Source organism: Pantoea sp. LS15 (assembly GCF_012241585.1).
Taxonomy (GTDB): Bacteria; Pseudomonadota; Gammaproteobacteria; order Enterobacterales; family Enterobacteriaceae; genus Enterobacter.
Window position 1 is genome coordinate 1 of the sequence record NZ_JAAVXA010000007.1, and the last position, 114,849, is coordinate 114,849.

Annotated in this window: 119 protein-coding genes, 1 tRNA gene, 1 other RNA gene and 1 pseudogene (1 of these 122 only partly in view); 61 read left to right on the plus strand and 61 right to left on the minus strand. The window is 54.4% G+C overall.

Features of this window, described 5'->3' with window-relative positions:
* Positions 1–84 (plus strand): hypothetical protein (locus HED65_RS22680; protein WP_223256819.1); only part of this gene is annotated, 84 nt, incomplete at its 5' end.
* Between the two features lie 100 nt (positions 85–184).
* Here the strand turns inward: HED65_RS22680 and hldE are convergent.
* The 3 genes from hldE to HED65_RS11920 are packed head-to-tail and all read right to left on the minus strand — an operon-like array spanning position 185 to position 5,834.
* The gene (hldE, locus tag HED65_RS11910) at positions 185–1,615 is read right to left on the minus strand and encodes a bifunctional D-glycero-beta-D-manno-heptose-7-phosphate kinase/D-glycero-beta-D-manno-heptose 1-phosphate adenylyltransferase HldE (protein ID WP_114978733.1); all 1,431 of its coding nucleotides are present in this window, start codon (positions 1,613–1,615) and stop codon (positions 185–187) included.
* A gap of 40 nt (positions 1,616–1,655) precedes the next feature.
* Complete coding sequence (gene glnE, locus HED65_RS11915) at positions 1,656–4,511, minus strand: bifunctional [glutamate--ammonia ligase]-adenylyl-L-tyrosine phosphorylase/[glutamate--ammonia-ligase] adenylyltransferase (protein ID WP_114978734.1); 2,856 nt, start codon at positions 4,509–4,511, stop codon at positions 1,656–1,658.
* Positions 4,512–4,532: 21 nt separating this feature from the next.
* Positions 4,533–5,834: a CYTH domain-containing protein gene (locus HED65_RS11920; RefSeq protein WP_114978735.1), complete on the minus strand. Its 1,302-nt coding sequence runs from the start codon at positions 5,832–5,834 to the stop codon at positions 4,533–4,535.
* Positions 5,835–6,063: 229 nt separating this feature from the next.
* On the opposite strand from HED65_RS11920, the gene HED65_RS11925 reads away from it, so the two are divergent.
* Together HED65_RS11925 and HED65_RS11930 are read left to right on the plus strand one after the other, a co-directional pair.
* Positions 6,064–6,684, plus strand: coding sequence for a TIGR04211 family SH3 domain-containing protein (locus tag HED65_RS11925; protein ID WP_025912514.1), 621 nt, complete (start codon positions 6,064–6,066; stop codon positions 6,682–6,684).
* A gap of 60 nt (positions 6,685–6,744) precedes the next feature.
* On the plus strand, positions 6,745–7,986 hold the full coding sequence (locus HED65_RS11930; RefSeq protein WP_114978736.1) for a multifunctional CCA addition/repair protein: 1,242 nt from the start codon (positions 6,745–6,747) through the stop codon (positions 7,984–7,986).
* Between the two features lie 10 nt (positions 7,987–7,996).
* Here the strand turns inward: HED65_RS11930 and bacA are convergent, their stop codons facing one another.
* Both bacA and folB read right to left on the minus strand, forming a co-directional pair.
* Positions 7,997–8,818 (minus strand): undecaprenyl-diphosphate phosphatase, encoded by an 822-nt coding sequence (gene bacA / locus HED65_RS11935; protein WP_114978737.1) that lies wholly within the window; start codon positions 8,816–8,818, stop codon positions 7,997–7,999.
* Positions 8,819–8,925: 107 nt separating this feature from the next.
* Positions 8,926–9,294, minus strand: coding sequence for a bifunctional dihydroneopterin aldolase/7,8-dihydroneopterin epimerase (gene folB / locus HED65_RS11940; protein WP_114978738.1), 369 nt, complete (start codon positions 9,292–9,294; stop codon positions 8,926–8,928).
* A gap of 107 nt (positions 9,295–9,401) precedes the next feature.
* Here folB and plsY point away from each other — a divergent pair, with 107 nt between their 5' ends.
* The 9 genes from plsY (at position 9,402) to ureG (ending at position 15,612) form a co-directional block, all read left to right on the plus strand.
* Complete coding sequence (gene plsY, locus HED65_RS11945) at positions 9,402–10,016, plus strand: glycerol-3-phosphate 1-O-acyltransferase PlsY (protein ID WP_028017138.1); 615 nt, start codon at positions 9,402–9,404, stop codon at positions 10,014–10,016.
* 110 nt (positions 10,017–10,126) lie between these two features.
* On the plus strand, positions 10,127–10,954 hold the full coding sequence (locus tag HED65_RS11950; RefSeq protein WP_114978739.1) for an urease accessory protein UreD: 828 nt from the start codon (positions 10,127–10,129) through the stop codon (positions 10,952–10,954).
* A 10-nt stretch (positions 10,955–10,964) separates the two neighbouring features.
* Positions 10,965–11,267 (plus strand): urease subunit gamma, encoded by a 303-nt coding sequence (locus tag HED65_RS11955; protein WP_003862556.1) that lies wholly within the window; start codon positions 10,965–10,967, stop codon positions 11,265–11,267.
* 10 nt (positions 11,268–11,277) lie between these two features.
* Positions 11,278–11,592, plus strand: a complete 315-nt coding sequence (locus HED65_RS11960; RefSeq protein WP_114978740.1) for an urease subunit beta — start codon at positions 11,278–11,280, stop codon at positions 11,590–11,592.
* Positions 11,585–13,288 carry an urease subunit alpha gene (gene ureC, locus HED65_RS11965; RefSeq protein ID WP_114978741.1) on the plus strand — a complete coding sequence of 568 codons (1,704 nt, stop codon included), beginning with the start codon at positions 11,585–11,587 and terminating at the stop codon, positions 13,286–13,288. The genes HED65_RS11960 and ureC overlap by 8 nt, the downstream gene beginning before the upstream one ends.
* Positions 13,289–13,297: 9 nt before the next feature.
* Complete coding sequence (ureE, locus tag HED65_RS11970) at positions 13,298–13,762, plus strand: urease accessory protein UreE (RefSeq protein ID WP_114978742.1); 465 nt, start codon at positions 13,298–13,300, stop codon at positions 13,760–13,762.
* A 9-nt stretch (positions 13,763–13,771) separates the two neighbouring features.
* Entirely contained in the window at positions 13,772–14,311 is a 540-nt protein-coding gene (locus HED65_RS11975; RefSeq protein ID WP_114978743.1) for a HupE/UreJ family protein, read from the plus strand.
* Entirely contained in the window at positions 14,311–14,985 is a 675-nt protein-coding gene (locus tag HED65_RS11980) for an urease accessory protein UreF (RefSeq protein ID WP_114978744.1), read from the plus strand. Before HED65_RS11975 ends, HED65_RS11980 begins: the two co-directional genes overlap by 1 nt.
* 9 nt (positions 14,986–14,994) lie before the next feature.
* The gene (gene ureG / locus HED65_RS11985; RefSeq protein WP_028017131.1) at positions 14,995–15,612 is read left to right on the plus strand and encodes an urease accessory protein UreG; all 618 of its coding nucleotides are present in this window, start codon (positions 14,995–14,997) and stop codon (positions 15,610–15,612) included.
* A 47-nt stretch (positions 15,613–15,659) separates the two neighbouring features.
* Here the strand turns inward: ureG and tsaD are convergent, their stop codons facing one another.
* On the minus strand, positions 15,660–16,673 hold the full coding sequence (tsaD, locus tag HED65_RS11990) for a tRNA (adenosine(37)-N6)-threonylcarbamoyltransferase complex transferase subunit TsaD (protein WP_028017130.1): 1,014 nt from the start codon (positions 16,671–16,673) through the stop codon (positions 15,660–15,662).
* A gap of 236 nt (positions 16,674–16,909) precedes the next feature.
* On the opposite strand from tsaD, the gene rpsU reads away from it, so the two are divergent.
* From rpsU to HED65_RS12015, 5 genes are all read left to right on the plus strand, one after another.
* The gene (gene rpsU / locus HED65_RS11995; RefSeq protein ID WP_001144069.1) at positions 16,910–17,125 is read left to right on the plus strand and encodes a 30S ribosomal protein S21; all 216 of its coding nucleotides are present in this window, start codon (positions 16,910–16,912) and stop codon (positions 17,123–17,125) included.
* Positions 17,126–17,240: 115 nt separating this feature from the next.
* Complete coding sequence (dnaG, locus tag HED65_RS12000) at positions 17,241–18,986, plus strand: DNA primase (protein ID WP_023294585.1); 1,746 nt, start codon at positions 17,241–17,243, stop codon at positions 18,984–18,986.
* Positions 18,987–19,140: 154 nt separating this feature from the next.
* Complete coding sequence (gene rpoD, locus HED65_RS12005) at positions 19,141–20,988, plus strand: RNA polymerase sigma factor RpoD (RefSeq protein ID WP_114978745.1); 1,848 nt, start codon at positions 19,141–19,143, stop codon at positions 20,986–20,988.
* Positions 20,989–21,149: 161 nt separating this feature from the next.
* Positions 21,150–22,199, plus strand: a complete 1,050-nt coding sequence (gene yncE, locus HED65_RS12010; RefSeq protein ID WP_114978746.1) for a 7-bladed beta-propeller protein YncE — start codon at positions 21,150–21,152, stop codon at positions 22,197–22,199.
* Between the two features lie 10 nt (positions 22,200–22,209).
* Complete coding sequence (locus HED65_RS12015) at positions 22,210–24,207, plus strand: TonB-dependent receptor domain-containing protein (protein ID WP_114978747.1); 1,998 nt, start codon at positions 22,210–22,212, stop codon at positions 24,205–24,207.
* Between the two features lie 30 nt (positions 24,208–24,237).
* Here the strand turns inward: HED65_RS12015 and mug are convergent, their stop codons facing one another.
* The gene (gene mug, locus HED65_RS12020; RefSeq protein ID WP_049005081.1) at positions 24,238–24,744 is read right to left on the minus strand and encodes a G/U mismatch-specific DNA glycosylase; all 507 of its coding nucleotides are present in this window, start codon (positions 24,742–24,744) and stop codon (positions 24,238–24,240) included.
* 124 nt (positions 24,745–24,868) lie between these two features.
* Here mug and HED65_RS12025 point away from each other — a divergent pair.
* Positions 24,869–24,944 (plus strand) — tRNA-Ile (locus tag HED65_RS12025).
* An 81-nt stretch (positions 24,945–25,025) separates the two neighbouring features.
* Here HED65_RS12025 and HED65_RS12030 read toward each other — a convergent pair.
* The 25 genes from HED65_RS12030 to HED65_RS12150 form a co-directional block, all read right to left on the minus strand.
* The gene (locus HED65_RS12030) at positions 25,026–25,226 is read right to left on the minus strand and encodes an ogr/Delta-like zinc finger family protein (RefSeq protein ID WP_114978748.1); all 201 of its coding nucleotides are present in this window, start codon (positions 25,224–25,226) and stop codon (positions 25,026–25,028) included.
* 67 nt (positions 25,227–25,293) lie between these two features.
* Positions 25,294–26,448 carry a phage late control D family protein gene (locus HED65_RS12035; protein WP_114978749.1) on the minus strand — a complete coding sequence of 385 codons (1,155 nt, stop codon included), beginning with the start codon at positions 26,446–26,448 and terminating at the stop codon, positions 25,294–25,296.
* Positions 26,445–26,909, minus strand: a complete 465-nt coding sequence (locus HED65_RS12040; RefSeq protein ID WP_114978750.1) for a phage tail protein — start codon at positions 26,907–26,909, stop codon at positions 26,445–26,447. Before HED65_RS12040 ends, HED65_RS12035 begins: the two co-directional genes overlap by 4 nt.
* Positions 26,910–26,920: 11 nt before the next feature.
* Positions 26,921–29,200, minus strand: a complete 2,280-nt coding sequence (locus HED65_RS12045) for a phage tail tape measure protein (RefSeq protein ID WP_114978751.1) — start codon at positions 29,198–29,200, stop codon at positions 26,921–26,923.
* Positions 29,193–29,312 (minus strand): GpE family phage tail protein, encoded by a 120-nt coding sequence (locus HED65_RS12050; protein WP_114978752.1) that lies wholly within the window; start codon positions 29,310–29,312, stop codon positions 29,193–29,195. Before HED65_RS12050 ends, HED65_RS12045 begins: the two co-directional genes overlap by 8 nt.
* A gap of 32 nt (positions 29,313–29,344) precedes the next feature.
* Positions 29,345–29,653, minus strand: coding sequence for a phage tail assembly protein (locus HED65_RS12055; protein ID WP_047347798.1), 309 nt, complete (start codon positions 29,651–29,653; stop codon positions 29,345–29,347).
* A gap of 56 nt (positions 29,654–29,709) precedes the next feature.
* On the minus strand, positions 29,710–30,228 hold the full coding sequence (locus tag HED65_RS12060; protein WP_114978753.1) for a phage major tail tube protein: 519 nt from the start codon (positions 30,226–30,228) through the stop codon (positions 29,710–29,712).
* Positions 30,229–30,239: 11 nt separating this feature from the next.
* On the minus strand, positions 30,240–31,427 hold the full coding sequence (locus HED65_RS12065; RefSeq protein WP_114978754.1) for a phage tail sheath protein: 1,188 nt from the start codon (positions 31,425–31,427) through the stop codon (positions 30,240–30,242).
* A gap of 124 nt (positions 31,428–31,551) precedes the next feature.
* A complete protein-coding gene (locus HED65_RS12070) occupies positions 31,552–32,073 on the minus strand; it encodes a tail fiber assembly protein (RefSeq protein ID WP_168112394.1) in 522 nt (173 codons plus the stop codon).
* Positions 32,070–33,797: a phage tail protein gene (locus HED65_RS22685; RefSeq protein WP_223256818.1), complete on the minus strand. Its 1,728-nt coding sequence runs from the start codon at positions 33,795–33,797 to the stop codon at positions 32,070–32,072. Before HED65_RS22685 ends, HED65_RS12070 begins: the two co-directional genes overlap by 4 nt.
* Positions 33,798–33,808: 11 nt before the next feature.
* Positions 33,809–34,339, minus strand: a complete 531-nt coding sequence (locus HED65_RS12080) for a phage tail protein I (RefSeq protein WP_114978756.1) — start codon at positions 34,337–34,339, stop codon at positions 33,809–33,811.
* On the minus strand, positions 34,332–35,240 hold the full coding sequence (locus HED65_RS12085; RefSeq protein ID WP_114978757.1) for a baseplate assembly protein: 909 nt from the start codon (positions 35,238–35,240) through the stop codon (positions 34,332–34,334). Before HED65_RS12085 ends, HED65_RS12080 begins: the two co-directional genes overlap by 8 nt.
* Positions 35,241–35,245: 5 nt before the next feature.
* The gene (locus HED65_RS12090; RefSeq protein ID WP_114978758.1) at positions 35,246–35,596 is read right to left on the minus strand and encodes a GPW/gp25 family protein; all 351 of its coding nucleotides are present in this window, start codon (positions 35,594–35,596) and stop codon (positions 35,246–35,248) included.
* Positions 35,593–36,234 carry a phage baseplate assembly protein V gene (locus HED65_RS12095; protein WP_114978759.1) on the minus strand — a complete coding sequence of 214 codons (642 nt, stop codon included), beginning with the start codon at positions 36,232–36,234 and terminating at the stop codon, positions 35,593–35,595. Before HED65_RS12095 ends, HED65_RS12090 begins: the two co-directional genes overlap by 4 nt.
* A 112-nt stretch (positions 36,235–36,346) precedes the next feature.
* Positions 36,347–36,814, minus strand: a complete 468-nt coding sequence (locus HED65_RS12100) for a phage tail protein (protein ID WP_114978760.1) — start codon at positions 36,812–36,814, stop codon at positions 36,347–36,349.
* On the minus strand, positions 36,777–37,022 hold the full coding sequence (gene lysC / locus HED65_RS22690; RefSeq protein WP_231926973.1) for an Rz1-like lysis system protein LysC: 246 nt from the start codon (positions 37,020–37,022) through the stop codon (positions 36,777–36,779). The genes HED65_RS12100 and lysC overlap by 38 nt, the downstream gene beginning before the upstream one ends.
* Complete coding sequence (gene lysB, locus HED65_RS12110; protein ID WP_114978761.1) at positions 36,910–37,335, minus strand: Rz-like lysis system protein LysB; 426 nt, start codon at positions 37,333–37,335, stop codon at positions 36,910–36,912. The genes lysC and lysB overlap by 113 nt, the downstream gene beginning before the upstream one ends.
* Positions 37,332–37,841 carry a lysozyme gene (locus HED65_RS12115; RefSeq protein ID WP_114978762.1) on the minus strand — a complete coding sequence of 170 codons (510 nt, stop codon included), beginning with the start codon at positions 37,839–37,841 and terminating at the stop codon, positions 37,332–37,334. The genes lysB and HED65_RS12115 overlap by 4 nt, the downstream gene beginning before the upstream one ends.
* Entirely contained in the window at positions 37,825–38,046 is a 222-nt protein-coding gene (locus HED65_RS12120; RefSeq protein ID WP_114978763.1) for a phage holin family protein, read from the minus strand. Before HED65_RS12120 ends, HED65_RS12115 begins: the two co-directional genes overlap by 17 nt.
* A complete protein-coding gene (locus HED65_RS12125; RefSeq protein WP_114978764.1) occupies positions 38,037–38,240 on the minus strand; it encodes a tail protein X in 204 nt (67 codons plus the stop codon). The genes HED65_RS12120 and HED65_RS12125 overlap by 10 nt, the downstream gene beginning before the upstream one ends.
* A gap of 180 nt (positions 38,241–38,420) precedes the next feature.
* Entirely contained in the window at positions 38,421–38,861 is a 441-nt protein-coding gene (locus HED65_RS12130; protein ID WP_114978765.1) for a DinI-like family protein, read from the minus strand.
* Between the two features lie 109 nt (positions 38,862–38,970).
* Positions 38,971–41,160, minus strand: coding sequence for a replication endonuclease (locus HED65_RS12135; protein ID WP_114978766.1), 2,190 nt, complete (start codon positions 41,158–41,160; stop codon positions 38,971–38,973).
* 1 nt (position 41,161) lies between these two features.
* On the minus strand, positions 41,162–41,383 hold the full coding sequence (locus tag HED65_RS12140; protein ID WP_114978767.1) for a TraR/DksA family transcriptional regulator: 222 nt from the start codon (positions 41,381–41,383) through the stop codon (positions 41,162–41,164).
* Positions 41,383–41,610: a DUF2732 family protein gene (locus HED65_RS12145; RefSeq protein ID WP_114978894.1), complete on the minus strand. Its 228-nt coding sequence runs from the start codon at positions 41,608–41,610 to the stop codon at positions 41,383–41,385. Before HED65_RS12145 ends, HED65_RS12140 begins: the two co-directional genes overlap by 1 nt.
* 68 nt (positions 41,611–41,678) lie before the next feature.
* A complete protein-coding gene (locus HED65_RS12150) occupies positions 41,679–42,017 on the minus strand; it encodes a DUF5347 domain-containing protein (protein ID WP_114978768.1) in 339 nt (112 codons plus the stop codon).
* 227 nt (positions 42,018–42,244) lie between these two features.
* On the opposite strand from HED65_RS12150, the gene HED65_RS12155 reads away from it, so the two are divergent.
* From HED65_RS12155 to HED65_RS12185, 8 genes and pseudogenes are all read left to right on the plus strand, one after another.
* Positions 42,245–42,820: a phage repressor protein CI gene (locus HED65_RS12155; RefSeq protein WP_114978769.1), complete on the plus strand. Its 576-nt coding sequence runs from the start codon at positions 42,245–42,247 to the stop codon at positions 42,818–42,820.
* A 306-nt stretch (positions 42,821–43,126) separates the two neighbouring features.
* Positions 43,127–43,531, plus strand: a complete 405-nt coding sequence (gene tssD / locus HED65_RS12160; protein WP_114978770.1) for a type VI secretion system tube protein TssD — start codon at positions 43,127–43,129, stop codon at positions 43,529–43,531.
* A 12-nt stretch (positions 43,532–43,543) separates the two neighbouring features.
* Positions 43,544–43,897, plus strand: a complete 354-nt coding sequence (locus tag HED65_RS12165) for a tlde1 domain-containing protein (RefSeq protein WP_114978771.1) — start codon at positions 43,544–43,546, stop codon at positions 43,895–43,897.
* A 4-nt stretch (positions 43,898–43,901) separates the two neighbouring features.
* Entirely contained in the window at positions 43,902–44,114 is a 213-nt protein-coding gene (locus HED65_RS12170) for a hypothetical protein (RefSeq protein WP_147279799.1), read from the plus strand.
* Positions 44,115–44,370: 256 nt separating this feature from the next.
* Positions 44,371–44,526 (plus strand): annotated as a pseudogene (locus HED65_RS22695) (SymE family type I addiction module toxin); the annotation flags it as partial.
* 245 nt (positions 44,527–44,771) lie between these two features.
* Positions 44,772–45,263: an Hcp family type VI secretion system effector gene (locus HED65_RS12175; protein WP_114978773.1), complete on the plus strand. Its 492-nt coding sequence runs from the start codon at positions 44,772–44,774 to the stop codon at positions 45,261–45,263.
* 11 nt (positions 45,264–45,274) lie between these two features.
* On the plus strand, positions 45,275–45,745 hold the full coding sequence (locus tag HED65_RS12180) for a L,D-transpeptidase family protein (protein ID WP_114978774.1): 471 nt from the start codon (positions 45,275–45,277) through the stop codon (positions 45,743–45,745).
* Positions 45,742–46,176, plus strand: coding sequence for a hypothetical protein (locus tag HED65_RS12185; protein ID WP_114978775.1), 435 nt, complete (start codon positions 45,742–45,744; stop codon positions 46,174–46,176). Before HED65_RS12180 ends, HED65_RS12185 begins: the two co-directional genes overlap by 4 nt.
* A gap of 92 nt (positions 46,177–46,268) precedes the next feature.
* Here HED65_RS12185 and HED65_RS12190 read toward each other — a convergent pair whose 3' ends face one another.
* Positions 46,269–46,952: an outer membrane protein gene (locus HED65_RS12190; RefSeq protein ID WP_114978776.1), complete on the minus strand. Its 684-nt coding sequence runs from the start codon at positions 46,950–46,952 to the stop codon at positions 46,269–46,271.
* A 365-nt stretch (positions 46,953–47,317) separates the two neighbouring features.
* On the opposite strand from HED65_RS12190, the gene HED65_RS12195 reads away from it, so the two are divergent.
* Positions 47,318–48,487, plus strand: coding sequence for a J domain-containing protein (locus tag HED65_RS12195; protein WP_114978777.1), 1,170 nt, complete (start codon positions 47,318–47,320; stop codon positions 48,485–48,487).
* On the opposite strand, the gene HED65_RS12200 is transcribed toward HED65_RS12195, so the two are convergent.
* Positions 48,488–49,252 (minus strand): siderophore-interacting protein, encoded by a 765-nt coding sequence (locus HED65_RS12200; protein WP_114978778.1) that lies wholly within the window; start codon positions 49,250–49,252, stop codon positions 48,488–48,490.
* Between the two features lie 146 nt (positions 49,253–49,398).
* Between HED65_RS12200 and HED65_RS12205 the strand changes: the two genes are divergently transcribed.
* On the plus strand, positions 49,399–49,893 hold the full coding sequence (locus tag HED65_RS12205) for a PadR family transcriptional regulator (RefSeq protein WP_114978779.1): 495 nt from the start codon (positions 49,399–49,401) through the stop codon (positions 49,891–49,893).
* Here the strand turns inward: HED65_RS12205 and HED65_RS12210 are convergent.
* Entirely contained in the window at positions 49,890–51,449 is a 1,560-nt protein-coding gene (locus tag HED65_RS12210; protein ID WP_114978780.1) for a methyl-accepting chemotaxis protein, read from the minus strand. The two genes, HED65_RS12205 and HED65_RS12210, sit on opposite strands and share 4 nt — an antisense overlap.
* A gap of 336 nt (positions 51,450–51,785) precedes the next feature.
* Positions 51,786–53,306: a methyl-accepting chemotaxis protein gene (locus HED65_RS12215; protein ID WP_114978781.1), complete on the minus strand. Its 1,521-nt coding sequence runs from the start codon at positions 53,304–53,306 to the stop codon at positions 51,786–51,788.
* A gap of 435 nt (positions 53,307–53,741) precedes the next feature.
* Here HED65_RS12215 and ygjG point away from each other — a divergent pair, with 435 nt between their 5' ends.
* Complete coding sequence (gene ygjG / locus HED65_RS12220) at positions 53,742–55,121, plus strand: putrescine aminotransferase (RefSeq protein WP_167587185.1); 1,380 nt, start codon at positions 53,742–53,744, stop codon at positions 55,119–55,121.
* 38 nt (positions 55,122–55,159) lie between these two features.
* Here the strand turns inward: ygjG and HED65_RS12225 are convergent, their stop codons facing one another.
* Complete coding sequence (locus tag HED65_RS12225) at positions 55,160–55,762, minus strand: helix-turn-helix domain-containing protein (RefSeq protein WP_114978783.1); 603 nt, start codon at positions 55,760–55,762, stop codon at positions 55,160–55,162.
* Between the two features lie 42 nt (positions 55,763–55,804).
* On the opposite strand from HED65_RS12225, the gene HED65_RS12230 reads away from it, so the two are divergent.
* Positions 55,805–56,491 (plus strand): B3/B4 domain-containing protein, encoded by a 687-nt coding sequence (locus HED65_RS12230; protein WP_114978784.1) that lies wholly within the window; start codon positions 55,805–55,807, stop codon positions 56,489–56,491.
* A gap of 12 nt (positions 56,492–56,503) precedes the next feature.
* Positions 56,504–57,352: a dihydrodipicolinate synthase family protein gene (locus tag HED65_RS12235; RefSeq protein ID WP_114978785.1), complete on the plus strand. Its 849-nt coding sequence runs from the start codon at positions 56,504–56,506 to the stop codon at positions 57,350–57,352.
* A 49-nt stretch (positions 57,353–57,401) separates the two neighbouring features.
* On the opposite strand, the gene lsrG is transcribed toward HED65_RS12235, so the two are convergent.
* Genes lsrG through lsrA form a run of 6 tightly spaced genes read right to left on the minus strand, consistent with a single transcriptional unit; the run spans position 57,402 to position 63,087 of the window.
* The gene (gene lsrG, locus HED65_RS12240; RefSeq protein ID WP_114978786.1) at positions 57,402–57,695 is read right to left on the minus strand and encodes a (4S)-4-hydroxy-5-phosphonooxypentane-2,3-dione isomerase; all 294 of its coding nucleotides are present in this window, start codon (positions 57,693–57,695) and stop codon (positions 57,402–57,404) included.
* Positions 57,692–58,579 carry a 3-hydroxy-5-phosphonooxypentane-2,4-dione thiolase gene (gene lsrF, locus HED65_RS12245; protein WP_028017118.1) on the minus strand — a complete coding sequence of 296 codons (888 nt, stop codon included), beginning with the start codon at positions 58,577–58,579 and terminating at the stop codon, positions 57,692–57,694. Before lsrF ends, lsrG begins: the two co-directional genes overlap by 4 nt.
* Before the next feature lie 11 nt (positions 58,580–58,590).
* Positions 58,591–59,592 carry an autoinducer 2 ABC transporter substrate-binding protein LsrB gene (gene lsrB / locus HED65_RS12250; protein WP_114978787.1) on the minus strand — a complete coding sequence of 334 codons (1,002 nt, stop codon included), beginning with the start codon at positions 59,590–59,592 and terminating at the stop codon, positions 58,591–58,593.
* A 1-nt stretch (position 59,593) separates the two neighbouring features.
* Entirely contained in the window at positions 59,594–60,571 is a 978-nt protein-coding gene (gene lsrD, locus HED65_RS12255) for an autoinducer 2 ABC transporter permease LsrD (protein ID WP_114978788.1), read from the minus strand.
* A complete protein-coding gene (lsrC, locus tag HED65_RS12260; RefSeq protein ID WP_114978789.1) occupies positions 60,572–61,603 on the minus strand; it encodes an autoinducer 2 ABC transporter permease LsrC in 1,032 nt (343 codons plus the stop codon).
* On the minus strand, positions 61,600–63,087 hold the full coding sequence (gene lsrA / locus HED65_RS12265) for an autoinducer 2 ABC transporter ATP-binding protein LsrA (protein ID WP_114978790.1): 1,488 nt from the start codon (positions 63,085–63,087) through the stop codon (positions 61,600–61,602). The genes lsrC and lsrA overlap by 4 nt, the downstream gene beginning before the upstream one ends.
* Positions 63,088–63,302: 215 nt before the next feature.
* On the opposite strand from lsrA, the gene lsrR reads away from it, so the two are divergent.
* The 3 genes from lsrR (at position 63,303) to HED65_RS12280 (ending at position 68,068) form a co-directional block, all read left to right on the plus strand.
* Positions 63,303–64,274 (plus strand): transcriptional regulator LsrR, encoded by a 972-nt coding sequence (gene lsrR / locus HED65_RS12270; RefSeq protein WP_114978791.1) that lies wholly within the window; start codon positions 63,303–63,305, stop codon positions 64,272–64,274.
* A 32-nt stretch (positions 64,275–64,306) separates the two neighbouring features.
* Complete coding sequence (lsrK, locus tag HED65_RS12275) at positions 64,307–65,881, plus strand: autoinducer-2 kinase (RefSeq protein WP_114978792.1); 1,575 nt, start codon at positions 64,307–64,309, stop codon at positions 65,879–65,881.
* A 165-nt stretch (positions 65,882–66,046) separates the two neighbouring features.
* On the plus strand, positions 66,047–68,068 hold the full coding sequence (locus HED65_RS12280; RefSeq protein ID WP_114978793.1) for an NADPH-dependent 2,4-dienoyl-CoA reductase: 2,022 nt from the start codon (positions 66,047–66,049) through the stop codon (positions 68,066–68,068).
* Here the strand turns inward: HED65_RS12280 and rlmG are convergent.
* Positions 68,065–69,201 (minus strand): 23S rRNA (guanine(1835)-N(2))-methyltransferase RlmG, encoded by a 1,137-nt coding sequence (gene rlmG / locus HED65_RS12285; RefSeq protein WP_028017110.1) that lies wholly within the window; start codon positions 69,199–69,201, stop codon positions 68,065–68,067. The two genes, HED65_RS12280 and rlmG, sit on opposite strands and share 4 nt — an antisense overlap.
* Before the next feature lie 82 nt (positions 69,202–69,283).
* Between rlmG and HED65_RS12290 the strand changes: the two genes are divergently transcribed.
* From HED65_RS12290 to sstT, 4 genes are all read left to right on the plus strand, one after another.
* On the plus strand, positions 69,284–69,787 hold the full coding sequence (locus HED65_RS12290; protein WP_114978794.1) for a YgjP-like metallopeptidase domain-containing protein: 504 nt from the start codon (positions 69,284–69,286) through the stop codon (positions 69,785–69,787).
* Between the two features lie 70 nt (positions 69,788–69,857).
* Positions 69,858–70,856, plus strand: a complete 999-nt coding sequence (locus HED65_RS12295; RefSeq protein WP_114978795.1) for a Gfo/Idh/MocA family protein — start codon at positions 69,858–69,860, stop codon at positions 70,854–70,856.
* Between the two features lie 252 nt (positions 70,857–71,108).
* Positions 71,109–72,077 (plus strand): TerC family protein, encoded by a 969-nt coding sequence (locus HED65_RS12300; protein ID WP_114978796.1) that lies wholly within the window; start codon positions 71,109–71,111, stop codon positions 72,075–72,077.
* 226 nt (positions 72,078–72,303) lie between these two features.
* Positions 72,304–73,545 (plus strand): serine/threonine transporter SstT, encoded by a 1,242-nt coding sequence (sstT, locus tag HED65_RS12305; RefSeq protein WP_114978797.1) that lies wholly within the window; start codon positions 72,304–72,306, stop codon positions 73,543–73,545.
* 95 nt (positions 73,546–73,640) lie between these two features.
* Here sstT and HED65_RS12310 read toward each other — a convergent pair whose 3' ends face one another.
* Entirely contained in the window at positions 73,641–75,128 is a 1,488-nt protein-coding gene (locus HED65_RS12310; protein ID WP_114978798.1) for a UxaA family hydrolase, read from the minus strand.
* Positions 75,129–75,145: 17 nt separating this feature from the next.
* Positions 75,146–76,558, minus strand: coding sequence for a glucuronate isomerase (gene uxaC / locus HED65_RS12315; RefSeq protein WP_114978799.1), 1,413 nt, complete (start codon positions 76,556–76,558; stop codon positions 75,146–75,148).
* A gap of 477 nt (positions 76,559–77,035) precedes the next feature.
* Between uxaC and HED65_RS12320 the strand changes: the two genes are divergently transcribed.
* The 11 genes from HED65_RS12320 to HED65_RS12370 all read left to right on the plus strand — a co-directional run bounded on the left by HED65_RS12320 (position 77,036) and on the right by HED65_RS12370 (position 84,279).
* Positions 77,036–78,334: an MFS transporter gene (locus tag HED65_RS12320; protein ID WP_114978800.1), complete on the plus strand. Its 1,299-nt coding sequence runs from the start codon at positions 77,036–77,038 to the stop codon at positions 78,332–78,334.
* 115 nt (positions 78,335–78,449) lie between these two features.
* Positions 78,450–79,226: a transcriptional regulator ExuR gene (exuR, locus tag HED65_RS12325; protein ID WP_114978801.1), complete on the plus strand. Its 777-nt coding sequence runs from the start codon at positions 78,450–78,452 to the stop codon at positions 79,224–79,226.
* 343 nt (positions 79,227–79,569) lie between these two features.
* The gene (gene yqjA / locus HED65_RS12330; protein ID WP_114978802.1) at positions 79,570–80,232 is read left to right on the plus strand and encodes a DedA family general envelope maintenance protein YqjA; all 663 of its coding nucleotides are present in this window, start codon (positions 79,570–79,572) and stop codon (positions 80,230–80,232) included.
* A gap of 2 nt (positions 80,233–80,234) precedes the next feature.
* Positions 80,235–80,609: an EnvZ/OmpR regulon moderator MzrA gene (mzrA, locus tag HED65_RS12335; protein ID WP_114978803.1), complete on the plus strand. Its 375-nt coding sequence runs from the start codon at positions 80,235–80,237 to the stop codon at positions 80,607–80,609.
* 143 nt (positions 80,610–80,752) lie between these two features.
* Positions 80,753–81,121, plus strand: coding sequence for a DUF1090 domain-containing protein (locus tag HED65_RS12340; RefSeq protein WP_114978804.1), 369 nt, complete (start codon positions 80,753–80,755; stop codon positions 81,119–81,121).
* Positions 81,122–81,150: 29 nt separating this feature from the next.
* Complete coding sequence (locus HED65_RS12345; protein ID WP_028017098.1) at positions 81,151–81,456, plus strand: ElaB/YgaM/YqjD family protein; 306 nt, start codon at positions 81,151–81,153, stop codon at positions 81,454–81,456.
* Positions 81,457–81,458: 2 nt separating this feature from the next.
* Positions 81,459–81,857 carry a phage holin family protein gene (locus HED65_RS12350; protein ID WP_114978805.1) on the plus strand — a complete coding sequence of 133 codons (399 nt, stop codon included), beginning with the start codon at positions 81,459–81,461 and terminating at the stop codon, positions 81,855–81,857.
* Positions 81,854–82,150, plus strand: coding sequence for a YqjK-like family protein (locus tag HED65_RS12355; RefSeq protein WP_108090513.1), 297 nt, complete (start codon positions 81,854–81,856; stop codon positions 82,148–82,150). The genes HED65_RS12350 and HED65_RS12355 overlap by 4 nt, the downstream gene beginning before the upstream one ends.
* A gap of 203 nt (positions 82,151–82,353) precedes the next feature.
* A complete protein-coding gene (locus tag HED65_RS12360) occupies positions 82,354–82,746 on the plus strand; it encodes a DoxX family protein (protein WP_114978806.1) in 393 nt (130 codons plus the stop codon).
* A gap of 73 nt (positions 82,747–82,819) precedes the next feature.
* A complete protein-coding gene (locus HED65_RS12365; protein ID WP_114978807.1) occupies positions 82,820–83,806 on the plus strand; it encodes a glutathione S-transferase family protein in 987 nt (328 codons plus the stop codon).
* 107 nt (positions 83,807–83,913) lie between these two features.
* Positions 83,914–84,279: a DUF805 domain-containing protein gene (locus HED65_RS12370; protein ID WP_114978808.1), complete on the plus strand. Its 366-nt coding sequence runs from the start codon at positions 83,914–83,916 to the stop codon at positions 84,277–84,279.
* A 41-nt stretch (positions 84,280–84,320) separates the two neighbouring features.
* Here HED65_RS12370 and HED65_RS12375 read toward each other — a convergent pair whose 3' ends face one another.
* Entirely contained in the window at positions 84,321–85,223 is a 903-nt protein-coding gene (locus HED65_RS12375; protein ID WP_028017092.1) for a LysR family transcriptional regulator, read from the minus strand.
* Positions 85,224–85,327: 104 nt separating this feature from the next.
* Between HED65_RS12375 and HED65_RS12380 the strand changes: the two genes are divergently transcribed.
* On the plus strand, positions 85,328–86,029 hold the full coding sequence (locus HED65_RS12380) for a pirin family protein (RefSeq protein WP_114978809.1): 702 nt from the start codon (positions 85,328–85,330) through the stop codon (positions 86,027–86,029).
* A gap of 33 nt (positions 86,030–86,062) precedes the next feature.
* On the opposite strand, the gene HED65_RS12385 is transcribed toward HED65_RS12380, so the two are convergent.
* The 11 genes from HED65_RS12385 to garL all read right to left on the minus strand — a co-directional run bounded on the left by HED65_RS12385 (position 86,063) and on the right by garL (position 99,243).
* Complete coding sequence (locus HED65_RS12385) at positions 86,063–87,367, minus strand: L-cysteine desulfidase family protein (RefSeq protein ID WP_114978810.1); 1,305 nt, start codon at positions 87,365–87,367, stop codon at positions 86,063–86,065.
* A 20-nt stretch (positions 87,368–87,387) separates the two neighbouring features.
* Complete coding sequence (locus HED65_RS12390; protein WP_114978811.1) at positions 87,388–88,719, minus strand: SLC5/6 family protein; 1,332 nt, start codon at positions 88,717–88,719, stop codon at positions 87,388–87,390.
* A gap of 262 nt (positions 88,720–88,981) precedes the next feature.
* Positions 88,982–89,392 (minus strand): Spy/CpxP family protein refolding chaperone, encoded by a 411-nt coding sequence (locus tag HED65_RS12395; RefSeq protein ID WP_114978812.1) that lies wholly within the window; start codon positions 89,390–89,392, stop codon positions 88,982–88,984.
* A gap of 150 nt (positions 89,393–89,542) precedes the next feature.
* A complete protein-coding gene (gene pflB, locus HED65_RS12400) occupies positions 89,543–91,837 on the minus strand; it encodes a formate C-acetyltransferase (protein ID WP_114978813.1) in 2,295 nt (764 codons plus the stop codon).
* A 15-nt stretch (positions 91,838–91,852) separates the two neighbouring features.
* Positions 91,853–93,061, minus strand: a complete 1,209-nt coding sequence (tdcD, locus tag HED65_RS12405) for a propionate kinase (protein WP_114978814.1) — start codon at positions 93,059–93,061, stop codon at positions 91,853–91,855.
* Positions 93,062–93,091: 30 nt separating this feature from the next.
* Positions 93,092–94,423, minus strand: a complete 1,332-nt coding sequence (gene tdcC / locus HED65_RS12410; RefSeq protein WP_028017082.1) for a threonine/serine transporter TdcC — start codon at positions 94,421–94,423, stop codon at positions 93,092–93,094.
* Between the two features lie 9 nt (positions 94,424–94,432).
* Positions 94,433–95,422, minus strand: coding sequence for a bifunctional threonine ammonia-lyase/L-serine ammonia-lyase TdcB (gene tdcB, locus HED65_RS12415; RefSeq protein ID WP_114978895.1), 990 nt, complete (start codon positions 95,420–95,422; stop codon positions 94,433–94,435).
* 116 nt (positions 95,423–95,538) lie between these two features.
* Positions 95,539–96,459, minus strand: coding sequence for a transcriptional regulator TdcA (gene tdcA, locus HED65_RS12420; RefSeq protein WP_028017080.1), 921 nt, complete (start codon positions 96,457–96,459; stop codon positions 95,539–95,541).
* Between the two features lie 665 nt (positions 96,460–97,124).
* Positions 97,125–97,501, minus strand: an RNA gene (gene rnpB / locus HED65_RS12425) — RNase P RNA component class A.
* Between the two features lie 59 nt (positions 97,502–97,560).
* Positions 97,561–98,451, minus strand: a complete 891-nt coding sequence (gene garR, locus HED65_RS12430; RefSeq protein ID WP_114978815.1) for a 2-hydroxy-3-oxopropionate reductase — start codon at positions 98,449–98,451, stop codon at positions 97,561–97,563.
* 21 nt (positions 98,452–98,472) lie between these two features.
* Positions 98,473–99,243, minus strand: a complete 771-nt coding sequence (gene garL, locus HED65_RS12435; protein ID WP_114978816.1) for a 2-dehydro-3-deoxyglucarate aldolase — start codon at positions 99,241–99,243, stop codon at positions 98,473–98,475.
* Positions 99,244–99,579: 336 nt separating this feature from the next.
* On the opposite strand from garL, the gene garD reads away from it, so the two are divergent.
* A complete protein-coding gene (gene garD / locus HED65_RS12440) occupies positions 99,580–101,151 on the plus strand; it encodes a galactarate dehydratase (RefSeq protein WP_114978817.1) in 1,572 nt (523 codons plus the stop codon).
* Positions 101,152–101,190: 39 nt separating this feature from the next.
* Here garD and HED65_RS12445 read toward each other — a convergent pair whose 3' ends face one another.
* Positions 101,191–102,000, minus strand: coding sequence for a DeoR family transcriptional regulator (locus HED65_RS12445; protein WP_114978818.1), 810 nt, complete (start codon positions 101,998–102,000; stop codon positions 101,191–101,193).
* 239 nt (positions 102,001–102,239) lie between these two features.
* Between HED65_RS12445 and kbaZ the strand changes: the two genes are divergently transcribed.
* The 9 genes from kbaZ to HED65_RS12490 all read left to right on the plus strand — a co-directional run bounded on the left by kbaZ (position 102,240) and on the right by HED65_RS12490 (position 111,467).
* Positions 102,240–103,547, plus strand: coding sequence for a tagatose-bisphosphate aldolase subunit KbaZ (gene kbaZ, locus HED65_RS12450; RefSeq protein WP_114978820.1), 1,308 nt, complete (start codon positions 102,240–102,242; stop codon positions 103,545–103,547).
* A 19-nt stretch (positions 103,548–103,566) separates the two neighbouring features.
* Positions 103,567–104,040, plus strand: coding sequence for a PTS N-acetylgalactosamine transporter subunit IIB (gene agaV, locus HED65_RS12455; RefSeq protein WP_028017073.1), 474 nt, complete (start codon positions 103,567–103,569; stop codon positions 104,038–104,040).
* Positions 104,041–104,050: 10 nt separating this feature from the next.
* A complete protein-coding gene (gene agaW / locus HED65_RS12460) occupies positions 104,051–104,830 on the plus strand; it encodes a PTS N-acetylgalactosamine transporter subunit IIC (RefSeq protein WP_028017072.1) in 780 nt (259 codons plus the stop codon).
* A complete protein-coding gene (agaE, locus tag HED65_RS12465) occupies positions 104,820–105,698 on the plus strand; it encodes a PTS N-acetylgalactosamine transporter subunit IID (RefSeq protein ID WP_114978821.1) in 879 nt (292 codons plus the stop codon). The genes agaW and agaE overlap by 11 nt, the downstream gene beginning before the upstream one ends.
* 16 nt (positions 105,699–105,714) lie before the next feature.
* Positions 105,715–106,149, plus strand: coding sequence for a PTS galactosamine/N-acetylgalactosamine transporter subunit IIA (agaF, locus tag HED65_RS12470; protein ID WP_028017070.1), 435 nt, complete (start codon positions 105,715–105,717; stop codon positions 106,147–106,149).
* Entirely contained in the window at positions 106,146–107,279 is a 1,134-nt protein-coding gene (gene nagA, locus HED65_RS12475; protein ID WP_114978822.1) for an N-acetylglucosamine-6-phosphate deacetylase, read from the plus strand. Before agaF ends, nagA begins: the two co-directional genes overlap by 4 nt.
* A 247-nt stretch (positions 107,280–107,526) precedes the next feature.
* Entirely contained in the window at positions 107,527–108,672 is a 1,146-nt protein-coding gene (locus tag HED65_RS12480; RefSeq protein WP_114978823.1) for an SIS domain-containing protein, read from the plus strand.
* A gap of 12 nt (positions 108,673–108,684) precedes the next feature.
* Positions 108,685–109,557, plus strand: coding sequence for a tagatose-bisphosphate aldolase subunit KbaY (gene kbaY / locus HED65_RS12485; protein ID WP_114978824.1), 873 nt, complete (start codon positions 108,685–108,687; stop codon positions 109,555–109,557).
* 20 nt (positions 109,558–109,577) lie between these two features.
* Entirely contained in the window at positions 109,578–111,467 is a 1,890-nt protein-coding gene (locus tag HED65_RS12490) for an alpha-galactosidase (protein ID WP_114978825.1), read from the plus strand.
* A 19-nt stretch (positions 111,468–111,486) separates the two neighbouring features.
* Here the strand turns inward: HED65_RS12490 and HED65_RS12495 are convergent, their stop codons facing one another.
* Both HED65_RS12495 and rsmI read right to left on the minus strand, forming a co-directional pair.
* On the minus strand, positions 111,487–112,467 hold the full coding sequence (locus tag HED65_RS12495; protein WP_114978826.1) for a Fic family protein: 981 nt from the start codon (positions 112,465–112,467) through the stop codon (positions 111,487–111,489).
* A 4-nt stretch (positions 112,468–112,471) separates the two neighbouring features.
* Entirely contained in the window at positions 112,472–113,335 is an 864-nt protein-coding gene (gene rsmI / locus HED65_RS12500) for a 16S rRNA (cytidine(1402)-2'-O)-methyltransferase (protein WP_114978827.1), read from the minus strand.
* A 62-nt stretch (positions 113,336–113,397) separates the two neighbouring features.
* Between rsmI and HED65_RS12505 the strand changes: the two genes are divergently transcribed.
* On the plus strand, positions 113,398–114,849 hold the 5' portion of the coding sequence (locus HED65_RS12505) for a penicillin-binding protein activator (RefSeq protein ID WP_114978828.1). 705 nt of this gene lie beyond the right edge of the window; only the first 1,452 of its 2,157 coding nucleotides appear in the window; its start codon is at positions 113,398–113,400; its stop codon lies off the right edge, out of view.

Genomic DNA, 114,849 nt, shown 5'->3' on the forward strand with positions numbered 1-114,849 from the left:
TGCTATGAAGTGTGGTGGTACAGCACGAAAGTGGGGGTGATCGACCTGAGGAAACAGTCGATCACCATGGGTAAAGGATGTTAAAAAGTGTTCACTATGTCCCCGAACACCTGTCTACCATGTCCCCGGACTGTACACCCAACGGGAGAGGGAGAAAAAAGAACGGGCCAATTGGCCCGTTTTTTTACTGACTGTCTTTCTGGATTTTCTTAATGATGTTGGTGGTTGAACACCCGTCCTCAAAGTTGAGCACCATCACTTCGCCGCCGTTGGCCCAGACCTCTTCGCTGCCCGCAATTTGATCTGGCTTGTAATCGCCACCTTTCACCAGCAGGTCCGGCAGAATACCAGCAATTAGACGCTGCGGCGTGTCTTCTTCAAACGACACCACCCAGTCCACGGCTTCCAGCGCACCGAGAACGATCATACGCTGTTCCAGTGGGTTCACCGGACGCGTTTCACCCTTCAGACGCTTCGTTGACGCATCACTGTTCACTGCCACAATCAGGCGATCGCCCAGCTTGCGCGCATTCGCCAGATACGAAACATGGCCCGCATGCAGAATGTCAAACACGCCGTTGGTCATTACCACTTTCTCACCGCGCTTACGCGCTGCGGCAACGGCGGCTTTCAGTTCGTCTTCGCTCATCACACCAAAACCGGTGTCTGCACGGCCACGCACGGCATTTTCCAGTTCAATAGGCGAAACGGTTGAAGTACCGAGTTTGCCAACGACAACACCCGCTGCTGCATTAGCAAAATAGCAGGCTTCTTCAAGAGAATTCCCTGCTGCAAGCGTCGCCGCCAGCACGCCAATCACTGTATCGCCAGCACCGGTCACGTCATACACTTCCTGCGCCTGAGTGGGCATATGCAGGGGTGCTTTGCCTGGTTGAATCAGGGTCATCCCCTGCTCTGAACGGGTCACCAGCAGTGCAGACAGCTCGAAATCAGCAATGATCTTCATGCCGCGTTCGACAATTTCTGCTTCCGTTTTGCATTTACCCGCCACTGCTTCAAACTCAGAGAGGTTTGGCGTCAGCAGCGTTGCGCCGCGATAGCGCTCAAAATCGGTGCCTTTCGGGTCGATCAGCACCGGCACGTTGGCTTTACGCGCGAGCTGAATCATCGTCTGCACGCTCGCCAGCGCACCTTTGGCATAATCGGAAAGTACCAGTGCGCCGATGCTGCTCAACGCCTGATTAATACGCTCGTGCAGCGGTTCAGGGTCAACCCCTTCGAACCCTTCTTCAAAGTCGAGGCGGATCAACTGCTGGTTGCGCGACAGCACGCGCAGTTTGGTGATCGTCGGGTGGGTCGGTACAGAAACGAAGTCACACTTCACGTTTACGTCCGCCAGTGACTTGCTCAGCGCACGCGCCGCATCGTCGATGCCGGTCAAGCCCACCAGACGCGAGTGTGCGCCCAGAGAGGCAATGTTCATCGCCACGTTTGCCGCGCCGCCTGGACGCTCTTCAATGGTGTCGACCTTAACCACCGGTACCGGCGCTTCCGGAGAGATGCGGCTGGTTGGCCCATACCAGTAGCGATCCAGCATCACATCACCGACAACCATAACTCCAGCACGTTCAAACTCTGGCAGTGTTACTTTCATTCCTGACTCCAGAAAGATTCACAATTTGCGCGCGATAATATCACACTTGTTTTGTTACGCACGGTTCCACCAGCCACTTCTGCCAGCTTGTGGTTACCTGCGCGCGTTCACTGCTGAAACAGTCCAGTGCCACATGCCCCGGCTGTTCCTGCAATGCCAGGTGGTGCAACTCATCGCGCAGCGTGGTATAGGCGCGGGTTAAAGCCAGTGCCTCCTGCTCATCCATAATGTCGTTTTGCGCGAGCAGTTCCAGAATGCGCACATTGTCCGACCAGCGTGTCAGCTTCGGTTTATCGTGTGCGTGCAGCAGCACCAGATACTGGGTAATAAACTCAATATCGGTAATACCGCCCTCATCGGCTTTGATATCAAAGCGATCACGATGCTTATTGCCCAGATGCGCGCGCATTTTCTCGCGCATTTCCCGCACCTCAGTTTGCAACGTGGCCCCCTCTCGCACCGTCGTCATGACATCCTTACGGATGACGTCAAACTGCGTTTTAAGCTGCGGATCACCGTACACCACGCGGGCACGCACCAGCGCCTGATGCTCCCACGTCCAGGCTTCGTTCTTCTGGTAATCAGCAAAGGACTCCGTCGAGGTGACCAGCATGCCCGCCGCGCCGGAGGGTCGCAGACGTGCATCCACTTCGTACAAAATGCCGGATGAAGTACGGGTGCTGAACAGGTGCATAATGCGTTGAGCCAGACGCAGATAGAACTGACGCCCGTCAATTTCACGCTCGCCATCAGTCATCACGTCGACCGGGCAATCGTGCAGGAAGATTAAATCCAGATCGGAGCTATAACCCAGCTCCCAACCGCCGAGCTTGCCGTACCCCACCACCGCAAAACCACGACCTTCACGGTCAGCCAGATGTTTGGGTTGGCCGTAGCGAGCCACCATCTGCACCCATGCCTGTTGCACTACCGCGTCGATGATCGCTTCCGCAAGCCAGGTTAAGTGGTCACTCACTTTCATCACCGGCAGCGTTCCGGCGATATCCGCCGCCGCCACACGCAGCATCTGTGCCTGCTTAAACTGACGCAACGCTTCCAGCTGTTGCTCTTCGTCCTCTTCCGGCACACGCAGCAGATACTGACGCAGCTCGTCCCGATAGGCATCCGTTGCCGTCGGCTGGTAGAGCGTATTCGGGTCGAGCAGTTCATCGAGCAACAGCGGATAACGTGCCAGCTTGTTGGCCACCATCGGCGACGCGGCGCAGAGCGTAATCAGGTGTTTAAGCGCCCCTGGAAACTCGCTCAATAGTTCAAGGTACGTGGTACGGGTGATAATCCCGCTCAGCAGTGGCATCATGCGCGACAGCGGCACCGGCGCATCCGCGCGGGAGCAAACCTCGCTCAGCAGATGCGGCATCAAATGATCAAGCACCTGACGACCACGTGGCCCAATAGCACGTTTATTCAGTTCAAGACGGAAATCAGCAATCAGTGCCACCACACGATGGCGGGCGTCATCACTCAGGTGCGCCAGTACTGGCGTGGTGTCATCTTCCTGAAGCGCGTCCTGCCACAGCTCGCGCCAGTGCTCAGAAAGCGCATCATCCTGCGACTCACTTTCGTCATCGCCAATCAGGTCGTTAAAGATGCGACGCACACCTGCCATATGAGCATCCAGCCGTTCGGTCAGCGTTGACCAGTCATCCGCATGCATCCCCCAGGCCAGACGTGCCCGGTTCAGATCATCCGCTGGAAGGGTCTGAGTCTGTTCGTCGTTGATACTTTGCAGCAGGTTCTCCAGACGACGCAGGAACAGATAGGCCTCGCGCAGGGTTTGCGCGTCACCGTCCGGTAACAGGTGAAGCTGCTCAATCGCTGTCAGCGTTGGCAGCAGCGAACGTGATTGCAGGGACGGCTCACGCCCGCCACGAATAAGCTGGAAAACCTGGACGATAAATTCAATTTCGCGGATACCGCCTGCACCGAGCTTAATGTTGTCTTTCAGCCCACGGCGGCGTACTTCGCGGGCAATCATCCCTTTCATGTTTCTCAGGGACTGGATCACACTGAAGTCAATGTAACGGCGGAACACGAACGGGCGCAGCATGGCGCGCAGCTCATTGGCGTAGGTATCGTCGCTGTCGCCCATGATCCGCGCTTTGACCATGGCATAACGCTCCCAGTCGCGCCCCTGCTCCTGGTAATAATCTTCCAGTGCGGCAAAGCTCAACACCAGCGGTCCGCTGTCGCCAAACGGACGCAGACGCATATCCACCCGGTAGACAAAACCATCCTGTGTCGGCTGATCCAGGGCCTTAATCAAACGCTGACCGAGTCGGGTAAAGAACTGGGCGTTGTCCAGTTCACGACGTCCGCCGCGCGTAGAGCCGTTCTCCGGCCAGGCAAAAATCAGATCGATATCGGAGGAGAAGTTAAGCTCGCAACCGCCCAGCTTACCCATCCCCAAAATCAACAGTGGCTGAGGAACCCCTTCCTCGTTGCACGGCGTGCCCCACTCTTTACAGCAGGCGGCGTAGAGCCAGTCTCGCGCAGCAACAATCAACGTCTGTGCCAGCTCACTCAGCTGCTGTAACGTGCTCTCTTCGCTCACCAGCGCCAGAGATTGCGCCCAGGCAATCCGCACCATCACCCGACGACGGAACTGGCGCAGGACGCGCATCAGCGTTGCTTCATCAGCAACCTCCGCAAGCGCGGTTTGCAACCAGTCAGCATAATGCCGCCACTCTTCTGCCTGTGGCGGCGACTTTTCAAGCTCCACCAGCCAGTCCGGGTTGGCGGTGATACTTTCCTGCACAAAATCACTGAACGTGAGCACGCTCTTCGCCTGCTCGCTTAGTGATGACGCCGGTAATGACTCAGGCAGACGTTCGCAAACGGTCTGCCACTGCTGCTGTAACTGCGAAGAAAGCGGCATGATTGGGGTTCCTTGCCAGAGTTAACGTTTTCCGCTGTGCAGCCAGAACGGCTCCTGCGAAATGGCCTCGTTACGGAAATGCTCAATCTCAATATGCTGACGGGTTTCAATGGCATGCTTCAGCCCCTGCCAGTTCTCCAGCCAGGCCTGTGCCTTAACGCCGTCATAGGCACCGGAAAGCAGCAACATGCTGTCGATATTGCGCGAAAGACGGGGAAGCTGATCGCCATACTGGTCACCCAGCGGGTAAGCAAAGGTGCTCTTCAGCTCGGCGGCATGACGAGAGAGATGAATATCCGCGAAACGTTTGAAGTTCTCGGCGATTTTGGTCTCTGCTTTTGCATCCAGGAAGGTACGCCAGCCGCGCGTGACCAGAAACTCGGTCAGTGCCAGTTTTGCCGTCGCCGTTTGCGGGCTATAGATCGCTGTTTGTGCCGATACGTCGGAGAGCATCAGCGTTTCGGTCTGCGTCAACAGATCACGTAAGTGAGTGCTCGCTTTGCGAGGAACGATGCCGCCGAACAGCGTCAGGGTATGGCGCACCAGAGCAATGGCCGCCAGCACATGGGTTTTGGCGTTTTTCACATTACGCGCCCATAGCTCTTCATGGTATTGCCACTGTGAAAGCGCCAGCTCCAGCGCGGCTTCCAGACCTTGCTCTACGCTGGCTTTCGGCGCAACGTGCAAAATCGTTGTCTCTTTCACCACGCGTGGCGCATTTCCGGCCGCCAGGTGATAACCGCGCGCGGCTTTGCTCAGGCTTCCCTGACGCAACCCGGACTGGTTCACCAGCTTGCGCGCCAGCTTCAGCACATCGTTCGCATCCCCTTCCAGCAGTTCAAGCTCCAGCTCGCAGATCGGCTCCTGGAACTCACCCGCCTTCACCTCACCTAAATCCAGCGCGATTTCAATGCGGCTCTTGCCTTCCGTCACCAGCCATTTTTCGCGCCAGAAATCGGTACTGAACAGGGGCTGTACGTCTGCGGATAAGGTTTCTGGCAGTTTACCCTCAGGCCAAACCTCTGTCGGGAAACGTTCCAGCTCAAGTTCTGGCTTAGTGATGTCGATATTGTATTCCGGGCGCTGATGTAAACCACCGACCACGCGACCGGCAATTTTCATCGTCATCTCGTAGCGTCCGTTCGCGCCACGGATGCGCAGCCCCATATCGTGGCGGCGAAGCCAGTTGTCTGGCGTTTCGTAATAGATATTAAGCAGTTGTACCGGTGCATGGTGTTCGCCGGAAAGCGTGTGCAGATGCTGACGAAGAGCGTCAACGCTGTCTTTTTCGACGATAAACTTTAATTCAATTTCTTGTGCCATAGCCTTGTACTTTTGCGGGCGTCACAGACGCGTCAATGAGGGCGAACTTCCTCGCCATTTGTTTGTCAGTACATAGTATTTTGCGCCAAATTGCCATGCAATGAGCAATTTGACGGGCGTAAATGTGTAGAGTCGTGACACAGATGATTCTGATTGCTGACGAATGCTTTGCGTAGAGACACTGTTGCCACTACTATCGTTCCACTATTTATGAAAATAACGACTAATGATGCTTAAATTACGCCTGATTGGACTTACTTTACTCGCTTTTAGCGCCGCAACCGCTGTGCACGCTGAAGAGAAGCGTTACGTTTCTGACGAACTGAACACCTGGGTACGCAGTGGCCCTGGAGATAATTATCGCCTCGTGGGCACGGTGAATGCCGGCGAGGAAGTCACCCTGTTACAGACCAACGCGGACACCAATTATGGTCAGGTTCGCGACAGTTCCGGCCGTACGTCCTGGATCCCACTGAAAGAGCTGAGCACCGTGCCAAGCCTGCGCACCCGCGTGCCGGATCTGGAAAACCAGGTAAAAACCCTGACTGACAAACTGAACAACATCGACGGAACCTGGAACCAACGCACCGCTGAAATGCAGCAGAAAGTGGCGCAGAGTGACGGTGTGATTAACGGTCTGAAAGAAGAGAACCAAAAACTCAAAAACGAGCTGATTGTCGCGCAGAAAAAAGTGAATGCCGCCAACCTGCAGCTCGATGACAAACAGCGCACCATCATCATGCAGTGGTTTATGTATGGCGGGGGCGTGCTGGGTGTAGGTCTGGTGCTGGGTCTGGTTCTGCCACATCTGATCCCAAGCCGTAAGCGTAAAGACCGCTGGATGAACTAACTCGTCTTCTCTGCCAGACTTACGTATGATCCTGGAAAAGAGAAAACGGGAGTGTAGGGCGTGAAGAGTTATCTGGTCGGTGGTGCGGTACGTGATGCGTTGTTAGGTCTGCCGGTCAAAGATAAAGACTGGGTGGTGGTCGGTGCCACCCCCGAAGAGATGCTCAACGCGGGCTACCAACAGGTAGGCCGCGATTTTCCCGTATTCCTGCACCCAAAAAGCCGGGAAGAGTACGCCCTCGCGCGTACCGAGCGGAAATCCGGTTCTGGGTATACGGGTTTCACCTGTTATGCCGCGCCGGATGTCACGCTGGAGCAAGATCTCCTGCGTCGCGATCTCACTATCAACGCGCTGGCGCAGGACGAGCAAGGTCAGATCATTGACGCTTATGGCGGTCAGGACGATCTGCGTAACCGTCTTTTACGTCACGTCTCCCCGGCGTTTTCTGAAGATCCGCTCCGCGTTCTGCGCGTGGCGCGTTTTGCCGCGCGTTATGCCCACCTGAGCTTCCGTATTGCCGATGAGACGATGGCGCTGATGACCGCCATGACCGAGGCGGGTGAACTTGAACACCTGACGCCTGAACGCGTCTGGAAAGAGACGGAAAATGCCCTGACCACGCGCAACCCACAGGTCTTTTTCCAGGTTCTGCGCGACTGCGGCGCACTGAAGGTGTTGTTCCCGGAAATCGACGCGCTATTTGGCGTTCCTGCACCGGCGAAATGGCACCCCGAAATTGATACTGGCGTGCATACCCTGATGACGCTCAGTATGGCGGCTATGCTCAGCCCCGAGGTCGACATCCGTTTCGCCACCCTGTGCCACGATCTCGGCAAAGGCTTAACGCCAAAAGAGTTCTGGCCGCGTCATCACGGGCATGGCCCGGCAGGCGTGAAGCTGGTCGAGGGGCTTTGTCAGCGTCTGCGCGTGCCGAATGAGATCCGCGATCTGGCGAAACTGGTGGCCGAGTTCCACGACCTGATCCACACCTTCCCTATCCTGAAACCGGCCACCATCGTCAAACTGTTCGATAACATCGACGCCTGGCGCAAACCTCACCGCGTCGAGCAAATCGCTCTGACCAGTGAAGCTGACGTGCGCGGGCGCACCGGGTTTGAAGCGTGTGATTACCCGCAGGGACGTTTATTGCGTAAAGCCTGGGAAGTCGCGAAAGCGGTGCCAACGAAGGATGTTGTCGAGGCAGGATTCAAAGGGCCGGAAATTAGGGAAGAACTCACCAGACGGCGGATTCTGGCGGTGACAGACTGGAAAGAAAAGCATTGCCCTCAGCCTAAAGACTGAGGGCTATCGGTCAGAAGAAGACCACGTAAACCGCAGCCGCCACGATAAAGCGATAGATCGCGAACGGAATAAACGAGATACGCTTAATCAACTGCAGGAAAGTTTTAATGGCAATCAGCGCCACGATAAAGGCGGTGATGAAACCAACGGCGAACATCGGAATGTCACCCGTGGTGAGGAACCCAATGCTTTTGTAGACGTCGAGTGCAGTGGCACCCATCATCATCGGCACTGCCAGCAGGAACGAAAACTCAGAAGCCGCATAACGGCTTACGCCCATCAGCATCCCGCCAGAAATGGTCGCGCCTGAACGTGAGAAGCCCGGCCAGAGCGCCAGACACTGGAAGCAACCAATGATAAACGCCTGGCGGTAGGTCATGTCATCCAGACCTTCCGCACGCGGTGTCTTCGGCTTCAGCACTTCCGCCGCAATCAGCAGGAAACCACCCACTACCAGCGCGTACATCACGTTAATCGGGTTAAACAGAGATTTAATAGTGTCGTGGAACACCAGACCCAGCACCACCGCAGGGATCATCCCGAGCAGAATATGGATAAGCGTCAGACGGCCTGTGCCTTCACCTTCGCGCTGAGGGAGGCGACCAAAATGGATACCGATCAGGCCAAACAGACGGCGCCAGAACATCACCACCACCGCCAGAATAGAACCCAGCTGAATGACCACTTCAAACGTTTTAGCGGTATCGCCTTCAAAGCCCAGCAGATGGCCAACGATAATCATATGGCCCGTACTGGAAACCGGCAAAAACTCCGTCAATCCTTCGACCACACCCAGTATTGCCGCTACCAGCAGCGAGTGCATATCGCTCATCTATAAACCCCTAAGAAGATATAAAAAAAACGGTGCCCCATGCGGACAACCGAGAAAGATACAGCGTTAAGACCGATATAACCTAAAATGGTTTAGCTATTATGACGTTAAACCTTTCCTTTCAGATTTGTGCCACGCTCAATAATAACGCCAACATTGGCGGCACGCGCCACTGCGCCAGGTTTGCTTAACTTAATGCGCACCCACGGTGAATTGAATTTTTTCAGCAGCAATTCTGCGACTTCTTCAGCCACCCGTTCGACCAGCGCAAAACGTTGCCCTTCAACGTGGGCGATGACCGTTTCACTGATATCGGCATAGCTCAGACAGTCATTCACGTCATCACTTTTTGCTGACTTGCGGTTATCCCAGCCCATTTCGATATCGAACACCAGCTTCTGCTCAATGGTCTGTTCCCAGTCGTAAACACCAATAGTGGTGATTACCGAAAGTTGCTCTATAAATACAATATCCATCACGACCTGCCTGCTTTTTGGCTAAACCGGATACCACTTCCGGCGAATTATGCGTATTATCCACAGATGCTGAGAATACAGATACATTTTCAAAACGGAACAGCGTTATGAGTGCAATCGCGCCTGGAATGATCCTCCTCGCCTATCTTTGCGGCTCAATCTCCAGCGCCATTCTGGTCTGCCGCATTGCAGGGTTACCCGACCCGCGTGAAAGTGGTTCCGGGAACCCGGGGGCGACCAACGTACTACGAATTGGCGGCAAGGGTGCAGCCGTAGCGGTTTTGATTTTTGATGTTCTGAAAGGGATGCTACCCGTCTGGGGCGCATATGCGCTGGGCGTAACGCCGTTCTGGTTGGGGCTCATTGCTATCGCTGCCTGTGTCGGTCACATCTGGCCTGTATTCTTCGGGTTTAAGGGTGGCAAAGGCGTTGCAACCGCCTTTGGTGCCATTGCGCCTATCGGCTGGGACTTAACCGGCGTCATGGCTGGCACCTGGCTGCTAACTATCCTTCTGAGCGGCTATTCGTCGCTGGGCGCCATTGTCAGCGCGCTGATCGCCCCGTTTTACGTCTGGTGGTTCAAACCTCAATTCACCTTCCCGGTGTCGATGCTCTCCTGCCTTATCCTGCTGCGTCATCACGACAACATTCAGCGCCTGTGGCGTCGCCAGGAGACCAAAATTTGGACAAAGCTCAAAAGAAAGAAAAAAGAGCCGGAGTGATCGCGCGACACCCGCAGCAGATAACGTATCCATAAGCGACTCATATGACAGCCTTCATTTCCGCCAGGGCATACTGAAACGTATCCCGATGGTGAGCAAATGGATGCAGCATGTTAGCAGCTCAGGTCACTGATAATACGTATAAAGGCTGGCAAGCGTCGCTTGCCCTGCAGTTTTGTCACACGCCTGAGAAAACCCTCCTGCATTCCGCTCATCACCTCGGGCCGCTTACGGTTCAGCGTCCATTTTACCCGGAAGGGGATACCTGCCACCTGTACTTGCTGCACCCACCCGGCGGGATCGTGGGTGGCGATACACTGGATATCTCCGTGCGTCTGGACGCCAAAAGTCATGCACTCATCACCATGCCCGGGGCCAGTAAGTTCTATCGCAGCTGTGGCCCACTGGCTCGTCTGAGCCAGCATTTTTATCTCGATGAAGACGCCACGCTGGAGTGGCTACCGCAGGACACCATTATCTTTCCCGGCGCGAACGCCGCGCTGCGTTCCGTCTTCCATCTGAAGGCCTCCAGTACATTGATGGCCTGGGAGTTGTACTGCCTGGGCCGCCCGGTGATCAACGAGACTTTCAGCCACGGCACACTGGAGAGCCGCCTTGAGGTCTGGATCGATGACACTCCACGCCTGATCGAGCGTCTGCACCTCAGTGATGGTGATCTCACGCCCGTTGCCGGGCACCCGTGGGTCGGCACGTTGCTTTTCTATCCGGCCAGGGAAGAGCATCTCGACAGGGTGCGTGAACTGCTTACACCACTGGAAAACGTTGCCGGAGCAACCCTCACTGACGATCTGCTGTCGGTGCGCTTTCTCTCTCACGATAACCTGATTTGTCAGCGAGTGATGCGCGATATCTGGCAGTCGCTTCGCCCGCTTTTATCCCACAAAACCGCCTGTTCGCCGCGTATCTGGCAGACATAAGAGAAACGTTATGGAACTGACCCCCAGAGAAAAAGACAAGCTGTTGCTGTTCACCGCCGCGCTGGTTGCCGAACGCCGCCTTGCACGCGGGGTAAAGCTCAACTATCCGGAATCCGTCGCGTTGATCAGCGCCTTCATTATGGAAGGTGCCCGCGATGGTGAAACCGTCGCCTCACTGATGGAGGCGGGCCGCCATGTCCTCACGCGCGACCAGGTGATGGAAGGCGTACCCGAGATGATCCCCGACATTCAGGTAGAAGCCACCTTCCCCGACGGTTCAAAGCTCGTCACCGTCCATAACCCGATCGTCTAAGGAGCGCGTGATGATCCCAGGTGAATACCAGATCCAGCCCGGAAATATTGCCATCAACGTAGGGCGAACAACGCAGAGTGTGATCGTCGAAAACCACGGTGACAGGCCGATCCAGGTGGGATCGCACTACCACTTTTACGAGGTCAACCCAGCGCTGAAGTTCGACCGGGCGATAACCAAAGGCTACCGGCTGAATATTCCGGCCGGGACCGCCGTACGTTTCGAACCCGGCCAGAAGCGCGAGGTGACGCTGGTTCAGATCAGCGGCGCGAAGCGCATTGTCGGTTTTCGCGGTGAGGTGATGGGAGAGGTGAGCAATGGCTGAGATTTCACGTCAGGCCTATGCCGACATGTTCGGCCCTACCACGGGCGATAAAGTGCGGCTGGCCGACAGCGATCTGTGGATCGAAGTGGAAGAGGATCTCACTGTTTACGGTGAAGAGGTCAAATTCGGCGGCGGAAAAGTGATCCGCGACGGCATGGGCCAGGGACAGATGACCGCAGACGACTGCGTGGATCTGGTCCTCACCAACGCCCTGATAGTGGATCACTGGGGGATCGTGAAAGCCGATATCGGCGTGAAAAACGGGCGGATCTTCGCCGTCGGTAAAGCCGGTAACCCGGATATTCAGCCCGGCGTGACGATCCCGATTGGCGCCGCGACGGAAGTGATCGCCGCCGAAGGGAAGATCGTCACCGCCGGCGGGATCGACACCCACATTCACTGGATCTGCCCGCAGCAGGCGGAAGAGGCGCTGGTCTCCGGCGTCACGACCATGATCGGCGGCGGTACCGGGCCCGCAGCAGGCACCAACGCCACCACCTGCACGCCGGGGCCATGGTATATCGCCCGCATGTTACAGGCCGCCGATACACTGCCGGTGAATATTGGCCTGCTCGGCAAAGGTAACGGTTCGAACCCGGATGCCCTGCGCGAGCAGATCGCAGCCGGTGCTATCGGGCTGAAGATCCACGAAGACTGGGGTGCCACGCCTGCCGCCATCAACTGTTCTCTGGAGGTTGCAGACGAGATGGATATTCAGGTGGCGCTGCACAGCGACACGCTGAACGAATCCGGGTTTGTCGAAGATACGCTGGCGGCGATTGGCGGGCGTACCATCCACACCTTCCACACTGAAGGCGCGGGGGGCGGCCACGCACCCGATATCATCACCGCCTGCGCGCACCCGAATATTCTGCCCTCCTCTACCAACCCGACGCTGCCCTACACGGTGAACACCATCGACGAGCATCTCGACATGCTGATGGTCTGCCATCACCTCGATCCGGATATTGCTGAGGACGTCGCCTTTGCGGAATCACGTATTCGTCGTGAAACCATCGCCGCTGAAGATGTGCTGCACGATATCGGCGCATTTTCGCTCACCTCCTCAGATTCTCAGGCGATGGGCCGCGTGGGGGAAGTGATTATCCGCACCTGGCAGGTGGCGCACCGCATGAAGGTGCAGCGCGGCCCCCTGCCGGAAGAGACCGGCGATAACGACAATTTCCGCGTGAAGCGCTATGTCGCCAAATACACCATCAACCCGGCGCTGACCCACGGTATCGCCCATGAAGTGGGTTCGATTGAGGCGGGAAAACTGGCGGATCTGGTGGTCTGGTCCCCGGCGTTCTTTGGCGTCAAACCCGCCACCATCGTCAAAGGCGGGATGATCGCCTGTGCGCCAATGGGCGATATCAACGCCTCTATCCCCACGCCGCAACCAGTCCATTACCGCCCGATGTTTGGCGCACTCGGTGCTGCACGTCACGCCACCCGGCTGACGTTTGTCTCGCAAGCCGCCAGTGCAAACGGCATCCCGCGGCAGCTCAACCTGCAGAGCGCCACCGCAGTGGTGAAAGGCTGCCGGACGGTGAAAAAGGCGGACATGATCCACAACAGCCTTCAGCCAAATATCACCGTTGATTCGCAGACCTATGAAGTGCGCGTCGACGGCGAACTGATTACCAGCGAACCGGCTAACGTTCTGCCGATGGCGCAACGCTATTTCCTGTTTTGAGGAGTGATGATGATCTATTTAACCCAACGCCTGGACCATGCCCACCCCGTAACCGCCAGCGTCACGCTGCCGATTGACGTGCGGGTAAAAAGCCGCGCTCGCGTGGCACTGAACGACGGGCGCGAAGCCGGGTTGATGCTGCCGCGCGGTTTACTGTTGCGCGGCGGTGATCTGCTCTGCAACGAAGACGGCAGCGAAGTGATTGAAGTGATTGCCGCCCCGGAGTCCGTCTCTGTGGTGCGCTGCGCCGATCCGTTCCTGCTCGCCCGCGCTTGCTACCACCTGGGCAACCGCCACGTGCCGCTGCAAATCATGCCCGGCGAACTGCGCTATCACCACGATCACGTCCTCGACGATATGCTGCGCCAGTTCGGGCTTGAGGTGACGTTTGCCAGCCTGCCATTTGAACCCGAAGCGGGGGCCTACACCAGCGAGGCCCATAGCCATAGCCACTCTCACGCTCATTCACACTAAGGATTAATCATGCGCAAGTACTTACCCCTGTTACTGCTGGCTTTTTCCCTGCCTGCGCTGGCGCATCCGGGCCACGGCGCTGACAGTTTTCATGCCGGATTTTTCCACCCGCTGACCGGCCTCGATCATCTGCTGATGCTGACAGGAGCAGGCATGCTCTCCGCCCTGAGCGGCCGCAAGTTGTTACTGCCCTTTGCCACCCTCGGCATGATGCTTGTCGGCGCCATTGCGGGCAGTCTGATTGGTGGCTTTAGCGGCATGGAGATGCTGATTATTGCCTCGCTGGCGGTCTGCGGCGTGATGATGTTTAAAACTGAAAACCGTCTGCTACTGGCCGTACCCGCACTGGCGATGTTCCACGGCTGGGCGCACGGTGTGGAGATGTCCGGCCACAACTTCTGGCTGTTCACCAGCGGGTTCATGTTTGCCAGCGCCACCGTACTGTGCGCCAGTTTCGCCGCAGGGTTGCTGCTGCGCCGTCACGACGGACTGCGTAAAACCTTCGGCGGCGGGCTGATTGTCTCCGCCCTGCTGGCGCTGATGAGCTAATGGAGCACTCCCGCCAGTGGCTGCGCCTGATGCAGCTTTCCAGCAGCAGCCTGCCGGTCGGGTCATTTACCTGGTCACAGGGGCTGGAATGGGCCGTTGAAGCCGGTTGGGTCACGAATACCGATGCCTTCAAACGCTGGCAGACGCAACAGATGGAGCAGAGTTTTTTCTGTGTCGATCTGCCGCTGTTTATCCGCCTGTATCAGGCCTGTGAGCAACAGGATCTCGTCACAGCCAAACGCTGGACAGCGTATCTGCTCGCCTGCCGGGAAACACGCGAGTTACGTGAAGAGGAGCGCAACCGCGGGGCGGCCTTTACGCGTCTTATCAAAAGCTGGGAGCCTGACTGTCCGCCCGAATGGCTGCCGCTGTTTACACAAAGCCAACTCTGCGGCATGGCGTGGCTCGGCGTGCGCTGGGGCATCGGCGTGCGCAAGCTGGCGCTGAGCCTGGGCTACAGCTGGATGGAGAGCGCAGTCATGGCGGGCGTCAAGCTGGTGCCATTTGGGCAACAGGCCGCCCAGCAGCTGATTATCGACCTGAGCAACCATTTTGCCGACGGGCTTGAACAGGCATTTTTGCGCAGTGATGACGAGATAGGTGCAGCGACGCCGCTGTCCGCTATCGCCTCTGCGCGCCACGAAACACAATATTCACGGTTATTCCGTTCCTGAGGAGTGAACATGGCTGATTACAAACATCCCCTGCGCGTGGGCGTCGGCGGCCCGGTAGGGTCTGGCAAAACTGCGTTGCTGGAAGCACTGTGCAAAGCGATGCGCGACACCTATCACCTGGCGGTGGTGACGAACGATATCTACACCAAAGAGGATCAGCGCATCCTCACCGAAGCAGGTGCGCTGGAGCCGGAACGCATCGTGGGCGTGGAGACCGGTGGCTGCCCGCATACCGCCATCCGTGAAGATGCTTCGATGAACCTGGCCGCTGTAGAAGCATTAAGCGAGAAATTCGGTAATCTGGATCTGATCTTCGTTGAAAGTGGCGGCGATAACCTCAGTGCGACCTTCAGTCCCGAACTGGCGGATCTGACAATCTACGTGATCGACGTGGCTGAGGGGGAGAAGATACCGCGCAAGGGTGGGCCGGGGATCACCAAATCCGATTTCCTGGTGATCAACAAAACCGACCTCGCACCGTACGTGGGCGCCTCGCTGGAGGTGATGGAGCGTGACACCAACCGCATGCGCGGCGAGCGTCCGTGGACCTTTACCAACCTGAAGGCGGGAGACGGTCTGGCGACGATTATTGGTTTTTTAGAAGAGAAAGGGATGTTGCGGGTGTAGTCGTAAATTTCCCTCTCCCCTGTGGGGAGAGGGTTAGACTGAGGGGGTTACGCCTCCGGCAGCTCCGCCAGCGGCCAGCGAGGACGCACAGAGACGCTCAGATCAGACGTTGCACCGGCGTTCAGACGTACCATCCCGGCATAAGCAATCATCGCCCCGTTATCAGTACAGAATTCCGGACGCGCATAGAACACCTCCCCACGACGCTTTTGCATCATCTCTGCGAGCTTCGCACGCAGCGTACGGTTGGCGCTGACGCCACCTGCCATCACCAGACGCTTAAAGCCGGTCTGATCCAGCGCGCGTTTGCACTTGATCATCAGCGTATCGACTACCGCATCTTCGAACGCACGGGCGATATCGGCGCGGGTCTGCTCGCTGTCATCGTTATTACGAATGGTATTAGCCGCGAAGGTTTTGAGACCAGAGAAGCTGAAATCCAGCCCTGGACGGTCGGTCATCGGACGCGGGAAGACAAAGCGCCCTTCTGTTCCCTGCGACGCCATTTTGGACAGCATCGGGCCACCAGGATAATCCAGCCCCAGCAGTTTGGCGGTTTTGTCGAATGCCTCACCGGCGGCGTCATCGATCGACTCACCCAGCAACTCATACTTGCCAATACCCGTCACGCTAATCAGCTGGGTATGACCGCCAGAAACCAGCAGTGCCACAAACGGAAACTCAGGTGGGTTATCTTCCAGCATTGGCGCCAGCAGATGCCCTTCCATATGGTGAACCGGAATGGCCGGAACATCCCATGCAAAGGCCAGTGAACGGCCAACCGTTGCGCCAACCAGCAGCGCACCGACCAGACCCGGGCCTGCGGTATATGCCACGGCATCAATATCTGTTGAACTCAACCCGGCCTCTTTCAGTGCCGCCTGAATCAGGGGAACCGTTTTACGCACGTGGTCACGAGAGGCCAGTTCTGGCACGACGCCGCCGTAGTCAGCATGTAATTTCACCTGACTATACAGTTGGTTGGCCAGAAGCCCTTTCTCGTCGTCGTAAATGGCGATGCCGGTTTCATCGCAGGATGTTTCAATACCCAGTACACGCATGACTTGTTTTACCTCGTTTCAATACCGCGCAGTGTAGAGCCTGGGCGGGTTGATGTAAAACTTTGTTCGCCCCAGGAAGAAGGCTCGTGTATACTCCTCACCCTTATTAAAGTCCCTTTCAAAATCGCATCGGTGCTTTACAAAGCAGCAGCATTTGCAGTAAAATTCCGCACCATTTTGAAATAAGCTGGCGTTGATGCCAGCGGCAAACCGAATTTATTAAAGGTGAGAGTTACATGCCGGTAATTAAAGTACGTGAAAACGAGCCGTTCGACGTAGCACTGCGTCGCTTCAAACGTTCATGCGAGAAAGCAGGTGTTCTGGCTGAAGTTCGTCGTCGTGAGTTCTATGAAAAACCAACGACCGAACGTAAGCGCGCTAAAGCTTCTGCAGTGAAACGTCACGCGAAGAAACTGGCTCGCGAAAACGCACGCCGTACTCGTCTGTACTAATTGATTGAGGGCCTCAGCCCTCAATTGACAGACAGAGTAATAGTCGTAAGGCCGTGCTTCCGGAAGGAATGCGCGGCTTGTTTTCGTTTATAAGTCGCTTAAATTTTTGGGGCATATGGCCGGAAGAATCCCACGCGTTTTCATCAATGACCTGCTCGCCAGAACCGACATCGTCGATCTCATCGACGCGCGGGTAAAGCTGAAAAAGCAGGGCAAGAACTACCATGCGTGCTGTCCGTTCCATAACGAAAAAACCCCCTCCTTCACCGTAAACGGTGAAAAGCAGTTTTACCATTGCTTCGGCTGTGGTGCTCACGGTAACGCCGTTGATTTTTTAATGAACTACGACAAGCTCGAGTTCGTTGAAACCGTCGAAGAACTGGCGGCAATGCATAACCTTGAAGTGCCGTATGAAGCAGGCAGTGGGCCAAGCCAGATAGAGCGCCATCAACGGCAAACGCTGTATCAGCTGATGGATGGCCTGAATTCGTTTTACCAACAGTCTCTTAAGCACTCTGCGGCTGAGCCTGCGCGTCAGTATCTGAACAAGCGCGGACTGAGCGACGATGTCATTGCGCGTTTCGCTATTGGTTACGCCCCGCCCGGCTGGGACAACGTGTTAAAGCGTTTTGGCGGCAATAGCGAAGATCGTAAATCCCTCATCGATGCAGGCATGCTGGTCACCAATGACCAGGGACGAAGCTACGACCGCTTCCGCGAACGGGTGATGTTCCCGATCCGCGACAAGCGTGGACGGGTAATAGGTTTTGGTGGTCGCGTATTGGGTGATGCCCTGCCGAAATACCTCAACTCCCCGGAAACCGATATTTTCCATAAAGGCCGTCAGCTGTATGGCCTTTATGAGGCGCAGCAAGATAATGCGGAACCTCCGCGTCTTCTGGTCGTCGAAGGCTATATGGACGTCGTCGCACTGGCGCAGTACGACATTAACTATGCCGTTGCATCGTTAGGGACGTCCACCACGGCCGATCATATTCAGTTGCTGTTCAGGGTGACCAACAATGTCATCTGCTGTTACGACGGTGACCGCGCAGGACGGGATGCCGCCTGGCGCGCGCTGGAAACAGCACTTCCTTACATGACCGACGGGCGTCAGTTGCGCTTTATGTTCCTGCCCGACGGTGAAGACCCGGATACGCTGGTGCGTAAAGAGGGCAAAGCGGCGTTTGAAGCACGGATGGAGCAGGCTCAGCCACTCTCCACGTTTCTGTTTAACAGCCTGATGCCGCAGGTGGATTTGAGTACCCCTGACGGGCGCGCGCAGCTCAGTACGCTGGCGCTGCCATTAATCAGCCAGGTGCCCGGCGAAACGCTGCGCATCTATCTGCGTCAGGAGTTAGGCAACAAGCTTGGCATTCTGGATGACAGCCAGCTTGAACGTTTAATGCCAAAACAGGCTGAAAACGGTGCGGTTCGCCCCGCGCCTCAGCTAAAACGCACAACCATGCGTATACTGATAGGGTTACTGGTGCAAAATCCCGAACTTGCTCCGCAAGTGCCGTCGCTGGCGGGTTTGAACCACGAAAAATTGCCCGGACTTGGCTTATTTTCAGAATTGGTCAACACTTGTTTGTCGCAACCAGGTCTGACCACCGGACAACTTTTAGAACATTATCGTGGCACAAAAGAGGCCGCAACCCTTGAAAAACTGTCGATGTGGGACGATATAGCAGATAAGGATATTGCAGAAAAAACGTTCACCGACTCACTCAACCATATGTTTGATTCGATGCTTGAGCTGCGCCAGGAAGAGTTGATTGCTCGCGAGCGCACACACGGCTTAAGCAGCGAAGAACGCCGGGAACTCTGGATGATTAACCAGGAACTGGCGAAGAAATAAAAGAATTTAACGGCTTAAGTGCCGAATATCGATCGGGAAGCCCCCGGCAGCCGCACTGAGAGGCAGCGGCAAAAATATAAGTACGCCCTCGCTTTAAAGGTTGGCAGCCCCATCGCCGACACCAATCAAACGAATTAAGTGTGGATACCGTCTTATGGAGCAAAACCCGCAGTCACAGCTGAAACTTCTTGTCCAACGTGGTAAGGAGCAAGGCTATCTGACCTATGCCGAGGTCAATGACCATCTGCCGGAAGATATCGTCGATTCAGATCAAATCGAAGACATCATCCAAATGATCAATGACATGGGCATTCAGGTGATGGAAGAAGCACCGGATGCCGATGATCTGTTGCTGGCTGAAACCTCCAACAACACTGATGAAGATGCGGAAGAAGCTGCTGCACAGGTACTGTCCAGCGTGGAATCTGAAATCGGGCGTACCACTGACCCGGTCCGCATGTACATGCGCGAAATGGGTACCGTTGAACTGTTGACCCGCGAAGGCGAAATTGACATCGCAAAACGCATCGAAGACGGGATCAACCAGGTTCAGTGCTCTGTTGCCGAATACCCGGAAGCGATCACCTATCTGCTGGAGCAGTACGATCGCGTTGAAGCGGAAGAAGCGCGCCTGTCTGACCTGATCACCGGTTTTGTCGACCCGAACGCCGAAGAAGATATGGCACCAACCGCTACTCACGTCGGTTCTGAACTGTCTCAGGAAGAGATGGATGACGACGAAGACGAAGATGAGGAAGACGGCGACGACGACAGCAGCGATGATGACAACAGCATCGACCCTGAACTGGCGCGTGAGAAGTTTGCCGAACTGCGTACCCAGTACGAAGTGACGCGTGACACCATCAAAGCGAAAGGCCGCAGCCATGCCGCCGCTCAGGAAGAGATCCTGAAACTGTCTGAAGTGTTCAAACAGTTCCGCCTGGTGCCAAAACAGTTCGACTACCTGGTTAACAGCATGCGCGTGATGATGGATCGCGTACGTACCCAGGAACGCATCATCATGAAACTGTGCGTTGAGCAGTGCAAAATGCCGAAGAAGAACTTCATCACCCTCTTCACCGGCAACGAAACCAGCGAAACCTGGTTCAACGCAGCGATCGCGATGAACAAGCCGTGGTCTGAAAAACTGCATGACGTGAAAGAAGATGTGCATCGCGGCCTGCAGAAACTGCAACAGATTGAAGAAGAAACCGGCCTGACCATTGAGCAGGTCAAAGACATCAACCGTCGCATGTCCATCGGTGAAGCGAAAGCCCGCCGTGCGAAGAAAGAGATGGTTGAAGCGAACTTGCGTCTGGTTATCTCTATCGCCAAGAAATACACCAACCGTGGCCTGCAGTTCCTGGATCTGATTCAGGAAGGCAACATCGGTCTGATGAAAGCGGTAGATAAGTTTGAATACCGTCGTGGTTACAAGTTCTCCACCTATGCAACCTGGTGGATCCGTCAGGCGATCACCCGCTCTATCGCGGATCAGGCGCGCACCATCCGTATTCCGGTGCATATGATTGAGACCATCAACAAGCTCAACCGTATTTCTCGCCAGATGCTGCAGGAAATGGGTCGCGAACCGACGCCGGAAGAGCTGGCTGAGCGCATGCTGATGCCAGAAGACAAAATCCGTAAAGTGCTGAAGATCGCCAAAGAGCCAATCTCCATGGAAACGCCAATCGGTGATGATGAAGATTCGCATCTGGGTGATTTCATCGAGGATACCACCCTCGAGCTGCCGCTGGACTCTGCCACCACTGAGAGCCTGCGTGCCGCAACGCACGACGTTCTGGCTGGCCTGACCGCCCGTGAAGCGAAAGTGCTGCGTATGCGTTTCGGTATCGACATGAACACCGACCACACGCTGGAAGAAGTGGGTAAACAGTTCGACGTTACCCGTGAACGTATCCGTCAGATCGAAGCGAAGGCGCTGCGTAAACTGCGTCATCCAAGCCGCTCTGAAGTGCTGCGTAGCTTCCTGGACGACTAATCAGTCCTGAAATTGAAAAGCTCCCTCCGGGGAGCTTTTTTTTTGGTTTTTTCCGCGGAGTGCAAAAATTGGTAGGGTAAATTGCTCATACATGCAATTGTAAATGATATTTATTTTCATTATCATTTTTCTTTTCGTAAATCACTGTAAAGAAAAATTACATGAATTTCAAAATATTAAAAAATCGGTCCCTCTGCGCGTTCGCTATTTCTGTGGTTCTTCATACGGGCTCCACTTTTGCTAAGGATTTCTCTGAGGAGCAGTTTGCTTCCAGGGCACTGGGTCATGGAGTTTACGAACTGGCTTATGACGCCGGACAACAGGCGCTCTATGCCGCTTCTGCCCCCTCTTTCGACAAAAATAAAACTGCTGGGGAAGTTTTCCTGCTTTCAACCGATTCGCTGAAGATTCGCGAACGGATCGTCACCAATCGTCGATCTTTTGCCGTTGCACTGGATGAACCCAATCATATTCTCTGGTCTGGCAACGCACTGGATGGCTCAGTGACCCTGCTGGATACCCGCACCAACAAAGAAGTCAAAACCCTACAGCTCGCGAATACGGAGAATAACGCCCACGTCCGCGAAGTGGTGCTCGATAAAAAGCATCAGCGCGTCTATGTCTCAGGGATTGCCAGTGAAGGCAAAGGGATTCTGTGGGTTGTCGATACGCGAAACCAGACGCTTCTGCACGCCCTTAAAGGGATGGATCCGGTCGGCTTTGCGGTCGATGAAGCGGGTGATAAAGTCTATGCCGTTACTGGTAAAGGTGAACTGGTTACTCTGGATGGCAAAACCTCTCAGGTTCTTTCCCGTGTAGCAATTGACCCAACCGAACCTAAGCACTACTTCCTGAACATCGCCCTGAATACCGCCAAAGGGGTTGGCTTCATCACCGATAGCAACACCGTCGACGTGCTGGTTGTCCAGCTTGATTCTGGCAAGATCCTCCACCGGGTTCCAACCCCTAACGCCATTGCTGCCGTCTACAATCCTGCGCGCAACGAAGTGTATGCCACCCATCGCAATGCCCGTCAGATTAGCGTTATCGATGCCAATACTTACAGCCTGAAACACACCATCAAAACAGCAGCGATGCCGAATAGCATGGTGCTTTCTCCTGATAACAAAACGCTCTTCGTCAGCGTGAAGCAGGATGAAAAATCTTCCCAGGCCGACTACGTACTCAAACTCGATTTAACCCAATTCTGAGGAATGCGATGTGATTAACCAGACACGTTCGGCGCTGGCGATTTCGCTCGCCCTCACCAGCCTTCCTGCGGCCGTTTTCGCTGAAGAAACCACCCCTGTTAATGAAGATCAACTGGTGGTGACCGCCACCGGGTTCGCGCAGGAACGCCGCGAAGCGCCTGCGACCATCTCTGTCGTCGGCGAAAAAGAACTCAACACCCGTTCTAACCAGAACGTCACTGAAGCCCTTCGTGAAATGCCCGGTGTATTAGTGGGCAACGGTAACGGTAGCCTTGCTACAGGTGACGTACAGATGCGAGGGATGGACTCGACCTATACCTCATATATGGTCAATGGCATCAAGCAAGGAACTCGTGAGTCCCGTCCTTATGGGCACCACATCGGCACCGAAGCGGCGTTTTTACCACCACTTGCCGCCATTGAGCGTATAGAGGTGATCCGTGGGCCCATGTCCTCCCTGTACGGCTCTGACTCTATTGGCGGCGTGGTCAACGTCATCACAAAAAAAGCGTACAACCTGGATACCTGGACGGGCGTACTGGAAGATAACTACTTCCTGCAGGAGAAAAGCGAGTACGGCAACACCAACCAGACCAATGCCTTTTTGATGGGTCCGATTATTCCGGGAAAACTCGGCGTGAGCGTGGCTGCGGATTATCTGGACCGTCGCGATGACGACAGCCAGAAAGATGAACGCTTTGTGAAGCACCAGGCTGGCAACCTGGACGCGACCATCAATATGTCGCCAACCGACACCCAACTGTGGGATTTAAACGTCGTCAAAGGGCATCAGGTCAAATCACATAACGATAAAGCCTGGCAGTGGGATTTTGATCGCGATGCCGCATCACTTTCCCAGCACGCCTGGTACGGCGACGATCTGCTGGAAGTGAAGAACTTCGTCAGCTATGAGAACGCCAAAACTGAATACCGGATACCGGGCATGAGTTCGCAGTTCATCAAGCAGCGTAACTATGAGGCCAACAGTGCGAACACCTTTTCGCTTGGCGATCACAAGTTAACACTGGGGATCAACTTTACGCGTAATGAGCTGGACGATACGTTCGGTATTGCAGACAAAGAGGTTCCAGGAGTCACACCGGTCAGCGAAATCAGCCGCAACGGCTGGGCCGTGTTTGCCGAAGATGCCTGGATGATGGTGCCAGATTTCACCCTCACCACCTCAGCGCGTCTCGATCACGACAGCTACTTTGGCTACCACGTGACGCCGAAACTCTACGGTAACTGGACGATCGATGAAAGCTGGGCTCTGAAAGGCGGCATCTCTGCGGGGTATAAAAAACCAGACCTGCGTGAAAATAACGAAGGTTTTACCAGCGTCTATGGCTCCTATCCTTATTCGTATATCGGGATCGGTAACGATGACCTGAAGCCGGAGCAGAGCGTCAACACCGAAGTGGGCGTTTACTGGCAGCAGGATGCACTGGCGCTGGATGCCACCGTATTCTTCACCAAATTCAAAGACAAGATCAGCGACTACACCATCTGTACCGCAACGGCCACACAGAAATGTGTCTACAACGGGTACGAAGCAGAAGAGGTTTCTCAGTATTTCAACGTCAGCGATGCGGAAATCTATGGTCTGGAGCTGAACGGCGACTGGCAGGTCACGCCAGCGCTGAAGGCTAACGCAAACTATACCTACACCCACAGTGAGCAAAAAAGTGGTCAATACAAGGGAGAAGCACTGAACGAATTCCCGAGCAGTATGGCCAACCTGTCACTGACATGGAATGCGTTAAATGACCTTGAGCTGTGGACCAAAGCCAGCTGGCGCAGCAATACGCCAAACACCGGTAAATCAACCTCAACAGAAGCTTATGCGCTGGTCGACTTAGGGTTACGTTACCATCTCAACAAAAACATCACGCTAATGACGGGTATCTATAACCTGTTCGACGTGAACCCGATATACAAAACGACCTATAACCAGTCTTCCATCCTGGAAGGACGCCGCTACAACATGGGTGCTCGATTCGAGTTTTAAGGTTAATGCCGGAGCGTGGCGCTCCGGCAGTTACAACCCCCGTACGACCAGTGCCTCATCGAGTTCACGATACGCTTCAACCAGTTTGTCCAGTGTCGCTCTGTTCAACCCGCTCGGGTTCGGCAACACCCACACCTGCGTAACGCCAATCATGATGCTCTGCTTGCCCCACTTCGTTCCACGCTGGCTGAACGCCTGCTCGTAGGCCTGCTTACCGAGGATTGCCAGAGCAGCCGGCTGATAATCATCTATTTTCTTAATCAGCTCCCGGCCGCCGCTACGCAGTTCATGCAGATTGACCTCCGTTGCCTGCACCGTAGGACGCTCGACCAGCATGGTGATACCGCAGCGTGTATCCAGAAGGTGTTGCTCTTCTTCAGGCTTAAGCAACCGGTCAGTAAACCCCGCCTGATGGATAACCTTCCAGAAGCGATTCCCCGGATGGGCGAAGTGAAAACCGGTGTGCGCCGAGGACTTGCCCGGGTTAATTCCGCAGAACACCACCCGCAGCCCAGGGGCCAGAATGTCGTTGATCATCGTTACTCCCACTGATACATCGTTATGGAAGTATAAAGGATTGATTATGCATTGTTTATAAAAACAGCAGGCAGGTGTGAATGGCTGGATTGCTGAGGGGAGTTACTTTATAATTCACCGCCACGGCCCCTTAGCTCAGTGGTTAGAGCAGGCGACTCATAATCGCTTGGTCGCTGGTTCAAGTCCAGCAGGGGCCACCAAATTTTAGCTTTAGAATCATATGATTAAGCCACTCGATTGAGTGGCTTTTTTAATGGTTTTTTGAGCCGGTGGCACAGCCGCTAACCGTGGCTAAAAGACGCCGTTCGGGCACCCTCAGAGACGCCAGGTGTCGCAATCAGACGCTCCACGGACTCCATCGTCACGAACGTACAGCTGCAGTCCACATTAGTGCACTGGTGATAGCGCTCTTTGGTATTTTCACTTAGATAGCGACTGGTACGCGCATGCGCTGAATGCTTGCACTTAGGACAATGAAACATGTACCCCTCCGTTTAATTCACATTTTGTGAATTAATAATACTCAAAAACAACGTAATGGCAAATGAATTACTCACTGTCGACAGAAAATTTTTCGTCGGCCACGTTCAGTTCTAGCTTAAGCTGAGTGGTGAACCCACTCCCGCTGAGGGTATGGATCACCTCGTTGATAATCCACGCCTGCTGATCAATAACGCGTTTAAAGCCGTTGACCAGCACCGGCGTTTCGGGAAATAGATCTGCGCGTCCCAGAGCCAGCTGAATGGAAAAATTCACGGTACCACGCTGAAGCGCGCGCCACTTCGCCTCCGCAGCCCTGAGCGCCTGCTCCTCAGAGGCATACACCGTGGTGAGCTCAAATACGTTCTCCGCCGATCCCACCAGCCTCTCTTGCGGTTTCTGCTCCTTGCCTGCTGCTCCCGCTACCGGTGCGGCGGCATCCGGGTGTTGCAGTGCTTCTGTCTGCTGCTCTCCTGACTGACGATTAATACTCAATTGAGGATTTTGTTGTTTGGGGTCACGCGTTTGCAGCCATTTGGCCGTTACGCCGGAATAATTTTCACGGTCAGCTATGGAAAAAAGGTGCTTATCTCCATCCCCACGTTCAATCATCATTAAGGAAAGCGGAATGCCGCTGGCCGTCACGGCCTGGCCCGCTTTCATAAAGATAATTTTCCCGGCTTTGATTGAAACAAATGCTCCATTACGTTCAGCAAGGCGGGAGAGGAACGCCGCGTCTGTCTCCTGAGACTGGTCAATATGAGAGATGGCGATGGATGCAAGCCCCGACGCGACGCTGGCGGTCAACTGGTTACGCTGAGCGATGGTATCGACTATCGCGCCAATCGTCGTGTCATGCCACGACTGTTCGCGCCGCACGTTTAGCTTTCCACGAAAATCTGCGCTGAATCCCCGGATGGTCAGCGTGTCCGGCGCCCCCCTGAATTGAATCGCATCAATCGTAAAGTCCCCTTTCTCCTCGAGCGGGGTTCCCTCCCATCCCAGCCATAAGGACAGCCTTGCCCCCCGGGCAGGTAAGTCCAGCAGCCCGTCGGAATCATCCAGTAGAATATCCAGTTGATCGGCTTCCAGCCCACGTTTGTCGGTCATAGTCAGACTGATAAGGCGATGGCTGAAATTTTGCGTGATATCGCGATCGTCAAGCTTAAGCATAAAATCAGGGGCGATTTTCCCACCCGCCCGGATATTCATTTCGGTGATCATCCCACCAGCCCTCCAATGCTATTTCGTGCGCTTTCCACCAGCTCTTCAGCCTGCGTTCTCAGGTCGCCAAACATTGTCATCAGCGATTCGTCCACACGTTTTAGCGACAGGGTAAACTCAATTTTTCGGGCGGCACCATCGCTGTAAAAATCCGTGTGGGTATGCGTAACTTTCTCAATGACAAACATGCCGTGAATGATGCCGGTACCGTCTATCAACGGCCATGCCCGCCCTTCATTCGCCATCAGCTCGATCGCCTTCAGGGAGAGTCGCCCGCCGGTAATTTCCGGATAGAGCGTTCCTGTGAGCAAATGAGATGTCTCACCTTCGCCAAGATACTGCCAGGCTTTGGGTTTTCCGATGCGATCGTTGGATGCCCAGCGATAGTCCTTTGTGAACTGCATTGACTGATACGGTAAGGTTCGCCGTTCAAAGACAAACAGACCCAGCACCATTAACATTTTTTCTCTCCTCAACCATACATAAAGTTGGATTGCTGCCGTCTCGCTTTATCCTGTTCAATGTTATCTATTGTCTCCCGGATTTGACGCGTCAGATCCGTTCCGGAGGCCGTGCCCCCCTGCAGCGTGATGTTATATTCGCTTTTACTCTGATCGACGTAAGAGCGTCCTCCAGTAGCGATGGTCGGCTGATACCCCAGGCTACCGCCAGAAATCCCCGCGCCCGGAATATAAGCGCTGCCCGCCGGAGAGGATGCTGCTTCAGCTTTTGCCGCAGCGGCGTCGAGATCGCCCGACTCGTTTTTGATAAGACCGAGCTTCTCCAGCAGCCAACTGACCTTGCCGCTCAGGCTGTTAAAGAGATCAAGCGGTGCCATTAACGCATCGCCAAGCGCCTGACCAAAAATCACGCCAGCGTTTTTACAGCCATCCAGCGTTTCCTGCGTCGCCTTGATCGGCGTGATTAAGTCGGTGAACCATTGCCAGATACCGCCCAGCTTCTCCGAGATAGCGTCAAATACCGCCATCACCGGTGAGAACAGCGCCCCCAGCGGTGCGAAAGCCGTCGAAAGCCCTTCCATCACCCCGCCAAAGAAGGCGCTGATGGGCTCCCAGTATTTAAAAATCAGTAAAGCACCCGCAGCAATCGCCGCGCCAAGGGCAATTACCGGCCAGCTAAGGGCACCCAGCACCGTCATGATGGCGCCGCCCACCACGCTGAATACCGTTCCCAACATCCCGGCTGCGGTAACAACCATATTGACGCCCGTCAGAACCGGGCCGATAACCGTGCCTACGCTACCCAGTACGCCAGCAAAGGCCTGCGCGCCGACAACGATGCCGGCGAGGGTCTGCGTCAGCTCAGGGTTGGCATTCACCCAAAGGGAGGCCGTGCCAAGCCAGCCGGTTGCGGTTGTTATCAGGTTGCGCAGAGCGCCATCAGCTTTATCAAATACATCAATCTTCAACCCGTTCCACGCGGCCTGGAATCGGTTGATATCGCCGTCAAGATTATCGGTCTGCGCGGAAGCCGAGAGCGCGGTACTGCCCTTTGCCCCTTGCAACTGCTGGCGTTTTTCATCAAGCGATCCATCACCCGCAGCGGAAGCCAGCGCCCCTGCGGCTTTTATGGCATCCGGAGTCTGAACATGGCGCAACATCGCGCTGAGCGCGTCCCCCGCGGCGGCGCCTTTCATTCCTTTTTCCGCCAGAACGCCAAGCAGCGCGGTGGTCTCTTCAAGCCCCATACCGGCGGCATCCGCAGCTGGCGCAGCGGAGGTGACGGCCGCCACCATCTCAGCGAGGCTGGTATTTGAAGAGGTAGAACCGCGCGTAAGCACATCTGCGATGCGTCCCGCGTCCGTATCGGCCAGGCTATACGCGGCCTGCGTGCTGGCGATCATATCGGCCGCTTTTGCCGCGTCGACATTCCCCGCCAGGCTGAGGTTGACCGTTGGCGCGGTCGCCGCCAGCAGCCCATCGGCGTCATAGCCTGAACGAGTCAGTTCGCTTTGTGCCCGGAGGACCGTATCTGCAGGTACTCCGGTCCTGGCACTGACCTCCCGCGCCTGCTGGCGAATGGCCTCAAGCCGTGCGTCCCCCTTCTCCAGACCAAGACTTGCCTGAATAGCCGACATCTGTTTTTCAAAACTGACGCCGGGAGCCATAAAGCGGGACGTCTGCTCAAAGCCCGCTTTGGCCATGCCCACGCCCGCATTAGCCAGCTGATGCACCCGCGCGGCAACGCGTTTGCCTGACTCATAGCGATTCTGAACGGTACTCAGCCGCTCCTGCTGCTGATTAACGCGGGCCAGCGCATCACGCTGTCGGTTAAGCTGCTGCGTTTTTTCGCTGATGTGAGTTCGTAAACGACGCTCATCAGACGAGAGCGTGCGCGTGTTGACTCCCGCCTGAGCGAGTTCAGTGCGCTGACGCTGTACCGAGTAGCGTAAGCTGTTGTACTCAAGCTTAAGGTCGGCCGCCGATTTTCGGGCTGCCGTCAGCGCATCAGCCTGTGCCTGGGTGGGGTTTTGCGTGTTTTTAAACTGCACCGCCAGCGCCGCTGCCTGCTGTTTCGCTCGCGCAAGCGACAGCTCCGTCACGGTGAGCTGGGCATTTGATTTCCTGAAGCCGTCAATACGCCCCGCCTGCTCATCGAGCGCCCCCAGCGCCGTCTGCGAATCACGGATATCGCTCGCGAGAGTGAGGCTGGCGTTATGGAGAGCGTTAAGCGGTCGGGTTGCCCGGTCAACTGCCTTAAGCAGCTCCTGAAGACTGACATTATTACTCATGGTGGTTTCCGCTTCGCTGTAGCGCTTTTTCGCGCCATAAGAGGAGTTCGGTCATGCTCAGGGAGTACAGCTCTGACGGCGGCCAGTGAAAGATCACCGCGATATCCGCCATCAGATCGTCGACCGACAGTTTTTCGGGAAATTTCAGCGAGCCGAAGCCGGTGACAAAAAACCAATCACCTTACCTGCAAAAGAGAGCAGGTCGCAGGCATCCAGGCGCGCAACCTCATGCTCGGTCAGCGCCGGCGAGGTCATTCGCGGCAGCACCTTAATCAACGCATCGACGTCAGATTGCGCCAGCGAGGCCAGCGATACCCCTCGCAGCGTTCCCGCGTTGGGTTTTGCGACGGTCACCTTTTCAATTTTTTGCTCGCCGCGCAGAACGGGGCTATCAAGCGTGACGATATGTGGGTTTTCACTTTCGTTCATGGCAGTCTCGTTGATATTGTCCATTTCGTTACTCTTCAGAAAGTTAACTCACCGGCCGGCAGTCCCGGCCGGGTAAAGGGTTACAGGCCGATGGCCTTACGGTGTTCCGCCAGACGATCGACGCCGTCGACTTTCAGCACCATGTTGATGATGTCGATTTCGATGATCTCTTTGCCATCAATGGTCAGCTGGTAGTAAGCGCACTCGGTGGACATCTTGGTCGTGCCGCTCTCACCCTGCTTGTTTTCACCGCCATCAAACTCTTTGTGACGGCCGCGCATAACGATCTCGACAGCGGAGATTTCGCCCGTGTCGTCGCGCTGGAAAGAGCCGGTAAAGCGCAGAGGCACGCTGTCCGCACCCGGAGAGGCATACTGCGCCCACAGCGCCACGTCCGGCAGACCGCCAATGGTCCACTCCAGTGCCAGAGCATCATCGTCCAGGCCGAGGTCAATAGAGACCGAGCCAGGCATGCCGCCGCCGCGATACTTCTCCAGCTTGCGGGTAAGCTTCGGCAGGGTGACAGACTCAACAACGCCCATATAGCTCAGGCCATCGTTGAACATATTCAGGTATTTAAGTTTGCGTGGTAACGCCATGCTTCAGCTCCTTAGCTATTAACCGAATCTGACAGGTCTGCCAGATAGGTATCGGTGATGCGCTGGCGCAGGGTCAGGTTTTCCAGCGGCGGGACAGGGGTGTAGTCGTAATCGATATACAGTTTCCCCGCTTTTAGGGTTGATGCGTCGTTCGATTCAGGGTCATACCAGCAGGAGCCGTCGACGATATAGCCGTTGGTTTTCAGCTCGCGGAACTTGGCATTAATACCGGAAACGATGTCACGGATAAGCGTTGGCGTGATGGGTTTATCCATCGCCCACGCATGCGCTTCCGCCATGGTATCGGCCAGCACCTGTGCGGTACGGGTGTAGTTTTCAAAGACAAATAACGGATCGTCTGAGCAGGTACGGTTACCCCAGAATTTGAAGCCGTCGTTGCGGATCAGCGTGGTGACGCCAGCCTGGTTAAGCAGGTTCGCATCGGTGGCCTGTTCCTGCAGATCCCAGGAGACAGAGGCGCTTACGCCAGTGACGCCGTTGACGCCAACGTTTGACAGGGTTTTATGCCAGCCCATGGTCTGGTCGATTTTGGCGCGCAGGCCAAGTGCACGGGCGGTAGCCCAGGCCGTTGTCGTTGCGTTCGTGGTGGTATCCCATGCCAGAAAATCAGGATGGATAACCATCAGCTCGCGCTGGCTGAAGTTTTTGCGGTAGTCGATCGCCTCAGAAATGGTTTTACAACCCCATGCGCTGACATAGCCGAACGCGCGCAAGCTCTGGCACATGGCGGCCAGCGCGGTCGCTACTTCCTGAGAATCCAGCCCCGGCACACCGAGAATGCGTGGCTTAACGCCGGTCACCGTTTTCGCCGTGAGAAGCGCCTTCAGGCCGGTATATTTCCCGTTTTCATCAGTGGTGCCGATGATGTTGGAAACAGTTTGTTTGCGTGCCTCTTCCGGGGTTTCTGCGGTGCCTTCAGCCACGCGAACAACAACGACAACCGGTTTGCACTGGTCAGCGATCGCCTGCAGAGAAGCGGACAGTGTCCCCGCCTTGCCGGCTTTCGCAATCGCGTTTTGCACGTTGGTAATGAGCACAGGCTCGTTTAAAGGAAATGTCTTGTCGTCAGCATCGCTGGCCGTACAGACCATGCCGATGATTGCCGTCGAGACGGTGGAAATAGTGCGGGTGCCATCGTTGATTTCGATAACTTCCACGCCGTGGTGATAGTCGCCCATCCGGTTAACTCCTTCGTTTAGTGGTGAGGCTATTGTCTGTGGAGTGCGTAATTGATGCGACGTATTGGGGTTGGGGAAAGGATTACACAACAAACGAAAAACCCTCCGGATGGAGGGTTTGGGGTCAGGCAGGGCGTTCGGGCCAGTCGATATCCGGGGCAGTACTGATATCCAGCCGGTTTAGCATCACCCGATAGCGCTTCCAGAGTAACAGCTTGGCGACCTCCTCTTCTGTTGCGATGCCGAGGTCGGAGGCATCCTGGAGTGGAGCGAGAGTATCTGAAGCTTCGGCAAGCAATTCACTTTTTGTGGTTTCCGCCAGTTGTTTTTCTTCCTCCTTTGTCAACTGGCGTGGAATAATTTTAGTGCCATTCCAGGCCCACTCACCGTGTATATTCAGACCTTCAGGTACTTCTGCTTGATCGACTTCTGAAACTGACATCCCCAAAGGAAAGAGACGGTCTACCTGATTACTGAAAGAACGAATAATATTATTCTTGTCGTAGCAAATTTTCAGGGTATCTGCCTGAAAGCGGGACATATGGTAATACCAGTCCAGCCCTTCTTCTGATTGAATGAATATAGCGCTAAACAAAAAATCTTTATATTCTGGTTCATATTGAACGAAATTCTTAAGTGTAATCATGCTGTATGACCTACCGTAATCCATCCAATATTGGACATGTATTTTTGAATCGGACGATAAAAAATAGTATCCCCTCCGGGGTTATCGCCTTCAAAGTTATAGCCTGTCATGGCACAACCTGGAGGCACACGCTGCCAGGCATTTCTTACAATCGTAAATGATCCCTCAGCCCCCATCGCGACATCCCGGACAAAGTATTGCAACGTCCAGTCTTGCCTTGCATAAGGGCTTAGATCTTGTTGAGGTGGTGGGTTGTTTGATGAATAAACTCGAACCGCTCCGCCTGATTCAAATAGGCCCTGCCCTGAATAAATATTTCCACTACTCGCAATCGCTCCATCTGGAGCAACTGTTGCCAGAAGACGATTGTTGAGCCATATAGCAAAACCAGTAGCATCTGTGCCTCCACCTCTCGTCAGGCCGATAGCCATCGAATTATCGTACCATTCGAATATAGCGCCAGAAACAATACCACCGGGTCCTCCTGGCTGTGCGCTAATAAGCGCTGAAGAGTTTCTTTCAGTAGGCACCGTTCCTACCCTGCCAAATCTGAAGGTACCGTTGTAATCTCCGCCAAAAGCTGATACCGCATTAACATCGACAGCATTGGGTTTATTACCGGTATGATAAATCTCCTGCCAACCTCCCCATACACTATTATCACCATTAAAAGCACGGAATTTAAGGCGTTTACCACCATCACTATAAGATGCAGCATATTGCACACGATAGCCGCCAAGCCCGCCAACATCGAGAATCGTCGCCTCATAACCCGGCGAATTAGTTGCATTTGAATAACAGAAACTTACCGAGTTGAGCGGCAGGGAATTGGCATTTGAAAGCCCCGTCCCAGCTCTTGCAGATACGGTTCTGATAGCCACTGCACCGCCATTAACTAGCACCCGACCAGGAGTAATATCGTCAGGTGCCTCCTGTACGTTTTTGGTCGCGGCGGTACCCAGGTTATTCCTGAGTTTAATGACGTCATCGCCAACTGTTTTCACCGCCCTGGGTGTCGCCGCGAGAGACTCAGATGAGCTATCAGTCACGCTACTGAGCTGGACAATACCCTTTTGTCCTGTAGTCGCATCCTGAGCCGTATACTTCCCGCTGGCGAGGTCGTAAGCAACCTTAACCGCTTTCGGCGTTGCAGCCAGTGCTTCAGAAGAACTGTCAGTTGCGCTACTAAGCTGAGTAAACCCTTTAGCCGTTAGCGTGGCATCGGGATGGCGACGAGACTGCTCATGCTCCTCAAGCTTCTCATCAACGTACTCCTGGGTCGCCATCACCGTAGACGTATCTATCGAGAGTTCGACCGAGGCGATATCACTGACCATGATCACCATTCTCACAGTCTGCGCACGGCCAGATCCCTCCTCCAGCAATGGTTTGTAACTTTCCGCCATGTTCCCGACGGCAATCAACGTGCCGGTGTCATCGTAAAGACCCATCTCACGCATCCAGAAACCTCCCGCTTCGGGAGGAATAAGCAGCTCCGCGATCACATAGTTAAGCTTTTTATTGTCCTGGCTGATTTTATTCAGCGCATGGCGCCAGACTTCATTAACCAGCTTCGTCTGTCCGGCATCAGGCACCGGCAATGAGCCTCCACCGTCACCCACCGCCATCACCGTAAAATTAACTTTCCTCCCGTTCGGGACGGTCGCTGCAGCCAGTTTTTCGGCACCGGCTTTGGTGATAACCGTTTTATATTTCACTGTCATTGTGCTCTCACTTATCCGGGATAAACCGTAATGATGTCGCCGTCATAGCTCAGGGCGCCGGTATAGAGATAACCCGGGATGTCCTGGATGATATTCAGGCCAATAAGGTGGCGGCTTGCAGGCTTTGCATCAGCAATAAGCCTCTCCATTTCGTAATACATTTCCTCGGTGATGCCGGTGTCTAACACACCGATATCAAGGCGGAAGGTGCCGGGCGGATCGTTGGTTTGCCACCACTCGGTAACGTTGATCAGATAGCCAAGCGGCTCCACCACACGACGCACGGCCCCAATCGTTCCCTTGTGGGCATGAATAAACCACGCGGCGCGGATCACCTCCCGCTTGGTGGCCTCCGGCCAGTTCTCATCCCAACGGTCAACCGAAAACGCCCACGCCAGCCAGGGCAGCAGATTCGCCGGGCAGGCGTCCGCATTCCAGAGATGGCGCAGCGGAACAGGCGTATTTTCGATGTCCGCACAGGCCCGCGCCGCGGCGACCTCAAGCGCCGATGAGCCAACCGGTAAAAGGCGGGTATTACTCATCGTTTCCCCCCACGGTTACGCTGTAGTGGCTGCACCATGAGGCCTGGGTTTCATCAAGCACGATATCTGCCGCGGGTACGGTCAGTTCAACCCGCTGCACCCCTTCCACGTGAAGCGCGGCGTAAATGGCAGACTTGCGGATATCGCGTCCAAGCCGATGCTGGGCCGTGATATAGGCCTGTAGCCGCGCTTTTGCCGCGCTAAGCACAGGTTCACTTTCAGGACCGGGGAAAAGAAATAGCGAGGCGGCAATGCTGTAGTCGACAATCCTGGCCGACTGGACGGTCACGCGGTCAGCGACGGGCCTGACATCCTCATCATTCAGCGCATTGCGAACAACGGCGAGCAGTTCCTCAGATGCCACGCCGTTATTCTCCCGGGAGAGCACGGATACCGTGACGTTCGCCGGCTGTGGACTGATAACAGAAATGTCAGCCACCCGGCCATCTGCGCTGCGGCCATGGAACTGATATGCCCCTGTTGAACCAGCCACGCTAAGCCCTTCCGGCGCCTGCTGAATGCGCAGACGAAAATCGGTATCGGACTCCATTACCGCTGGAGTGGGTGGGAACGTGCTGTCATCGGCAGGGGTAATCACCAGACGCTGCAGATTTGCGTTTCCCCCAATCTGATCCAGATCGCTGCCCGCCGCGTAGGCCAACATAACAGCACGCGCAGCCTCATTAACCCGCTGGCGCCAGATAACTTCCCGATAGGCGTTCTCCTGCAGCAGCTTCACAATCGGCTCGGATTCCAGCGTCAGCGTCCGTGCAATCGCTTCTCGCTCTTCTTCCGGATAGAGCGAGACAAAGGTGGCCTTTCGTTCTGCCAACAGCGTTTCATAATCCACCTCCTCCACGACATCAGGCGCGGCGAGCTGGCTCAGATCAACAATAGCCATAGCGTTTAACTCAGTGAAATAGTGATAGAAAATGATTGTCCGGAGGTCGGCTGCGTGCCGGTGATATCGACATACAACGTCCCGTCGTTCTCCGAACGTTCGAAAGTGATGGCCGTCAGGCTTATCCGCGGCTCCCATTTCTGGATGGCGGAATAGCATGCGGCCATGATTTGCAGACGCAGCGCCGGACTCTGCGGCCTGTCGATCATCGCCGCCAGCAGCGAGCCGTATTCCCGGCGCATGACCCGCGAGCCGATCGGCGTAACCAGAATGTCGCGCACGCTTTGCCGGATGTGTTCAGCCTCTGAAAGGCTAAGCCCGGTCTGCCTGTTCATTCCCCTGTAACGCACCGTCATTGTGTCCCCTTAGTCCAGCTTCCGCCGCTTTGCACACTGCCGTGCGCGTGGTTGTCCACCTGCACCCCATTGGAGGTAAATTTGCCGCCGGAATGCTCGATATTTCCGGCCATCACACCGCCCTTCTGCACTTCAAGAGAGGCAGTAATTAATTTGTTGGTACACACCACTTCAGGCGTATCCAGCGTGATGCGGGACGTTGACGTCACACGCGCCTCCGGAACGGTGGCGGTCAGCGATTCAGAGGCGGTAATGTCGGCCGTTTTAATGCCTGAGACCGTCAGCGCCCCACGCCCGGGCTCGTACTCAATTACCGCGCCGTCCGGAAACGAGACGTGGAACGCATCAGGTGACCCGGACGGCGCCGGATGGTCGTCCGAGAAAATGCCGGGCAGCACGAAGGCAGTATCAAGCTCACCGCCGATGGCCAGCAGCAGCACCTGCTCTCCCTCGGAAGGGGCCCACCACACGCGCGAACGTCCGGCGCGGCAGGTTAGCCAGTTCAGCCAGGTGGTTTTCATCCCGCCGGTCTGGACACGACAAAGCCCTCTGTTGAGGTCAACGTCGGTCACAACACCGATACGAATCAGATTGCGGATCGCGCGAGCGATACCGTTCATGGAAGTTAATGTATTCATGAGAAGAGAATGCCGTTCAGGACGAACGGCTGCAACGAGACGGGGTTTTCTGCGGGATGATACAACAAGCGGTCCAGACAGCAGGCGGCTGGCGGCCTTCAGCGTGGGGAAGTTAGTCCTCCCACCGGCTGACCAGCTCGCCGTTAATGTACAACTCTTTCGGACGCGTGACGGGCTCCGGCAGCGGCGGTTCGGGGGAATAGGTCGCGTGCAGTGCGCCCTGTTCCTGAGAAACGAGAATGCGCTCAGTTACCTGCATGCTGATGCTGATATCCATCGAACCGTCATCGTTTAAGACGATCGCGAAGGTGTATCCGTTTTTGCGTCCGTCATCGAGGGTAAAAATGTCCGGCTGGTTTTCCCGCAGCCAGGCCAGCACCGGGACGAAAAAACCCTCGCTGTCGCCAGCTAAACCGCTGACCTTCGCGTTCAGCGTATATCGCTTTTCAAAGGAGAGCGAGGAGGCAAGGCGGGCGTCTATATTGCCGCTGCCGACCGACATTTGCAGGCGCTCGGGGTTGGCATTCAGTTGGGGGATCGCGTCAATTAATGCCTGACGCAGGCTCTTGAGTTTGTGCATCGAGTTTATCCTGACAGTCTTTAATGGTTTCCACCTGCAGCGCGCAGGCGATAAGGGCATACTCAAGCCTGCGAATATCGGCGCTGAGATCGCCGTTAGTGGCGGGCTCGCTTCCCGGCATCGGACAGCGGCTCACCTTCGGGCAGGCGTTGTAAACAATGGGCTGCAGAGGCGCAGGCGGTGCGGGTGTGCAGCCTGCGGACAGCATCAGGCAGCTGAGCGGTATACCAGCGGCGTAACGCTTCATTTTCATTGAGTAATCTCCCGATAGTCGCTTCCCGTCTTGCCCTCTCCTCACCCGCACTGACAAGCTCCTCACGAAGCCTGACCTGAGCGTTTTCATTTGCTCTGGCAATCTCTTGCGACAGGGACAACTGCTGGTTAAGCGTGGCAAGGGCAGTTTTTTGCTCGCTGGCGACCCGGTTAGCTGTGGCTAAGGAACGGGACAGGTTCAGGTTGTCATGACGAAGCCACAGCGTGATAGCCAGCAGCCCGGCCAGTATCAGCACGAGGGCCCTCACTGCAGCCCCTTCATGCACCAGGCTTTCTCACGAACACGACGGTTTTCCAGACCGGCATTTTTCACGCCGTTGACGTACACCCAGCGGGTAAGCTCGCCGCATGCCTGCGACCACTGTTTACGCTTAATAAACGACACCAGGGTCGAACGGCAGGCAGCGCCCGTGCCGACATTAAAGGTAAAACTCACCAGCGCATCATAGACTCGAGGCGGCATCTCCACCGGCGCACACACCGCCAGCCGCCGCTCAACATTGAGCACATCAGCGACCAGGTTTACCGCAGCCTCACGCTCGGTAATGTCCCGTGTCGGCACAACGTTTGCCGTGTGGCCAATGCCTGACGTCCATACGCCCGCACTACACCGGTAGGGCGAGAGGCGACATCCTTCGAGATCGGCAATCAAAGCCAACCCCTCCGGGGACGTTTTCAGTAGCCGAAAATCAGGCATCAGTACCGCCAGGGCCAGCACGCCGGCGACGCTGCAACGCTTAATGATTGAGTTCACGAATGCTCTTCTTATCAAGGCCCAGAGACTGGAGATAGCGCCAGGTTTTGCGCTTAAACCAGTAATTCGTTAGCGCGGTAAAAATGGCGCAAAGACTCCCCACGTACAGCGCGACTTTTTCAGGAGACATCGCCCCGAACCAGGCCAGCACCACGGCCAGCCAGTAGGCGACAAACGTGGTGATTTTCTCCAGGCTCAGTCCCATAGGTTTACGGATTCTTTTGTGGGGGCGCTATTCACCTCCGGCATCTCTACCGGCGTGCCGTGAGGCAAGATAACGCCTAACTCCGCGAGGCCAGAATTGGCCTTCAGAACGGCTTCAACGACGCCAGCCGTGCGCCCATAAAAGCGAGAGCAAACAGCATCAAGCGTGTCCCCCTGCATTGCATAGATTTTCATCAGACGCTCCCAACATCCGGTTTTCCAGGTACTGTAGAGTTTCCCGGGCCGGCGGCCTTTTCGCTATCGCTGAGGGATGGGTAATCGCGGACACAACAAACCGTCCGCAAGCAGCGAAGCGTGGTTCAACGGAAGCGCAAAATCTGAATGAGGGATGTGGGTTAGGGTAATGAGCCGTGGCTAGCGCCAGCTCTCATCTTCCCAGACTTCCCGAAGAATAGTATCCAGCGCCTCGCGATCGGCCTCTCTTTCAAGCCCCTGGAGTTCGACCCCCGTCACCGATCCTATTTTTACGTTCACCCGGGATGACGGAAACAGGGTCCGAATTCTGCGGGTCAGTTCGCACTGGAAGGCCTCGACGACGGCATGGTCAATCTGCTGATCTTTATCGAGGGTAATGTTCACCCGAACGTTACCCTCTTTTTTAATGCGTTCCGGAACAGGCGATGCTGAGAAAACAACGGTAAACGCGTTGTTCTTGATTAAATTTCCCCGCGCAATCTCAGCAATCAAATTCAGGGCAATCTCACGATCTCTTTCCTGACACGATCCTTCTGTCGTCAGTCGCGCAATCATCTCGACTCGTTCAATCATGACCTGCTCGTTCAACTCTCTGTCCACACAACCTCCACCACGAGATACTGTATAAACATACAGTAGCACGTATTCATAAAAAGAGTGAAGCGAAAAATCAGAACCCTTCACGGTATGTACATGATATGGATGGAGATTAGCGAGTTCTCTGAGCGAAGAGATCCGTTAAATACCCAATACGTTCAAGGATTTTCCGCACCTTTTGCTGGTAAGAGCATGGTGCCGGAAATAGTGATCCGTCAGCTGCACCTCTGCACCATTTGTCGTTAAAGCGGCTAACGCCACCCGCCATAAGATGCAGAGCCTCTCCGCGGCTGATGACTATTCCGGTGGCAAGCCGAACCTCATCAATCACCTTCTCCGGGACTCCGTTCTGCGGGTCGCTCGCGAAGACAATAGGCGACGATGCACCAGGGCGGATGAATTTGATGCGTTCGGTTAACGCCCGTCTCGCACGTCGGCTGAGGGGTTGAGAAAGATCGGTCTGCGTACAGTTATTGACAGAACTCCGAGAGGAACCAGGCACGTCCTTAAGATCCGCGACCCGCTTCGGCACAATTTTCCACTGTGTGAGTCGGGTTAAAATTGGGCTGCCCGCGCCAACCGCGGAATCGTACACGCCGCGGATGCGAAGCGTTTCCTCCCCGTACTGGTTAAACCCGGCCCTCGGCTCATATAGCGTGCGCACCTGTAAATCATCTCGACGCACAAACGGCCCCCCCTGCGCAGTGACGTAACCCGCCCAGTCTCCGGCGTCGGCAGCCTCATGGACGGAAGTAAACTCCACGCTCAGACCGCGTGCGGCCTCGGGATCCGTCAGACGTCGCAGCTCGCGGTAGACCGTTACCGGCGCGCCACCGATGAACTGAAACTGGCGAATATGCCAACGCCCTGCCCAGGCCGACACGGCAGACGCCGTCTCTTTCAGCAGCCCGCCGCTTTCGTTATCGGTCTCGCCATCGAGCGCATAGCCGTCGATATTCTTTGAGATGTATTTGGCAATATAGCCGGTAGCACTGCCTTTCTGCGGATCGATCGCGTCCGCATGAAAGCGAGCCTGTCTGGCGCTTTCGCTCTGCAGCTCATCGGCATCCTCCTGCCGCGCGTAATCCCCGATAATCCGGCGAACGCATTCGACATCTTTAGGCAGCATGAACATCAGCATGTGCCAGTGGGGAGTACCGTCGTGATGAGGTTCCGCAACGCGGATACCGAAAATACGGCTCCCCTCCCGGTGCAGCTTTGCGCGGATACGCGCCCAGAGACGGGTCAGGTAGCCTTGCGTATCCGCCGGACTGGCTCCGTTCCACTTCGCATTGGGGTAGCCCGATTTCAGCGTCGCGTGATACTGCGCGGGCGCGGTTAAGGTATAGAACTCGCCAACGTAGCCCTGCGCCTCGCAGATATTTTCAAACCCGCGAATGCGGGTCATCAGTTCACAGCGACGAATCGCCGGGTTGGCTACCGAGCTATCGTATTTTTCAATCAGGCTAATGCGGTTGCCCTCTTCATCTTCCAGTTCCATGCCCTTAAGGAATTCGCGGGTGCGGCGCTTCTGCTCGCGCCACTCGGTCACACAGCGCTTGCTCGCATACGCCGTTCTCTTTTTGCTGACGTTACCGAGAGCAATCTGCAAATGCTCGCGCCAGGCAGCCGCGATCCGACGCAGACGCCCGCGCCACCACGCCTCGGAAAACATGCGGATCACCGCCGCAGCAACATCATCTTTGTCGAAAAACGTCTTCGACACCCGCTCCCAGTGCGGAGGCGATACGTTGAACTGCCGGGCGATCAGTCCGGCTCGCTGATACCAGACGTACAGCGTCTGGTATTCACTCATCTCAGCATCCTTAATATTCGCCAGCTCGCCGCGAATAAAGCTGGAGATGTCTGCGGCCAGCAGGTCGATATCCGCGCGGGACATATCCGGAAGGCGGTTATAGCGGGCAACCAGTTCGACCATCCGGGAGGCGAGGTATTGCAAAAACTGAGTGTCGAAGTGACCGTCAAATACGGCCCTGGAGACCTCGTCGTTCAGGCCTGTACAGGCATAGCGTTCAGAGACCCGCCGCAGGCGGGGTAACATCCTTTTGCAGAAACGGATCAAAAAGGTATTGGCTTGCGGGCTCCCCCGATGCTGTTCGAGGGCGTCAACCGTGCGCCAGACCTCGAAGCGCACGCAGTCAGGTTGCTGTGAGAGACCAATTCTTGCCTGCTGCAGCGCCGCGAAAAGGCGATCGCGGCGCTGCTGTTGGACATGGGTGAGATAAGGGCTGGCAATGGCCGACCGTGGGGCGTTCCACGGATAAGCAAATGACGTAGCCAACTTATCCTCCCCGGACGTGTTTATTTTTCATCTCCGCGATCTCCTGGCAGGTTACGCACAAGGCCACACCGGGCACCGCCATTCGGCGCGCCTCCGGTATTGGAGCCGCACAGTCCTCGCAGAGGAAACGCGAAGGCGATGCGGGGCGTCTGCGGGCGTGGGTAATGTACCGCTCTCTGTCTTCCTGCTCGCGCGCCTGCGCAAGATCGATAAAATCGGCCATTAGTGCAGCTCCTGTGATTCACGCTCGTAGCGGGCCGCTTCGTGGTACAGCAGTTCGGCAACATCTTCTCCGCTCATGCCGGTTTTGTAGATATGGCTCGCCAGCGCCTCCAGGCGCAGGGAGACCGCAAGGGCTCGCGCGCATCGTTCCTCTGTTTTTGCTTCCGCCAGCAGACGTTTCAGTTCTTCACTTCCGGTCGGATAAGGGCGGTTTTCACTGTTTCGCATCATGCGTTCTCCTTAATTTCAGGCAATAGAGTGCCCGGCGGGTTTACGCCATTAGTTTTTTGGTTGGGTTACATCGGCATGGTCAGCCGTTCAGGAAATAAACTCACAACAGCACGAAAATGGTTCATGGCGGTAATCAGCGCCCTTTTCTCTTCGATCGTCAGCTCACTGATATCGCACTCATGACGGGCGACGGGCAATCTCGCCAGGAAAAAGATGGCGGCCAGCGCCCTGCAGTTCTCATCAAAACAGGGATCGCGCTTATCGCGCAGCTCCGCTATAAACCGCGCCAGCTCTTTTCCGCTATCGCTCCCGTATCGGGCGCGCAGTTCAGCAACGTGGTTAAGCCCGCTAAGACGAGCCCCCACGCTAAGTGGAACCCTTGCACGGGCAGCTTCTATCGCCATATCTCCCCTCGCGTAAATTCACGCACGCTAATGCACTGATAACGGGCACAGCACGGTTTTTTCCGCCGTTTGAGGATTGCGATTTCAGAAGCCATGCTGCATGATTCCCATTTTGATACTGTCTGCAATCATTAGCCTCTGTTTGCCAACGTCTGCCGCTGATTGCTCGAATTTGCAATGATATTAATACCCAAATGAGTATTAGTAAACACCCAAAGGAATATATTTTGATCTTAGATTCTCAAGTGAATAATGAAGAGTTACTCGATAGAATCTGTCAGGTATATGGTTTCACGCAGAAAATCCAGCTGGCCCGGCACTTTAATATCGCCGCCAGCTCGCTTCAGAACCGCTACGCGCGCGGTACCATCTCTTACGACTTTGCGGTTCAATGCGCACTGGACACCGGTGCCAACCTTCGCTGGCTAATGACCGGACAAGGTGCGCAGTTTGAAGGAAACCCCACACCAGGGGATCCCGTTTCGGTTTCCTCGTTCACCCTTAGTGACGGAAGACTGGAAGAAAATACTATTTTGAGTATCGACTCTGCTGTTTTTAGCAAACCGCTTGTGCGCGGCATCGCCGTCCGGGCGGACGGAAAGCTGCACTTTATCGAAAAAGAGGCGTCGTTAACCGACGGTCTGTGGCTGGTTGAGATTGAAGGTAGCACCAGCATCCGCGACTTAACGCTGCTGCCGGGTAAAAAGCTCCACGTGGCGGGTGGTAAGGTTCCGTTTGAATGCGGTATCGATGAGATAAAAACGGTGGGTCGCGTGGTGGGGATCTACAGCGAAGTTAGCTAAAAGCGGTTTATTCCCCCTCCTGGCCATGGATCTGCCGCAAAATAAACCGATACAGAGAAGCGAATCATACATCCGTATCATTCGCTTCTCTTTTCTTATCAGTAAACGATGTTTTTCCCTATTGCTCACATCAAAAAAGCAACATCTACAAAAACATTGCAATATCGTAACGCTTTTAATCAGGCTTATGACACTCATAAAAAATATATGTTTTTAAATTATGTTTTTATTACTTCATTTGATGTATGAATATATGTAACGATAGAGACATAAAATATTACAAACAGAAAAATCAGCGAAGGTAGCATTGAAATAACCGGTCTGTCACACGGCGTGGAGATCCCTACAGATGATTACTCTGGAAAAATAACTACCACTCACCAACATTCCCCCTTTCTTTTCACAAAAGCGCAAGATGTTTCAAGTCCTTATCTTTATCAACTCGTTAGTACGGGAAGAGTTCTTGAATCTGCTGAATTAAAATTTTATCGAATCAACCATGCAGGGCAGGAAGAAGAGTATTTTAATATTTTTATGGAAAATGCACGTATTACCTGCGTTGTGCCTTATATGGAAGATGTGAGAGATCAACACTTCTCACATTATGACCATATGGAAGCCATAGAAATGACATATGAAAAAATAACATGGAAATATCTGGACGGTAACATTGTCCATTCCGATAGCTGGAAAGAACGCAGCGCTGCATAAGGGAAATAACTCATGGCATGGACCTACTACCAAAGTACCGGCGAACTCTGGCATAAGGGTAAACTTATTGGCACAGGATATTCCGGAAATCTGACAAACAAAAATAACCCAGACCGTCAGCACGTAAAAGGGATGGGGCCATTACCACGCGGAACGTATCGTATAGGAGGTCATACATCCTCAAGGGGACCAATGACAATTAACCTCAAACAAACCTCTGGTGAAAGCTATGGGCGATCACTGTTTCGCATCCATGGAGAGAAAAAGGTACCAGCCGTTCCTGGTTTTGCATCAGAGGGTTGCATAATCATGGGGCCTCACATCCGATCTAAAATAATTCTTTCGTCAGATCGTGCGCTGAGGTAGTCCGTTGAAAAAGTACGCGCTTTCTCTAATTGCCTCCATTCTTTCGGCTTCCTGTATAGCATCAGATAGTGACTGGATAACCTACATTAAGCTGGTGTCCAGCGTCGACCTGGCAGCTATTCAGGCATTACCAGCGAAAATTAAAAGCACCGGTGATAATCTGGATGACGAGCGCGCTGAACAGTTGGCGACCGCTATCAGCATAGCGCTTATCTGAGAACCCGAATTAGTGCTGAATGTCACCAATCAATTTGAGTTTAATCCAGACCCTTTACAGCAACGGTTTGGAACCACTTTGATATGTAGCATACCAGTGATGATGCACGGCACTAATACGGAGATCGAAACCTATTTTGCCAGGGCCAAACCCGCACTAGAGAAAGCGGGTCCACTAGCAAGAGAATGCTTAAGCAATATGCTCGATGTAATTAATGAGGTCAGGCAAGAACGGGATAAAGCCTCAAACGGTTAGCATCATCACACCCCAACATACACGCGAATTATGGGGATACCTTGAAGGTATGAGTGTGGTGAATATTCACAAACAGAAAGTCGTGAAATGGTTAAAGACCTTTCCAGGTGCGTTGAATGATTTAGGCGATGTGCCAATTATCAAACGAGATAAATAGCGCTTTCAATAACACCCCGGCCTAATGGCCGGGTTAACATATCTGCTGCTGACGCGAAATATATTAGTATCACATGTTCCCATAAAATATTAACATAGAGCATCACACATTCACCTTGATAATAAAAAAACACTCCTCATATTATAAATTAATTACCGTATCCTAAAAAAAGAAAAAGGTTACAATTTGAAAAGAGATAATAATGTAACGTATAAATAATTTACCAACCATTTGGAAACCAACCAATGCCAATTCCAGCTCATTTATTTCTCAAAGACGATGGCGGCGCACCAATCAAAGGGTCATCTGACGTACAGAATCGCGAAGGTAGTATTGAGGTGATCACCTTTTCCCATGGTCTGCATATCCCCGTGGACGGCAATACGGGAAAACAAACAGGAACACGTGTACACGGTGCCTTCACTATCGGGAAAGAGTTTGATAGCGCCTCGACCTATCTGTACAAAGCCGTATCGACTGGGCAGCTTCTTAAATCAGCGGAACTGAAATGGTACCGTATAAACTATGCGGGTCAGGAAGAGGAATATTTCAATATGTATTTGGAAAATGTCAAAGTAGTTTCGGTTACACCGGTAATGGCAAACTGTAAAGATCCGCACACTCAGCATCTTAACCATATGGAAATCGTTGAACTCCGCTACGAGAAAATTACCTGGAGATTTGTCGATGGCAATCTCATTCATTCTGATTCATGGAATGAAAGAGCTACAGCCTAACGGAGGTATTTATGGCCAGACTAACTTTTGATGGTTGCACCCATACGCTTTCATTGCTAAGTAATGATGGCTCTGTTGTCGATACATGGACCGCTTATAATAATGTCGATCGCAGAGCCACATTCAAACACGTCAGTAACGGCACCTATCAGATACAGGATAAATCAAAGCCACACTTACACCCAGGCGATAGTGAAGATGGGTCGTATGGGACTTATGGAATCATTCGATTTAGCTATCCTGGACATCCGGGCGTAGGCGTTCATTCAGGTCAGGCGCACAGTCGTTATAAACCGGGGCCGGAACATCCAACCATGGGATGCATCCGGACCACTGATGACGCGATGAAAAAAATAAAAGAGCACATGGCCAAATCCCCCCTTTCAACTATCACCGTTGCAAATAACAGCGCTTGTTCAGCTATGAGTGCGACACAGAAATTTGAAAGTATCTACATACCTCCAGGAATGAACTTAATATGAAAATAATGCAAGTGCTTTGTATTATGTTAGTGATATCGAACGGTGCTTGTGCCAATGACTGTACTTCTGTTAAAGAAATGGACAAGGCAGATAACACAGCCTCTGCCATTCAGGGTTGGCAAGGCGTCTATTCTTTTTACAAGAATTACAGCCAGTGCGATGATGGATACATCGCAGAAGAGGTATCAGCTACCGTTGTTGAGTTGTTAGCCAATAAATGGAATTCAACTCCTCAACTCATACTTATCTCAGATACAGATAACGCCTTTAATACATGGATTTTAAATCACATAAATACAACTACGAATGATCGTGACCTGCAGAAAGTGATGAATAACGCCAGGGAACTTTGCCCAGAAAATAATCAACCATTCTGCAAAAAGATTGAAAATGCAGCGCAAGCAGCATTGCAGGAACTACAAAATCAGTGATCGAACGCTGCGGTGTCAACAAACCACAAAAAAGCCAACCCCGCATTCCCACGGTGTTGGCCCTGTATTAAAGCAGTGACAGTCACAACAGGTTAAAAGACATAACGCATGCCAAGGGTAAATTCATTAGAGACGATGTGCGCTTTCATCTGCTCGTCTTTTAAACCACGCGCGTTAGTGAAGTTGTTATACCCACTTTCGATCTTACCCATATCAATATAACGGTAGCCCAGGTCGACATACAGGCGTTCAAGCGGCGTATAGCTCACGCCAGCCCCTAAGGCATAGGTCAGGTTGTTTTGCGTGGTAGAGGCATATTCGCGGCTCGAGTTACCCTGCCAGCCGTTGGCTTTAATCTTGCTTACGCCCAAACCTGCCGTAGCGTACAGGGAAACACCATACCCCAGCTCATAATCACGATAAACATTGACCATCAGGCGCTCGGTTTCGGTTTTCAGGTGGTTATAGCTGTTGGCAAAGGTACTGGAGCCGCTGGTGTATTCGGCCTTTTGTCTGAACGTATATTCGCCCTCGGTACGCCAGCCATCACCAAACTGATAGCCCGCAGCAATCGCCGCGCCGCCGAAGTGCTCTTTCTCTTTACCGCCCACAAACTGCCCTACTCCAGGACGTGCACTGGTATCCATCTCCTTCGCACGCTGTTCAATCTGCAGGTATTTTGCGGACCCGTAATACCCTTCTTCGGTATTTGCTGCCAGAACTGTGGCCGGAATCATCGCGATCGGCAGGGCGGCTAAAATAGATTTCATATTCATCTTTACTCCGTTGAAAAAATATTCCGCACGTCGAACAGTCGTCCGCCGATGTCAGGAAAAACAGTCAGTGAGAGGGATGGTAAATGGCCCTTCACGGGCAAACTATTCGGGTGATTACGGGTTTTACCTGGTAATTTTACGTAGGGACTGGTCTCGTTTTTTAACAATGCGTAGTAATTTCAATGAATTAAGATGTTTGACTTTCAACGGACCGCGCGAAGCGTCTCACTTCCCCTCACCTTCACAAACTGCAAATCTAAAGAAATCCCCCATCGCGCCGATCATCATCCGTGTGTATTATTTCCTGTAGCTTTTACAACAACTACCCTTAACTCAAATACTTAAGCGCCAAAGCGAAAGGCATCATGAGCACACCGATCAAACGGCTAGAAATCATTAAAAATGCCATTGAACTGGAAGATGACGACATCATTCAGAGCCAACTGACCCGGCTGAAAAATGAAGCGTTTGACGATGAGCTACAGGCAATCGTCGTGGCGCTTGAGCAAAAGAACTACACCGCGGCCATTGCGGCCATTACCGCCTGGCTGCAGAGCCAACGCGCAATCACCCAGTGGCGCGATCCGCAGGTGGCAGCAAGCAAGCTGGAGCTGAAGGCGCTGGAAGAACGTCTGCGCGATCTGATAGACCGCCGCAATGCACGGGTGCAGCAGTTGGATGAGTTCAACGATCTTTATTTCTCCCGCCTCGGCCCGCTGATGCAGCAGATCCTCGCCCTGCGCAAAACGCTGGCGGAGCTGAACCTGCGTCGTCAGCAGGCGGAAGCGCGTCGTCGTGAAGAAGATTACCGTCGCTGCCAGCAATATATGGCGCAGGCAGTGGAGGTGCTGGCAACCCTTACCCAACGCTGGCGCGAACTGCCTGCCGATTCCGTACAAGCCGCTGAAGCGCGCAAACATTTGCAGCAGCAAAGTAATCTGATTGCCAACCTGTTGGCCGAAGCGCTGGAGCTGGAGAGCGGCTTAACACGCGAAGAGGAGCCTGCGCGTCAGGCGCGCGATGAAGCCAACGAAGAGTACGAGAAATACCGCGAACAGCACCACGATGCCGAAGTGCGTCTGCGTAAAGGTAAGGATCTCTCGGAAGAAGATCAGAACGAGCTGAAGCGCCTCTGGCGCCAGGCGAGCAAGCTTTGCCACCCGGATCTGGTGGCCGACGACCTGAAAGAAGAAGCCAACGCGATGATGGTGCAGCTCAACCAAGCCAAACAGCGTGGCGACGTCAAAGCCATACGCTCTCTGGTGGCGCGCCTGCAGCAAGGCTTCGAGCCTCTGATGGCCAGCGACAGGCTGAACGATCTGGAACGTATCCGCAAAAAAATGGCGCAGGTCCGCGAGCAAATCGACATTTTAGTGAACGAGCTGGCCGAGCTGGAGAAAGAGGAGTCCTGGCTTCTGGTGTCGTCGCTGAGCAATATGGAAGCCTACTTCGCTCAGCAGGAGAAAGCGCTGCACGAGGTTCGCGCCTCGCTCGAACATCAGGTGAGCGAAGCGCAACTGGATTCCGCAGCCTGATTATTTGGCGTGCCAGTAAGCGCTGGCACGCACCAGCTGCGGATCAATCGTTTCGGTTTCAAACTGGCGGCTCAGGCTTTTGACCACCTTCCCTTCACCGGTCAGCCAGATAAAGTAATCTTCCGCCGGGACGGTTAACGTCGCCAGATGGTCCGCCACCGCCTGCTCGCTATGACCAACAATCCAGGTGATGTTAAACGTGCTCAGGTGTGCCAGATAATCCTTATACGATTCATCCCCAACCGTCACCACTACATGAACTTCCGGGCGAACAGGCAGTTTTGCGATGCCTTCTAAACGACGGCGCAGCGCGGGCATACCGGACTCATCGCAGACATACAACTGCCAGGCGTAATCTTCCGGTACCACCAGCGAACCGCGTGGACCGCCGATCGTCAGTTTATCACCCGCCTTCGCCTCGACCGCCCAGTGGCTGGCAATACCGCCGTCATGAACGAAGAAATCGAGCACCAGCTCATGATTTACCGCATCGTACAGTGGCGTATAGTCGCGCGTCTGTGGACGCACACCGTCACCCCAGTCAATGCCGTCATCGGTGACTACCGGAGGCACAAACGTCGTCCCTGGAGCCGGGAAAAAGACTTTGCTGTGGTCATCAAAACCACGGGAGCTAAAGCCCTCCAGCGCCTCGCCGCCTAAAACAATGCGCTGGAAACCCGCGCTTACGCGCTCAGCGCGGAGCACCGTCAGCTCGCGAAAACGCAGGTCATTACGAACACGTTGTGGATAACGGGTAGATGTCATTTTTAGACCCTTCTCAGGTGAATACGATATATCTAAATCAATTTTAAATGATAATGATTGCTAATCAGCAAGAATGCAAGATCTTTTAGATTGCATCAGAATATATCTTAGATATAGTTTAGATATATCAAAACGAAGGGCACAGTATGAGACACGAACACGATGGCGGCGGACGTCGACCGCGCTTTTTTGGCCACGGCGATCTGCGTCTGGTGATTCTGGATATCCTGACGCGCAATGCGAGCCACGGCTACGAGTTGATCAAAGAGATCGAAAACATGACTCAGGGGAATTACACCCCAAGCCCGGGCGTAATCTACCCGACTCTGGATTATCTACAGGATCAGGCCTTTATCACCATTACGGAAGAAGAAAACGGTCGTAAGAGCATTACGATTACCGTGGCGGGTCAGCAGTGGCTGGATGAAAATCAGGAACAGCTGGCGCAGATACAGGCGCGTATAAAAGCGCGTTCCGTCGGTTTCCAGTTGCGAAAAAACCCGCAGATGAAGCGGGCGCTGGATAACTTCAAAGCGGTATTAGACCTGAAGGTCAATCAGGGAGAGCTCAGCGATGCGCAGCTTAAGCAGATCATCGGCGTAATCGACCGCGCAGCGCTGGAGATCTCCCAGCTGGATTAAGCCGGTGCGTACTCGCTCACGCGGAAGACGCGTACCAGCTCTTTCAGGTGCATCGCCTGTTCGTTAAGGGATGCCGCCGCCGCGACAGACTCCTCCACCAGCGCAGAGTTTTGCTGGGTGGTGGCATCAATCAGGCCAATCGCGCTGTTGATCTGCGAGATGCCCTCCGTCTGTTCGTGGCTGGCCTGGCGGATCTCACGCAGAATAACATCCATCTCTTCCACGTTACCGACCATCCCGTTGATCAGCCCACTCGCTTTTTCGACCAGGTTCATCCCGTCCTGGGTCTGGCTGGTGGAGCTCTCAATCAGCTCACGGATTTCACTGGCAGATGATGCACTTTTCTGAGCAAGCTGACGCACTTCACCCGCCACAACCGCAAAGCCACGGCCATGTTCACCCGCACGTGCCGCTTCCACTGCCGCGTTCAACGCCAGGATGTTGGTCTGGAAAGCAATGGCATCGATCAGGTCGATAATGTCGGACATCCGGTTCGAGGTCTCGTTAATCAGGCGCATTTTACTGGTCACCTGCTTCATCATCTCACCGTTGTTTTTAACCACCGTGGCGGCATCTGCTGAGAGGGTGGTCGCCTCACCGGTATGCGAGGCGGTGTTTTTCACCGTAGCGGTAATCTGCTCCATGGAGGCGGCGGTCTGTTCAACAGAACTTGCCTGCTCTTCCGTGCGCGCGGCAAGATCCTGGTTACCGGCGACAATCTGCGCGGCAGCGCTGGAGATATTCTCCGAGCCAGTCTGCACCTGCTGCACAATGTCCATCAGACGTGTTTTCATCTCCATCAGCGCATGCAGCAGCAGACCCGTTTCGTCTTTACCGTGCGGCGTGATACTGCCGGTCAGGTCACCCTCGGCGATGGCTTCAGCAAAAGTCACGGCCTGGCCCAGAGGACGGGTAATCGAGCGTACGATAAACCAGCCAATCAGGCTGCCTGCCGCGACGCTGAAAAGGGTAATAAGGATCAGCAGCAGGCGGTTGGTTCTGAAATCTCCCTCCACCTGAGCGCCTGCGTCCTGCATTTCAGTGTTCTGAATGGCAATCAGCGCCTGCACCTTCGCTTTGTACTCCTGCTGCAGGTTAAGGGTCGTGGTCATCATCTCCCTGATAGCACCCGCGCGATCGTTATTCTGCACTGCCTTTAAAATACGGTAACGCGAGTCCAGATACTGCTGACGCACACCGCGGATATCCGCCAGTGCCTGCTGTGATTTTGTATCATGCAGCGCGTTGTTCAGCTCACCCAGGATCACGGTGATATTCCCACTGATCTCCTTCAGACGCTGTTGCGATTGCGCCGTATAGGTTCCCTGATCATCCAGCAACATGAGCTGCTGAGTGCTAATAAATTCCTGGAAGTTGTCGATTAACTGGTTCGCTTTTACCGTCGTAGGATAGTCACTGGTAATGATAGATTGCATCCCGTTATTGGCCCGGTTCAGGCTCAGCAAGGACAAACTCGCACTCACTACCATCAGGACAATTAATAGCCCAAATGCCAGAAATAATTTCGTGCCGATCTTTACGTCATGTAAGAACATATTTTCTCCATCGATATGATTATTTCTCAGACGATCGCTGTTATCGGTAACGAATTTCCTAACTTTATGACTTTGATCGTTTTTTTATTTAATAACCATCACAATGGATAGGTAGAGACTATTAATATTGCCCCATTGATCGTTACTCAACCATCGGATGAGGCTTTTTCAAAATAGCATCGTGGAAAATTGACTTAGGCAGGAATAAATAGCTGAGGTAATTTTTTTAGTTATTTAATATTAAATTAACAATAAAACACATCAATAATTACAACCTCAAATAATAAAGCCGTTTACCCCGTAAGGAATAAACGGCTTTTCTGGAACATGACTCACTCAATGGAGAACCGTCACCGCATCCTTAAGACGTCCGGCGCGGTGTTTCACCATGGCGGAAATGTGCGCACTCTCCTCGACCAGGTCGGCGTTTTTCTGCGTGATGCTGTCGAGTTCTGCCACGGCACGGGTTAACTCTGACAGTCCGGTTGCCTGCTCGGAGGTCGCGTGGCTAATCTGGGCGATAAGCTGGGTCACGTTTTTCACCTGCTCAACGATGTCATCCATTGTACGACCTGCGGCGTGGACCTGTTCCGAGCCGGACTGCACCTTGTTGGCGCTGGCATCAATGAGCTTACGAATATCATTAGCCGCACTGGCGCTGCGGCTGGCGAGATGACGAACTTCGCCCGCGACCACAGCAAAACCTTTGCCCTGTTCACCCGCTCTTGCTGCTTCAACTGCCGCGTTGAGCGCCAGAATATTAGTCTGGAAAGCGATGTCATTAATCAAAGAGGTAATCGAACCAATGCGCTGCGTGCTGTCGGCGATATCATCCATGGTTTTCACCACGGTCTGCATCGCATTCCCCCCCTTCGTTGCCGCACTGCTTGCGGCCACGGAGAGTTTGTCCACTTCTGCGGCGGTTTCAGAATTACTCTGAACAGAAGCAGCCATCTGGTTCATTGTCGCGACGGTCTGCTGCACATTCGCTACAGTCTGGCGCGTGCGATCGTTCAAATCTTCATTACCCTGCGCAAGCTTGTCGCTACCATCGCGTACGCTCACCACCTGGCTTGATACATCATTGATTAACCAGCGGCACATCAGCCCCAGTTGTCCTACCGCACGCAAGGTCAGCCCCAGTTCGTCGCTGCGGTTCAGGTGCTGCACGCTGTTGCGCTCACCTGTCGCAACTTTCAACGCCTGACGTGCCACATTCTCTACCGGACGGACAATCTGCTGCTCAAACATCAGTGTTCCCAGCAGCATCACCACCGCAGCCGCTGCGAGCGGTACCCAGCCTGCGGAAGTCGTGACCAGCGTGGCCGCGAGCACAGCCAAAAGCACCGCCATCACGCTGCGAACGCGCCAGCGCAGCGGCATTGCCGGGAGTTTCCCCAACCAGCCTTTACGTACTACCAGCCCTTTATGAATACGTTTCTTACAGCTTCCGTCATTCAGCGCCCGGTAGAGAGGCTCCACGGTGGCAATCTCTTGTTCCGTGGCTCTGGTGCGGATGGACATATAGCCCGTCACCTGCCCGTGACGCACCATCGGCACTGCGTTAGCGCGAACCCAGTAGTGGTCGCCGTTTTTACGTCGGTTTTTGACAATCCCGCTCCACGGCTCGCCCTGTTGCAGGGTGTACCACATATCGGCAAATGCCGCCTTTGGCATATCCGGGTGGCGCACCATGTTGTGCGGCTGGCCTGTCAGCGCGTCGAGCTCATAGCCGCTCACCTGCACAAACGTGTCGTTAGCGTGTGTAATGTAGCTATGGATGTCTGTGGTAGACATTAAAGTGGTGTCATCATCCAGAGGATATTCATTCTGGCTGACATAGATAGGAGAAGACATCGTGAGCATCCCTTGCAGGTTATTTGAATGTTAATTTTGTGGATTTATGTTTTTTCGGCGGTAAACAATTTATCTTTAGTTGTTAAACTTGATAGAGATCGCAGATTTCACTTAAACCGCACTTTTTGTGAGATTTTATAATTCGTTGATTTCAAATACTTTCGCAAAGAAATTACCTGTAAAGCATGACGTGTTAACGCCCACTTAAGTAGCAGCGGATGCCCCACTTTAGTGCAATTGCCTTTTTCCGCCTCTTTTTAAGCTCGCAGCCCTGGATAGCGAAATCCCGTTTCGGTTGCATCGGCATGATTAAATATTGTGCAACATAATTTTAACCTGGTGTTTATCCCGATTTTCGTTAAGTCAACTGAAGTGGCGTAATCCCTGCAATACTTAACGCAGTATCATGTGATACGCGATCCCCGGGAGCACATTTTGAACAGGTTACCTTCCAGCGCCTCGGCTCTTGCCTGTACCGCGCACGCATTGAATCTCATTGAGAAGCGAACGCTTGATCATGAGGAGATGAAACAACTTAACCGAGAGGTCATCGATTACTTTAAAGAGCACGTCAATCCAGGTTTTTTGGAGTATCGCAAATCTGTTACCGCCGGCGGGGATTACGGAGCCGTAGAGTGGCAAGCGGGGAGTCTGAACACGCTTGTCGACACCCAGGGACAGGAGTTTATCGATTGCCTGGGGGGTTTTGGAATTTTCAACGTGGGGCACCGTAATCCAGTTGTGGTTTCCGCCGTACAGAATCAACTTGCGAAACAACCTCTCCATAGCCAGGAACTGCTCGACCCGCTTCGCGCCATGCTCGCGAAAACGCTGGCAGCCTTAACGCCCGGCAAACTGAAATACAGCTTCTTTAGCAACAGCGGCACGGAATCGGTCGAAGCGGCGATTAAACTTGCCAAAGCGTACCAGTCTCCGCGCGGGAAATTTACCTTTATCGCCACCAGCGGCGCGTTCCACGGTAAATCTCTGGGCGCACTGTCTGCTACCGCGAAATCCACCTTCCGTAAACCGTTTATGCCACTGCTGCCGGGCTTCCGCCACGTGCCGTTTGGTGACATTAACGCTATGCGCACCGTGCTGAGCGAATGCCGTAAAACCGGCGATGACGTGGCAGCGGTGATCCTGGAGCCGATTCAGGGTGAAGGCGGCGTGATCCTCCCTCCGCAGGGTTATCTGCCTGCCGTGCGTCAGTTGTGCGATGAGTTTGGCGCACTACTGATCCTCGATGAAGTCCAGACCGGGATGGGGCGTACCGGCAAGATGTTTGCCTGCGAGCATGAGAACGTTCAGCCGGACATTCTGTGTCTGGCGAAAGCGCTCGGTGGCGGCGTGATGCCGATTGGTGCGACGGTTGCCACCGAAGAGGTGTTCTCGGTGCTATTCGATAACCCCTTCCTGCACACCACAACCTTTGGCGGTAATCCGCTGGCCTGTGCAGCGGCGCTGGCGACCATCAACGTGCTGCTGGATCAAAACCTGCCTGCTCAGGCGGAGCAGAAAGGTGACATGCTGCTGGACGGCTTCCGCCAGTTAGGACGGGAATACCCGGATCTGGTTCAGGACGCACGCGGCAAAGGGATGCTGATGGCAATTGAGTTTGTTGATAACGAAATCGGTTATAGCTTCGCAAGCGAGATGTTCCGCCAGCGGGTACTGGTGGCCGGGACGCTCAACAACTCGAAAACCATCCGTGTTGAACCACCGTTGACGCTGACCATTGAGCAGTGTGAGCAGGTGCTGAAAGCGGCGCGTAAAGCGCTGGCAGCGCTGCGGGTGAGCGTGGAAGAGGCGTAATCAAAGCCGGGTGGCGCTAGCGCTTACCCGGCTGCTTTTTATCGGTGAAACTCCGCCACCGTCATGGTGAAGCGGAGCACGGTATCGCCTTCGTTTGCATAGCCGTGCGCTGCTTCCGTTTTCGCCACCGCCGATGCGCCCTGGTTTACCTGCGTCACCGTCTCGTCTACCGTCAGGGTTAATACCCCCTCATCCACGTGCAATAACTCGAATGTCCCTGCCGCGTGTCCCTGAGAGGTAAAACGCTCCCCCGGGTGCATTTCCCACTGCCAGAGTTCTATCATGTCCGGGCCCGCGGTACCGGCCAGTAATCTGGCAAAACCGCCCCGAGCGCCTTGCCACAGCACCGGGATCGCTGCTTCTTCAATAACGTGCACTAACGGTTCGCTGGAGACGTTAACGATATCCGCCACCGAGATGCCCAGCGCGGCGGCCAGCTTGCACAGAATGGCAATGCTGGGGTTGGCGGCCCCTTTCTCAATCTCCACCAGCATCCCTTTGCTGACGCTGGCACGGCGGGACAGCTCATCCAGCGACAGCTTTTTCTCTTTGCGCCAGTTGCGGATACGGTTCGCCACAGCCAGGCTTACCTGGGCAATATCAGCCCCCGAATCAGTCATTATATTGACTTTATCAGTCATTGGTCACTACCATGGTATAAAACAGTCAATACAGGATTATTTATGTCTCTCGTGAAGCCGTCAATAGATTCGCGACTGGCCGGAATTGCCCCAGGCTTTCGGGCGCTGAGTATTCTGGTTGAAGCTGCGCCGATTACCCACCTGGAGGTTGCAACCACCACGCTGGCACAGGCCTGCCAGCAGATGTTGAATGATGATGCGCCGTGGGCAGATGCACACCTTTCGGACTGGGATGAGGTGTTTAAAGCGTTCGGCGCGAAACCGAAACGCACACCCTGCTCGGCCTCTGCCCTTCGCAAGCGGGTACTGAAAGACGGTTCGCTGCCGTCGTTGGATCCTGTTGTGGATATCTATAACGCGGTGAGCATTCGCTATGCCATTCCGGTGGGTGGGGAAAATCTCGCGGCCTATACCGGCGCACCACGTCTGACCCTCGCCGAAGGTCATGAACCCTTCGATACCCTGAAAGAGGGCCAGCCGGTGGTGGAATATCCGGATGCTGGTGAAATCATCTGGCGCGACGATCTCGGCGTCACCTGCCGCCGCTGGAACTGGCGACAGGGAGTGCGTACCCGTCTGGACAGTCAGGCGCAATCCATGTGGTTTATTCTTGAAAGCCTGCCGTCGATGCCGGTTGCGGCACTGGAAGAGGCAGGAGAGGTGCTGGTCAACAACCTGCAGCGGCTGATGCCGGGAGCCACGGCTCAGGTTCAACTGCTGACGCTGTAAGAGGACAACACGATGTTTCACGGATTAAGCGCTTTTTCGTTAACCCCCCTGAAAAATGGGATGTTTGACGAGCAGTCATTCATCAATCTTCTGCGCCCGGTGGTCGACGCCGGCGTAGATTCACTGGGCATTCTTGGCTCAACGGGAAGTTATGCCTATCTGACTGTAGAAGAGCGCGGCCGGATCACACGCTGCGCGGTGGAGCATGCTGATGACATTCCGGTCATCGTCAGCATCGGCGCACTACGGCTGGATGATATTCTGCGTCTGGCTGACGACGCGCAAACGGCAGGTGTATCCGGCGTGCTGATGGCCCCCGTGTCGTACCAGCGATTAACGGAAGATGAAGTGTTTAATCTCTATGAAACGGTGACTCGCCGGCTCTCCGTACCGCTGTGCATATACGATAATCCCGCCACGACCGGCTTTGCGTTTAGCGATGAATTGTTATTTGCCACTGTGGCCCTGCCGAATATAGGGTCCATTAAGCTTGGCCGCGTGCCAGAGGACCTGTCGCAGGTACGCGCTCGTCTTCCTGATACCGTCACGCTGGGCATCGCCGGCGACTGGCGGGCAGCATCCGCCCTGCAGGCCGGGTATGACGTCTGGTATTCGGTCATCGGTGGGTTGTTCCCACAGGTGGCGCTGACGATTGCGCGAACAAAGGAGACAGCGCAATCCGAGCGGCTGGAGCCACTTTGGGCACTGTTTCGCCGTTACGGCAGTTTGCGGGTGGTCGCGGCAGCGGCCGAGATGATGGGGAAAGTAAAAGCGCCTGCGCTACCGTTCCCGCTTCAGGCGATTCAGGGTGAGCCGCGCGAAGCGCTAGCCGGGATACTTGCGGATCTAGAACTTGCCTGAAAACGCCGGGTGGCGCTAGCGCTTACCCGGCCTGCCCTTCCTGCCTTTTTTACTCCGGCAACAACCCCACAAAACTGCGTTTTTTGCGCGGCTCTGACATCAACTCCTCAAGCTTATCCACGCACGCCAGATAATGCGGCGTTTGCTTGTGCGCCAGCACTGCCTCTTCGTCTTTATAGGCTTCGTAGATAAAGAACCGGGTTTTCACCCTTGGATCCTGCAACACGTCAAAACGCAGGTTTCCCGGCTCCAGGATCGCCCCTTCGTGGTTGGCGCGAAATACCTCCAGAAACTCATCCACCCGTTCAGGCTTGATGTTGATCTCCACTAACGTCACGTTCATTTCGCTTCTCCCTGTTTCTCTTCCTGCCAGAACTGGAACGCGTCCCGCGCGCTCATGTTCTCATGAACCACTTTCTTCACCGCTTTCAGCATCGCCAGCGGCGCGCTGGACTGGAAGATATTGCGCCCCATATCCACGCCGGATGCGCCCTGGTCTATAGCCCGCCAGCACATCTCCAGCGCCTCATGCTCTGGCAGCTTTTTGCCTCCGGCGATGACAATTGGCACCGGACAGCTGGCGGTCACTTTTTCAAAGCCTTCATCCACATAATAGGTTTTGACGAACTGTGCCCCCATTTCGGCGGCAATACGGCTGGCGAGCGAGAAATAACGCGCGTCGCGTGCCATCTCCTTGCCGACACCCGTCACTGCTAGCGTCGGCATGCCGTAGCGCGCACCCGCATCGACCAGCTTGATGATGTTGTTGATCGACTGATGCTCGAACTCGCTGCCGATGTACACCTGCGCCGCCACCGCGCAGACGTTCAGGCGCAGCGCATCTTCCATCGCTACCGCCACGCACTCGTTGGAGAGCTCACCCAGAATCGAGTTACCGCCGGAGGCGCGCAGCACCACCGGTTTGTTCGTCGCGGCAGGTACGGTGCTCCGCAAGATACCGCGGGTGCACATCAGCACGTCGGTTTCACCAAACAGCGGGGCAATCGAAAGATCGATACGCTCAAGACCGGTGGTCGGCCCCTGGAAATAGCCGTGATCAAAAGCCAGCATCACCGTGCGGTTACTTTTCGGGTTGAAGATGCGCGCCAGCCTGGACTGCATGCCCCAGTCCAGCGAACCGCAGCCTTTCAGGGTGAACGGCACGTTCTGCTGTGGTGTGCCAATGCCAAAATCTTTACCGTCTTTGATGTCGTCTAAATCAGCCATTTGCTCCCCCGTCAGAAATCATATTTATTGATGTTCTCTTTGGTGAACACCACACGCTCCGGCAGCAGCACAATGCCGTTGCCCTTCGCTTCATACTGGTAGCCCTGCACGCTGTTTGGCTCGACCTTCAGCGCCCCGATATTTTTTACATCCACGCTGTCGCCAACGTTAAGATCGCCTTTTTTCAGTAAACGATCGGCGACATTGACCGCAATTTTTCCTTGTTGCACGACATCCCACAGACCGAAGGCTTTCACCGTGCCGCGCTCAACGTACGGACGCATCACGTTCGGCGTACTAAAACCAACAATCACCACCCCTTCCCGCTTGAGGTTTTCCGCCGCCTGCGCTGCCGCAGGCAACGCGTTGGCATCCGGGGCGATGATCGCATCCAGATCCGGATACGCTTTTAAGATCCCCTCTGCGGTTTGCAGGGATTTGGTGGCATCGTTATAGCCAAACTGCGTGGTGACGATCTGCCACTGAGGATGATCTTTCTCGATTTTGGCTTTCGCCTCTTTCACCCACTGGTTCTGGTCAGTGACGGTGGGACTGGAGTAGAAGAACGCCACTTTGGCATTCGGTTTCGTCACTTGCTTCGATGCCATCTCCACCAGCAGGCCACCAAGCTGTTCCGGCGTTCCCTGATTGATGTAAATGCTGCGACACTCCGGTTTGGTGTCGGAGTCCCAGGTCAGGACTTTTACGCCGCGCTGCATCGCGCGCTTCAGCGCCGGACAGAGGCCATCCGGTGACACGGCGGAGACGATAATCGCGTTATAGCCCTGGTTAACGAAGTTATTGATGAGCTGCACCTGGCCAGAGACGCTTGGCTCGGTCGGGCCATCGTAGGTGACGTCCACACCCAGATCTTTTCCCGCCTCTTTTGCACCGTTGCCGCCGCTGGTAAAGAAACCCACGCCCACCAGTTTCGGGATAAAGGCAATGCGGTCCGCCGCCTGCGCTGATGCGATGCTAAGGGCCATCGCCAGGACTATCAGTTTTGTTTTCATCTTACGCTCCGGGTAGTTTTGTGAAGAGAGATCGCACCCATTCACGGTGCAGACTCAACGAACGTCCCATCACCACCACAACCAACAGCGCCCCTGACAGCGCGCTCGACACCTGGTTGGGGATGCCGACCATCTGTAAACCCTGTTGCAGATACCCCACCAGCAGTGCCGCCAGTGCTGTACCGATCACCGAACCTGAACCGCCGTAGATATTGGCCCCGCCAAGTACAGCGGCGGTCAGCGCAGGCATCAGTAAATCGCGCCCTAAATCCGAGCGCGCGGAACCGAAATAGGAGACCATCACCAGTGCGGCAATCGCCGAGGCCACACCGACCAGGCCATACAGCGCGTACGGCATGCCGTTGACCGACAGCGCCGCATAGCGTGCTGCGCGTGGGTTTTGCCCAATCAGAAACAGATGACGGCCAAAGCGTCCGCGATGGGTAATCAGCCAGAAGAAAACAGTGATCACCGCGAACAGCACCAGCGGAACCGGCAAGCCGAGAAGCGTGAGGTTAGCGAACGCGGTAAAGCTGTCCGGGAAGCCACCAATGCCCTCATAGCCCGTCGCCCCCGCCATACCGGAGAGCAGCAGCGCCCCGCCGCCGTAGAGGTAGAGCGTGCCGAGGGTGATCACCAGTGGGCTAATGCCGGTGTAGTGGATAAGCGCGGCATTGAATAAACCGCACAGCAGGCCGAGCAGTAAGGTCAGCGGAATTGCCACCGCCATAGGCCACCCCGACTGCATCATCACTCCCAGCGCGATGGCGCACAGGCCAATGGTCGATCCGAGGGAGATGTCGATCCCGCCACTGATAATCACCAGCGTCAGCGGCAGTGCCACAATACCAATGCAGATGAAATCGCTGGTGCTGAACAGCAACATATTGATATCCAGCATCCGGGGGTTGATGGCACCAAAGAGCAGGATCTCCAGCACCAGTAAAATCAGCAGCGTGCTTTCCCAGTTAAGCTTCATTTACGCCACCTCTTTTTTGCGTTTCGGAAACGGGGTGACGTGCTTTCCCCCTTTGTTTCCCGGCTGGAAACGGCTGTACTTCAGCGCCCGCTGATGACGCGCCAGCGCCTGGCGCAGACGTCCGTCGAGCACCAGCACGCCAAGTAACACCAGCCAGGCAATAAAGTCGTTCCACCAGGCCGGGAGCTTAAACAACACCAGCACAGTGTCGATTTGCGTCAGGAAGAAAGCGCCGAGTAACGCGCCAATTAGCGTGCCCGTGCCACCCAAAAGCGAAATACCGCCGAGCACGCAGGCGGCGATAGCTTTCATCTCCAGCCCGCTTCCGGTCTGGTTTGGCACAAAACCGATCTGCGCGGCAAAGACAATCCCGGCACAGGCTGCCAGCATGCCGTTCAGCGTGAAGGCGATCATCCGCGTGCGATTCACCGCCACACCCAGCTGGCGCGCGGCTGCCAGGTTATCGCCTACGGCATAAAAATCACGACCAAAGGCGGTGCGCGACAGCGTCCACGCCCCTGCCGCCGCGAACAACAGCACCACCATACCGAGCGGTGATAGGCCGAAGGCGACAGGTTCAGAGAGAGATTTCAGCTGCGGCGGCAGCCCTTCAATCCACTTCCCGCCCGTCCAGAGCAGCATCGCCCCGCGATACAGCCCCAGCGTACCAAGCGTGGCGACAATCGCCGGGATGCGCAGGCCCACAACCAGAAAACCGTTGAATGCCCCCGCCAGCGCCCCAACCGATAACGCAAAAAGCATGGATACCGACAGGCTGTAGCCGCTGTTCAGTGCCACGCCAACGGCAATGGCAGACAGCCCGACAGTCGAGCCCACAGAGACATCAATATTGCGGGTCAGCATCACCAGCGCGGCACCGAGTGCCAGCAGGATCAGAATTTGCGAGCTGGCGAAGATCATCCCCAGCGTCTGCAAGCTGAAATACGCAGGATTGAGCGCCACCAGCACAGCAAACAGGGCGAGGATCGCCAGAAAGGCGCTCAGTTCACGGTTTTTCAGTAAGATCTTCATGATTGCCCTCCAAACGCCAGCGCCATCATTCTGTCGAGGCTGACGGCGTGGCGCGGCAATTCGCCGCTGAGTACGCCCTGGTGCATCACCAGCACCCGGTCAGCAAGCCCGGGAAACTCATCGAGATCGCTTGAGATCATCAGCACCGCCACGTTCTGTGCCGCCACGCTTTTGAGCAGTTGATAGATATCGGCGCGCGACGAGACGTCCACACCGCGCGTCGGTTCATCAACAATCAGCAGTAACGGATTGGCCTCCAGACAGCGCGCCAGCAGCACCTTCTGCTGGTTGCCACCGGAGAGTGTGCGCACGGTTTGCTCCGCATGGTTAAGCTTGATCCCCAGCGCCCGGTGGTAACGCTCCACCACCGCAGATTCCCGCTTGCGCTGCTGCCAGAGGGAAGGTTCATTCAGCGCTACGGTGTTCCAGCGGACAGGCGCATCCAGAAATAAGCCGGAAACCTGCCGATCTTCCGGCAGATAAACCAGGCCTTTATCGAGCCGTGAAAATACCGGATCGTCGGTGATCTCCTGATTTTCGAGCCAGACGCGGCCGCCGCGCACAGGGCGCAAACCGTAGAGGGTTTCGGCTAGCTCGGTGCGTCCGGATCCCACTAGCCCGGCAAGACCGACGATCTCACCCGCGTAAATCTCCAGACTCAGATCGATAAAACCTTCCCCGGTGAGCTCTTCCACGCGCAACACCGGGAAATCCTGCGGCTGGGTGCGGCGGTTACCCGGTAGGGCCAGCCACAATTTTTGTGCATCGCTTAAGCCTTTTTCCCGGCTCACCGGCGTCATGGCGGCGATCAGGGCGCTATCGTCAAACTGCGCGGTTTCGCCGCTCAGTACCACCGCGCCGTCGCGCATGACCGAGACGTGGCTCGAAAGCGTGCGGATTTCCGGCAATTTATGCGAGATAAAGACAATGCCAACGCCGAGATCCTGCAGGGCGCGGATCTGGCGGAACAGCCGTTCGGTTTCCCCCGGTGTGAGTGACGCCGTAGGTTCGTCGAGGATCAGGATCGTCGCGTTGCGCATCAGCCCGCGGAGGATCTCCACCATCTGTTGATCCGCCACTTCCAGGGTGCTGGCAGTGGCATCCAGATTAAGCTGGCACTGCAACTGGTGAAGTTTCTCCGCCAGGCGTTTATCCAGATCGCGTTCATGCGGCAGACGAAAAAGGATGTTTTCCCGCACCGTCAGGTTGGGAAACAGTAATGGTTCCTGCGGCACCAGATAAATGCCGAGCTTGTGTGCCTGTGCCGGGGTAAGCCGCGCAAATGACTGTCCGGATACCGAAAGTTCACCGCTGTCCGGCGTCTCCACCCCGGCAATGATCTTCATCAGCGTCGATTTCCCCGCGCCATTACCGCCCATCAGCGCATGCACCTGACCCGCAAACAGCGTGAAATCAATGCCTTTTAAGACCGGCACGCCGGAGAATTGCTTGCAGATATCACGCGCTTCGAGAAGTAAGGTCATCATCGCCCCGCTATTGAACAAATGATTTTTAGATTTAATAATGTTCAAAAGCGTAGACGGTGAACTATATTTACAACCGTGCAGGGATCACAGTTTTATTGATTAAGATCCAGATAAACCAGAAACAAACTAAAAGATCCGTTTTGCCGCGCGGCTCACACTTTCCACCCGCGTCATCACGAACATATGATCTAAATTTTTATAAGAGTTCAATTATGAGCGATAAACGCACTGCGGAAGAAGGTCGGTTTGCCGGGCTGGCACTGGCGGAAGAGGAGCTGGTGGCTCGCGTGGCGTGGTGTTACTACCACGATGGTTTGACCCAGAACGATATTGGCGAACGGCTCGGATTGCCGCGTCTGAAGATCTCGCGCCTGCTGGAAAAAGGCCGCCAGTCCGGAGTGATCCGCGTGCAGATCAACTCTCGTTATGAGGGCTGTCTGGCACTGGAAACCGAATTACAGCAGCGTTTTGGGCTCAAGCTGGTGCGCGTGATGCCCGCCCTGAATACTCCGCCAATGAACGTCCGACTGGGCATTGGTGCCGCACAGTCTCTGATGGGCGTGCTGGAACCCGGACAGCTTTTAGCGGTGGGATTTGGTGAAACCACCATGAGCAGCCTGCAGCACTTAAGCGGTTTTATCAGCTCACAGCAGATCCGTCTGGTGACGCTCTCCGGCGGTGTAGGACCGTATATGACCGGCATCGGCCAGCTCGATGCGGCCTGTAGCGTCAGTATGATCCCTGCCCCGCTTCGCGTTTCGTCTGCCGAAGTAGCCGGGATCTTAAAACGCGAAACCAGCGTGCGGGACGTGATCCTCGCCGCGAAGGCGGCCGATGTCGCAGTGGTGGGGATTGGTTCCGTGAACCAGCGCCGCGACGCGACGATCTTGCGCTCCGGCTATATCAGTGAAGGTGAACAGCTGATGTATGCCCGTAAAGGGGCGGTGGGAGACATTCTTGGGTACTTCCTGAATGCCGAAGGGGAATGCGTCGAGGAGCTGGAGATCCATAAAGAATTACTGGGCGTCACGCTCGATGAACTGGCGCAGTTGCCCACCATCGTTGGCGTGGCCGGAGGTGAAGAGAAAGCCGATGCGATTTATGCCGCACTGAAAGGTCGCCGTATCAATGGCCTGGTGACGGAAGAGACGACAGCCCGCGCGGTGCTGGCTCTGGCCGGATAAGAGCAGCCCTGCGCCTGACACGAGGCAAGCTCATGAGTTACCTTTTAGCGTTAGATGCAGGGACAGGCAGCGTTCGCGCCGTTATTTTTGATTTGCAGGGCAACCAGATTGCAGTCGGCCAGGCCGAGTGGAAACACCTGAGCGTGGAGAACGTGCCGGGCTCGATGGAATTTGACCTCGACACCAACTGGCAGCTCACTTGTCAGTGCATTCACCAGGCGCTGGAACGTGCGCGACTGAGCGCGGCGGATATTCAGTCCGTTGCCTGTTGCTCAATGCGCGAGGGAATTGTGCTGTATGACCGCAACGGTGAAGCCATCTGGGCCTGCGCCAATGTCGACGCCCGCGCCAGTCGCGAGGTGGCTGAACTCAAAGAGATCCACGACAACCGTTTTGAATCCGAAGTGTATGACGTCTCCGGACAGACCCTGGCCCTGAGTGCCATGCCGCGCCTGCTTTGGCTGGCGCACCATCGTCCGGATATCTACCGCAAAGCGGCGACCATCACCATGATCAGCGACTGGCTGGCGGCGAAACTCTCCGGCGAGCTGGCGGTCGACCCGTCTAACGCCGGCACCACCGGCATGTTGGATCTCTTCTCCCGCGACTGGCGACCCGCACTGCTGGACATGGCCGGGCTGCGCGCCGATATCCTCTCCCCGGTAAAAGAAACCGGCACCGTACTGGGCGCGATCACCAAAGCCGCTGCGCAGCAGAGCGGTCTGCGTGAAGGGACGCCGGTGGTAATGGGTGGCGGTGACGTGCAGCTTGGGTGTCTGGGGCTGGGTGTGGTGCGCGCCGGGCAAACGGCAGTGTTAGGCGGAACTTTCTGGCAACAGGTGGTCAACCTGCCGCAGGTACGAACCGATCCCGAGATGAACATCCGCGTAAACCCACATGTTATTGCTGGTATGGTTCAGGCGGAGTCAATCAGCTTCTTCACCGGGCTGACGATGCGCTGGTTCCGTGATGCCTTCTGCGCAGAGGAAAAGCTGATTGCTGAGCGGATGGGCATGGATACCTACACCCTGCTGGAAGAGATGGCCAGCCGCGTGCCTGCGGGCTCACATGGGGTGATGCCGATCTTCTCCGATGCCATGCATTTTAAGCAGTGGTATCACGCTGCACCATCGTTTATTAACCTCTCCATCGACCCGGAAAAGTGCAACAAAGCGACGCTGTTCCGTGCACTGGAAGAGAACGCTGCGATAGTTTCGGCCTGCAATCTGGCACAGATTTCGCGTTTTTCCGGCGTGACGTTTGAGAGCCTCGTCTTCGCCGGTGGGGGAGCGAAAGGCGCCTTGTGGAGCCAGATTTTAAGCGACGTCACCGGGCTGCCGGTACGTGTTCCGGAAGTGAAAGAGGCCACGGCACTGGGCTGTGCGATTGCAGCCGGAACGGGGGCGGGACTGTTTGCAGATATGGCCTCAACGGGCGAGCGGCTGGTGAAGTGGAGCCGGGAGTTTACGCCGAATCCAGAACACCGCGACTTGTACGACGGCATGATGCAGAAGTGGCAGGCGGTGTATGCCGACCAGCTTGGGCTGGTGGACAGCGGGCTGACGACATCGATGTGGCAGGCTCCGGGGCTGGTGCGCTCCCTCTGAGGGAGAGGGAGATTAAGTTTTGTAGCCCCGGTAAGCGCAGCGCCACCGGGGAAGTTCTTTGAGTTCTATCACAATCATTTGATCCCGCTTTTACCTTTCTGCTGACGCTGGCTAAATTAGTAACTCATCCGACCACATAACAATAATTTTACACTGGAAGACACTATGAGCCGCTACCCGTCGCTATTCGCCCCCCTTGATCTGGGGTTCACAACGCTCAAAAACCGCGTATTAATGGGCTCTATGCACACCGGTCTGGAGGAGCATCCGGACGGGGCTGAACGTCTCGCGGCCTTCTATGCCGAGCGTGCCCGGCACGGGGTGGCGCTGATTGTCACCGGTGGCGTCGCGCCTGCACCTTCCGGTGTCGGCATGGAGGGCGGCGCGGTGTTGAATGACGTGTCACAACTGCCTCACCACCGCATCGTGACCGATGCGGTACACAATGAAGGCGGGAAAATCGCCCTGCAAATCCTGCATACCGGCCGCTACAGCTATCAACCAAATCTGGTCGCCCCCTCGGCAATTCAGGCTCCCATTAACCGCTTCAAACCGCATGCTCTCAACCACGACGAGATCCTGGCGCTGATTGATGACTTTGCCCGCTGCGCCGCGCTGGCACGTGAAGCGGGCTACGATGGCGTCGAGGTGATGGGTTCAGAAGGCTACCTGATTAACGAATTCCTCGCCGCCCGCACTAACCATCGCGACGACGAATGGGGTGGTGATTATGCCCGCCGCATGCGCTTTGCGGTAGAAGTGGTACGCGCCGTGCGTGAACGTGCGGGTGCTGATTTTATTATCGTCTTCCGCCTGTCGATGCTCGATCTGGTGGAGGGAGGTGGAACATTAGACGAAACCGTGCAACTGGCACAGGCAATTGAAGCCGCAGGTGCAACCATCATCAATACCGGCATCGGCTGGCACGAAGCGCGCATTCCGACCATCGCCACACCGGTGCCGCGCGCGGCGTTCAGCTGGGTGACGCGGAAGCTGAAAGGTAAAGTCTCTATTCCGCTGGTGACCACCAACCGTATTAACGATCCGCAGGTGGCGGACGATGTTATTTCACGCGGCGATGCCGATATGGTGTCGATGGCACGTCCGTTCCTGGCCGATGCCGAACTGCTGTCCAAAGCGCAAAGCGGCCGCGCGGATGAGATCAACACTTGCATCGGCTGTAATCAGGCGTGTCTGGATCAGATCTTCGTCGGCAAAGTCACCTCTTGTCTCGTCAACCCGCGCGCCTGCCACGAAACCAAAATGCCCGTCGTACCGGCGCTCAACCAAAAACGCCTCGCCGTGGTCGGCGCGGGTCCGGCAGGGCTGTCATTCGCGGTGAATGCCGCCTCACGGGGACACAGCGTGACGCTGTTCGATGCCGCAACGGAGATCGGCGGCCAGTTTAATATTGCCAAACAGATCCCGGGCAAAGAGGAGTTCTATGAAACCCTGCGCTACTACCGCCGGATGATCGAACTCAATGGGGTCGATCTGCGTCTTAACCACTTTGTGAAAGCAGACGATCTGGTGGATTTTGACGAAGTGATCCTGGCGAGCGGGATCGCCCCGCGCACACCCGCGATCGAGGGCGTCGATCATCCGAAAGTGTTGAGCTACCTGGATGTATTGCGTGACAAAGTACCGGTCGGCGAAAAGGTGGCGATTATCGGCTGCGGCGGGATCGGTTTTGATACCGCGATGTATTTAAGTCAGCCGGGAGAAGCAACCAGCCAGAATATTGCCGAGTTTTGCGTGGAATGGGGCATCGACACCAGCCTGAATCAGTCCGGTGGGTTACGCCCTGAAGGGCAGCAACTTCCCAAAAGCCCGCGTCAGATCGTGATGTTGCAGCGTAAAGCCAGCAAACCAGGCGAAGGGCTGGGCAAAACCACTGGCTGGATCCATCGCGCCACCCTGCTCTCTCGCGGTGTGAAGATGATCCCGGCAGTCAGTTATCAGAAGATCGACGATGAGGGGCTGCACGTGCTGATCGGCGGTGAACCGCAGCTGCTGCAGGTTGATCATGTGATTTTATGTGCCGGACAGGAACCGAAGCGCGATCTGGCCGATCCGCTGCGTGAAACGGGCAAAACAGTGCATTTGATTGGCGGATGTGATGTGGCGATGGAGCTGGATGCACGGCGCGCAATTGCGCAGGGCACCCAGCTGGCACTGAAGATTTAGCGACGACGACCCAGCTTCACGGATTTCAGCACCACGAATTTGTTGTTGGTGGCAATCGTGGTGCAGTTACCGAAAATCTTCTTCAGCTTGTGGAAGTAGTCCAGATGGCGGTTCGCTACGATGTACAGCTCACCGTTAATTTTCAGGCAACGGCGCGCGTGGTGGAACATCTCCCAGGCGACGTTATCCGTCAGGGCGTGCTTCTGGTGGAACGGCGGGTTACACAGAACGGCATTGAAGCGGAAAGGCTCCACACCCGACAGCGCGTTGTTGATCATAAACTCGCAGCGATCAAGCGCCTCTGGCATGTTGGTTTCCACGTTCAGCCGGCTGGAAGCCACCGCCATTGGCGATTCATCGCTGAACACCACGCTGGCTTGCGGGTTTTTCGCCAGCAGCGTCAGGCCAATTACGCCGTTACCGCAGCCCAGGTCTACAATTTCGCCTTCCAGATTTTCCGGCAGATGTTCGATAAAGAAACGTGCCCCGATATCCAGACCGGTGCGGGAGAAGACGTTCGCGTGATTGTGGATAGTCCAGTCGGTTCCTTCCAGCTTCCAGCTCAACGTCTCTGGCGCATCAGCCAGTTCCGGTGCACTGAAGGTACAGTTGATCAGACGCGCTTTTTTCCACGCCAGCGTGGTGGTAGTTGGGCCGAGCACTTTCTCAAACAGCTCCAGCGTCGAGGTGTGAATATCACGCGCTTTGGCCCCTGCAATGATGCGGGTTTCAGGGGTGACGACTTTACGCAGCGCACGCAGTTGTTGCTCAAGCAACGCCATGGTTTTGGGTACTTTAATCAGCACCACGCCAGGCGCCTGCGGGTACTCCGCCGTGCTGTCGAGAAACTTCACGCTGGATTCTTCGATATCGTTATGACGCAGGTTCTCACGCGTCGCCAGCTCGCTTAAATAGGAGTCGCCAATGCTGTATGGCGTATGTTCCGCCAGCGCACAGCCCAGCGCGCCAAACGCATCATTCAGGATCAAAACCGGGCCGCTGATTTCAGTATCATCCAACTGCTGCAGCAGATATTCATCTGCCGCTTCCCACGCCTGAAGTGGGTTAACGTCGTCCGTTTCCGGGAAACGTTTAAGGTTGAGTGAACGGAAACCGTTGTCTAAGTGGCTCATCGGCCCTCCTGAATGGTAAAATTTGGCGTATCCCTGAAAAGGGTGCGTGAGTATACCGTTTTATTGTCGATTTGGGGCGTTGATGAACCAACTTACTTATCTCCAGGGCTACCCGGAGCATTTACTTTCTCAGGTTCGCAGCCTGATTGCCGAGCAGAAGCTCGGCGCGGTGCTGGAAAAACGCTACCCCGGGACCCACGATTTCACGACCGACAAAGCCCTCTGGCAGTATACGCAGGATCTGAAAAGCCGGTATCTGAAGAGCGCGCCGCCGATCAACAAGGTAATGTACGACAACAAGATCCACGTGCTGAAAAACGCCCTCGGCCTGCATACCGCCATCTCCCGCGTGCAGGGTGGCAAGCTGAAAGCCAAAGCGGAGATCCGGGTTGCGACCGTATTTCGTAACGCACCAGAAGCGTTCCTGCGGATGATCGTGGTGCACGAACTGGCGCATCTGAAAGAGAAAGAGCACGACAAAGCGTTTTACTCCCTGTGCTGTCATATGGAGCCGCAGTACCATCAGCTGGAGTTTGATACCCGTTTGTGGCTTACGCATTTATCGTTAAAGGGTAATGCGCAGTAGCGCACGCGAATTGTCATGATGACGTGCTACAGTGGCTAAAGGTTCCCAGCTACGGAGTACGTAAACGTTTATGATACGTTTCGCAGTCATTGGAACGAACTGGATCACACGCCAGTTCGTCGACGCCGCCCACGAAACCGGCAAATATAAACTCACCGCAGTCTATTCCCGCAGTCTTGAGCAGGCTCAGACCTTCGCGAACGATTACCTGGTCGAACATCTGTTCACCTCGCTCGACGAGATGGCGAAAAGTGACGCCATTGACGCGGTTTATATTGCCAGCCCGAACTCCCTGCACTTCCCGCAAACCAGGCTGTTCCTCAGAAATAAAAAGCATGTGATTTGCGAGAAGCCGCTGGCCTCGAATATTCAGGAAGTGGAAGCCGCCATTGCGCTTGCCCGCGAAAATCAGGTGGTGTTGTTCGAAGCGTTCAAAACCGCCAGCCTGCCGAACTTCCTGCTGCTACAGCAGTCCCTGCCGAAAATTGGCAAAGTGCGTAAAGCCTTTATTAACTACTGCCAGTACTCATCGCGCTATCAGCGTTACCTCGACGGCGAGAACCCGAATACCTTTAACCCGGCCTTCTCTAACGGCTCGATCATGGATATCGGTTTCTACTGCCTGGCTTCCGCCGTGGCACTATGGGGTGAGCCACACAGCGTCAGTGCACAAGCCAGCCTGCTGGAAAGCGGCGTAGATGCGCACGGCGTGGTGATGCTGGATTACGGTGATTTCAGCGTCACGCTGCAACATTCAAAAGTGAGTGATTCTGTGCTGCCAAGTGAAATTCAGGGTGAAGCGGGATCGCTGGTTATCGAAAAGATTTCTGAGTGTCAGAAGCTGAGCTTTGTCCCACGCGGCGGGAAAGCACAAGAGCTGACGCAGCCTCAGCATATTAACACTATGCTCTATGAGGCAGAGGTCTTTGCCCGTCTGGTCGAAGACAACGAAGTGAACCACCCAGGACTCGCGGTCAGTCGCACCACGGCGAAACTGCAAACGGAGATCCGCCGTCAGACTGGCGTAGTCTTCCCGGCAGATGACGTGAGCGCAGAAGCTATCGCGTAAAGCTGTGTAATAAAATCCTGTCAACCATTGACGAAACCGATGGTCTGACATATTTTGTTACCCGCAAAGGGGAGTAACTTCCTTGCCGGTGGATCGTCATTACGATGCGTGCAATACCGCATCCGGTCGCCGGGCAACCCTCGTGGTTGTAAGTGAGACCTTGCCGGAAGGCGAGGTCTATGCATAAAAAGCTAACGGCTATCGTCTTCTGACCATAGCCGTTTTTGTTTTTTTATGTGTAAGGAAAATAGTATGCATTCTGTCGGCACTCCAATGTTGTGGGGCGGATTCGCGGTTGTCGTGCTCATCATGCTGGCGATCGACCTCTTTTTGCAGGGACGGCGCGGCGCGCACGGCATGACCATGAAGCAGGCCGCCGTCTGGTCGCTGGTGTGGGTTACCCTCTCCCTGCTCTTCTGTGCTGCCTTCTGGTGGTATCTGGCCTCGACTGAAGGCCGCGCGGTGGCCGATCCTCAAGCGCTCGCCTTCCTCACCGGTTATCTGATTGAAAAAGCCCTGGCGGTTGATAACGTCTTCGTCTGGCTGATGCTGTTCAGCTACTTTGCCGTGCCTGCTGCCCTGCAGCGCCGCGTGCTGGTCTATGGCGTGCTGGGCGCAATCATTCTGCGTACTATCATGATTTTCGCCGGTAGCTGGCTGATTACTCAGTTTGAATGGCTGCTGTATGTCTTCGGTGCGTTCCTGCTGTTCACCGGGGTCAAAATGGCGTTGGCAAAAGAAGATGGCTCAGCGATTGGCGATCGCCCGCTGGTGAAGTGGATCCGTGGCCATCTGCGCATGACCGACAAGATCGAGAGCGAGCATTTCTTCGTACGTAAGAACGGTCTGCTGTTTGCCACCCCGCTGCTGCTGGTGCTGATTCTGGTGGAGCTGAGTGACGTGATTTTCGCGGTAGACAGTATCCCGGCTATCTTCGCCGTGACCACTGACCCGTTCATCGTTCTGACCTCTAACCTGTTCGCCATTCTTGGCCTGCGTGCCATGTACTTCCTGCTGGCGGGCGCGGCGGAGCGCTTCTCAATGCTGAAGTACGGCCTGTCGGTGATCCTGGTATTTATCGGTATCAAGATGCTGATTGTCGATTTCTACCATATCCCGATCGCCATTTCGCTCGGCGTAGTGTTTGGCATTCTGATCGTAACGCTGATTATCAATACCTGGGTTAACCGCCAGCACGATAAGAAGCAGCAGGTGGAGTAAAACGTTCAGTGCGGACTGATGCCCTCTCCTACAGGGAGAGGGTGAACACACTTTTGTAACGCAGTAGTTAAAAAATATGATGCAACACGTAAAATCCAGCATTTTACGCTTCCGCCTTTCGCTGCTTTCCCTGATACTCAACCAGGCAAACAAATACTTACATCCGGACATAAATGTGACTTAGAGCACATCCAGGATGGAACGCAATTTCACTCAGGAATAACGTATGAGCACACAATCAAGCGGTCTGTTCGCGCGCCTGGCGCAGGGCAGCCTCGTTAAACAAATTTTGGTCGGGTTGGTACTGGGTATTCTGCTGGCGATGGTGTCAAAACCTGCTGCAGAAGCCACGGGACTGCTCGGTACCCTTTTCGTTGGCGCACTGAAAGCCGTCGCACCAGTACTGGTACTGATGCTGGTCATGGCATCGATTGCTAACCACCAGCACGGACAAAAAACCAACATTCGCCCTATTCTGTTCCTGTATCTTCTGGGAACCTTCTCTGCTGCATTAACTGCCGTTGTGTTTAGCTTCCTCTTCCCTTCCACGCTGCATCTGACCAGCGCTGCGGGCGATATCACACCGCCATCCGGGATTGTGGAAGTGCTGCGCGGTCTGCTGATGAGCATGGTTTCTAACCCAGTCACGGCGCTGATGAGCGGAAACTACATCGGTATCCTGGTCTGGGCGATTGGTCTGGGCTTTGCGCTGCGTCACGGTAATGACACCACCAAAAATCTGGTCAACGATATGTCCAACGCCGTGACCTTCATGGTGAAACTGGTGATTCGTTTTGCGCCAATCGGGATCTTCGGTCTGGTCTCCTCCACGCTGGCAACCACCGGCTTTGACGCGCTGTGGGGCTACGCGCAGCTGCTGGTCGTTCTGGTTGGCTGTATGCTGCTGGTGGCACTGGTGATCAACCCACTGCTGGTGTTCTGGCAGATCCGCCGCAACCCGTATCCGCTGGTACTGACCTGTCTGCGTGAAAGCGGCGTCTACGCTTTCTTCACCCGTAGTTCGGCAGCGAACATTCCGGTGAACATGGCGCTGGCGGAGAAACTGAACCTGGATCGCGATACCTATTCCGTATCAATCCCACTGGGCGCCACCGTGAACATGGCGGGTGCGGCCATCACCATCACCGTCCTGACGCTGGCGGCGGTCCATACTCTGGGTATTCCGGTGGATCTGCCAACTGCATTGCTGTTGAGTGTGGTGGCGTCGCTGTGTGCCTGTGGTGCATCCGGCGTGGCGGGCGGTTCACTGCTGTTGATCCCGCTGGCGTGCAATATGTTCGGTATCCCGAATGAGATTGCCATGCAGGTTGTTGCCGTCGGCTTTATCATCGGCGTGCTGCAGGACTCCTGCGAAACCGCGCTGAACTCCTCTACCGACGTGCTGTTCACCGCAGCGGCCTGTCAGGCGGAAGACGCGCGTTTAGCGAAGAACGCCCTGCGAGGTTAACAGCAAAACGGCAACCCTGAGGGTTGCCGTTTTTAGTGTTTGTACCCTCTCCCCGTGGGAGAGGGCCAGGGTGAGGGCACCAGCCCGCACTCTACTTACAGCGTCACACCACTCTTAAAGATCGCCAGCTCGCGGAAATCGTTCTTCTCGTTGCAGGTCTGCTTGCCGTTGGCAAACTCCACGATAGTATCTACAAACTCCGTCAGCAACGGCGACATCGCTTTGCCGTGAATGAGCTGACCGGCATCAAAGTCGATCCAGTGTTTTTTCTTCGCCGCCAGCTCGCTGTTAGTCGCAATTTTCACTGTTGGTACAAAACCACCGTAAGGGGTACCTCGGCCCGTACTGAACAGCACCATGTGACAGCCAGCCCCGGCCAGCGCACTGGTTGCCACGGCATCGTTACCCGGAGCACTCAGCAGGTTCAGGCCGTGCGTTTTCAGCCGCTCACCGTAACGCAGAACATCAACAACCTGGCTGGCCCCCGCTTTCTGGGTGCAGCCAAGGGATTTCTCTTCCAGCGTAGTAATCCCGCCCGCTTTATTACCCGGCGACGGGTTCTCATAAATCGGCTGGTTGTGGGCGATGAAGTACTGTTTAAAGTCATTCACCATGGTGACGGTTTTTTCAAACGTCTCTTCGTCGCGGCAGTGGCTCATCAAAATACGTTCCGCACCGAACATTTCCGGCACTTCGGTCAGTACCGTCGTGCCGCCGTTGGCGATCACGTAATCCGAGAAGCGGCCCAGCATCGGATTGGCGGTAATACCGGACAGGCCATCAGACCCGCCGCACTCCAGACCAAACTTCAGCTCGCTCAACTTGCCCGGCTCGCGTTTGTCGTGGCGCATCACCTCATACAGCTGGTGGAGTTGCTCAATACCCGCTTCCACTTCGTCATCCTGGTGCTGGCATACCATAAAATGCACGCGTTCAGGATCAAACTCGCCCAGCGTGTCACGGAAGGCATCGACCTGATTGTTTTCGCAGCCCAGGCCGATCACCAGCACCGCGCCCGCGTTCGGGTGGCGTACCATGTTTTGCAGCATGGTACGCGTGTTGATATGGTCGTCGCCGAGCTGTGAACAGCCGTAAGTATGGCTGAACAGATGTACGCCATCGGTGCCTTCAGCATTGTTGGTCTCTTTCAGAAAGCGGGTCTGAATTTGACGTGCAATCCCATTCACGCAACCGACAGTAGGGAGGATCCACAGCTCATTGCGGATCCCCACTTCACCACTGGTGCGACGGTAGATCTGCACTTCACGATCCACCGCCTGACTCTCTTTCGCGGGTAAATCAGGTTGATAGCTGTACTCGTCCAGATCGCTCAGATTAGTACGGGTATTGTGAGAATGAATGTATTCACCCGGCACAATATCCGCAAGCGCATGGCCAATCGGCAAACCATATTTCACCACGTTCTCCCCTTTAGCGATGGGGATCAGGGCAAATTTATGTCCGCGTCCAATGGCCTGACGTAACGTGACCGACTGATTATCAAAAGTGACTTCCGTCCCTTCGGTCAGATCCGCCAGCGCTACGGCCACGTTATCCAGCGAATGGATTCTGATGTATTGCATATCAACCTCAAACGGCCTTAATTCAGTTCAATGGCGAAGTAGTCACGCGCATTGTTAAAGCAGATGTTTCTCACCATTTCACCCAGTAACTGGATATCTGCTGGCGCTTCGCCGGCATGGACCCAGCGGCCAATCATCTGGCACAGAATGCGGCGGAAATATTCATGACGGGTATAGGAGAGGAAGCTGCGACTGTCGGTCAGCATGCCAACAAAGCGGCTTAACAGGCCAAGCTGCGCCAGCTGTGTCATTTGACGCTCCATGCCATCTTTCTGGTCGTTGAACCACCAGCCTGAGCCGAACTGCATCTTGCCCGGCATCCCTTCCCCCTGGAAGTTGCCGACCATGGTGCCCAACACTTCGTTATCGCGCGGGTTCAGGCAGTAGAGAATGGTTTTTGGCAGCAGGTTTTGTTCGTTCTGCTTGCTCAGCAATTTAGACAGCTCTTCTGCCAGCGGACGATCGTTGATGGAGTCGAAGCCCACATCCGCCCCCAGCAGCTTGAACTGGCGCTGGTTATTATTACGCAGTGCACCAATGTGGTACTGCTGTACCCAGCCGCGACGGGCATATTCTGCGCCGAGGAATACCAGTACCGCCGTTTTGAACTGAGCAACCTGGTGTTCGCTCAGGGATTCACCGGACAAGCGACGCGCCAGGATGTTGTCCAGCTCGGCTTCGTTTGATTCCGCAAACAGCACAACGTCCAGTGCGTGGTCAGAGACTTTACAGCCGTGCGCGGCAAAGTGGTCCAGACGTTTGGTCAGCGCGGTTTGCAGGTCTGCGAAACGACGAATGTCGGTATCAGAGACTTCTGCCAGCTTCGCCATGTACTCGTTGAATGTGGCCTGTTCGATATTAAAGGCTTTATCCGGACGCCAGCTTGGCAGCACTTTGATATCAAACGCGGTGTCTTTGGCGATCACGGCGTGGTGCTCAAGGGAGTCAATCGGATCGTCGGTCGTACCCACCATCTTCACGTTCATCTGCTTCATGATACCGCGCGCAGAAAATTGCTCCTGCGCCAGCAACGCGTTGCACTGATCCCAGATTTCATCCGCCGTTGTCGGGGAAAGCAGCTTACCCGTAATGCCAAATGGACGACGCAGTTCAAGGTGCGTCCAGTGATACAGCGGGTTGCCGATGGTATGCGGAACTGTCGCTGCCCATGCGTCAAACTTCTCACGGTCAGTCGCATCGCCAGTACACAGACGTTCAGCCACACCATTGGTACGCATCGCGCGCCATTTGTAGTGGTCACCTTTCAGCCAGATGTCATACAGATTTTTGAAACGGTAATTTTCGGCAACCTGCTGCGGTGGCAAATGGCAGTGGTAGTCAAAAATTGGCTGGTCTTTTGCGTAGTCGTGGTACAGGCGGCGGGCAAATTCAGTATCTAACAGAAAATCTTCGGTCATAAACGGCGTCATTATCGTCTTCCTCGTAACGGGAGCGTCAGAAAGCGTATGTTCATATGCTGCAAAGTTATCACACCAATTTCCATCAACCGAAGCTTTTTTCGTGAGTGAGATCAATAAACGTCAACAAATAAATTACCCTAAATGGAGCAAACCCTTCTCCAGGCCGCGCCAGAACTAGCTTTGCACGCAAGAGATAATGTCCCTACAAATAATCATACATTTGTGATGTCACTCACCTTTTGAAGTTGTATGACAAGTTATCTTTTTCGCCGTCGCAAACACTCAGCCGACGGAATGCATTACCGATGTGAGAGGCATCGGGTTTAACGGTACGGATACCGACTTATGCACGCTTACTTATGGCAAGGTTCGGGCCGTTCCGGGACATTCTCCCGGCTACGCCCCTCCCGTTACACAACAGCTCCCGGAAACGGTTGAGAGGTTGCCGTGCTCTGGCGCGGAAATAACATAACGATGAGGTTTTAGATGCGTAAAATTAAAGGGTTACGTTGGTATATGATCGCACTGGTGACGTTAGGCACCGTGCTGGGCTACCTGACGCGTAACACCGTGGCAGCTGCAGCGCCAACGTTGATGGAAGAGCTGCATATTTCCACGCAGCAATACTCCTACATCATTGCCGCTTATTCCGCGGCTTATACCATCATGCAGCCTGTTGCAGGTTATGTGCTGGATATTCTCGGTACCAAAATCGGTTATGCCTTCTTCGCTATCGCCTGGGCAATTTTCTGTGGTGCAACCGCACTGGCAGGCAGTTGGGGTGGGCTGGCACTGGCTCGTGGTGCGGTCGGCGCGGCAGAAGCCGCGATGATCCCAGCAGGGCTGAAAGCCAGCTCCGAGTGGTTCCCGGCGAAAGAGCGTTCCATTGCGGTCGGTTACTTCAACGTGGGTTCGTCCATCGGTGCGATGATTGCGCCACCGCTGGTGGTGTGGGCTATCGTAATGCACAGCTGGCAAATGGCGTTCATCATCTCTGGCGTGCTGAGTTTTGCCTGGGCAATGGCGTGGCTGGTTTTCTATAAGCACCCGCGCGATCAGAAAAAACTGTCTGAAGAAGAGCGTGACTACATCATTGGCGGTCAGGAAGCGCAGCATCAGACCAACAACGGCAAAAAAATGTCTGTCTGGCAAATCCTCGGCACCCGTCAGTTCTGGGGTATCGCCCTGCCACGTTTCCTGGCTGAGCCAGCCTGGGGTACCTTTAATGCGTGGATCCCGCTGTTCATGTTCAAAGTCTACGGCTTTAACCTGAAAGAGATCGCGATGTTCGCCTGGATGCCGATGCTGTTCGCTGACCTGGGCTGTATCGTGGGGGGATACCTGCCACCGCTGTTCCAGCGCTGGTTTGGCGTGAACCTGATTGTTTCCCGTAAAATGGTCGTGACCATGGGTGCGCTGCTGATGATTGGCCCGGGCATGATCGGTCTGTTCACCAGCCCATATGTCGCTATCGCCCTGCTGTGTATCGGTGGTTTTGCTCACCAGTCACTGTCCGGTGCGCTGATTACGCTTTCCTCTGATGTCTTCGGTCGTAACGAAGTCGCTACAGCAAACGGCCTGACCGGTATGGCAGCCTGGACCGCAAGTACGATGTTTGCACTGGTGGTGGGTGCGCTGGCGGATACCATCGGCTTCAGCCCGCTGTTCGCCGTACTGGCTATTTTCGACCTGATGGGTGCGGTGGTTATCTGGACGGTGCTGAAAAGCAAATCGGCAGAAGAGCTGGCGAAGGAGTCGCTCGGCAAACCGGCTACGCAGAGTTAGCGAAAATACGTTTCAACTAAGCCGCCTCCGGGTGGCTTTTTTAATGGCAAAATCTGGAGAGTGGCATGCAAAAGTGGTATAACAAATCATCTGCCGTACCCTGCCTGGAGCGCATATGGAAATCACCGAACCACGTCGTTTATATCAACAACTTGCTGCGGAGCTGAAAGATCGCATCGAGCAAGGGGTCTATCTTGTCGGTGATAAACTTCCCGCCGAGCGCTTTATCGCGGATGAAAAAAGCGTCAGCCGCACGGTGGTGCGTGAAGCGATTATCATGCTGGAAGTGGAAGGGTATGTTGAAGTGCGCAAAGGTTCCGGTATTCATGTGATTTCGAATCAGCCGAAACACTCTCCGGTCGCAGATGAAAGTCTGGAATTCGCCAGCTATGGTCCGTTTGAGCTGCTCCAGGCTCGCCAGCTGATCGAAAGCAATATTGCGGAATTCGCCGCGACGCAGGTGACCAAGCAGGACATCATGAAATTGATGGAAATCCAGGAGAATGCCCGTAAGGAAAAATGTTTCCGGGATTCAGAGTGGGATCTGCAATTCCACGTTCAGGTCGCCCTGGCAACTCAAAATACGGCGCTGGCGGCAATCGTTGAGAAAATGTGGACTCAGCGTGTTCACAACCCGTACTGGAAGAAACTTCACGACCATATCGATTCCCGAACTGTCGACAACTGGTGTGACGATCACGATCAAATCCTTAAGGCGCTGATTCGTAAAGATCCTCATGCCGCTAAACTGGCAATGTGGCAGCACCTGGAAAATACGAAGCTGATGCTGTTCAATGAAACCAGCGACGACTTTGAATTTAACGCTGACCGCTATCTTTTTGCCGATAATCCCGTCGTTCATCTCGATACGGCATCCAGTGGCGCAAAATAGATCACCTTTTCGCTGGCAGGCGCTTCGTTGCGCCTTCCGGCTTACGTGGGTAAGCAAAACATATATAGTGTCAGCCTTTGTAAATCCCCTCGCTCACTTCCTGGGCTTACGCCAAAATCATCCCACCCCGCAAATTCTGTGACGCAGACCGTTGGGCTTTGTTACAATTGGATTCAATTCCTTATTTTGTAAGTTAGTGCTTGCTAACCAGCCAATTAACAGGGAACAGTGTTGGCCACACCGCAATGTGTCCGCGAGCGACCATAATGAAATCACTACAATGTCGCCGTGCTGTTTGTCCCGGATAACAGGCGTGACGTTAACCGATTTCCAGGAACACTGAATGGAACTTTTGACCCAACTACTGCATGCCCTCTGGGCGCAGGATTTTGAAACGCTGGCCAACCCTTCCATGATTGGCATGCTCTATTTTGTCTTGTTTATGATCCTGTTCCTTGAGAACGGTTTGCTGCCTGCCGCCTTTTTACCCGGTGACAGCTTGCTGGTGCTTGTCGGCGTACTGTGCGCCAAAGGGGCAATGGCGTTTCCACAAACCATTTTTCTTCTGACCGTCGCCGCAAGCCTCGGCTGTTGGGTGAGCTATATCCAGGGACGATGGCTGGGCAATACCCGGCTCGTGCAGAACTGGCTCTCTCATCTTCCTGCCCATTATCACCAGCGGGCGCACCACCTTTTCCATAAGCACGGGCTCTCCGCGTTGCTGATTGGCCGCTTTATCGCCTTTGTACGCACCCTGTTGCCAACCATTGCGGGTCTGTCCGGATTGAGCAGCACACGCTTCCAGTTCTTTAACTGGATGAGTGGCTTGTTATGGGTGCTGATCCTGACAACGCTGGGCTATGCGCTGGGTAAAACCCCTGTCTTCATGAAGTATGAAGATCAGCTGATGTCGTGCCTGATGCTGCTGCCCGTTGTTCTGCTGGTCTTCGGTCTGATTGGTTCACTGGTTGTCCTGTGGAAGAAAAAATACGGAGCCAGGAGCTAACAATGGTTATCTCCCTGCGTCGTTGTGCGTACGCCCTGATCGCCCTGGTGCTTGTTAGTGCCATGCTTCTGGTCTGGAGCGCGCTTTCGCATCAGGAGTCTACGCTGGCCATTCGTCCGGTTACTCAGGGTGCCAGCGTGCCAGATGGTTTTTCTGTCTGGCACCATCTGGATGCGAACGGGATCCGCTTTAAGAGCATCACCCCGAAGGATGATGTTTTACTGATCACGTTTGATTCCCGTGCGCAAAGCGCCGCCGCGAAAGTGGTTCTCGACCGAACGCTGCCGCAAGGATATATCATTGCCCAGCAGGAAGATGACAGCCAGCCTACAGCCTGGTTCTCATTGATTCGTGATACGTCGCATCGGCTTGGATAATTTCCAGGATTCCGAATCTTTTCACTCACTTTGGTGAATCCCCCGTTTACTTACTATGCTTAAGTACGCGGAGCACCCCTCAAATGTACTCCGCATAACTTTGGATAGCGGCTTACGCCGTAACACAATGGAAGGTTTCGATAATGAAATTCCGCATTACTCTTGCTCTGGCCCTTTTTTCTTTAAGCACAGCGTCCTTCGCAACCTCTCTTTGTCAGGAGAAAGAACAGGATATTCAGCGTGAGATCGGTTATGCCGAAAAGCATAACAATCAGCACCGTGTTGAGGGTCTTAAAAAAGCGCTGAGCGAAGTGAAAGCGAACTGTTCAGACAGCAAGCTTCGTGCCGACCACCAGAAAAAAATCGCTGAACAGAAGGACGAGATAGCTGAGCGCCGTCGCGACCTGCAGGAAGCGAAAGAGAAAGGGGATGCGGAAAAAATTGCTAAGCGCGAGAAGAAGTTGAAAGAAGCGCAGGATGACCTGAAAGCGCTGGAAGCTCGCGATTATTGAGTTAACGGAAATCTCAACAGGAGAAAATCATGTCAAAAGATACGACGTCTGAAAATCTGCGCGCTGAACTGAAATCCCTGGCTGACACTCTGGAAGAGGTGCTGAACTCCTCCGCCGATAAATCTAAGGAAGAAGTCAGCAAACTGCGTAGCAAAGCGGAACAAGCGCTGAAAGAGAGTCGCCACCGTCTGGGTGAAACGGGTGATGCGCTGGCGAAGCAAACCCGCGAAGCCGCTGCACGTGCTGATGAATATGTTCGGGATAATCCCTGGACGGGCGTAGGTATTGGTGCCGCGGTAGGTGTAGTACTGGGTGTCCTGCTCACGCGTCGTTGATTATGGAAGATCCTCGTCACGCACAAGGGCCTGCTAAAAACGTCCTCGGCATCGGCCAGCGTATTTTAACCACGCTGGTCGGCATCGCCGAAACCCGCATCCGGCTGGCCGTCGTTGAGCTGGAAGAGGAAAAAGCGAACCTCTTCCAGATACTGCTGATGCTCGGGCTGACCATGCTCTTCGCCGCGTTCGGTCTGATGAGCCTGATGGTACTCATCATCTGGGCCATTGACCCGCAGTATCGTCTTAACGCGATGATTGCCACCACCGTCGTCCTGCTGCTGGCAGCGTTGATTGGCGGTATATGGACACTGCGTAAAGCACGTAAATCCACTTTCCTGCGCCACACGCGCCAGGAACTGGCTAACGATCGCGCCCTGCTGGAGGATGACAAGCCGTGAGCGACAAAGCCGAACGCCAGAAACGTAAAGCGTTTCTGTTAAGCCAGATCCAGCAGCAGAGGCTGGATCTGTCAGCCAGCCGCCGCGACTGGATCGAGGCGACGCGTCCGCTCGATCGCGGCTGGAATACCTTCCTGAACGTCCGTTCCTGGGCGCTGGTCGGCACCAGCATTATGGCTATCTGGGGCGTTCGTCACCCAAGTAAGCTTATTCGCTGGACGCGTCGGGGCTTTGGAGTCTGGAGCGCCTGGCGTCTGGTGAAAGCAACACTGCGCCAGCAGCAGCTGCGGTAGCCTTCTCGCCGGGTGGCGCTGCGCCACCCGGCAAAATCCCCCTCCCTTCCTCAATATCTTTGAAAAAGATTGACAGTTTTCCTTGCTAACAATTGTCATTCGTCACGTTTATGATTCTCTCCATCGACAGCAAGAACGCGGTATCTACCCGGAATTGCAGACAAATAAAGTTCAGCCGCTAATGTGGTTTCCTGGAGAGTAAAATGAAAAAATTAGAAGATGTTGGTGTACTGGTCGCGCGTATTCTGATGCCAATTCTGTTCATCGTTGCAGGTTGGGGCAAAATCACCGGTTATGCGGGTACCCAGCAGTATATGGAAGCCATGGGCGTGCCGGGGTTCCTGCTGCCACTGACCATCCTGCTTGAGTTCGGCGGCGGTCTGGCAGTTCTGTTCGGCTTCCTGACCCGTACCACAGCGCTGTTTACCGCTGGCTTTACCGTACTGACGGCGTTCCTCTTCCACAGCAACTTTGCTGAAGGCGTGAACTCCCTGATGTTCATGAAAAACCTGACTATTGCTGGTGGTTTCCTGCTGCTGGCCATCACTGGCCCAGGCGCATACAGCATCGACCGTGTTCTGAACAAGAAATGGTAAGCACACGCTATACTGAATGAACACAAGCGAGGGGATATCTCCTCGCTTTTGCTATCTGACGGAGGAGAAAAAAATGGGACAACTCGTAGACGGCATCTGGCAGGATGTCTGGTATGACACCAAATCTACCGGAGGCCGCTTCAAGCGCTCAGTTTCCGCCTTCCGTAACTGGCTGACTGCCGATGGTGCCCCAGGCCCGAGCGGCGAAGGCGGTTTTGCGGCCGAGAAAGACCGTTACCATCTTTATGTTTCACTCGCTTGTCCGTGGGCGCACCGCACGCTGATTGTACGCAAGCTCAAAGGTCTTGAGTCCTTAATTCCCGTTTCGGTGGTGAACCCGCTGATGCTGGAAAATGGCTGGACGTTTGACGCCGATTTCCCTGCAGCAACGGGAGACGATCTCTATCACCACGATTTCCTGTACCAACTGTATCTGCGTGCCGATCCGCACTACACCGGGCGCGTTACCGTTCCGGTATTGTGGGACAAGAAAAACCAAACAATCGTCAGCAACGAGTCTGCGGAGATTATCCGCATGTTCAACACCGCGTTTGATGCCCATGGCGCTCGCGCCGGAGATTATTACCCGGTTGAGCTGCGCGATAAAATTGATGAGCTGAACAGCTGGATTTACGACAACGTCAATAACGGTGTCTACAAGGCCGGTTTTGCCACCAGCCAGGAAGCGTATGACGAAGCGGTCGGGAAAGTATTTGAATCGCTGGCGCGTCTGGAACAGCTCCTCGGTCAGCATCGCTATCTGACGGGCAACCGACTGACGGAAGCAGATATTCGTTTGTGGACCACGCTGGTGCGCTTTGATCCGGTGTATGTCACCCACTTTAAATGCGACAAGCACCGCATCAGTGACTACCTGAACCTGTATGGTTTTCTGCGTGACATCTACCAGACACCAGGTATTGCCGAAACGGTCGATTTTGACCACATTCGCACCCACTACTACCGCAGCCATAAGACCATCAACCCAACGGGCATTATCTCCATTGGCCCGTGGCAGGATCTGAATGAGCCGCACGGTCGTGACGTCCGTTTCCGCTAAATATTAAGGGTATCAATAGATGCCCTTTTTTAATTCACAATCTCCATCTATCCTTATCTCGATCGCTTAGAAAACAAGTGATTGACCGATTACAGAGGCAGGGAAAAATGGACTGGTATTTAAAAGTACTGCGTAACTACATTGGATTTGGTGGCCGTGCGCGCCGTAAAGAGTACTGGATGTTCGTTCTGGTGAACTTCATTTTCATCCTGGTGCTGGGTATTGTGGATAAAATCCTGGGCTGGGAGCGGGCGAGCGGGGAAGGTGTTCTCACATCCATTTACGGCATATTTATTCTGCTGCCCTCCTGGGCCGTACAGTTCCGCCGACTACATGACACCGATCGTTCAGCGTGGTGGCTATTGCTGCTGTTGATCCCGGTTGTGGGCTGGATTGTCATCTTGATCTTCAACTGTCAGAGCGGCACGCCAGGCGAAAACCGCTTTGGTGCCGACCCTAAACTCAATGCCTGATTCATTGCCCGGTGGCGCTTGCGCTTACCGGGCCTACAGTTCTATTTATTATAATGAGCGAAAAGCTTCGGGATTTCGCGTAAACACCATGATTTGGCTTCGCCCATACTGTCGCGACGCCACGCCATAATGATATCCACCTCGTGGCTATATTCCGGGCTGACAACGCGCAGCCGCCCTTCTGCAATGTCTTTTTCGACAAACGGGTACGGCATGGTCGCCACGCCCAGGCCAGCCAGCAGCGCCTGTCGTTTATCTTCCAGTGAAGTCACCGTCAAACGAGGTTGTTTATCCAGCAGTTGCACCGTTAGCACCGGACGTTCACGTGCGGTATCTGCTACCGCCACGCCGCGATACTTCACGCGCGTCACTTCAGAGAGCGGCTCAGGCTCCTGATGGATCGGGTGATTGGGTGCAGCGACATAGACGTTCATCACGCTATAGAGCTTGCGGGAGTTGATTTCCGACGAGGAGCGGAAGTGCATGTCCGGGGCAATAACGATATCCGCCCTGCCCGTCTCCAGACGCTCCCATGCACCTGCCAGTACCTCAGTAATGATCGACAGCTGGGTGTTCGCCTTATCTGCGAGGCGATCTACAAGCGGAAACAGTGCTTCGGTGGGTACCAGTGCTTCGGTAACCAATGTCAGATGGGTTTCCCAGCCTCGTGCCAGTGCTTCGGCATCCGTCGTCAGCTTGTCCGCTGCCTCCAGCAGGACGCGACCACGCTCCAGCAGCATCCGTCCAACGTTGGTGAATTTTGTTCGATGACCGGAGCGGTCAAACAGCACCACATCCAGCTCTTCCTCCAGCTTCTGCATGGTGTAGCTCAGCGCAGACGGAACGCGCCCCAGTTCATCTGCCGCCGCCGCAAAACTGCCACGTCGGTCAATTGCGTCCATGACGCGAAGCGCCTCAAGCGTCAATGCTCTCTCTTTAGCCATCTCGTTCTCATTCAGGAAATTTGAACATACCCGGCAGAATATCTGGCTAACAATGAAGCGTCCATACCTTTACCATTGTTTTAGTGTAAAGAGAGGTCAAGTTTATGATTACGACAAGAACAGCTAAACAATGCGGACAAGCCGATTTCGGTTGGCTGCAGGCCCGCTACACCTTTTCCTTTGGACACTACTTTGACCCGAAACTCCTCGGTTACGCTTCATTGCGCGTGTTAAATCAGGAAGTGCTCGCCCCGGGCAGCGCCTTCCAGCCGCGAACGTACCCGAAAGTCGATATCCTGAACCTGATCCTGGAAGGCGAGGCAGAATACCGCGATAGCGAGGGCAATCATGTCCAGGCAAAGGCTGGCGAAGCGTTGTTGATTTCCACACAGCCAGGCATCAGCTACAGCGAGCATAACCTCAGCAAAGAGAAGACGCTGACCCGTATGCAACTTTGGCTCGATGCCTGTCCGGAGCGGGAAAATCCACCGGTACAGAAGGTAGACCTGACGGGCGATAAGCAGCAGCTGATTGCCTCCCCGGACGGTAGCAAAGGCAGTCTGCAACTGCGCCAGCAGGTATGGCTGCATCACATTGAACTGAAGAAAGGCGAACAGGCAAGCTTCCAGCTTCATGGCCCGCGAGCCTATCTGCAGTCAATCCACGGCACGGTGCATGCGGTGACGCACACGGAAGAGAAAGAAGCGCTCACCTGTGGTGATGGAGCGTTTATTCGTGATGAAGCGAATATTACGCTGGTTGCTGATACACCACTGCGAGCGTTGTTGATTGATTTGCCGGTGTAATCGATTCCCCCCTCTGAAGAGAGGGGGGAAAATTCACGACACCTTACTCGCCATAATCTCAATAATTTGCTGATCCGTTGCCTGCATTGAGCGGCACGCAAGCGCGCACAGATTCGCGATCGATTGCTCTACATCATGCGCCACGATCCCTTCATTTCCCGTCACAGCAGAATCATCCAGCGCCATCATCACCGCTTTCCAGCTACTTGCCACGCTGGTAGAAACTTTCATGGCGCAGCTGTTAGACGCCCCATCGCAGATCATCCCGCTGACATCACCGATCATACTGCCAATCGCCATTGAGATAGTCTGGTAGCTTCCGCCCATCAGCCAGGCCATTCCTGCCGCAGCCCCCATTGCTGCCGTGGTGGCCGCACACAGTGCCGACAAACGTGGAAGCTGGGAATGAATGTAGATTGCCGAAAGATGTGACAACATCAGAGCTCGTGCGAGTCGTTCGTCATCAGCCTGAACGTGTTCAGCGACTACCACTACCGGTAGGGTAGCAGTGATCCCCTGATTCCCGGACCCGGAATTGCTCATCGCAGGTAGCGTCGCACCGCCCATCCTGGCGTCAGAGGCCGCGCTGGTACGGATAACAATGTCCGACCCCAGATCCTGCGCCATCCATCCACGCGACCGCTGTTTATTGAGTGTTGCGCCAATGTGCAGCCCCCACTTCCCACTGAGCCCTTCACGGGAGAGGGCATCATTCAACTTCCCGGCCTCCAGGATAAAACGGATGGCCTCAAACGGGATGTGTTCCACAAACTCAAGGATCTGCGACAGCGTAGTGTTTGACAGCACTGCCAACGGATCGTCACTCACCTCGCCTTGCTGATCGTCAAGCGCAAAGCGCGTTGTCCCCTGGCAAACCACCTCCACTACTCGCGTATGTCCTCCAGCGATAGTCACCATTGCCGAGGAATTCCCGGCGTAAACGCAGACTCTGGAGTAAAGAATTTCATCGCACGGCGCCTGCAGTTTCACCTGCACCTGACCTGCTTCCAGCAGAGCTTTAGCACGTGACAGCGCATCGGCTGTGACATCTTTCAACACCTCCAGCCCGGCATGCGCGTTGCCGCCAATGGCCCCCAGCGCCGCCGCAATGGGTAACCCGACCATGCCGGTACCCGGCACCGTCACGCCAAGCCCGTTTTTCATCAGATTCGGTGATACCCACGCCTCAATCTGCGTGACGTCACCTGACAGATGCTCCGCAGCAATCGCGCAGGCCAACGCCAGAGAAACCGGTTCGGTACACCCAAGTGCAGGTTTAACTTCTTCCTGCACCGTTCGAATAAATTGCTTCCATAAAATTTGAGTTTGCTCAGACATCGTTACGACCTTATTTACCCTCAGGAGAATGCGAGGAAAGGAGAAACACAAAGCAGCAACCCGGTGATGACAATGATCACCAGCGATACGCCTTTATATTTATGCAGTGCCGGGACTTTGTAGACCAGCCATGCAGGGATTAGGCAGCCCACCATGCCGAAGATGGGGCTACAAATGGAAGTGAAGCTCAGCACCGGCGCGTTTAATACAATTGCGCTCCAGGCCAGCAGGATGGCGAACAGCATAATGCCGCGCTGAACGTTGTTTTCATTGATTTTTTCTGCCGGCATTTTGCGACGCAGGATGTTCATTACGATACCCTGCGTAGCCTCGCGAAAGCCGAGATAGACCCCGAAGAATGCGGTCATTACGGCAAAGATATTCAGGATCACGCTGACAATCTTGACCCAGCCCGCACCATCACCACTGATAAACTGCGCCGCGATCGCCAGGGCAGAAATATTCTGTTCGTAGGCTTTTACCGCCTCATCGTGGCCCATTGCCAGCGTGAAGGAGACAGCATAGAAAAAGACCGTCACAAACAGCACGCCAAAAGCAATATTCATTGCCCGCAATGCTTTGTGCCGCGCCACCTCAACCGATTTTTCCCGTGAACGATAGGAGATGACCATCGGGCTTAAGGTTTGAATAAAGAGAATGGACGTTAAGGTAAAGGGCAGCGTAATAATGGCGTTTTTAATCAGCAGGCCCATTGGTGGCAGCATGCCGACATTGGCTAAATGCCAAAGACCAATCATTGACAGACCCAGCGCGGCAACCACGAATAATTTGGTCAGCACCATCAGGCTGGATACTTTAAACAGCAACTTTTCACCGCGCGATGAAATGGCGACCAGAATGCAGATCAGGAATAAACCATAAAAAGGGTTTTCAGAGAGCAGAGTGTCTGTGACACCAAAGGTATGTAAATACGAGGCGCTGTCGTTGGTGATGGCCGTGGAATAGACAAACATCCAGATCACCAGCATCACGAAATAGAGCGCACCTAATAAGATGCCCCAGTTTTTACCTAAATAACCGCTAATGACGCTCGGGTAATCTTTGCATTCCGGGGATTCGGCCAGCGTATTAATAAACAGACGCTGGAACAAATACATGGCCGGATAACCAATAATCGAGGAAAGTAAAAAGACCCACAGCCCCATTAATCCTACCTGTACCGGCAGAAAAACAATCCCCGCACCGATAGCCATCCCGATACTCATGATGACCCAACCTGTGTCGGTGCTGTCGAATTTAATCGCCTCTCGCCATTCGCTTTCACGCATCCCCGCTCGTCTAGCTGCCGGGGAATCATTCACAATCACACTGCTGTTTGTTGCCGTATCCATTGGGCACTCGCTTATTTTGTAGGGTAATCAATTGTTTTTATAGGGTTCCGATCGCCAGCGATTGCGATTCAGACAGCTGCAGGTGTGTGTTATTGGTGTGGAAAGATCATATCTGGAGAGAGGGAGAAAAAAGTCACAAGTTTTGTGAGGATTTACTAAACCGAAAGGAAAATTTCCTACACAACAGAAAGAAAGACCATTAATTTTCTAAAAGTGATGGCGATCAAGAAATAAAAAACCCGCGCCAGGCGCGGGTACGAAATCACTCGGCCAGTGCGTTAGCCATATCCGTTCTAATCTGTTTACGCTGTTCCGGCGTCAGAACCTGGCTGACATCGAAGTAATATTTCACGCGGTAGTAACGGGTCTGCTCTTCAATTTTGCTGAATGCGGTAAGCTGGCTTTTCACTGTGCTTTCGTCCCATTTACCCGCCTGGAACATGTCGATCAGCGCACCATCCTTCACGCCCGTCATCGGGATCTTACTGACATTTTGTTCCAGCTGCTTATGCAGATCTTCAATCTTCTTAACCTGCTCATTGCTGAGCTTCAGATGCTGTACCAGCGGATCCTGCGCTGGAGACGGGGCAGCCTCTACGTTAGCGGCCTGTGCCGTAAAACTGCATACCGCCAGCGATACTGCAACCAAAGCAATACGGGTCATTTTCATCATCTTACTGTCCTTACATTCTGTTATAGGGAAAAGCAGGCGTATTGTTTTTCAAGAGCGGATGAATATGTGTGAATAATTATATAAACAATTTTGTATGTTTAGCGGGCAAAAAAATGCCCCCTGCAAAGGGGGCATGAGAACTCGCTTTTGTCAGATCGATTGAGTAAATGTTCGCGAAATCACATCCTGCTGCTGCTCGCGTGTCAGCGCATTAAAACGCACCGCATAGCCTGAAACTCGGATCGTCAGGTTCGGATAGTTCTCCGGATGCGCAATGGCATCCAGGAGCATTTCCCGGTTCATGACGTTAACGTTCAGATGCTGCCCGCCTTCGATAGCCGCTTCGTGGTGGAAGTAGCCGTCCAGTAACCCCACCAGGTTGGTTTTGCGAACCAGTTCGTCCTTACCCAGCGCCTGCGGCACAATCGAGAAGGTATAGGAGATGCCGTCTTTCGCATAGGTGAACGGTAGCTTAGCAACCGACGTTAACGAAGCCACCGCTCCTTTTCTGTCGCGGCCGTGCATCGGGTTCGCGCCAGGCGCAAACGGCGTGCCGCCGCGGCGTCCGTCCGGCGTGTTCCCGGTCTTCTGGCCATACACCACGTTAGAGGTGATGGTGAGGATCGACTGGGTCGGTACTGCATTTCGGTAGGTTGGCAGCGCCTGGATTTTCTTCATAAAACGCTCAACCAGATCGCAGGCAATACTGTCCACGCGGTCATCATTGTTGCCGTACTGCGGGTAGTCGCCTTCAATCACGAAATCAACCGCCAGACCGGTATGGTCGCGAACCGGTTTCACCGTGGCATATTTAATGGCCGACAGGGAATCCGCCGCCACCGACAGGCCAGCAATGCCGCAGGCCATGGTGCGGTATACGTCCCGGTCGTGCAGCGCCATCAGCGAAGCCTCGTAGCTGTACTTGTCATGCATATAGTGAATGAGATTCAGCGCGCTGATGTACTGCACCGCCAGCCAGTCCATAAAGTGATCGAGGCTCGCCATCACGGTATCGTAATCCAGCACTTCATCCAGCAGCGGCTCGGTTTTCGGTCCCACCTGGATCTTCAGTTTCTCATCCACCCCACCGTTAATTGCGTACAGCAGCGTTTTCGCCAGGTTGGCGCGGGCGCCAAAGAACTGCATCTGCTTGCCGATCACCATCGGGCTGACGCAGCAGGCTATCGCGTAGTCGTCACTGTTGAAGTCAGCCCGCATCAGATCGTCGTTCTCATACTGCAGCGACGAGGTAACGATCGACACCTGCGCGGCGTATTTCTTGAACGCTATCGGCAGTTTTTCCGACCAGAGGATCGTCAGGTTCGGCTCCGGCGCTGGCCCCATGGTGTGCAGGGTGTGTAAATAGCGGAAGCTGTTTTTGGTCACCAGTGTGCGGCCATCCAGCCCCATCCCGCCGATCACTTCCGTCGCCCAGATCGGATCGCCGGAGAATAGCGTGTCGAACTCCGGCGTACGCAAGAAACGCACCATGCGGATCTTCATGATGAAGTGGTCGATCAACTCCTGCGCCTGGACTTCATTCAAGCGTCCTGCCTGCATGTCACGTTCAATATAAATATCGAGGAACGAGGCCGTGCGCCCCAGCGACATCGCCCCGCCATTTTGAGATTTCACCGCCGCCAGATAGGCAAAGTAGACCCATTGCACCGCTTCCTGGGCGTTTATCGCCGGACGTGAAATATCAAAGCCATAGTTCGCCGCCATCTGCTGGATCTGCAGCAGCGCACGCTTATGCTCCGCCAGCTCTTCACGCAAGCGGATCGTCGCCTCCAGATCTTCACCGCGCTCCAGCCTGCCCTGCAGATCCGTAAACTGGAGTTCACGTTCGCGCACCAGATAAGCGATCCCGTATAGCGCCACGCGACGGTAGTCACCGATGATGCGTCCGCGCCCGTAGCCGTCTGGCAAACCGGTTAACACGCCGGATTTACGACAGCGCATCATCTCCGGCGAATAGACGTCAAACACCCCCTGGTTATGGGTTTTACGCAGGTCGGTAAACAGGTATTCAAACTGCGGATCCATTTCGCGGCCATAGGCTTCGAACGAACTGCGGATCATGTTGATCCCGCCATACGGATGCAGGGCGCGTTTGAGCGGTTTGTCAGTCTGCAGGCCGACAATGGTCTCCAGATCCTGGTCGATATAACCAGGCCCATGAGCAGTAATTGTGGTGGCAATGTTAGTATCAAAATCCACCGGGGCATGGGTGGCATTCTCCTGGCGAATGCCGACCATTACCTTCTGCCAGAGCGCCGTCGTTGCAGGCGTCGCCTGCGCGAGGAAAGCTTCATCGCCTTCATAAGGGGTGTAGTTATGCTGAATAAAATCGCGCACGTTGACGGCGTTTTTCCATTCTTCACCGCGAAACCCGGCCCATGCGTCGCTGTATGGCGCGACGCCTGTATCAATTGTTACTTTCATTTAATTCTCGCTTTATCAGGCGTAAGCCGCAGCCGGGGTCACCTTCCCAAGACGGAGGGCATCCAGCGCGATCATTTTTTCTTCATTGGTAGGGATCACCGCGCAGACCACGCGGGACGAATCGGTGCTAATGACGCGCTCACCCGCGCTGCCCGGCAGGGCGTTTTTAGTCTCGTCGAGGGTGATACCAAAGACCTTGAGATGGTCAGCCACCAGCGCACGGATGAGCCTGGAGTTCTCGCCAATACCGCCGGTGAACACCACGCCATCAAGACGATGCAGCGACGCCGCGTGACCCGCGATATGCCGCGCGATACGGTGCACAAAAGTGTGTATTGCCAGTTGCGCCCGTTCATTGCCCTCGTGCCAGGCTTTTTCGAGCGCCCGCAGATCTGAGGAAATCCCGGAGATCCCCAGCAGACCGGACTCTTTGTTTACTACCCGCTCCAGATCCTCTAATGACTGACCCGTCTGCTGGGCAATCCACGCCATTGCGCCAAAATCCACATCGCCACAGCGCGTGCCCATCACCAGCCCTTCCAGCGGCGTCATCCCCATGGACGTGTCGACGCTTTCACCGTTGCGCACCGCACAGATGGATGCCCCGTTGCCGAGATGGGCAATCACCAGGCCGCTGTCATCGGGGGACAGCCCGATAAGCGCATGTGCCTGCCCGGCCACATAGCGATGAGAAGTGCCATGGAAACCGTAGCGACGCACGCCCAGCGCTTCAAAATAGCGGTAAGGCAAACCATACAGATAGGCCTGCGGCGGCAGCGTCTGATGGAAGCTGGTATCGAACACTGCAACCTGCTGTATGCCCGGGAACAGGCGTTCAGCGGCTTCTACACCGCTGAGATTGGCGTAGTTATGCAGTGGTGCCAGGGGAGAAACCTGACGGATCTGTTCAATCACCTTATCCGTAATCAGGGTCGACTCGCTGAAGAGGTCGCCGCCATGAGCAATACGATGGCCAATCAAGGCCACGCTGCTCATCAGGTTACGCTTCTCCAGTTCCAGGGCGATGGCAGCCAACGCCCCTTCGTAGTCATGGTGAGCCAGTGTGGCTGGCTCACCCCCATTCACGGAAATAAAGGCTTTTTCAGTGTTGATGCCATCCGCAATCCCCGTCATCAGGGCATCACAGTTACTGGCATCGAGCACCGAAAACTTAACAGAGGACGAACCGCAGTTAATAACCAGTACAACCGGAAACTCAATCATGGTGTTACTCCGCTCTTCCTGAGCAATGATTTAGAACAGTTTGTAAACGATATTCAGAATGGTCAGCAGACCGACAACGGTAACGAAGATGTTCTCGGGTCTGCCCTTAAATTTCGCCATAGCCGGTGCTTTGCGAATGGCATACATCGGTAACAGGCACAGCAGAGAGGCGATGATTGGCGCACCCATGGCTTCGATAAGGTCGAGAATGTTCGGGTTGGCGTAAGCCACAACCCAGGTGGAGCCCATGATGAACACCATGCTGATGGTATTCAGCTTGCCTACGGAGACTTTCTTCTTATCGCCCTTGTAACCGAACTTGAGGATCAGACCGTTAAGTCCTTCCAGCGTGCCCAGATAGTGACCGAAGAAAGATTTGAAGATAGCGACCAGCGCAATGATGGAAGCACCGTATTCCAGCACTGTGGCAAACGTCGATTTGGTTCCTGACATGGAGGCAAAGTGGTTCGCCAGGTATGAAAGCACCGGAATGTTCTGCGCTTTGGCATCCGCCATGTTCTGCGGAGAGAGCGTAAACAGGCAGCTAAAAGCGAAGAACATCACCACGGCGACCATCAGCATGCTGGCGCGACCGATAATTTTGGAGCATTTTTGCTCGGTAAACTCTTTACCGAACTCCGGTTCGTACTCTTCGCGTTTGGAGACTACGAATGAGGAGACAATCGGCGAGAAGTTAAAGGAGAAGACCATGATGGAGATCCCCAACCACACCGTGACCAGAATGCCGTCATGACCGGTGAAAGCGATGTCGCTCAGGTTGACCTGGTCGATGACTGCTGAGTTCCAGTAAGGGATCAGCGACAGGGAAATCAGCACCAGACTGGCGATAAACGGAAACACCAGGAAGCTCATTACCTTCACCATCAGGTCTTTACCGAACCAGATAACAAAGGCCATCAACAGCAGCAGGAACAGCGCCACCACGCCGCGGTTAAGCGCAGGTAGCTGGAGCTGGTTTTCCCAGAAAGTCATAAAGGTGTTAGTAATGGTGACACCGTAAATCCACAGCAGTGGGCAAATGGCGAAGAAGTAGAGGAAAGTGATGACCACCCCGCCGGTCTTACCGAAATGCTCTTCCACCGTTTCGGTGATGTTGCCGGAGACGTTGCTGCCGGACAGACAGAGACGCGCCAGCGCGCGGTGGCAGTAAAACGCAATCGGGAACGCAAGAACCAACATCAGCAGGATGGGGATCAACCCACCAAAGCCTGCGCGGATAGGGAAGAACAGCACGCCTGCGCCAATAGCGGTACCAAACAGGCCCAGGGTCCAGGTGGTATCAGACTTACGCCAGGAGGACGTTTTTGTCTGACCAACGATAATGCTTTCTGTGTTGCTCATAGGTCACCTTTATGCGTCAACGAAGCCGGTAATTTGGGAAACACGAGAGAGGTCGATATTGCCGCCGGAAATAATGCAGACGGTTTTACGACCCTGAATATAGTGGTCAAGTTTGCCGCTTAATAACGCGGCACAGGCCAGCGCGCCAGCGCCTTCTGTCACCACTTTATTTCGCTGAATAAGGGCTATCATGCTGTTACGAATATCGTCTTCACTGACCAGCACAATGTCATCGACTAATTCACGAACAATTTCGAAGGTTAATTTACCCGGACGCGAAACGTCGCAACCGTCGGCTAATGTGCCGGTTACACGATGGTTGGTTATTTCTCCGGCCTGCCAGGAGGCTGCCATTCCGTGAACGTTTTCAGACTGTACACCGATAATATTAATCGTCGGGTTGATGGATTTAATCGCTGTGGCAATCCCGGCAATTAATCCGCCGCCGCCGATAGGGACAATCACATTATCCACGTCGTACAAATCTTCGAGGATTTCCAGGCCGATGGTGCCCTGGCCGGCAATCACTTTCGGATCGTCGTAAGGTGGAATAAAAATACGCCCTTCCATCTCAACGATTTCGCTGACTTTAGCGATGGTGTCGTTGAAATTATCACCGTGCAACACCACTTCCGCCGAGTAGTCACGCGTCGCGGCCACTTTGGATTTCGGCGCGCCCATTGGCATCACAACTTTGCCGTCGATACCGAGCATAGCACAGGAAAGGGACACCCCCTGCGCATGGTTTCCCGCGGAGCAGGCGACAACCCCTTTGCGTTTTTCAGCGTCAGTCAAAGAGCTTAATTTGTTAAACGCACCACGGATCTTAAACGAACCGGTACGCTGCATGTTCTCAAACTTCAGGAATATTTCACCCTTACAACGTTCACTGAGATAATTCGAACGGGGCATGCCGGTTTTATATATTTTACCTGCCAGTCGTTTTCTGGCGTCCTGAATATCTTCAATGGTTACCGGGAGATCGTAGGTAATGTGCATAATATCCTCGTTATAATAATTCATTCTTTTCGGGCAAAGTCAGGGTATCAGAGCATGAATAAAACAAACTCTGGGTGCTTTAAAACAGGTTTAATGCTTATCTGGGTTTTATTAAATCATCGTCGTCTTTCACTGGTGAGTGATGCATATTGTTTTGCCAGCTCAACTAATACTGACGCTGATTTTTTAATTCTGTAATTTTTTGACCACACGGCGGCATAACGCGCCACGGGTAATTCATCTTCCACTGGCAGGACAATAAACTGATCGGAGCCGAACGGTGCAATCATGTCGCGGGGAATGACCGTCAAATAATCGGCATTCAGCACAAGGTTATAAATGGTGACAACGGAATCGGTCTGGACGATGTTTTCAATGCTGATGTGATTGTCTTGCAGGGTGGTCAGGAGTTCTTTGTAGTAGCCCATATCGGTTTGCGGCATCACCCACTGCTCATGTGTGAGTGATGCCAGTGTTGTCGAACCGGTGCACGTTCGTGTTTTACTGGCGACGAGCACAAACTCGGACTCAAACAGTGGTTCAACGTGCAGATCCTGCAGAAGCATCTCATCGCTCAGCGTCCCGATGGCGAAATCCAGCCGACCGTCGCGAATGGCCGGGAGGAAGGATGACAACTGCGCTTCATACATGGAGACACGTGCTTTCGGGAACACTTCCTTGAATTTTTTGATCATTTCGGACAGGAAGGTAAAGCCGATCAGAGACGGATAGCCAAAGGAGACATCCATAACGGTGCTGAAACTCAGACTGTTGATCTCGCTCACCATGTTTTTCATCTCACGGGTGATCGACTCTGAGTATGAGAGCAGAACCTGGCCTGCGGCAGTCAGTTTTACGCCGGTGTTTTTACGCACCATCACTTCAACACCGAAGTAGGATTCGATATCGCTGATGATTTTGCTGACCGCTGGTTGTGTCAGACCCAGTTGTCTTGCCGCAGAACCTATGGAGCCACTTTTAATGACTTCCTGAAATACCACGAGGTGCTGTGTTTTCGGTAGAATAATAGTGTTCATAATATTCTGCGCTTATTTCCCTATGACGGGGTGGATTCTACTCAATATTGTTTAAAGGGGTATGTGCTGTTACTCACAATTTGCTTTTCAGGACCGCTAACCACACGTGCGAGACACTATTAAATAACTTATTTATCAATCAGTTAGATGATATCTAATACGTCAATACGCTGATATTGATCAACAAAAATAGCGGTAATAAATTTATTTTATGGCGATAACCCTGATAAATTTCTTTGGTCTAAAAAAATCAATAAAGGCTATCTTTCAGGCAATTAAAGGGCAATTAATAACCATTATTTGGTTATAACATTTTTTCAATTTATAAAATTTTTCAGGGCTGAATTTTCGGGTTACTGAAAAAGAGTGGAATGCATCACATATTCACGGGGTAAATGTATTTGATTCCAAAATACGCATATCAAATTAGAAAACATTAGAGATCATAATGACAATATTCATAACAAACCCATAACACTGAGAATTCAGCATTTCTTAGCGTGAAATTTTGTGATTGCGATCCTCTACCGAGCCCGACTTGAGTTATTGAGCAATAAAATAGTGAAATGTGCTTAGCGTCGCAATTTTGAGAATTGATGTCATTTGTAAACATGAGCAGGGTGGTACAGAAAGCAAAAACCCCGCCGAAGCGGGGTTTTAAAAGAAGTTGAAGCTGACCGATAAGCCGGGTTCTGTCGTGGACAGTCATTCATCTAGGCCAGCAATCGCTCACTGGCTCAAGCAGCCTACCCGGGTTCAGTACGGGCCGTACCATGTGAACCCCTATTTGGCCTTGCTCCGGGTGGAGTTTACCGTGCCACGGACTGTTACCAGCCGCGCGGTGCGCTCTTACCGCACCCTTTCACCCTTACCTGATCCCGCTTGCGCGGGCCATCGGCGGTTTGCTCTCTGTTGCACTGGTCGTGGGTTTCCCCCCCAGGCGTTACCTGGCACCCTGCCCTATGGAGCCCGGACTTTCCTCCCCTCCGCCCGTCTCCCCCGAAGGGGACGACGACGAAGCGGCGACTGTCTGGTCAGCTTCGGCGCGCAGTATAGAGGGTTTGCGCGCCGCTGTCACCCTCAGGTGTGGGCAAGACGCGATTAACGCGCGACTTCCACCTTCGCCAGTTTTTCGTAGTAGCACGCAATGGCACTGTGGTCGGCCGTCCCCATGCCATCGGCGCGCAGGGCCTGCATCATTTCCATCACGGCGGCGGTCAGCGGCAGTTGCGCCCCCACGCCGTGAGAAGTATCCAGTGCGTTTGCCAGATCTTTAATATGCAGGTCGATGCGGAAACCAGGTTTGAAGTTACGATCCATCACCATCGGTGCTTTAGCATCCAGCACGGTACTTCCCGCCAGACCGCCACGGATTGCCTGGTAGACCAGGTCCGGGTTGACGCCCGCTTTGGTTGCCAGCGTCAGCGCTTCGGACATCGCAGCAATATTCAGCGCCACAATTACCTGGTTCGCCAACTTGGTCACGTTACCCGCCCCGATGTCACCGGTGTGCACCACAGAGCCAGCCATCGCTTTCATCAGATCGTAGTACTTGTCGAAGATCGCTTTATCGCCGCCGACCATCACCGACAGCGTGCCGTCGATCGCTTTCGGTTCACCACCGCTGACCGGCGCATCCAGCATATCGACGCCTTTCGCTTTCAACGCTTCGCTGATTTCACGGCTTGCGAGGGGAGCAATAGAGCTCATATCAATCAGTACCAGACCTGGCTTCGCACCGTCGATAATGCCATTCTCACCCAGAGCGACCTCTTTTACATGCGGAGAGTTTGGCAGCATGGTGATGATGACATCGCACTGCTCAGCAATGGCTCTGGCTGTGGTGGCCGTTTCAGCACCCGCAGCAATGACCTCAGCCACAGCTTGCGGATTATGGTCTGAAACCATCAGTGAGTAACCCGCTTTGATGAGGTTCTTACTCATTGGTTTACCCATGATCCCCAGGCCAATAAAACCGACTTTCAGCGTCATAATCTGTTTCCTCAATGATGGTTATTTTTTAAAAGCGTCCGCTAATTTCTGCGTGGCTGAGCGGAATACGCCGAGGTCACTGCCAACAGCCACAAAGGTGGCTCCCCATTCCAGATAACGACGAGCGTCAGCTTCAACCGGTGCCAGAATGCCGCACGGTTTGCCATGAGCTTTGGCGCGGGCAAAGATGTGTTGAATGGCATGCTGTACGTCCGGGTGACCCGCATTACCCAGGTGTCCCAACGCCGCAGCCAGGTCACTCGGGCCAACAAAGATGCCGTCGACGCCGTGTGTGGCAGCAATGGCGTCAACGTTATCAACCCCCTGCTGACTCTCAATCTGTACCAGGATGCTGATGTTGTTATTGGACTGCGCGAAGTAGTCCGGCACAGTGCCAAACATATTGGCGCGATGCGAAACGGATACACCGCGGATCCCTTCCGGGGGATAGCGCGTTGCGGCCACGGCCCGCGCCGCCTCTTCTTTCGTTTCCACAAACGGGATCAGGAAGTTGTAGAAGCCGATATCCAGCAGACGTTTGATGATCACCGGTTCGTTGGTTGGCACACGCACCACCGGCGCGCTCTGGCTACCTTTGAGTGCCATCAACTGCGGAATAAACGTATTGATATCGTTCGGCGCATGCTCACCGTCCAGTACCAGCCAGTCGAAACCGGCCAGGCCCAGCACTTCAGTGCTGATGGGATTTGCCAGCGCGGACCAGCAACCAATCTGGATCTGATGCGCCGCGAGGGACGCTTTAAACTTATTTGGGAAAATATCGTTATTCATCGCGTTTACCTTTTTAATTCCGCAGCCTTATTCCGTATATTTATTGCCAGCGTTATATTTATTTTCTGACTTAATTTCGGCGTTATAAAATCGTCATTCAGTATAATCCGCACATCACCGCGACACATTGTTTTAATGCTCAAGTATTGTTGTCCGTTTTGATAATATTTTGAGCATTTGCACGAATCACTGCGCGCTGATGCACAGAATCAGGCATTACGGGTTCTGGGGCGATCGAGATCACATTCTCGTCCCTTATCTCCTGACATGCTTTATTTCTGCCATAAGAAAATTGGCTGCATTTATTATCAGACTCTTGCTGGAGAATACTGAACAATGGCCGATATTGAAATTCGACAAGCGTTGCCGATGGCGTTTTATATAAAAGTACACGACACCGATAATGTGGCGATTATTGTCAACGACAATGGCTTAAAAGCGGGGACCCGTTTCCCGAACGGGCTGGAGTTGATTGAGCATATTCCGCAGGGACATAAAGTCGCGCTTGTGGATATCCCCGCTCACGGTGAAATTGTGCGTTACGGAGAGGTGATTGGTTATGCCATTCGCGCCATTCCGCAGGGTAGCTGGGTTGAAGAGTCGCTGGTCGAGCTGCCAAAAACACCGCCCCTGAACACACTCCCGCTGGCAACCCGTGTGCCTGAACCACTCCCTCCACTGGAAGGCTATACCTTCGACGGTTATCGCAATGCCGACGGTAGTGTCGGCACCAAAAACCTGCTCGGCATTACCACCAGCGTGCACTGTGTGGCAGGCGTGGTGGATTATGTGGTGAAAATTATTGAACGCGACCTGCTGCCGAAATACCCGAACGTGGATGGCGTGGTCGGCCTGAATCACCTTTATGGCTGCGGTGTGGCCATCAATGCACCGGCGGCCGTTGTGCCTGTCCGTACCATTCACAATATCGCCCTGAACCCTAACTTCGGCGGCGAGGTGATGGTCATTGGCCTCGGCTGTGAAAAGCTGCAGCCTGAACGCCTGCTGCAAGGGACCGAGGACGTGAAAGCTATCCCGGTCAGCGATGCCAGTATCGTGCGTTTGCAGGACGAGCACCACGTCGGTTTCAGATCGATGGTCGATGATATTCTTCAGGTGGCAGAACGTCATCTGGATAAGCTGAACAAACGCCAGCGTGAAACCTGCCCGGCCTCTGAGCTGGTGGTAGGAACACAGTGCGGCGGCAGCGATGCGTTTTCCGGCGTGACCGCCAACCCGGCGGTAGGCTACGCGTCCGATCTGTTTGTTCGCTGTGGTGCCACGGTGATGTTCTCCGAAGTGACTGAAGTGCGTGACGCTATCCATCTGCTTACCCCGCGCGCCATCAATGAAGAGGTGGGCAAACGTCTGCTTGAGGAGATGGCCTGGTACGATAATTATCTTGATATGGGCAAAACCGACCGTAGCGCCAACCCCTCTCCGGGGAACAAAAAAGGCGGTCTGGCGAACGTGGTGGAAAAAGCCCTCGGTTCGATTGCCAAATCCGGCCAGAGCGCCATTGTTGAAGTCCTTTCACCGGGTCAGCGTCCAACCCGACGCGGCCTGATTTACGCGGCAACTCCGGCCAGCGATTTTGTGTGCGGTACGCAGCAAGTCGCGTCTGGTATTACAGTGCAGGTCTTTACCACCGGACGCGGCACACCGTACGGCCTGATGGCGGTTCCGGTGATCAAGATGGCAACCCGCACCGAGCTGGCAAACCGCTGGTATGATTTAATGGATATCAACGCAGGTACTATCGCCACCGGGGAAGAAAGTATTGAGGATGTGGGCTGGAAGCTATTCCACTTCATTCTGGATGTGGCGAGCGGTCGCAAGAAAACCTTCTCTGACCAATGGGGATTACATAATCAGCTGGCGGTGTTTAACCCGGCACCGGTGACCTGATTAACGCCGACCCTCTCCCCGAGCGGGAGAGGGTCACAATTATTCCTTAACCAACACCACGTCTATCCCAATCTTGCGTAACCCTTCCAGACTTTCAGCCGGAATACCTTCGTCGACAATAATCATATCAATGCGTTGGGTATCAATGATTTTATGCAGGCTTGAGCGGTTAAACTTACTGGAGTCAGTCACGACAATAATGCGCTCCGCCACCTCACACATTTTGCGATTCAGACGGGCTTCATCTTCGTTATGCGTGCTTACACCGCGATCGAGATCGATGGCGTCGACACCCAGGAACAGCATATCAAAATGGTAATTCTGTAATGATTGCTCCGCCTGGTCGCCATAGAAAGATTGCGACTGACGGCGTAAATGCCCGCCAGTCATCAGCAATTCCACCCCTTCCGCTTCCAGCAACGCGTTCGCGACATTCATGCCGTTGGTCATAGCAATCACGTCCGTATGCTGGCGCAGCATACGGGCGATTTCAAATGTCGTGGTGCCAGAATCCAGAATGATACGGTGTCCTGGCTTCACCAGCTCAGCGGCCGCCTGCGCGATACTGCGCTTTACGGCCGTATTCAGCGAACTTTTATCTTCCACTGAAGGTTCAACGCCTTGTGCATGACCTTCACAAATCAGTGCACCACCATAAGCACGCACGGCGATACCCTGCTTCTCAAGGAAGGCCAGGTCGTTGCGGATCGTTACCGTCGAAACACCATATAAATGAGAAAGATCGTTAACCTGCACGCTTCCCTGCGCCCGCAACCGCTGAATAATTTGCTCTCGCCTTTCACTGGTGCCGGTGATGCGCTTTTCTGCGGATGAATCGGTGCTGCTCATGCGAGCTCCTTAATCAATAAACTTTCGTTTCATTTCGTTTTGCTTATTAAGGCCTTTCTTTTATGGGAATGCAAGCCCTGTCTGACGAGCAGTGGCAAGCTCACCCGGCGCTGAAACCTTTCATTATGTTTCTTTTGTGAAACAGATCGGAAAACTATTATCTTTCGTTTTATTTTTATACCACCATGATGCAGGATTAAATGAAACAAAACGAAAGATGACTACCATCACCATCCGAAATGGAGAGGAAAGTGAAACATCTGACAGAAATGGTGGAACAACATAAACGGGGGAATTCAAACGGGATTTATGCCGTCTGTTCCGCACATCCACTGGTACTTGAAGCGGCAATTCGTTACGCCCACTCGCATCAGACGCCGCTATTAATTGAGGCCACCTCCAACCAGGTGGATCAGTTTGGTGGCTATACCGGCATGACGCCCGCTGATTTTCACGGGTTTGTTTGTCAGCTGGCGGAATCCCTTGATTTCCCCAGGTCACAATTGATCCTCGGTGGGGATCATCTGGGCCCAAACCGCTGGCAAAATCTACCTGCGGAACAGGCGATGGAAAATGCCGACGATCTGATCAAAAGCTATGTTGCAGCCGGGTTCAAAAAGATCCACCTCGACTGCAGTATGTCTTGCGAAGACGATCCAGTGCCTTTAACCGACGCAATCGTCGCAGAGCGTGCGGCACGTCTGGCGAAAATTGCCGAACAGACCTGTCGTGAACAGTTTGGCGTGTCTGACCTGGTCTATGTTATCGGCACTGAAGTGCCCGTTCCCGGCGGGGCGCATGAAACACTGAATGAACTCGACGTCACCACACCGGAAGCGGCACGCGCCACGCTTGAAGCACACCGTCACGCTTTCGAGAAGGAAGGTTTAAACCCTATCTGGCCGCGTATCATTGGCCTGGTGGTTCAGCCTGGCGTCGAGTTTGACCACGCCCATGTGTGCGACTACCAACCACACAAGGCCGTCGCGCTGAGCAAAATGGTGGAAGCGTACGACACGCTGGTGTTTGAAGCGCACTCCACCGATTACCAGACACCGCAAGCGCTTCGCCAGCTGGTAAAAGATCACTTCGCGATCCTGAAAGTCGGCCCAGCTTTGACCTTCGCTTTGCGAGAAGCGTTGTTTTCACTGGCCGCCATTGAAGAAGAACTGCTGCCTGCAAAAGCCAGTTCTGGCCTGCGTCACGTACTGGAAAACGTGATGCTCGATCGCCCGGAATACTGGCAAAGCCATTACCACGGTGACGGCAATGCACGACGCCTGGCACGCGGCTATAGCTACTCTGACCGCGTCCGCTATTACTGGCCAGACAGCCAGATTGACGATGCCTTTGAGCGACTGGTACGCAACCTGGCTGACGACCCTCTCCCGCTGCCACTGATTAGCCAGTACCTGCCGTTGCAGTACAGCAAAGTTCGCGAGGGTGCTCTCAAGTCAACACCACGGGAACTCATCATCGACCACATTCAGGACATACTTCAGCAGTACCACGCCGCCTGCGAAGGCGTAACGACTCAACACGCATAATTAAAAAGAGGAAAACGCTATGCCAAACATTGTCTTATGCCGCATTGATGAACGGTTGATCCACGGTCAGGTGGGTGTGCAGTGGGTAGGGTTTGCGGGGGCGAACCTCGTGCTGGTGGCAAATGACGAGGTTGCAGAAGATCCGGTTCAACAAAACCTGATGGAAATGGTGCTCGCGGAAGGGATCGCCGTGCGCTTCTGGTCACTGCAAAAAGTGATCGACAACATTCACCGCGCTGCCGACCGCCAGAAAATTCTGCTGGTCTGTAAATCACCCGCTGATTTTCTGACGCTGGTGGAGGGTGGCGTACCTGTCACCCGTATCAATGTAGGCAACATGCACTATGCCAATGGCAAACAACAAATTGCCAAAACGGTCTCTGTCGACGCAAACGATATCACTGCGTTCAACGGTCTGAAATCTGCCGGAGTGGAATGCTTCGTTCAGGGCGTTCCAACAGAAACTGCTTTGGATCTCTTTAAACTGCTCTGAGGGATTCACAATGGAAATCAGTCTGTTGCAGGCACTGGCGTTGGGCGTTCTCGCCTTTATAGCCGGTCTGGATATGTTTAACGGCTTAACACACATGCACCGCCCGGTGGTACTCGGGCCGTTGGTTGGCCTGATTCTGGGCGATCTACACACCGGTATTTTGACCGGCGGTACGTTAGAACTGGTCTGGATGGGACTGGCACCGCTGGCAGGCGCACAGCCACCAAACGTGATTATCGGCACGATTGTAGGCACAGCGTTTGCTATCAGTACAGGCGTGAAGCCGGAAGTTGCCGTTGGCGTCGCCGTCCCGTTTGCCGTTGCAGTACAGATGGGGATCACGTTCCTCTTCTCCGTAATGTCTGGCGTGATGTCTCGCTGCGATCGCATGGCGGCCAATGCGGATACTAACGGTATTGAACGGGTCAACTATCTGGCACTGCTGGCCCTCGGTATCTTCTACTTCCTGTGTGCTTTCCTGCCGATTTACTTCGGTGCAGAACACGCGAAAACCGCCATTGATGTTCTGCCGGCACGGTTGATTGATGGTCTTGGCGTCGCGGGCGGCATCATGCCAGCTATCGGTTTTGCCGTGCTGCTGAAGATCATGATGAAAAACGTCTACATCCCTTACTTCATTATCGGTTTTGTGGCCGCAGCCTGGCTCAAGCTTCCGGTACTGGCGATTGCCGCTGCCGCCCTGGCAATGGCACTTATCGACCTGATGCGTAAATCACCTGAACCGACAGCACCTGCGTCCCGGAAAGAGGAATTCGAAGATGGCATCTAATCAAACAACTTTGCCTGGCGTTTCTGAAAGCGAAGAGACTCTGCTCACTGGCGTGAATGAGAACGTCTACGAAGACCAAAATATTGGTGCCGAGCTGACGAGAAAGGACATTAACCGCGTAGCCTGGCGTTCCATGCTGCTGCAGGCCTCGTTTAACTACGAACGTATGCAGGCCTCCGGCTGGCTGTATGGCTTACTGCCCGCGCTGAAAAAGATCCACACCAATAAGCGGGATCTGGCGCGTGCCATGAAAGGTCACATGGGCTTCTTCAACACCCACCCGTTCCTGGTGACCTTCGTTATCGGCATCATCCTGGCCATGGAGCGCTCCAAGCAGGATGTGAACAGCATCCAGAGCACCAAAATTGCCGTGGGCGCACCACTCGGTGGTATTGGTGACGCCATGTTCTGGCTCACTTTGCTACCCATATGCGGTGGGATTGGCGCAAGCCTGGCGTTGCAGGGTTCCATTCTGGGCGCCGTGGTCTTTATCGTGCTGTTTAACGTGGTGCATCTTGGCCTGCGTTTTGGTCTGGCGCATTACGCTTACCGGATGGGTGTCGCAGCGATCCCGCTGATTAAGGCCAATACCAAAAAGGTTGGTCACGCGGCCTCTATCGTCGGGATGACGGTGATTGGCGCGCTGGTGGCAACCTATGTTCGCCTTAATACCACGCTCGAAATCAAGGCCGGTGATGCAGTCGTCAAACTGCAGGCCGACGTTATCGACAAGCTGATGCCTGCCTTCCTGCCACTGGTCTATACCCTGACTATGTTCTGGCTGGTACGCCGTGGCTGGAGCCCACTGCGTCTGATTGGTATCACTGTGGTGCTCGGTGTTGTCGGTAAATTCTGTCACTTCCTGTAAAAGCAAAGAGGTAACGATGTTAGGCATTATTTTGACGGGTCACGGTGGTTTTGCCAGTGGGCTTGAGCAGGCGATGAAACAGATCCTTGGCGAGCAACCGCAGTTTATCGCCATTGATTTTCCGGAGACCTCCACCACGGCGCGACTGACCACCCAGCTTGAGCAGGCGGTGAGCGAGCTGAATGCAGAGCACGATATTGTATTTCTTACCGACTTGCTGGGCGGTACGCCGTTTCGTGTCGCCTCAACGCTTGCTATGCAAAGGCCCGGCAGTGAAGTGATAACGGGCACTAACCTGCAACTGCTGTTGGAAATGGTGCTGGAGCGCGACGGTTTAAGCAGCGAAGCATTTCGATTGCAGGCGCTGGAGTGCGGACATCGTGGGCTGACAAGCCTGGTCGATGAGCTGGGGCGCTGCCGTGAGGAAGCGCCTGCAGAGGAAGGTATATGAGCCAGCTGTTACGCGCTCGCCGTGTACTCACCGAACGGGGCTGGCTTGAAGACCACCAGCTACGTATTGAAAGCGGGATCATCACGGCGATTGAGCCAATCCCCGTGGGCATTACGTCGCGCGATGCTGAGTTGCTTTGCCCGGCCTATATTGATACGCACGTTCACGGCGGTGCGGGTGTGGATGTCATGGATGATGCACCCGACGTGCTGGATACCCTGGCGATACATAAAGCACGTGAAGGCGTGGGCGCATTTCTGCCCACCACCGTCACCGCGCCGCTGGAGGTCATCCACGGCGCACTTATACGTATCGCCCGGCGCACTCGTTCCGGCGGCCCCGGCGCGCAGGTTCTGGGTAGCTATCTTGAAGGCCCGTACTTTACGCCGCAAAACAAAGGGGCGCACCCGCCGGAGCTTTTTCGGGAGCTGGATATCGCTGAGCTGAACGCACTGATTGAGGTTTCTCAAAACACACTACGCGTGGTGGCGCTTGCGCCGGAAAAACCTGGCGCATTACAGGCGATTAGCCACCTTAAACAGCACGGTTTACGCGTGATGCTGGGCCATAGCGCCGCCACTTACAATCAAACCCTTGCAGCTTTTGACGCAGGTGCTGATGGGTTGGTCCACTGCTACAACGGTATGACGGGGTTACATCACAGGGAACCCGGCATGGTTGGTGCCGGGCTTACAGACAAACGTGCATGGCTGGAGCTGATTGCCGATGGTCACCACGTCCACCCGGGAGCCATGCGTCTGTGCTGCTGCTGCGCGAAAGACCGCATGGTGCTGATCACCGATGCAATGCAGGCTGCTGGTATGCCTGACGGGAACTACACCCTGTGCGGTGAAGAGGTCTGTATGCAAAATGGTGTTGTGCGTACCGCCACCGGTGGCCTGGCAGGGAGTACGCTCTCGCTGGATGCCGCCGTCCGTAATATGGTGGAGCACGCTGGCATCACCGCTGAAGATGCTATCCATATGGCCTCGCTGCACCCGGCAAGACTGCTGGGTATTGATAACCAGCTCGGGTCGTTAGCACCAGGCAAACACGCCACGCTCATCGTGCTGGACGGTGGTTTACACTTCCAGCGGATCTGGATTCAGGGCCAGGCTCTCCCCCTTTAGCCCTTTCATTGTGTCCTCCTGTTGGCCTTACGGCGCGAGATCGTAAGGCCTTTCTTTTCCTTTCCTTCTTCATTGTCTTTCCTTTTGCGATCACACTTTTCGTTTTATTTCTTTTCTTTCGTTGAACTTTCGATTTCTTTTCTATAGATTTTATTTAACTGCTTCTGTGAACAAGTGAAACGAAACGAAAGATAGCGACATATTTGCCAGCGTCTGATGTGGAATTCACACGACTAAGGACTGAGTTATGCCACAAATCACTACCGCCACAACCGGCACCTGGACCGAAGAAGAGATCCGTCAGCAACCTGCCAGCTGGGTCCGCTCGCTCAGCAACATTGATAGCCTGCGTTCGTCGATTGACGGTTTTCTTACTCCCCTGCTGCGCAAATCTGATCTGCGGATCGTCCTGACAGGTGCAGGCACATCTGCCTTTATCGGCGACATTATTGCGCCATGGCTTGCCAGCCACACCGGGAAAAACTTCACCGCCGTACCAACAACTGATCTGGTGACGAACCCAATGGATTACTTCAGCCCTGCGCATCCATTGTTGCTGATTTCGTTTGCCCGCTCCGGCAACAGCCCGGAAAGCGTGGCGGCTGTAGAACTGGCCAATCAGTTTGTGCCGGAATGCTACCACCTGTCGATCACCTGCAACGAAGCAGGCAGTTTGTACCAGAATGCCGTCAACAGCGATAACGCCTTTGCCCTGCTGATGCCAGCCGAAACGCACGATCGCGGCTTCGCGATGACCAGCAGTATCACCACCATGATGGCAAGCTGTCTGGCGGTTTTCGCCCCGGAAACGATCAACAGCCAGACCTTCCACGACGTAGCCGATCGCTGCCAGGCGATCCTGATGTCGCTCGGCGATTTCAGTCAGGGTGTCTTTGGTCATGAGCCATGGAAGAGGATCGTCTACCTGGGAAGCGGTGGCCTGCAAGGTGTTGCGCGTGAGTCAGCACTGAAGGTGCTGGAGCTAACAGCCGGAAAACTGGCGGCATTCTACGACTCCCCTACAGGTTTCCGTCATGGGCCGAAGTCGCTGGTGGATCACGAAACACTGGTGGTGGTATTTGTCTCCAGCCATCCGTATACGCGTCAGTACGATCTCGATCTGCTGGCCGAGCTGCGTCGCGATCGCCAGGCCCTGCGCGTGGTGGCTATCGCCGCTGAAATGGATCCGGTTATTGAGGCTGGTCCGCATATTCTGCTACCGCCTTCCCGTTCGTTTATCGATATGGAACAGGCGTTCTGCTTCCTGATGTATGCCCAGGTCTTTGCGCTTTCCCAGTCACTCAGCGTAGGCAACACACCCGATACGCCATCCGCCAGCGGCACGGTTAACCGTGTGGTTCAGGGCGTTGTTATTCATCCGTGGCAGGCTTAAGAGGATCTCATTATGAGCATTATCTCGACTAAATATCTTCTGCAGGACGCCCAGGCAAAAGGCTACGCCGTGCCGGCGTTCAATATCCATAACGCGGAGACGATCCAGGCGATCCTCGAAGTTTGCAGCGAAATGCGATCGCCGGTGATCCTTGCGGGCACCCCCGGGACGTTTAAACACATTGCGCTCGAAGAGATCTACGCCTTGTGCAGCGCTTATTCCGTCACTTATGACATGCCACTGGCGTTGCATCTCGATCACCACGAATCACTGGACGATATTCGTCGTAAAGTGAACGCCGGTGTGCGCAGCGCAATGATCGACGGCAGCCACTATCCATTTGAGCAGAACGTGAAGCTGGTGAAATCCGTGGTCGATTTTTGCCATCTCAACGACTGTAGCGTCGAGGCTGAGCTGGGGCGTCTGGGTGGCGTGGAAGATGACATGAACGTCGACGCCGAAAGCGCATTTCTCACCGATCCACAAGAAGCGAAGCGCTTTGTTGAGCTGACCGGCGTCGATAGCCTTGCTGTCGCCATCGGCACCGCGCACGGCCTCTATACCAAACGACCCAAAATCGACTTCCAGCGACTGGCCGAAATCCGCGAAGTGGTGACCGTACCGCTGGTGCTGCATGGCGCGAGTGATGTACCCGATGAGTACGTTCGCCGCACCATTGAACTGGGCGTGTGCAAAGTCAACGTGGCAACCGAGCTGAAAATCGCCTTTTCTGACGCCGTCAAAACCTGGTTTGCCGACAACCCGCAAGGTAACGATCCACGCTTCTATATGCGGGTCGGCATGGATGCCATGAAAGAGGTGGTCAGAAGCAAAATTAACGTTTGTGGCTCGGCAAATCGCTTGCTGCTGCCGGCAGAAGCCTGATTGAAAAGGATCTTACCCTGATGAAAAAAATCCTCCCCCTCTCAATGCTTGCCCTGTGTGTTTCTCATGGCGCGATGGCAGCGAACTACAGCCTTAATAACGACAACATTGCCCTGTCATTTGATGACGCAAACTCGACGGTCGTGGTTAAAGACACCAGGGCCAACCATCCGCTGACACCGCAGGAGCTGTTCTTTCTGACGCTGCCAGATGAGAAAAAAATCCACACGGCGGATTTTAAGATCAAGCATGTCGAAAAGCAGGACAACGGAATCGTCATCGACTTCACCCATCCTGACTTTAACGTGACGGTGAAGCTGAACCTGGTGAAGGGGAAATACGCCAGCATCGACTACACCATCGCAGCCGTCGGGCAGCCTCGTGAAGTGGCGAAAATCACCTTCTTCCCGACCAAAAAGCAGTCCCAGGCACCTTACGTAGACGGGGCAATTAACAGTTCGCCGATTATCGCAGACTCGTTCTTTATCCTGCCGGATAAACCCATCGTTAATACTTACGCCTATGAAGCGACGACCAACCTCAATGTGGAGCTGAAAACGCCCATTCAACCAGCAACGCCGGTCAGCTATACCACATACTTCGGTACCTTCCCGGAAACCAGCCAGCTGCGCCGTAGCGTAAACCAGTTTATCGACGCCGTCCGTCCGCGTCCGTATAAGCCTTATCTACACTACAACAGCTGGATGGACATCGGTTTCTTTACCCCTTACTCCGAGCAGGATGTACTGGGGCGTATGGACGAATGGAACAAGGAATTTATCACCGGGCGGGGCGTAGCGCTGGATGCTTTCCTGCTTGACGATGGCTGGGATGACCTTACCGGGCGCTGGCTGTTCGGCCCGGCATTCAGAGCCGGTTTTGGCAAAGTACGGGAGAAAGCTGACAGCCTGCACAGCTCTGTCGGCTTGTGGCTTTCTCCGTGGGGCGGATATAACAAACCGCGCGATACTCGTGTCTCGCATGCAAAAGAGTATGGTTTCGAAACGGTAGACGGGAAGCTGGCGCTGTCAGGCCCGAACTACTTTAAAAACTTTAATGAGCAGATTAGTAAGCTGATAAAAAACGAGCATATTACCTCGTTTAAGCTGGACGGAATGGGTAACGCCAACTCGCACATTAAAGGCAGCCCGTTCGCCTCGGATTTTGACGCCTCTATTGCACTGCTGCATAACATGCGCAGCGCCAATCCGAACCTGTTTATCAACCTGACGACCGGTACCAATGCCAGTCCATCCTGGCTGTTCTACGCCGATTCCATCTGGCGTCAGGGTGATGACATAAACCTGTATGGCCCAGGTACACCGGTACAGCAGTGGATGACTTACCGCGACGCTGAAACGTACCGTTCCATTGTACGCAAAGGCCCACTGTTCCCACTCAATTCGCTGATGTACCACGGGATCGTCAGTGCAGAAAATGCCTATTACGGGCTGGAGAAAGTGCAAACGGACAGCGATTTTGCCGACCAGGTCTGGAGCTATTTCGCCACCGGCACGCAGTTGCAGGAGCTATACATCACCCCTTCAATGCTGAATAAGGCGAAGTGGGACACCCTGGCGCAGGCCGCGAAGTGGTCGCGGGACAACGCCAGCGTACTGGTAGACACGCACTGGATTGGTGGTGATCCAACTGCGCTGCAGGTTTACGGTTGGGCATCCTGGAGCAAGGATAAAGCGATTCTCGGCTTACGTAACCCGTCGGATAAGCCGCAAAGCTACTACCTGGATTTGACGAGAGATTTCGAAATCCCGACAGGAGACGGAACGCAGTTTAGTCTGAGGGCGGTGTACGGCAATAATTCAACCATACCTGGGCAGTACAAAAAAGCGGTGGTGATTACGCTGCAACCGCTGGAAACGCTGGTATTTGAAGCATTACCAGAAAAATAAAAAGTGTTCAGTTGGCAGGTTAAGCCATGACCTGCCAGCTTCCCCCTTTCCTTGCCCCCACGCGTTTTAATTTACCTTTTGATTGCAAAGAACGGAGATAACGTTCCGCAGTGCGGGAAGTTACGCCCAAAACAGATGCCAACATTACCGCAGTCATTTGCGGTTGAACGGTAAGAAGCTCAAGGATAGTATTTTCCTTTTCCGACAATTCTTCCGACATTTTTTCCGACAATACTGGCGACATACCTATGACTTCCCGCAAAGCTTCAGCCATATTTTGCAGCATAAACTCCACGAATGCCGTGCAATCACTGGCCCGATCGCATTGTCCTAATATCTGGTAATAGCGCGCCTGCTGAAAATGGATGAGTGTCTCGACGGGTAGCCATGCCAGTTCCGCACGCCACTGGCTTAAGATCAACGTTTGCCACAGCCGCCCCATGCGGCCATTTCCATCTGAAAAGGGATGAATAAACTCAAACTCGTAATGAAATACCGAACTGGCAATCAGCGGGTGGAGATCAGTTTGCTTAAGCCAGGAAAGAAGATCGTCGATCAGACGGTTCATCTGGGAGGCAGGAGGAGCCATGTGGACTAACTGGTTTCCACGATATACCCCTACGTCTCCATTCCTGAGCTTTCCAGGGAGATCGACCAGACCAGTCATTAATAACCGGTGTGCATTGAGTAAGTCATTGAGCTTCCATGGCTTCCATTCAGACAATTTCTCATATGCCAGGATAGCATTGCGTACTTCCTGAATATCTTTTTCAGGCGCGAGCACGCGCTTGCCATCCATGATTGCCGTCACTTGCCCGGTAGTCAGCGAGTTGTGTTCAATGGCCAGCGATGCCTGGATAGTGCGGATACGGTTCTCTTTACGCAGTAAAGGAGATGTCCTTCCGGAATGAGCCGCCCAATGCCCCAGCAACTCACCAATCTCAACAACCTGATTGAGAATTGATGGCGTGATAGCGAATGGAGGCAGGTAGCGGCTCATACGTTTACTCTCCCTGCTGCTCCAGCGCATACTTATACAGCGCATTTTTCTTCACGCCGTGAATTTCCGCCGCTAGTGCCGCAGCCTTCTTCAGCGGCAGTTCTGCCTGCAGCAGCGCCAGCGTACGCAGCGCATCAGCCGGGAGCGCATCTTCTTGCGCTTTATGCCCTTCGACAATCAGCACCATTTCACCTTTACGGCGGTTTTCATCTTCCTTCACCCACGCCAGCAGTTCACCCACCGGTGCGCCGTGGATCGTTTCCCACGTTTTGGTCAGTTCACGCGCCAGCACCACGTAGCGTGATTCCCCCCAGACGGCCACCATATCTTCCAGGCTTTCCAGCAGACGATGGGTTGATTCGTAGAAGATCAGCGTGCGCGGTTCCGCCTCCAGATCTTTTAACACATCGCGGCGGCCTTTGGATTTAGCAGGCAGGAAACCTTCATAGCAGAAACGGTCAGATGGCAACCCCGCAGCGCTCAACGCAGCAATTGCGGCGCAGGGGCCCGGCAAAGGTACAACCCGGATCCCCGCTTCACGACAGGTACGCACCAGATGATAACCAGGGTCGTTAATCAGTGGTGTTCCTGCATCGGAAACTAACGCAATGTTCTGCCCCTCTTTCAGCTTCGCCACCAGCGTTTCGGCTTTTTGTTGCTCATTGTGATCGTGCAGGGCAAACAAACGGGCGGTGATCGCAAAATGTTGAAGCAGTAAACCGGTGTGCCGGGTATCCTCAGCAGCAATTAAATCAACAGCTTGCAACACGGTAAGCGCACGTTGGGTAATATCAGATAAATTCCCGATAGGAGTAGGTACAATATAGAGCTGGCCTTGAGAATTATCCGCCGTTTCGTGTTGTTTCATTGTTTAGTCCGTATTGCCGATTTAATATTGAGCATTGCGTAAAAAAAATCACTGGATACAGTATGGTACCGTTAACATTTCTTCGAAAAAAAGCCACACGCAGCGTGCCGCTTCTGCTGGCAGCGCTGATCTTTGCAGGCTGTGGCACCCAGGCACCTGACCAGAGCACTGCACATCTGCAGGGTTCCGCTCAGGCTGATTCTGGTTTTTATCTGCAACAAATGTCGCAGAGTTCAAATGATACCAAGACCAACTGGCAATTACTCGCCATTCGTGCACTGTTGAAAGAGGGGAAAACCCAGCAGGCCGCCGAACTGTTCAATCAGTTACCGAAAGATCTTAACGACACTCAACGTCGTGAGCAGAGTTTGCTTTCCGCTGAACTGAAAGTCGCACTGAAAGATTATGATGGCGCGAAAAAGCTCCTGGGTGATATCGACGTCAGCGCGCTGGATAAAAATCAGCAGGCTCGTTTCTGGCAGGCAGGTATTGCTGCTGAGCAGGGTCGTCCTTCCCTGACACTGCTCCGTGCACTGATTGCTCAGGAACCGCTGCTCGGCGGTGCCGACAAGCAGAAAAATATTGATGCCACCTGGCAGGCGCTTGCCTCCATGACCCAGGAACAGGCGCAGGCACTGGTCATCAATGCCGATGAGAACGTACTGCAGGGCTGGCTGGATCTGCAGCAGATGTGGTTTAACAACCGCAACGATCCGAAGATGCTGAAAGCAGGTATTACTGACTGGCAAACCCGCTACCCGCAGAATCCGGGCGCGAAAATGCTGCCAACACAGCTGGTAAACGTGCAGAACTTTAAGCCAGCATCGACCAGCAAAATCGCCCTGCTGCTGCCGCTAAACGGTCAGGCGTCGGTATTTGGTCGCACTATTCAGCAGGGTTTTGAAGCGGCGAAAAACGGTACCACGCCGGTGACAGGCAGTGCCGTTCCGGCACAAGCAGCACAGGCAGCAAATGTGAACGATGTTGTCAGCCCGTCCGCAGCCGAGACCAGTGACCTGACCACCGCCCAAACCCCGGCGCAGGGCACGATGCAAAACCCGGTTACCGCACCAACAACACCTCCGGCAGCCGCAACTGCGCCTGCGCCTGCAACACAGGCTCCGGCTGAGACACAAGCGGCGACGGCACCTGCTGCCACAGCACAACCGTCTGAACAGCAACCTGCGCAACCCGCAACCCAACCTGCTGCGCAGCCGCAAACCGTGGCAGCCTCCAGCGCCAACCCGAGTGCTGAGCTGAAAATCTACGACACCAGTTCACAGCCGCTTGACCAGGTGCTGGCGCAGGTTCAACAGGACGGTGCAAGCATCGTTGTCGGCCCGCTGCTGAAAAACAACGTGGAAGAGCTGATGAAGAGCAATACCACGCTGAACGTGCTGGCGCTCAATCAGCCTGAACAGGTTCAGAACCGGGCCAATATCTGCTACTTCGCGCTTTCCCCTGAAGATGAAGCCCGCGATGCCGCACGACATATCCACGAGCAGGGTAAACAG

Coding starts and splice junctions, on each gene's coding strand:
- HED65_RS12060 (WP_114978753.1), bottom strand. CDS start 30,228: ATGGCGTTACCACGCAAACTTAAATACCTGAATATGTTCAACGATGGC.
- HED65_RS12150 (WP_114978768.1), bottom strand. CDS start 42,017: ATGGCGATAGAAGCTGCCCGTGCAAGGGTTCCACTTAGCGTGGGGGCT.
- HED65_RS12340 (WP_114978804.1), top strand. CDS start 80,753: ATGAAATTCCGCATTACTCTTGCTCTGGCCCTTTTTTCTTTAAGCACA.
- lsrD (WP_114978788.1), bottom strand. CDS start 60,571: ATGAAGCTTAACTGGGAAAGCACGCTGCTGATTTTACTGGTGCTGGAG.
- HED65_RS11955 (WP_003862556.1), top strand. CDS start 10,965: ATGGAACTGACCCCCAGAGAAAAAGACAAGCTGTTGCTGTTCACCGCC.
- HED65_RS12385 (WP_114978810.1), bottom strand. CDS start 87,367: ATGTCTGAGCAAACTCAAATTTTATGGAAGCAATTTATTCGAACGGTG.
- HED65_RS12320 (WP_114978800.1), top strand. CDS start 77,036: ATGCGTAAAATTAAAGGGTTACGTTGGTATATGATCGCACTGGTGACG.
- plsY (WP_028017138.1), top strand. CDS start 9,402: ATGAGTGCAATCGCGCCTGGAATGATCCTCCTCGCCTATCTTTGCGGC.
- HED65_RS12040 (WP_114978750.1), bottom strand. CDS start 26,909: ATGTTAATGGTGCTGGGTCTGTTTGTCTTTGAACGGCGAACCTTACCG.
- HED65_RS12480 (WP_114978823.1), top strand. CDS start 107,527: ATGCCACAAATCACTACCGCCACAACCGGCACCTGGACCGAAGAAGAG.
- HED65_RS12195 (WP_114978777.1), top strand. CDS start 47,318: ATGAGCACACCGATCAAACGGCTAGAAATCATTAAAAATGCCATTGAA.
- HED65_RS12145 (WP_114978894.1), bottom strand. CDS start 41,610: ATGCGAAACAGTGAAAACCGCCCTTATCCGACCGGAAGTGAAGAACTG.
- tdcA (WP_028017080.1), bottom strand. CDS start 96,459: ATGAACACTATTATTCTACCGAAAACACAGCACCTCGTGGTATTTCAG.
- HED65_RS12120 (WP_114978763.1), bottom strand. CDS start 38,046: ATGGGACTGAGCCTGGAGAAAATCACCACGTTTGTCGCCTACTGGCTG.
- HED65_RS12190 (WP_114978776.1), bottom strand. CDS start 46,952: ATGAATATGAAATCTATTTTAGCCGCCCTGCCGATCGCGATGATTCCG.
- pflB (WP_114978813.1), bottom strand. CDS start 91,837: ATGAAAGTAACAATTGATACAGGCGTCGCGCCATACAGCGACGCATGG.
- HED65_RS12225 (WP_114978783.1), bottom strand. CDS start 55,762: ATGACTGATAAAGTCAATATAATGACTGATTCGGGGGCTGATATTGCC.
- HED65_RS12205 (WP_114978779.1), top strand. CDS start 49,399: ATGAGACACGAACACGATGGCGGCGGACGTCGACCGCGCTTTTTTGGC.
- tdcD (WP_114978814.1), bottom strand. CDS start 93,061: ATGATTGAGTTTCCGGTTGTACTGGTTATTAACTGCGGTTCGTCCTCT.
- folB (WP_114978738.1), bottom strand. CDS start 9,294: ATGGATATTGTATTTATAGAGCAACTTTCGGTAATCACCACTATTGGT.
- HED65_RS12200 (WP_114978778.1), bottom strand. CDS start 49,252: ATGACATCTACCCGTTATCCACAACGTGTTCGTAATGACCTGCGTTTT.
- HED65_RS12290 (WP_114978794.1), top strand. CDS start 69,284: ATGAACCAACTTACTTATCTCCAGGGCTACCCGGAGCATTTACTTTCT.
- lsrA (WP_114978790.1), bottom strand. CDS start 63,087: ATGACCTTACTTCTCGAAGCGCGTGATATCTGCAAGCAATTCTCCGGC.
- HED65_RS12280 (WP_114978793.1), top strand. CDS start 66,047: ATGAGCCGCTACCCGTCGCTATTCGCCCCCCTTGATCTGGGGTTCACA.
- HED65_RS12215 (WP_114978781.1), bottom strand. CDS start 53,306: ATGTCTTCTCCTATCTATGTCAGCCAGAATGAATATCCTCTGGATGAT.
- HED65_RS12310 (WP_114978798.1), bottom strand. CDS start 75,128: ATGCAATACATCAGAATCCATTCGCTGGATAACGTGGCCGTAGCGCTG.
- HED65_RS12300 (WP_114978796.1), top strand. CDS start 71,109: ATGCATTCTGTCGGCACTCCAATGTTGTGGGGCGGATTCGCGGTTGTC.
- garR (WP_114978815.1), bottom strand. CDS start 98,451: ATGACGCTGAAAGTCGGTTTTATTGGCCTGGGGATCATGGGTAAACCA.
- agaW (WP_028017072.1), top strand. CDS start 104,051: ATGGAAATCAGTCTGTTGCAGGCACTGGCGTTGGGCGTTCTCGCCTTT.
- HED65_RS12345 (WP_028017098.1), top strand. CDS start 81,151: ATGTCAAAAGATACGACGTCTGAAAATCTGCGCGCTGAACTGAAATCC.
- HED65_RS12180 (WP_114978774.1), top strand. CDS start 45,275: ATGGCCAGACTAACTTTTGATGGTTGCACCCATACGCTTTCATTGCTA.
- lsrG (WP_114978786.1), bottom strand. CDS start 57,695: ATGAACGTGACGTTAGTGGAGATCAACATCAAGCCTGAACGGGTGGAT.
- rsmI (WP_114978827.1), bottom strand. CDS start 113,335: ATGAAACAACACGAAACGGCGGATAATTCTCAAGGCCAGCTCTATATT.
- HED65_RS12080 (WP_114978756.1), bottom strand. CDS start 34,339: ATGAGTAATACCCGCCTTTTACCGGTTGGCTCATCGGCGCTTGAGGTC.
- HED65_RS12230 (WP_114978784.1), top strand. CDS start 55,805: ATGTCTCTCGTGAAGCCGTCAATAGATTCGCGACTGGCCGGAATTGCC.
- ureG (WP_028017131.1), top strand. CDS start 14,995: ATGGCTGATTACAAACATCCCCTGCGCGTGGGCGTCGGCGGCCCGGTA.
- sstT (WP_114978797.1), top strand. CDS start 72,304: ATGAGCACACAATCAAGCGGTCTGTTCGCGCGCCTGGCGCAGGGCAGC.
- HED65_RS12365 (WP_114978807.1), top strand. CDS start 82,820: ATGGGACAACTCGTAGACGGCATCTGGCAGGATGTCTGGTATGACACC.
- exuR (WP_114978801.1), top strand. CDS start 78,450: ATGGAAATCACCGAACCACGTCGTTTATATCAACAACTTGCTGCGGAG.
- tdcC (WP_028017082.1), bottom strand. CDS start 94,423: ATGAGCAACACAGAAAGCATTATCGTTGGTCAGACAAAAACGTCCTCC.
- rpsU (WP_001144069.1), top strand. CDS start 16,910: ATGCCGGTAATTAAAGTACGTGAAAACGAGCCGTTCGACGTAGCACTG.
- lsrK (WP_114978792.1), top strand. CDS start 64,307: ATGAGTTACCTTTTAGCGTTAGATGCAGGGACAGGCAGCGTTCGCGCC.
- HED65_RS12490 (WP_114978825.1), top strand. CDS start 109,578: ATGAAAAAAATCCTCCCCCTCTCAATGCTTGCCCTGTGTGTTTCTCAT.
- HED65_RS12090 (WP_114978758.1), bottom strand. CDS start 35,596: ATGACGGTGCGTTACAGGGGAATGAACAGGCAGACCGGGCTTAGCCTT.
- hldE (WP_114978733.1), bottom strand. CDS start 1,615: ATGAAAGTAACACTGCCAGAGTTTGAACGTGCTGGAGTTATGGTTGTC.
- ureE (WP_114978742.1), top strand. CDS start 13,298: ATGATCTATTTAACCCAACGCCTGGACCATGCCCACCCCGTAACCGCC.
- rlmG (WP_028017110.1), bottom strand. CDS start 69,201: ATGAGCCACTTAGACAACGGTTTCCGTTCACTCAACCTTAAACGTTTC.
- tdcB (WP_114978895.1), bottom strand. CDS start 95,422: ATGCACATTACCTACGATCTCCCGGTAACCATTGAAGATATTCAGGAC.
- kbaY (WP_114978824.1), top strand. CDS start 108,685: ATGAGCATTATCTCGACTAAATATCTTCTGCAGGACGCCCAGGCAAAA.
- HED65_RS12100 (WP_114978760.1), bottom strand. CDS start 36,814: ATGCACAAACTCAAGAGCCTGCGTCAGGCATTAATTGACGCGATCCCC.
- rpoD (WP_114978745.1), top strand. CDS start 19,141: ATGGAGCAAAACCCGCAGTCACAGCTGAAACTTCTTGTCCAACGTGGT.
- glnE (WP_114978734.1), bottom strand. CDS start 4,511: ATGCCGCTTTCTTCGCAGTTACAGCAGCAGTGGCAGACCGTTTGCGAA.
- HED65_RS12445 (WP_114978818.1), bottom strand. CDS start 102,000: ATGAGCAGCACCGATTCATCCGCAGAAAAGCGCATCACCGGCACCAGT.
- HED65_RS12175 (WP_114978773.1), top strand. CDS start 44,772: ATGCCAATTCCAGCTCATTTATTTCTCAAAGACGATGGCGGCGCACCA.
- HED65_RS12375 (WP_028017092.1), bottom strand. CDS start 85,223: ATGGCTAAAGAGAGAGCATTGACGCTTGAGGCGCTTCGCGTCATGGAC.
- mzrA (WP_114978803.1), top strand. CDS start 80,235: ATGGTTATCTCCCTGCGTCGTTGTGCGTACGCCCTGATCGCCCTGGTG.
- HED65_RS11925 (WP_025912514.1), top strand. CDS start 6,064: ATGCTTAAATTACGCCTGATTGGACTTACTTTACTCGCTTTTAGCGCC.
- HED65_RS12360 (WP_114978806.1), top strand. CDS start 82,354: ATGAAAAAATTAGAAGATGTTGGTGTACTGGTCGCGCGTATTCTGATG.
- HED65_RS12065 (WP_114978754.1), bottom strand. CDS start 31,427: ATGGGCGACTATCACCACGGCGTGGAAGTTATCGAAATCAACGATGGC.
- agaE (WP_114978821.1), top strand. CDS start 104,820: ATGGCATCTAATCAAACAACTTTGCCTGGCGTTTCTGAAAGCGAAGAG.
- HED65_RS12030 (WP_114978748.1), bottom strand. CDS start 25,226: ATGTTTCATTGTCCTAAGTGCAAGCATTCAGCGCATGCGCGTACCAGT.
- HED65_RS12165 (WP_114978771.1), top strand. CDS start 43,544: ATGGCATGGACCTACTACCAAAGTACCGGCGAACTCTGGCATAAGGGT.
- bacA (WP_114978737.1), bottom strand. CDS start 8,818: ATGAGCGATATGCACTCGCTGCTGGTAGCGGCAATACTGGGTGTGGTC.
- HED65_RS12295 (WP_114978795.1), top strand. CDS start 69,858: ATGATACGTTTCGCAGTCATTGGAACGAACTGGATCACACGCCAGTTC.
- HED65_RS11920 (WP_114978735.1), bottom strand. CDS start 5,834: ATGGCACAAGAAATTGAATTAAAGTTTATCGTCGAAAAAGACAGCGTT.
- HED65_RS11980 (WP_114978744.1), top strand. CDS start 14,311: ATGGAGCACTCCCGCCAGTGGCTGCGCCTGATGCAGCTTTCCAGCAGC.
- agaF (WP_028017070.1), top strand. CDS start 105,715: ATGTTAGGCATTATTTTGACGGGTCACGGTGGTTTTGCCAGTGGGCTT.
- lsrF (WP_028017118.1), bottom strand. CDS start 58,579: ATGGCTGATTTAGACGACATCAAAGACGGTAAAGATTTTGGCATTGGC.
- HED65_RS12045 (WP_114978751.1), bottom strand. CDS start 29,200: ATGAGTAATAATGTCAGTCTTCAGGAGCTGCTTAAGGCAGTTGACCGG.
- HED65_RS12035 (WP_114978749.1), bottom strand. CDS start 26,448: ATGATCACCGAAATGAATATCCGGGCGGGTGGGAAAATCGCCCCTGAT.
- HED65_RS12350 (WP_114978805.1), top strand. CDS start 81,459: ATGGAAGATCCTCGTCACGCACAAGGGCCTGCTAAAAACGTCCTCGGC.
- HED65_RS12395 (WP_114978812.1), bottom strand. CDS start 89,392: ATGATGAAAATGACCCGTATTGCTTTGGTTGCAGTATCGCTGGCGGTA.
- lysC (WP_231926973.1), bottom strand. CDS start 37,022: ATGCTGTCCGCAGGCTGCACACCCGCACCGCCTGCGCCTCTGCAGCCC.
- HED65_RS11950 (WP_114978739.1), top strand. CDS start 10,127: ATGTTAGCAGCTCAGGTCACTGATAATACGTATAAAGGCTGGCAAGCG.
- lsrB (WP_114978787.1), bottom strand. CDS start 59,592: ATGAAAACAAAACTGATAGTCCTGGCGATGGCCCTTAGCATCGCATCA.
- tsaD (WP_028017130.1), bottom strand. CDS start 16,673: ATGCGTGTACTGGGTATTGAAACATCCTGCGATGAAACCGGCATCGCC.
- HED65_RS12235 (WP_114978785.1), top strand. CDS start 56,504: ATGTTTCACGGATTAAGCGCTTTTTCGTTAACCCCCCTGAAAAATGGG.
- HED65_RS12370 (WP_114978808.1), top strand. CDS start 83,914: ATGGACTGGTATTTAAAAGTACTGCGTAACTACATTGGATTTGGTGGC.
- yqjA (WP_114978802.1), top strand. CDS start 79,570: ATGGAACTTTTGACCCAACTACTGCATGCCCTCTGGGCGCAGGATTTT.
- HED65_RS12125 (WP_114978764.1), bottom strand. CDS start 38,240: ATGAAAATCTATGCAATGCAGGGGGACACGCTTGATGCTGTTTGCTCT.
- HED65_RS12085 (WP_114978757.1), bottom strand. CDS start 35,240: ATGGCTATTGTTGATCTGAGCCAGCTCGCCGCGCCTGATGTCGTGGAG.
- lsrR (WP_114978791.1), top strand. CDS start 63,303: ATGAGCGATAAACGCACTGCGGAAGAAGGTCGGTTTGCCGGGCTGGCA.
- dnaG (WP_023294585.1), top strand. CDS start 17,241: ATGGCCGGAAGAATCCCACGCGTTTTCATCAATGACCTGCTCGCCAGA.
- garD (WP_114978817.1), top strand. CDS start 99,580: ATGGCCGATATTGAAATTCGACAAGCGTTGCCGATGGCGTTTTATATA.
- mug (WP_049005081.1), bottom strand. CDS start 24,744: ATGATCAACGACATTCTGGCCCCTGGGCTGCGGGTGGTGTTCTGCGGA.
- HED65_RS12055 (WP_047347798.1), bottom strand. CDS start 29,653: ATGGACAATATCAACGAGACTGCCATGAACGAAAGTGAAAACCCACAT.
- HED65_RS12185 (WP_114978775.1), top strand. CDS start 45,742: ATGAAAATAATGCAAGTGCTTTGTATTATGTTAGTGATATCGAACGGT.
- HED65_RS12495 (WP_114978826.1), bottom strand. CDS start 112,467: ATGAGCCGCTACCTGCCTCCATTCGCTATCACGCCATCAATTCTCAAT.
- nagA (WP_114978822.1), top strand. CDS start 106,146: ATGAGCCAGCTGTTACGCGCTCGCCGTGTACTCACCGAACGGGGCTGG.
- HED65_RS12210 (WP_114978780.1), bottom strand. CDS start 51,449: ATGTTCTTACATGACGTAAAGATCGGCACGAAATTATTTCTGGCATTT.
- agaV (WP_028017073.1), top strand. CDS start 103,567: ATGCCAAACATTGTCTTATGCCGCATTGATGAACGGTTGATCCACGGT.
- HED65_RS12380 (WP_114978809.1), top strand. CDS start 85,328: ATGATTACGACAAGAACAGCTAAACAATGCGGACAAGCCGATTTCGGT.
- yncE (WP_114978746.1), top strand. CDS start 21,150: ATGAATTTCAAAATATTAAAAAATCGGTCCCTCTGCGCGTTCGCTATT.
- HED65_RS22685 (WP_223256818.1), bottom strand. CDS start 33,797: ATGACAGTGAAATATAAAACGGTTATCACCAAAGCCGGTGCCGAAAAA.
- uxaC (WP_114978799.1), bottom strand. CDS start 76,558: ATGACGCCGTTTATGACCGAAGATTTTCTGTTAGATACTGAATTTGCC.
- HED65_RS12070 (WP_168112394.1), bottom strand. CDS start 32,073: ATGATTACACTTAAGAATTTCGTTCAATATGAACCAGAATATAAAGAT.
- lsrC (WP_114978789.1), bottom strand. CDS start 61,603: ATGAAGATCTTACTGAAAAACCGTGAACTGAGCGCCTTTCTGGCGATC.
- HED65_RS11975 (WP_114978743.1), top strand. CDS start 13,772: ATGCGCAAGTACTTACCCCTGTTACTGCTGGCTTTTTCCCTGCCTGCG.
- ureC (WP_114978741.1), top strand. CDS start 11,585: ATGGCTGAGATTTCACGTCAGGCCTATGCCGACATGTTCGGCCCTACC.
- HED65_RS12390 (WP_114978811.1), bottom strand. CDS start 88,719: ATGGATACGGCAACAAACAGCAGTGTGATTGTGAATGATTCCCCGGCA.
- HED65_RS11960 (WP_114978740.1), top strand. CDS start 11,278: ATGATCCCAGGTGAATACCAGATCCAGCCCGGAAATATTGCCATCAAC.
- HED65_RS12095 (WP_114978759.1), bottom strand. CDS start 36,234: ATGAATACATTAACTTCCATGAACGGTATCGCTCGCGCGATCCGCAAT.
- HED65_RS12050 (WP_114978752.1), bottom strand. CDS start 29,312: ATGGCGGATATCGCGGTGATCTTTCACTGGCCGCCGTCAGAGCTGTAC.
- HED65_RS12140 (WP_114978767.1), bottom strand. CDS start 41,383: ATGGCCGATTTTATCGATCTTGCGCAGGCGCGCGAGCAGGAAGACAGA.
- garL (WP_114978816.1), bottom strand. CDS start 99,243: ATGAATAACGATATTTTCCCAAATAAGTTTAAAGCGTCCCTCGCGGCG.
- kbaZ (WP_114978820.1), top strand. CDS start 102,240: ATGGAGAGGAAAGTGAAACATCTGACAGAAATGGTGGAACAACATAAA.